The organism is Streptomyces sp. NPDC041796, from assembly GCF_055590785.1.
The window spans coordinates 349,778-434,400 of record NZ_JBVJAH010000004.1; the positions used below are offsets into that span (position 1 = coordinate 349,778).

At 72.0% G+C, this 84,623-nt stretch carries 64 protein-coding genes and 1 riboswitch; of the genes, 20 read left to right on the top strand and 44 right to left on the bottom strand.

Going from position 1 to position 84,623, the window contains the following annotated elements; all coding sequences use genetic code 11:
• Window positions 1-371: 371 nt before the first annotated feature.
• Together ACZ6C1_RS10130 and ACZ6C1_RS10135 are read right to left on the bottom strand one after the other, a co-directional pair.
• Window positions 372-1,181, bottom strand: coding sequence for an inositol monophosphatase family protein (locus ACZ6C1_RS10130; RefSeq protein ID WP_469239639.1), 810 nt, complete (start codon window positions 1,179-1,181; stop codon window positions 372-374).
• 9 nt (window positions 1,182-1,190) lie between these two features.
• Window positions 1,191-2,342 carry a ferrochelatase gene (locus ACZ6C1_RS10135; RefSeq protein WP_469239871.1) on the bottom strand — a complete coding sequence of 384 codons (1,152 nt, stop codon included), beginning with the start codon at window positions 2,340-2,342 and terminating at the stop codon, window positions 1,191-1,193.
• 143 nt (window positions 2,343-2,485) lie between these two features.
• On the opposite strand from ACZ6C1_RS10135, the gene ACZ6C1_RS10140 reads away from it, so the two are divergent.
• Both ACZ6C1_RS10140 and ACZ6C1_RS10145 read left to right on the top strand, forming a co-directional pair.
• Window positions 2,486-3,745 carry an MFS transporter gene (locus ACZ6C1_RS10140; protein ID WP_469239642.1) on the top strand — a complete coding sequence of 420 codons (1,260 nt, stop codon included), beginning with the start codon at window positions 2,486-2,488 and terminating at the stop codon, window positions 3,743-3,745.
• A complete protein-coding gene (locus tag ACZ6C1_RS10145) occupies window positions 3,693-5,024 on the top strand; it encodes a D-arabinono-1,4-lactone oxidase (RefSeq protein WP_469239644.1) in 1,332 nt (443 codons plus the stop codon). The genes ACZ6C1_RS10140 and ACZ6C1_RS10145 overlap by 53 nt, the downstream gene beginning before the upstream one ends.
• A gap of 19 nt (window positions 5,025-5,043) precedes the next feature.
• Here the strand turns inward: ACZ6C1_RS10145 and ACZ6C1_RS10150 are convergent, their stop codons facing one another.
• Window positions 5,044-5,877: a hypothetical protein gene (locus tag ACZ6C1_RS10150; RefSeq protein WP_469239646.1), complete on the bottom strand. Its 834-nt coding sequence runs from the start codon at window positions 5,875-5,877 to the stop codon at window positions 5,044-5,046.
• A 466-nt stretch (window positions 5,878-6,343) separates the two neighbouring features.
• Here ACZ6C1_RS10150 and sepH point away from each other — a divergent pair, with 466 nt between their 5' ends.
• Window positions 6,344-7,387, top strand: coding sequence for a septation protein SepH (sepH, locus tag ACZ6C1_RS10155; protein WP_469239647.1), 1,044 nt, complete (start codon window positions 6,344-6,346; stop codon window positions 7,385-7,387).
• Window positions 7,388-7,576: 189 nt separating this feature from the next.
• Here the strand turns inward: sepH and ACZ6C1_RS10160 are convergent, their stop codons facing one another.
• Window positions 7,577-8,404, bottom strand: coding sequence for a sulfurtransferase (locus tag ACZ6C1_RS10160; RefSeq protein WP_469239649.1), 828 nt, complete (start codon window positions 8,402-8,404; stop codon window positions 7,577-7,579).
• Between the two features lie 290 nt (window positions 8,405-8,694).
• Between ACZ6C1_RS10160 and ACZ6C1_RS10165 the strand changes: the two genes are divergently transcribed.
• Window positions 8,695-9,468: a VOC family protein gene (locus ACZ6C1_RS10165; RefSeq protein WP_469239651.1), complete on the top strand. Its 774-nt coding sequence runs from the start codon at window positions 8,695-8,697 to the stop codon at window positions 9,466-9,468.
• Between the two features lies 1 nt (window position 9,469).
• Here the strand turns inward: ACZ6C1_RS10165 and ACZ6C1_RS10170 are convergent, their stop codons facing one another.
• From ACZ6C1_RS10170 to ACZ6C1_RS10185, 4 genes are all read right to left on the bottom strand, one after another.
• A complete protein-coding gene (locus ACZ6C1_RS10170; RefSeq protein ID WP_351811993.1) occupies window positions 9,470-10,117 on the bottom strand; it encodes a thymidine kinase in 648 nt (215 codons plus the stop codon).
• Between the two features lie 56 nt (window positions 10,118-10,173).
• Window positions 10,174-11,379: an alkaline phosphatase family protein gene (locus ACZ6C1_RS10175; RefSeq protein WP_469239654.1), complete on the bottom strand. Its 1,206-nt coding sequence runs from the start codon at window positions 11,377-11,379 to the stop codon at window positions 10,174-10,176.
• On the bottom strand, window positions 11,379-11,963 hold the full coding sequence (locus ACZ6C1_RS10180; protein WP_469239656.1) for a DUF5998 family protein: 585 nt from the start codon (window positions 11,961-11,963) through the stop codon (window positions 11,379-11,381). The genes ACZ6C1_RS10175 and ACZ6C1_RS10180 overlap by 1 nt, the downstream gene beginning before the upstream one ends.
• 97 nt (window positions 11,964-12,060) lie before the next feature.
• Complete coding sequence (locus ACZ6C1_RS10185; protein WP_469239658.1) at window positions 12,061-14,967, bottom strand: bifunctional acetate--CoA ligase family protein/GNAT family N-acetyltransferase; 2,907 nt, start codon at window positions 14,965-14,967, stop codon at window positions 12,061-12,063.
• Window positions 14,968-15,145: 178 nt separating this feature from the next.
• Here ACZ6C1_RS10185 and ACZ6C1_RS10190 point away from each other — a divergent pair, with 178 nt between their 5' ends.
• A complete protein-coding gene (locus ACZ6C1_RS10190; protein ID WP_030021209.1) occupies window positions 15,146-15,427 on the top strand; it encodes an HPr family phosphocarrier protein in 282 nt (93 codons plus the stop codon).
• Between the two features lie 234 nt (window positions 15,428-15,661).
• On the opposite strand, the gene ACZ6C1_RS10195 is transcribed toward ACZ6C1_RS10190, so the two are convergent.
• The 4 genes from ACZ6C1_RS10195 to ACZ6C1_RS10210 all read right to left on the bottom strand — a co-directional run bounded on the left by ACZ6C1_RS10195 (window position 15,662) and on the right by ACZ6C1_RS10210 (window position 20,514).
• Complete coding sequence (locus tag ACZ6C1_RS10195) at window positions 15,662-16,390, bottom strand: GntR family transcriptional regulator (protein ID WP_469239661.1); 729 nt, start codon at window positions 16,388-16,390, stop codon at window positions 15,662-15,664.
• A gap of 218 nt (window positions 16,391-16,608) precedes the next feature.
• Window positions 16,609-17,397 carry a M23 family metallopeptidase gene (locus ACZ6C1_RS10200; protein ID WP_469239663.1) on the bottom strand — a complete coding sequence of 263 codons (789 nt, stop codon included), beginning with the start codon at window positions 17,395-17,397 and terminating at the stop codon, window positions 16,609-16,611.
• A gap of 13 nt (window positions 17,398-17,410) precedes the next feature.
• A riboswitch (cyclic di-AMP (ydaO/yuaA leader) is annotated at window positions 17,411-17,574 on the bottom strand.
• Between the two features lie 205 nt (window positions 17,575-17,779).
• On the bottom strand, window positions 17,780-19,174 hold the full coding sequence (locus ACZ6C1_RS10205; protein WP_469239664.1) for a M16 family metallopeptidase: 1,395 nt from the start codon (window positions 19,172-19,174) through the stop codon (window positions 17,780-17,782).
• Entirely contained in the window at window positions 19,171-20,514 is a 1,344-nt protein-coding gene (locus ACZ6C1_RS10210) for a M16 family metallopeptidase (protein ID WP_469239666.1), read from the bottom strand. The genes ACZ6C1_RS10205 and ACZ6C1_RS10210 overlap by 4 nt, the downstream gene beginning before the upstream one ends.
• 255 nt (window positions 20,515-20,769) lie before the next feature.
• On the opposite strand from ACZ6C1_RS10210, the gene ACZ6C1_RS10215 reads away from it, so the two are divergent.
• Window positions 20,770-23,223 carry a DNA gyrase/topoisomerase IV subunit A gene (locus tag ACZ6C1_RS10215; protein WP_469239668.1) on the top strand — a complete coding sequence of 818 codons (2,454 nt, stop codon included), beginning with the start codon at window positions 20,770-20,772 and terminating at the stop codon, window positions 23,221-23,223.
• 281 nt (window positions 23,224-23,504) lie between these two features.
• Here the strand turns inward: ACZ6C1_RS10215 and ACZ6C1_RS10220 are convergent, their stop codons facing one another.
• Complete coding sequence (locus ACZ6C1_RS10220) at window positions 23,505-24,551, bottom strand: CobW family GTP-binding protein (RefSeq protein ID WP_469239872.1); 1,047 nt, start codon at window positions 24,549-24,551, stop codon at window positions 23,505-23,507.
• Window positions 24,552-24,682: 131 nt separating this feature from the next.
• On the opposite strand from ACZ6C1_RS10220, the gene ACZ6C1_RS10225 reads away from it, so the two are divergent.
• Together ACZ6C1_RS10225 and ACZ6C1_RS10230 are read left to right on the top strand one after the other, a co-directional pair.
• Complete coding sequence (locus ACZ6C1_RS10225; RefSeq protein ID WP_469239670.1) at window positions 24,683-26,524, top strand: sensor histidine kinase; 1,842 nt, start codon at window positions 24,683-24,685, stop codon at window positions 26,522-26,524.
• On the top strand, window positions 26,521-27,198 hold the full coding sequence (locus ACZ6C1_RS10230; protein ID WP_469239671.1) for a DUF7342 family protein: 678 nt from the start codon (window positions 26,521-26,523) through the stop codon (window positions 27,196-27,198). Before ACZ6C1_RS10225 ends, ACZ6C1_RS10230 begins: the two co-directional genes overlap by 4 nt.
• Before the next feature lie 56 nt (window positions 27,199-27,254).
• Here the strand turns inward: ACZ6C1_RS10230 and ACZ6C1_RS10235 are convergent, their stop codons facing one another.
• From ACZ6C1_RS10235 to ACZ6C1_RS10245, 3 genes are all read right to left on the bottom strand, one after another.
• Window positions 27,255-28,847 carry a solute symporter family protein gene (locus ACZ6C1_RS10235; RefSeq protein WP_469239672.1) on the bottom strand — a complete coding sequence of 531 codons (1,593 nt, stop codon included), beginning with the start codon at window positions 28,845-28,847 and terminating at the stop codon, window positions 27,255-27,257.
• A complete protein-coding gene (locus ACZ6C1_RS10240; RefSeq protein ID WP_469239673.1) occupies window positions 28,844-29,323 on the bottom strand; it encodes a DUF485 domain-containing protein in 480 nt (159 codons plus the stop codon). The genes ACZ6C1_RS10235 and ACZ6C1_RS10240 overlap by 4 nt, the downstream gene beginning before the upstream one ends.
• Window positions 29,324-29,489: 166 nt before the next feature.
• The gene (locus tag ACZ6C1_RS10245) at window positions 29,490-31,607 is read right to left on the bottom strand and encodes a DNA gyrase/topoisomerase IV subunit B (RefSeq protein WP_469239675.1); all 2,118 of its coding nucleotides are present in this window, start codon (window positions 31,605-31,607) and stop codon (window positions 29,490-29,492) included.
• Between the two features lie 441 nt (window positions 31,608-32,048).
• On the opposite strand from ACZ6C1_RS10245, the gene ACZ6C1_RS10250 reads away from it, so the two are divergent.
• Window positions 32,049-32,276, top strand: a complete 228-nt coding sequence (locus ACZ6C1_RS10250; protein ID WP_073755413.1) for a DUF7455 domain-containing protein — start codon at window positions 32,049-32,051, stop codon at window positions 32,274-32,276.
• Between the two features lie 271 nt (window positions 32,277-32,547).
• Here the strand turns inward: ACZ6C1_RS10250 and ACZ6C1_RS10255 are convergent, their stop codons facing one another.
• Together ACZ6C1_RS10255 and ACZ6C1_RS10260 are read right to left on the bottom strand one after the other, a co-directional pair.
• Complete coding sequence (locus tag ACZ6C1_RS10255) at window positions 32,548-33,369, bottom strand: serine protease (RefSeq protein WP_469239678.1); 822 nt, start codon at window positions 33,367-33,369, stop codon at window positions 32,548-32,550.
• Between the two features lie 155 nt (window positions 33,370-33,524).
• Window positions 33,525-35,072, bottom strand: coding sequence for an RNA polymerase sigma factor (locus ACZ6C1_RS10260; protein WP_469239680.1), 1,548 nt, complete (start codon window positions 35,070-35,072; stop codon window positions 33,525-33,527).
• Here ACZ6C1_RS10260 and ACZ6C1_RS10265 point away from each other — a divergent pair.
• Window positions 35,005-35,172, top strand: a complete 168-nt coding sequence (locus tag ACZ6C1_RS10265) for a hypothetical protein (RefSeq protein WP_179166852.1) — start codon at window positions 35,005-35,007, stop codon at window positions 35,170-35,172. The two genes, ACZ6C1_RS10260 and ACZ6C1_RS10265, sit on opposite strands and share 68 nt — an antisense overlap.
• A gap of 355 nt (window positions 35,173-35,527) precedes the next feature.
• On the opposite strand, the gene ACZ6C1_RS10270 is transcribed toward ACZ6C1_RS10265, so the two are convergent.
• The 5 genes from ACZ6C1_RS10270 to ACZ6C1_RS10290 form a co-directional block, all read right to left on the bottom strand.
• Window positions 35,528-36,415: a FadR/GntR family transcriptional regulator gene (locus tag ACZ6C1_RS10270; RefSeq protein WP_469239681.1), complete on the bottom strand. Its 888-nt coding sequence runs from the start codon at window positions 36,413-36,415 to the stop codon at window positions 35,528-35,530.
• 192 nt (window positions 36,416-36,607) lie between these two features.
• Entirely contained in the window at window positions 36,608-38,404 is a 1,797-nt protein-coding gene (locus tag ACZ6C1_RS10275) for an ABC transporter ATP-binding protein (RefSeq protein WP_469239683.1), read from the bottom strand.
• A 109-nt stretch (window positions 38,405-38,513) separates the two neighbouring features.
• Window positions 38,514-39,284, bottom strand: a complete 771-nt coding sequence (locus ACZ6C1_RS10280) for an NUDIX hydrolase (protein ID WP_469239685.1) — start codon at window positions 39,282-39,284, stop codon at window positions 38,514-38,516.
• A 117-nt stretch (window positions 39,285-39,401) separates the two neighbouring features.
• Window positions 39,402-41,339, bottom strand: a complete 1,938-nt coding sequence (locus ACZ6C1_RS10285; RefSeq protein WP_469239687.1) for a glycogen debranching N-terminal domain-containing protein — start codon at window positions 41,337-41,339, stop codon at window positions 39,402-39,404.
• 220 nt (window positions 41,340-41,559) lie between these two features.
• Window positions 41,560-42,930 carry a DUF4192 domain-containing protein gene (locus ACZ6C1_RS10290; protein ID WP_469239689.1) on the bottom strand — a complete coding sequence of 457 codons (1,371 nt, stop codon included), beginning with the start codon at window positions 42,928-42,930 and terminating at the stop codon, window positions 41,560-41,562.
• A 449-nt stretch (window positions 42,931-43,379) separates the two neighbouring features.
• Here ACZ6C1_RS10290 and ACZ6C1_RS10295 point away from each other — a divergent pair, with 449 nt between their 5' ends.
• Entirely contained in the window at window positions 43,380-45,560 is a 2,181-nt protein-coding gene (locus ACZ6C1_RS10295; RefSeq protein ID WP_469239691.1) for a RecQ family ATP-dependent DNA helicase, read from the top strand.
• Window positions 45,561-45,777: 217 nt separating this feature from the next.
• Window positions 45,778-46,407, top strand: a complete 630-nt coding sequence (locus ACZ6C1_RS10300; protein ID WP_469239693.1) for a hypothetical protein — start codon at window positions 45,778-45,780, stop codon at window positions 46,405-46,407.
• 486 nt (window positions 46,408-46,893) lie between these two features.
• Here ACZ6C1_RS10300 and ACZ6C1_RS10305 read toward each other — a convergent pair whose 3' ends face one another.
• From ACZ6C1_RS10305 to ACZ6C1_RS10315, 3 genes are all read right to left on the bottom strand, one after another.
• The gene (locus ACZ6C1_RS10305) at window positions 46,894-47,532 is read right to left on the bottom strand and encodes a hypothetical protein (protein WP_469239695.1); all 639 of its coding nucleotides are present in this window, start codon (window positions 47,530-47,532) and stop codon (window positions 46,894-46,896) included.
• A 128-nt stretch (window positions 47,533-47,660) separates the two neighbouring features.
• On the bottom strand, window positions 47,661-48,371 hold the full coding sequence (locus ACZ6C1_RS10310; protein WP_469239697.1) for a ribonuclease HII: 711 nt from the start codon (window positions 48,369-48,371) through the stop codon (window positions 47,661-47,663).
• Window positions 48,372-48,491: 120 nt separating this feature from the next.
• Entirely contained in the window at window positions 48,492-49,070 is a 579-nt protein-coding gene (locus ACZ6C1_RS10315; protein ID WP_469239874.1) for a TetR/AcrR family transcriptional regulator, read from the bottom strand.
• Between the two features lie 371 nt (window positions 49,071-49,441).
• Between ACZ6C1_RS10315 and ACZ6C1_RS10320 the strand changes: the two genes are divergently transcribed.
• Window positions 49,442-51,004 carry an MFS transporter gene (locus ACZ6C1_RS10320; RefSeq protein ID WP_469239699.1) on the top strand — a complete coding sequence of 521 codons (1,563 nt, stop codon included), beginning with the start codon at window positions 49,442-49,444 and terminating at the stop codon, window positions 51,002-51,004.
• Between the two features lie 78 nt (window positions 51,005-51,082).
• On the opposite strand, the gene ACZ6C1_RS10325 is transcribed toward ACZ6C1_RS10320, so the two are convergent.
• The 4 genes from ACZ6C1_RS10325 to ACZ6C1_RS10340 all read right to left on the bottom strand — a co-directional run bounded on the left by ACZ6C1_RS10325 (window position 51,083) and on the right by ACZ6C1_RS10340 (window position 55,844).
• On the bottom strand, window positions 51,083-52,642 hold the full coding sequence (locus tag ACZ6C1_RS10325; protein WP_469239701.1) for a DUF4153 domain-containing protein: 1,560 nt from the start codon (window positions 52,640-52,642) through the stop codon (window positions 51,083-51,085).
• A gap of 847 nt (window positions 52,643-53,489) precedes the next feature.
• The gene (locus ACZ6C1_RS10330; RefSeq protein ID WP_469239703.1) at window positions 53,490-54,404 is read right to left on the bottom strand and encodes an ADP-ribosylglycohydrolase family protein; all 915 of its coding nucleotides are present in this window, start codon (window positions 54,402-54,404) and stop codon (window positions 53,490-53,492) included.
• A gap of 12 nt (window positions 54,405-54,416) precedes the next feature.
• Window positions 54,417-55,076 (bottom strand): histidine phosphatase family protein, encoded by a 660-nt coding sequence (locus ACZ6C1_RS10335; RefSeq protein WP_469239705.1) that lies wholly within the window; start codon window positions 55,074-55,076, stop codon window positions 54,417-54,419.
• Window positions 55,077-55,238: 162 nt separating this feature from the next.
• A complete protein-coding gene (locus tag ACZ6C1_RS10340; RefSeq protein ID WP_469239707.1) occupies window positions 55,239-55,844 on the bottom strand; it encodes a YdbC family protein in 606 nt (201 codons plus the stop codon).
• Between the two features lie 121 nt (window positions 55,845-55,965).
• Between ACZ6C1_RS10340 and ACZ6C1_RS10345 the strand changes: the two genes are divergently transcribed.
• Together ACZ6C1_RS10345 and ACZ6C1_RS10350 are read left to right on the top strand one after the other, a co-directional pair.
• On the top strand, window positions 55,966-56,925 hold the full coding sequence (locus ACZ6C1_RS10345; protein WP_469239709.1) for a DUF1152 domain-containing protein: 960 nt from the start codon (window positions 55,966-55,968) through the stop codon (window positions 56,923-56,925).
• A 72-nt stretch (window positions 56,926-56,997) separates the two neighbouring features.
• Window positions 56,998-57,528 carry a TerD family protein gene (locus ACZ6C1_RS10350; protein ID WP_469239711.1) on the top strand — a complete coding sequence of 177 codons (531 nt, stop codon included), beginning with the start codon at window positions 56,998-57,000 and terminating at the stop codon, window positions 57,526-57,528.
• 114 nt (window positions 57,529-57,642) lie between these two features.
• On the opposite strand, the gene ACZ6C1_RS10355 is transcribed toward ACZ6C1_RS10350, so the two are convergent.
• The 3 genes from ACZ6C1_RS10355 to nrdR all read right to left on the bottom strand — a co-directional run bounded on the left by ACZ6C1_RS10355 (window position 57,643) and on the right by nrdR (window position 62,582).
• The gene (locus ACZ6C1_RS10355) at window positions 57,643-58,761 is read right to left on the bottom strand and encodes a hypothetical protein (protein WP_469239713.1); all 1,119 of its coding nucleotides are present in this window, start codon (window positions 58,759-58,761) and stop codon (window positions 57,643-57,645) included.
• A 267-nt stretch (window positions 58,762-59,028) separates the two neighbouring features.
• Window positions 59,029-61,917, bottom strand: coding sequence for a vitamin B12-dependent ribonucleotide reductase (locus tag ACZ6C1_RS10360; protein ID WP_469239715.1), 2,889 nt, complete (start codon window positions 61,915-61,917; stop codon window positions 59,029-59,031).
• Between the two features lie 152 nt (window positions 61,918-62,069).
• Window positions 62,070-62,582: a transcriptional regulator NrdR gene (nrdR, locus tag ACZ6C1_RS10365; protein WP_351812078.1), complete on the bottom strand. Its 513-nt coding sequence runs from the start codon at window positions 62,580-62,582 to the stop codon at window positions 62,070-62,072.
• 541 nt (window positions 62,583-63,123) lie between these two features.
• On the opposite strand from nrdR, the gene lexA reads away from it, so the two are divergent.
• Window positions 63,124-63,909: a transcriptional repressor LexA gene (gene lexA, locus ACZ6C1_RS10370; protein WP_469239717.1), complete on the top strand. Its 786-nt coding sequence runs from the start codon at window positions 63,124-63,126 to the stop codon at window positions 63,907-63,909.
• Window positions 63,910-64,452: 543 nt separating this feature from the next.
• Here the strand turns inward: lexA and ACZ6C1_RS10375 are convergent.
• Genes ACZ6C1_RS10375 through ACZ6C1_RS10395 form a run of 5 tightly spaced genes read right to left on the bottom strand, consistent with a single transcriptional unit; the run spans window position 64,453 to window position 72,590 of the window.
• The gene (locus tag ACZ6C1_RS10375) at window positions 64,453-66,432 is read right to left on the bottom strand and encodes an ATP-dependent DNA helicase (RefSeq protein WP_469239719.1); all 1,980 of its coding nucleotides are present in this window, start codon (window positions 66,430-66,432) and stop codon (window positions 64,453-64,455) included.
• A 37-nt stretch (window positions 66,433-66,469) separates the two neighbouring features.
• Window positions 66,470-68,458 carry an IucA/IucC family protein gene (locus ACZ6C1_RS10380; protein WP_469239721.1) on the bottom strand — a complete coding sequence of 663 codons (1,989 nt, stop codon included), beginning with the start codon at window positions 68,456-68,458 and terminating at the stop codon, window positions 66,470-66,472.
• 60 nt (window positions 68,459-68,518) lie between these two features.
• Window positions 68,519-69,256, bottom strand: a complete 738-nt coding sequence (locus ACZ6C1_RS10385; RefSeq protein ID WP_469239723.1) for a GNAT family N-acetyltransferase — start codon at window positions 69,254-69,256, stop codon at window positions 68,519-68,521.
• Window positions 69,257-69,295: 39 nt separating this feature from the next.
• Window positions 69,296-71,191 (bottom strand): IucA/IucC family protein, encoded by a 1,896-nt coding sequence (locus ACZ6C1_RS10390; protein ID WP_469239725.1) that lies wholly within the window; start codon window positions 71,189-71,191, stop codon window positions 69,296-69,298.
• A 31-nt stretch (window positions 71,192-71,222) separates the two neighbouring features.
• Complete coding sequence (locus ACZ6C1_RS10395) at window positions 71,223-72,590, bottom strand: diaminobutyrate--2-oxoglutarate transaminase family protein (RefSeq protein ID WP_469239727.1); 1,368 nt, start codon at window positions 72,588-72,590, stop codon at window positions 71,223-71,225.
• A gap of 285 nt (window positions 72,591-72,875) precedes the next feature.
• Here ACZ6C1_RS10395 and ACZ6C1_RS10400 point away from each other — a divergent pair, with 285 nt between their 5' ends.
• Together ACZ6C1_RS10400 and ACZ6C1_RS10405 are read left to right on the top strand one after the other, a co-directional pair.
• Window positions 72,876-74,054: a trypsin-like serine peptidase gene (locus tag ACZ6C1_RS10400; protein WP_469239729.1), complete on the top strand. Its 1,179-nt coding sequence runs from the start codon at window positions 72,876-72,878 to the stop codon at window positions 74,052-74,054.
• Between the two features lie 323 nt (window positions 74,055-74,377).
• Window positions 74,378-75,562 carry a trypsin-like serine peptidase gene (locus tag ACZ6C1_RS10405; RefSeq protein WP_469239731.1) on the top strand — a complete coding sequence of 395 codons (1,185 nt, stop codon included), beginning with the start codon at window positions 74,378-74,380 and terminating at the stop codon, window positions 75,560-75,562.
• A gap of 78 nt (window positions 75,563-75,640) precedes the next feature.
• Here the strand turns inward: ACZ6C1_RS10405 and hflX are convergent, their stop codons facing one another.
• The 6 genes from hflX to miaA form a co-directional block, all read right to left on the bottom strand.
• On the bottom strand, window positions 75,641-77,134 hold the full coding sequence (hflX, locus tag ACZ6C1_RS10410; RefSeq protein WP_469239733.1) for a GTPase HflX: 1,494 nt from the start codon (window positions 77,132-77,134) through the stop codon (window positions 75,641-75,643).
• Between the two features lie 200 nt (window positions 77,135-77,334).
• Window positions 77,335-78,846: a M1 family metallopeptidase gene (locus tag ACZ6C1_RS10415; RefSeq protein WP_469239735.1), complete on the bottom strand. Its 1,512-nt coding sequence runs from the start codon at window positions 78,844-78,846 to the stop codon at window positions 77,335-77,337.
• Between the two features lie 91 nt (window positions 78,847-78,937).
• Window positions 78,938-81,115: a RelA/SpoT family protein gene (locus tag ACZ6C1_RS10420; RefSeq protein WP_469239876.1), complete on the bottom strand. Its 2,178-nt coding sequence runs from the start codon at window positions 81,113-81,115 to the stop codon at window positions 78,938-78,940.
• A 195-nt stretch (window positions 81,116-81,310) separates the two neighbouring features.
• Entirely contained in the window at window positions 81,311-82,198 is an 888-nt protein-coding gene (gene dapF / locus ACZ6C1_RS10425) for a diaminopimelate epimerase (RefSeq protein ID WP_469239736.1), read from the bottom strand.
• 61 nt (window positions 82,199-82,259) lie between these two features.
• The gene (locus ACZ6C1_RS10430; RefSeq protein WP_469239878.1) at window positions 82,260-82,727 is read right to left on the bottom strand and encodes a hypothetical protein; all 468 of its coding nucleotides are present in this window, start codon (window positions 82,725-82,727) and stop codon (window positions 82,260-82,262) included.
• A 107-nt stretch (window positions 82,728-82,834) separates the two neighbouring features.
• Window positions 82,835-83,773, bottom strand: coding sequence for a tRNA (adenosine(37)-N6)-dimethylallyltransferase MiaA (gene miaA / locus ACZ6C1_RS10435; protein WP_469239738.1), 939 nt, complete (start codon window positions 83,771-83,773; stop codon window positions 82,835-82,837).
• A 182-nt stretch (window positions 83,774-83,955) separates the two neighbouring features.
• Between miaA and ACZ6C1_RS10440 the strand changes: the two genes are divergently transcribed.
• Entirely contained in the window at window positions 83,956-84,189 is a 234-nt protein-coding gene (locus ACZ6C1_RS10440) for a gliding motility protein (RefSeq protein ID WP_469239740.1), read from the top strand.
• A 36-nt stretch (window positions 84,190-84,225) separates the two neighbouring features.
• Complete coding sequence (locus ACZ6C1_RS10445; protein ID WP_469239742.1) at window positions 84,226-84,480, top strand: antitoxin; 255 nt, start codon at window positions 84,226-84,228, stop codon at window positions 84,478-84,480.
• The last annotated feature ends 143 nt before the right edge of the window (window positions 84,481-84,623 follow it).

Consider the following 84,623-nt stretch of genomic DNA (forward strand, 5'->3'; position numbering starts at 1 on the left):
GACCCCCTTCGAGGCGAAAAAGGGCGGGGAGAGCACCCCCACAAACTCTTGACCAGGGGGGCAGGTGGGCCCCGTCTCCCCACAAACCCCCGGGGGGAACCCGGGGCTCTTCGTGTCCCCCCGGGACTGGCCCCGCCGGGCCCCGGCTCGTCCGGGGGCCGGGCCCCGGACGAGCGGCAGGTCCGGCCCCTACCGGCGCGCCGCCGTGCCGGACGGGGCCGGCGGGGGGCTGGACTGGTCGGGGGACGGCCGCCGCGCGCGGGGCCCGACGAGCGGGGCCCGGGCGAGTGGGCCCTGGTCCGTCTCCACGGCGCCGGGCGGCGGACGGGCGCCGCGCGTCGACCCGCCGGACCGGCGCACCGTGGGGGCGGTCAGTCGTGCCAGGCGCCGAAGTCCCACAGGAGGGCCTGGAGCGGTTCGAAGACGCCCGGGGGCGCCGCCACCGTCAGGTCGCCCGACGGGGGCGTGCCGGGGCGGCCGCCGGTCAGGGCGCCGGCTTCGCGGGCGATCAGCGCCCCGGCCGCCAGGTCCCAGGGGCTGAGCCCGCGCTCGTAGTACCCGTCCAGCCGGCCCGCGGCCACGTCGCACAGGTCGATCGCCGCGGAGCCGCTGCGTCGGATGTCCCGAAGCCGCGGGATCAGGCGCTGCGCCACGTCGGCCTGGTGGGCGCGGACCTCGGCCACGTAGTTGAAGCCCGTCGAGACCAGGGCCTGGTCCAGCGGCGGGGCGGGCCGGCAGCGGACGGGCCGGTCGTTCAGGAACGCGCCTCCGCCGAGGACCGCGCGGAACGTCTCCCCGCGCATCGGAGCCACGACGACCCCGACGACGGTCTCCCCCGCCCGCTCGGCGGCGATGGACACCGCCCAGGTCGGCAGGCCGTAGAGGTAGTTGACCGTGCCGTCCAGCGGGTCGACGACCCAGCGGACCCCACTGGTGCCCTCCGAGTCGGCGCCCTCCTCACCGAGGAGGCCGTCGTCGGGGCGGTGCTCGGCGAGGACGGCGGTGATCAGCTTCTCGGCGGCGATGTCCATCTCGGTGACGACGTCGATGGGGCTCGACTTGGTCGCCGCGACGCCGAGGTCGGCCGGGCGGCCGTCGCGCAGCAGCGCACCGGCCTGACGCCCGGCCTCCAGGGCCAGTTCCAGCAGCTCGGTCAGGAGCGGGTCACGCGAGTCGGTCACAGCGTCTCCTCAGGCGTACGGGCTGTCGGCGCCGGCCGCCGCGGGCCGCTCGCCGCGGGCGGGGCAGCAGCCGATGGGGCACACGTCGTGCGACGCGCCGAGGGCGCCCAGCGCGCACCGCTCCACCACTGTCCCCCGTTCGGCGGCGGCGCGCTCGAGGACCAGGTCGCGGACGGCGGCCGCGAAGCGCGGGTCGTCGCCCACGGTCGCCGACCTCCGCACCGGCAGGCCGAGCTCGGCGGCCTTGGCGGTCGCCTCGGTGTCCAGGTCGTAGAGGACCTCCATGTGGTCCGAGACGAACCCGATCGGGACCATGACGACCGCCGGCGCGCCGGCGTCGTGCAGGGCCTCCAGGTGGTCGCAGATGTCGGGCTCCAGCCACGGGATGTGCGGGGCGCCGCTGCGGGACTGGTAGACGAGCTCCCAGGGGTGCTCCACGCCCGTCTCGTCCCGTACGGCGTCGACGATGAGCCGGGCGACGTCCAGGTGCTCCCGGACGTACGCCCCGCCGTCCCCGTGCTCCTCGACCGGGCCGGAGGTGTCGGCGGCGGAGGCCGGGATGGAGTGCGTGGTGAAGGCCAGGTGGGCGCCCGCGCGGACGGAGTCGTCGAACTCGGCCAGCGACTTCAGGACGCCGTCCACCATGGGCCGGACGAACCCGGGGTGGTTGAAGTAGTGCCGCAGCTTGTCGACCCGGGGCAGGGGCAGCCCTTCCGCTTCCAGCGTGGCGAGGGCGTCCGCGAGGTTCTCCCGGTACTGGCGGCAGCCGGAGTACGAGGCGTAGGCGCTGGTGGCGAGGACCGCGACGTGCCGGCGGCCGTCGGTGACCATCTCGCGCAGCGTGTCGGTGAGGTACGGCGCCCAGTTCCGGTTTCCCCAGTACACGGGCAGGTCGAGGCCCGCGTCCGCGAAGTCCTTGCGCAGTGCGGCGAGCAGTGCGCGGTTCTGGTCGTTGATCGGGCTGACGCCGCCGAAGAGGAAGTAGTGCTGCCCCACTTCCTTGAGGCGCTCCTTGGGGATGCCCCGCCCCCGTGTGACGTTCTCCAGGAACGGGACCACGTCGTCGGGACCCTCCGGCCCGCCGAAGGACAGCAGCAGCAGGGCGTCGTACGGGGCTGGATCGCGCTGATGGGACGCGGGGTCGGACACGGGATCGGCCATGGCATCGGACATGGGATCGATCCTGCCACCAGGGTCTGACAGCCGGAAAACCGCCGTGCACTGTCACCCATTCGGACGTAACCTGTGAAGGCTGCCCATACGCCTTACGCCAGGCGCCCATGCTCACCGGCCGGAGTACCCCCTTGCCCAGTCCCTATCGCGCGATCTTCTCCGCCCCCGGCACCGTGGGTTTCTCCGCCGCAGGCTTCATCGGCCGGATGCCGCTGGCCATGATGGGGATCGGCATCGTCACGATGATCTCCCAGCTCACCGGCCGCTACGGACTGGCCGGCGCGCTCTCCGCGACGCTCGCCGTCTCCGCCGCCGTGCTCGGCCCGCAGGTCTCCCGCCTGGTCGACCGGTACGGCCAGCGGCGGGTGCTGCGCCCGGCCACGCTGATCACGGTCGCGGCCGTGGCGGGGCTGCTGATCTGCGCGCAGCAAGGGCTGCCGGAGTGGACGCTGTTCGTCTTCTCGGCGGCCGCCGGCTGTGTGCCGAGCATCGGGGCGATGACCCGCGCCCGCTGGGCGACGATCTACCAGGGTTCGGCGCGCGAGCTGCACACCGCGTACTCCTTCGAGTCGATCATCGACGAGGTGTGCTTCATCTTCGGTCCGATCGTCTCCATCGGGCTGTCGACCATCTGGTTCCCCGAGGCGGGCCCGCTGCTGGCCGCGCTCTTCCTGCTGGCCGGTGTGTGGTGGCTGACCGCGCAGCGCGGCACCGAACCGGTGCCGCACCCGATCGAGCAGCACACCGGTGGCTCGGCGCTGCGGTCCCCCGGCCTCCAGGTGCTGGTGGCCGCGTTCGTCGCCACGGGCACGATCTTCGGCGCCGTCGACGTGGTGACGGTGGCGTTCGCCGAGGAGGAGGGCCACAAGGCGGCGGCCAGCCTGGTGCTCGCCGTGTACGCGCTGGGATCGTGCGTGGCCGGTGCCGTGTTCGGCCTCCTCCACCTCAAGGGCGAGCCGTCCCGCAGGTGGGTTCTGGGTGTCTGCGCGATGGCCGTGAGTATGATCCCCCTCCAACTGGCCGGGAATCTGCCGTTCCTTGCCGTGGCGCTCTTTGTCGCGGGCCTTGCCATCGCGCCGACGATGGTGACGACCATGGCCCTCGTCGAGGCCCATGTACCGCGCACCAAACTGACCGAGGGCATGTCCTGGACGGGTACCGGGCTCGCGGTCGGCGTGGCGCTCGGCTCCTCGGCCGCCGGCTGGGTGGTCGACGCCCACGGGGCGGCCGCGGGGTACTCGGTGCCCGGCATCGCGGGAGTGCTCGCGGCCGTGGTGGCGTTCCTGGGGTACCGCCGGCTGCGCAGGCCGGTGCCGACGCGGGAGGGGCAGGGGCAGCGTGAGCAGCGCGAGCAGGACCCGGAACAGCCGGAGCAGCACCACGTGGCGTAACTGGGCGGGGAACGTGGCCGCCAGGCCCGTACGGGAGGCCCGTCCCGCTTCGGTCCAGGAGCTGGCGGACGCGGTCCGGACCGCCACCGAGGAGGGCCTGAGGGTCAAGACGGTCGGTACGGGTCACTCGTTCACGTCGATCGCCGCCACCGACGGCGTGCTGATCCGCCCGGATCTGCTGACCGGCATCCGTCGGATCGACCGGCGCGAGCTGACCGTGACCGTGGAGTCCGGCACCCCCTTGAAGCGGTTGAACGCGGCTCTCGCGCGCGAGGGGCTGTCGCTCACGAACATGGGCGACATCATGGAGCAGACGGTGGCGGGCGCCACCAGCACCGGCACGCACGGCACGGGCCGTGACTCGGCGTCGCTCGCCGCGCAGATCCGGGAGCTGGAGCTGGTCACGGCGGACGGCCGGGTGCTGACCTGCTCCGAGAAGGAGAACCCGGAGGTCTTCGCGGCCGCCCGGATCGGGCTGGGCGCCCTCGGGGTCATCTCGGCGATCACCTTCGCCGTGGAGCCGATCTTCCTGCTCAACGCGCGCGAGGAGCCGATGACCTTCGACCGGGTCACCTCGGAATTCGACGCGCTCCACGCGGAGAACGAGCACTTCGAGTTCTACTGGTTCCCGCACACCGGCAACTGCAACACCAAGCGCAACAACCGCAGCACGGGCCCGGCGGCGCCGCCCGGGCGGGTCAGCGGCTGGATCGAGGACGAGTTCCTCTCCAACGGGCTCTTCCAGGTGGTGAACTCGATCGGCCGGGCGGTGCCCGCGGCCGTCCCGGCGATCGCGAAGGTCTCCAGCCGCGCGCTGTCGGCGCGTACGTACACGGACATTCCCTACAAGGTCTTCACAAGTCCGCGCCGGGTGCGGTTCCTGGAGATGGAGTACGCGCTGCCGAGGGAGGCGGCGGTCACCGCGCTGCGGGAGCTGAAGGCGATGGTCGACCGGTCGCCGCTGCGCGTCAGCTTCCCGGTGGAGGTGCGGACGGCCCCCGCGGACGACATCACCCTCTCGACGGCCACGGGCCGGGACAGCGCGTACATCGCGGTGCACATGTACAGGGGTACGCCGTACCGGTCGTACTTCACGGCGGCGGAGCGGATCATGACGGCGCACGGGGGCCGGCCGCACTGGGGCAAGCTGCACACGCGGGACGCCGCGTACTTCGCCGAGGTCTACCCGCGGTTCGCCGAGTTCACCGCGTTGCGTGACCGCCTGGACCCGGAGCGCGCGTTCGGCAACGACTACCTGCGGCGGGTGCTGGGCGAGTGACCGTGCGCCCGGTGCCCGCTCACTCGGCCGAGCCGTCCCGGGAGGGCATCGGGATGGGGGTGGGCGCCGGGCCGGGCGGCGTGGGTGTGGGCGCCGTGGGACCGCTGGGGTCGGGCGTCGGGGCGATGGGACTGTCGGGTTCCGGCGTGGGAGCCGGTGCCCTCGCGGTGCCGTCCCGGCCGGTGCCCGGCGCGACCGGTGCCGACGGCCGGTCCGTCCGGTCGCGTCCGCCCTCGTTCCGATCCGGCCGGGTGGGTGACGGGGTGGTGGGCGGCCGGTGTCCGGAGTCGCCGCCGCGTACGACACCGCTGATGGTGATCCCTCTGCCGCCGCTGAAGTCATGACCGGCCATCAGCTCGCAGGCGGTGATGACCGCCATGGTCACTGCGAAGACCAGTGCCGCCGCGATCGCCGAACGTTTCCAGCCACGGACGCGGGTGCCGTACGTGGTGGATTCGCCGAACTCCCCGCCGGCACCCGGCGGTCGTCGGCCGACGGGGCCGGTCCGGTGGGCCCGGTGGGCCTGGTGAGTCCGGTCAGTCCGAGTGGACTGACGGGCCTTCGGGCGGACCGCCTGCACCGTGGCCTCGCGTACCCGCTCCCCCGTGGTCTTGAACACGTGTTGGAAGACCGATCCGCCGCAGGTGGCGATGACACTGATGACTCCCGCGCCCAGGACGGTCCCGTACACGCCCATCTTGGAGGCCAGTTTGGCGGCCACGACCGCCGCGACGGCGCCGCCCGCGACCTGGGCGGTGTTCAGGTCGAATCGCTTCCTCTTGTCTCGTACCCCTTTTGTCCCGCTATCCCGCGTGTACACCTTCTCGTCCGTCTCCGATATCGATTCACCCATCTGTCCCAGCATGCACAGAGAAGAGACCTTTGAGCGAAGCGAATAGTTCCATTTCTGCGGATTCTGTGAAGGAACGCGGGTGTGACGCATAGTCGGGGGACCCAACTGCCGTACGCGAGGAGAACTTCGGCGGCGCGCCGGTCCACCCTGGTGGCCCGAATGGAGTACTGTGGCGAGCCCTGGGCCCCGATCCCTTTCGGGTGTCCGGGACCAACGGGAGGGGGCCGAAAACGGCACTCGTTCCGGCGGCGCCGCAGCACCGCACGGCCGCCTGCTGCACAGAGTGACCAGATCGGTCACCCTGCGTTGCAAATAGGTAACCGTGCCATAACGGCGTTCCAGGGCCCATGCCCGACACGCCGGGCAACTCGGCAAGGTTGTGGCAGGCTGCACCCGGGCAGGCCACACTCGACTAGCGGAAGCGGCGACGCAGGTGACGTCGGCAGGCACCACCCGGGAGGTCCCCATGCCCGAACTGCGTGTCGTGGCCGTCTCCAACGACGGCACACGACTGGTGCTGAAGGCTGCTGACAACACGGAGTACACGCTTCCGATCGACGAGCGTTTGCGTGCCGCCGTACGCAACGACCGTGCCCGCCTCGGCCAGATCGAGATCGAGGTGGAGAGCCACCTCCGCCCCCGCGACATCCAGGCGCGTATACGCGCTGGTGCCTCGGCCGAAGAGGTCGCCCAGCTCGCCGGCATCCCCGTGGAGCGCGTACGCCGTTTCGAGGGCCCCGTCCTCGCGGAGCGCGCCTTCATGGCCGAGCGGGCCCGGAAGACACCCGTGCGCCGGCCCGGCGAGAACACCGGTCCGCAGCTCGGCGAGGCGGTGCAGGAGCGGCTGCTGCTGCGCGGCGCCGACAAGGACTCGGTGGTGTGGGACTCCTGGCGCCGCGACGACGGCACCTGGGAAGTGCTGCTGGTCTACCGCGTCGCGGGCGAGGTGCACTCGGCGAGCTGGACATACGACCCGCCCCGCAGGCTGGTCCAGGCCGTGGACGACGAAGCGCGCGCGCTGATCGGCGAGACCGACGACTCGGTCGCCGTCCAGGAGCCGAGCTTCCCGTTCGTCCCGCGCATCGCGCGCCTCCCGCGCGACCGGCCGCTGGACCGCGCCCTGGACCGCCAGATCGAGCGCCCGGCTCCCGTCCCGGCACCCGAGCCGGAGGAGGAGCCCGAGCGCGACTCCCTGACCAGCCTGTTGGAGGCCGTGCCGAGCTTCCGGGGCGACATGGTCGTCCCCGAGCGCCCGGCCGCCGAACCCTCGGCGACCGAGCCGGTCCAGGAACCGGACACGGAGGAGCCCCCGGCCCCCGCCGCCTCGGCGGGCGCGGGTTCGGCGTACGCGGACGTCCTCATGCCCCGCGCGGTGAGCGGTCACCGCGACCGCCTGACGGGCACCACCGACCGCCAGGCCGAAGCGGACGGCGTCCGCCCCGGCCGCCGGGCGGCGGTGCCGAGCTGGGACGAGATCGTCTTCGGTACGCGCCGCAAGAAGCAGGAATAGGAACAAGAGCAGGAGAAGCGGCGGACCAACCACCGCGGCGGGCCGGGCGGTTCGGCCGGGTGGTGTTCCGTCCGCTCGTGCCGGGTCCGGTCGCGCCTGGTCACGGACGGGTGTCGCCCGCCCCGGCGGGGCGGGCGCGACCGGAGGCACGTGACCCGACTCCCGTGGCTGTGCCCCGCCCAGGGACCGTCAGCCGCGGGCGGGGCCCGTGGCGACCGGGCGGGTGGGGTCGGACGACCACTCCGACCAGGAGCCCGCGTACAGCGCAGCCCGGATGCCCGCGATCTCCAGGGCCAGGACCTCGTGCGCACCCGAGACGCCCGAGCCGCAGTACACGCCGACCTCCGGGGCGTCGCCCGCGCCCAAGCCCTTGAAGCGGGCCGCCAGGACCTCGGCCGGCAGGAACCGGCCGGTCTCGTCGACGTTCTCCGTCGTGGGGGCCGAGGCCGCGCCGGGGATGTGCCCGCCCACGGGGTCGATCGGCTCCACCTCGCCCCGGTACCGCTCGCCCGCCCGCGCGTCCAGCAGCAGACCCGTCCGGGCCAGCGCCGCCGCCCCGTCCGCGTCCAGCAGCGGCAGGGCACCCGGCCGGGGCGTGAAGTCCCCCGCCACGGGCGTGGGCGTCTCGGTCGACAGCTCGCCCCGCCAGGCGGCGAGGCCACCGTCCAGGACCCGTACGTCGGTGTGCCCTGCCCAGCGCAGCAGCCACCACGCGCGGGCAGCCGCCCACCCCTGGCCGCCGTCGTACGTGACCACCCGCGAGGAGGCGGAGACGCCCGCGCGGCGCATCACCGCGCCGAACTCCGCCAGGTCGGGCAGCGGGTGCCGGCCACCGGCACCGGGCCGGCCCGCCAGCTCGGTGTCGAGGTCGACGTACACGGCGCCCGGGATGTGCCCCGCCTCGTAGGCCGGCCGGCCGGGCGGGCCGCCGAGCTGCCAACGGACGTCGAGGAGGACCGGAGGCCGCGCGCCGGTCAGCTCGTCGACGAGTTCAGGTGCCGAGATGATGGGGTTCATGCCGCCATCCTCGCGCAGACGCGGGCGTCCCGGGCCTGCAGGTGTGCCCTGACCGCAACCCGCGGGGATGGGAAACGATTTTTCGGGCATCCTCCTTCCGGATCGCGCCAATTCACGGCGCGGCCGGGACGCACCGCGCGGCCGATGGTGCGAGCATCTGACGAGGCGTACTGCCGGGCCTGCAGCCGGTGGTCGACACCGCACCGGCGCCCCGCGTCGGCGATCCGCACCGGCACGGCACACGCCGGGTCCCCGCACGGCCACGACGATGGTCCGAGGAGAGAGTGACGATGACCGAGGCGACTCGGCGCAAACCCGGTACACCCTGCTGGGTGAGCTTGATGGTGCATCGCCTTGACGCGACGCAGGATTTCTACGGGGAGCTGTTCGGCTGGCGGTTCGAGCCGGGCCCGCAACAGCTCGGCCCGTACGTGCGGGGACTGCTCGACGACGAGGAGGTGGCGGGGATCGGCCAGCTCCCGGCCGACCGGGACCTGCCGATCGCCTGGACGACGTACCTGGCGACCGACGACGCCGACGAGACCGCCGAGGCGATCCGGTGCAGCGGCGGCACGGTCGCCGTCGGTCCGCTCGCCGCCGCGGACGCGGGGCGGCTGGCGATCTGTTCCGACCCCACGGGGGCCGTCTTCGGGATCTGGCAGGCGGCCGCTCACCTCGGTACGGGTGTCGTGGGCGCGCCCGGCACCCCGGCCTGGAACGAGCTGCTGACCCAGGAGACGGAGTCGGTCAGCAAGTTCTACAAGACGGTTTTCGGGTACGAGCTCGATCCGGCCCCGTCGCCCGACCTGGACCTGGTGAGACTGAAGGTCGACGACCGGCCGGTCGCCTCCCTGCACGGCGTGGGCGCCTCCCTGCCGCGCGACCGTGGCGCCCACTGGATGACCTGGTTCGAGGTCGCGGACACCGATGCCGCGGCGCAGCGGGTCGTCGACCTGGGCGGGCGGGTGCTGGACTCGCCGCACGACGACCCGGCGGGGCGGCTGGCGACCGTCGCCGACCCCGAGGGCGCGGTGTTCACGATCGTACGGTCGCCCGGGCGCTGAGCTACTCGGCCGGGACCGGGAGTACGTCCGGCGAGAGGGCGGCGGCGCGGGCGGTGGCGGCCGTCATACGCCGCCGGTGGTGACGGCGGCAGAGCACCTCGTACCCCACCTCGTCACCCGCGTTGACGTCGCCCACCACGACCTGGGCGCCTTCGACGACCATCTCGCCGCCGACGGTGCGCGCGTTGTGAGTGGCGCGCGCGCCGCACCAGCACAGGGCCTCGACCTGCAGCACCTCGACACGGTCGGCGAGTTCGACGAGGCGCTGGGAGCCGGGGAAGAGCTTGGAGCGGAAGTCGGTGGTGATGCCGAAGGCGAAGACGTCCAGTTCGAGGTCGTCGACGACGCGGGCGAGCTGGTCGATCTGTTCGGGCGCGAGGAACTGGGCCTCGTCCGCGATCACGTAGTCGCAGCGGCCGCCCTTGGAGAGGTGGGCGACGAGGTAGGCGTAGAAGTCGAAGCCCTCAGCCGCCTCGACGGCGTCGGTGACCAGGCCGAGCCGTGAGGACAGCTTGCCCTCCCCCGCCCGGTCGTCACGCGTGAAGATCATGCCCTGGAGGCCGCGCGCGGAGCGGTTGTGTTCGATCTGCAGAGCGAGTGTGCTCTTTCCACAGTCCATGGTTCCGGAGAAGAACACCAACTCGGGCATGGGGAAGTGACGACCTTTCGGATCAGGGTCGGTGTGCCGGGGGGCGGGACGGGGTGTCAGGAGCGGACTTCGAGGAGCGGGACGAGCTGCTCCACGGGCGTCATCGAGCCGTGCATGCCGACCATCGCGGATTCGTTCGGCTCGTTGACGGACGCCGTGATGACGACGTCGTCGTGGGCGGCGGCGACGACGTCGCCGATCCTGCCGTGGACACGCTCGTCGATCGTCGGGCCGAACCATCCGGCTGCGATCGCCTCGTCGCGGCTCGCCACCCAGAACTGCTCGCCGAGCACCTCGCGCCAGCACGCCAGTACATCGGCCTCGGCGCCCGGCACCGCGTAGACGTGGCGTGCCCTGCCCTCGCCGCCGAGCAGGGAAACCCCGGCGCGCAGCTCCCAGTCCTCGTCGAAGTCGATACGGGACTGCTCGTCGAACGGGATGTCGATCATGCCGTGGTCGGCGGTGACGTACAGCGCGGTGCGGGGCGGGAGCTGCTCGGCGAGGCGCTGGACGAGTCGGTCGACGCACATCAGCTGGCCGCGCCAGGCGTCGGAGTCGACGCCGAAGCGGTGACCGCTGCCGTCGACCTCGCTGTAGTACGTGTAGACGAGCGAACGGTCCCCGGCCGCCAGTTGCTCGGCGGCCAGGTCCATCCGCTCCTCGCCGGTGAGCCGCCCGTGAAACGTTCCGCCGCTGAGCGCGACCTTGGTCAGGGGCGTGTCCCGGAAGGTCGGGGAGGAGACCTGCGCGGTGTGGACGCCGGCGGCGTCGGCGAGCTGGAAGACGGTCGGGTACGGCTGCCAGGCGTGCGGCGGTGTCCAGGGCCTCCAGCGCAACTGGTTCATCAGCTCACCGATGCCGGGGTCGCGCACCGTGTAACCGGGCAGGCCGTGCTCGCCGGGCGGCCGTCCCGTACCGACCGAGGCGAGCGAGGTCGCGGTGGTGGCGGGGAACCCGGCGGTGATCGGCCGTCCCGTGCCGCCCCGGGAGCTGCCCAGCAGCGACGTCAGGTAAGGGGCCTCGTCGGGGTGGGCCTTGATCTGCTCCCAGCCGAGGCCGTCGATCAGGAACACGCAGTTCCGGTCGGCGGGGGTGAGCTCCGCGATGCGGTGCTCGAACCCGGGTACGCCGGTGCCGGCGGCGAGTGTCGGCAGCAGATCGGCCAGGGAACCGGAGCCGTACTCGGGGGCCGGCGCGGTGTCGAGGGCGAGCGGCACCGGTTCGTCGGGCCAGGCGGACGTCATGGGTGCGGGCTGGACCATCAGCGGGTGGCCGCGGTGGCTTCGGACAGCGCCTGCGCGAAGGCGAGAGCCTGGCGGACCGTCTCGGGGCCGTCGCCGGCCTCGCTGACGCGGAGGCTCAGGTCGTCTGCCGTGGAGTTGCCGGTGTAGCCGTGGTCGGCCTCGCAGTTCGGGTCGCCGCAGGCGGCGGGCTCCAGGTCGATCCTGGAGACGGCACCCCAGCCGATGGTGAGGACGACCTCACGCGGCAGGGTGCCGGGGGTGTACGACTCGGGGTTGGCGACGACACGGCTGAGGACGACGGACGAGATCCGGCCTAGCTTGACGGACTCGGTGGAGGTGGTGGCGTAGGGCGTCGGGGAGCTGGTGTCCGCGTTCTGCTCGTCGGTGTGGCTGACGATGAAACGAGTGCTCGTCAGGACGAGGACCGTGACGTGCCGGCGCACCTCGTTGGCGTCGAAGGTGGTCTCCTGATGGACCAGGTACGACGCGATCGGCTCCCCGCCGACGGCGGCCTCGACCGCCTCGGCCACAAGGGCCGGGTAGTAGCCGCTGCGCTCGATCGCCGCGCGCAGCCCCTGGGTGGTCGTACCGGTCTTCGCCATGGACTCCATCCTACGGTGGCGCGGTGACTGCGCGGGACGCTCGGGAGCCGGGTCGGTGGTGGAGGTCGGTGGCTCGGCGGCCGGTGGGTGGGGGGTGTCAGTAGCTGGGGAGCCGGCGGGGGCCGATGTCCGTGCGGGCGGGGGGCGGGGCGAGCCGGACGGTCGCGCCGAGGACGGAGAGGCCGCGGGGGGCGACGACCACCGGTTCCAGCCCGACGGCGACGATCTCCGGGTGGTCGTCGACCAGCCGTGACACCCGGAGCAGCAGCTCTTCCAGGGCGGGGGTGTCGACGGGTGCGGAGCCGCGCCAGCCGAACAGCAGCGGGGCGGTGCGGATGGAGCGGATCTGCTCGGCGACGTCCCGGCCGGTGGCGGGGACCAGGCGGTGCGCCGTGTCGCCGAGCAGCTCGGAGGGGGCGCCCGCGAGCCCGAAGGACAGCACGGCGCCGACGGCCGGGTCGATGGCCGCGCGTACGACCGTGTCGACACCGCGCGGGACCATGGCCTGGACGACCGGCTGCAGTTCACCGGGCGTGCCGAGGGTCTCGGTCAGCTCGGCGTAGGCGGTGCGCAGCTGCTCCTCGGTGGCCAGGTCGAGGCGTACGCCGCCGAGGTCGGGGCGGTGGCGGAGGTGCGGGGCGGTGGTCTTGAGCGCGACGGGGTAGCCGAGGCCGGCGGCGGCCTGGACGGCCTCGTCGGGGGTGGGGGCGGGCAGCGTGGGGAGTACGGCGATCCCGTAGCGCCCGAGCAGCTCGCGGGCCGCGTCGGGGGGGAGGGTGACGCCCCGCTCGTCCACGTCCCCGGCCAGCGCCCTCTCGATCTGCGCGGCGGCTCCGGCCTCGTCGATGCCCTCGTACTCGGGGACGCGTCCGGGGTCGGCGGCCTGGCGCCGCCACTGCCCGTACCTCACGGCCTCGGCCAACGCCCGCACGGCCCGCTCGGCGGCGGGGTACGCGGGGATGCGGTAGCTCCGGTCGCCGGAGGTGCGGGGCGCGGGGCCCGGGGGTGGGGTCGCTGGGGCGGCGGGGGCGGGCGGGCTCGCCGGTGTGGCCGGGGCGGGCGGGGCTTGCGGGGCCGGCGGGGCCGGCGGGAGGGGGGTGGGGGTCGGCGTCGGGCCGGGCCGGGCCGTGGGCGCCGTGCTGGTGGCGGCCGCCAGGGCGTCGGCGAGGGCGCCCATTTCCACGTGGACCACCAGGACCGGCTTCGCCGGTGCTTCCGCCGAGGCGGCCCGTAGCGCCTCGGCCAGGACCTCGCCGTCACCGGACTCGGTGACCCCGTTCTCGCCGACCCAGGGGATCGCGGTGACCACGACCGCGTCGCACATGTCGTCCCGGAGGGCCTCGGTGAGGGCCGTACGGAAGTCCTGCGGCGTGGCCGCCGTCGTCAGGTCGCGGGGCCGCCGGGGCCGCAGCCCCTCCGTCAGGCAGGCGTCGTACGTCAGCAGCCCGAGCGACTCCGAATTGCCGAGGATGGTCACGCGCGGGCCCGCCGGGAGCGGCTGCCCGGCGAGCAGCAGACCGGCGTCGACCAGTTCGGTGACCGTGTCGACGCGGATCACGCCCGCCTGCCGCAGCAGGGCCGAGACGGTGGTGTGGGGGATGCGCGTGACAGGTACGGCGTGGCCGGGGGGCGCACTGCCGCTGTGCCGGCCGCCCTTGACGACGACGACCGGTTTCACCGCCGCCGTGCGCCGGGCGAGGCGCGTGAACTTGCGGGGGTTGCCGATCGATTCGAGGTAGAGGAGGACGACGTCGGTGTCGGGGTCGTCGTACCAGTGCTGGAGGATGTCGTTGCCCGACACGTCCGCGCGGTTCCCCGCCGAGATGAAGGACGACAGGCCGGCCCCGCGCCGGTGCAGCCCGGACAGCAGGGCGATACCGATGGCGCCGGACTGGGTGAACAGCCCGATCCGCCCCCGCGCGGGCGGGTGCGGTGCGAGCGAGGCGTTGAGCCGCACGTCGGACGCGGTGTTGATGATGCCGAACGCGTTGGGGCCGATGATGCGCATGCCGTACGACCGTGCCTGGCGCACCAGTTCACGCTGGCGCGCCCTGCCCTCGGCGCCCTGCTCGGCGTAACCGGCGGTCAGGACGACCAGTCCCTGGACGCCGTGTTCACCGCAGTCGGCGACGGCCTCGGGGACCCGCTCGGCCGGTACGGCGACGACGGCGAGGTCGACGGGCTCCCCGATGTCGGCGACGGAGCGGAAGGCGGGCACACCGTCCAGCGTGGTCGTCGTCTCGGGCAGGGCCCGGTTCACGGCGTACGTGCGGCCCGTGTACCCGGCGTCCAGCAGGTTGCGCAGAACCGTGCGGCCCACTCCGCCGGGGGCGCGGCCGGCCCCGATGACGGCGACGGAGCCGGGGGCGAGGAGCCGCTGCACGGACCGGGCCTCGGCGCGCTGTTCGCGGGCGCGCTGCACGGCGAGCGACCGGTCGGTGGGCTCCAGGTCGAGGTGGAGACGTACGGCGCCGTCCTCGAAGCTGCGCTTCTGGGTGTACCCGGCGTCCGTGAAGACCTTGATCATCTTGTTGTTGGCGGGCAGGACCTCGGCCGCGAACCGCCGGATGCCCCGCTCGCGGGCGACCGCCGCGATGTGTTCGAGCAGCGCGGACGCGACGCCCCGCCCCTGGTGGGCGTCCTGGACGAGGAAGGCGACCTCGGCCTCGTCGGCCGGGGCGCTCGCGGGCAGACCCTGTTCATTGATCCGGTCGTAGCGGACGGTGGCGATGAACTCGCCGCCGACGGTGGCCGCCAGACCCACCCGGTCCACGTAGTCGTGGTGGGTGAAGCGGTGCACGTCCTTGGCGGAGAGCCGGGGGTAGGGTGCGAAGAACCGGTAGTACTTCGACTCGTCCGAGACCTGCTCGTAGAAGCTGACCAGGCGCTCGGCGTCATCCGTGGTGATCGGCCTGATCCGTGCGGTGCCGCCGTCCCGCAGCACCACGTCGGCCTCCCAGTGGTCGGGGTACACGTGTTCCGGCTGATCCGACGGGGTCCGCATGGGCCCCAGGGTACGGTGCGGGCGCCCGGCCGCGGAGGTGCCTGTGGACAACGCGGGGCGAGTGGGCCGGGCCGGCCCGCGGCGGCCCCGCGAGGGCCGGATCGAGCACCCTGTGGAACATGAGAGACTGGATTGGACCACTGGTCTAGACAACCGCCGAGACTCGAAGGGCAACACCATGGCTGAGCGCCGCGTCAACGTCGGCTGGGCCGAGGGCCTGCACGCCCGCCCCGCCTCCATCTTCGTCCGTGCCGCCACGGCCGCCGGCGTCCCCGTGACGATCGCCAAGGCCGATGGCAACCCGGTCAACGCCGCGTCGATGCTCGCGGTGCTGGGCCTCGGCGCGCAGGGCGGCGAGGAGATCGTGCTCGCTTCGGACGCGGAGGGCGCGGACGCCGCCCTGGACCGTCTGGCGAAGCTGGTCGCCGAGGGTCTCGAGGAGCTCCCCGAGACGGTCTGACCTGCCGGTCACCCCACGCGACACCAGGCGGAGCCGTATTCCCGGAATCGGGTGGTACGGCTCCGTTCTGTTTGCCGCGCTTCGCCCCTCCCCCGGGTGCCGACCGCCGGGCCCGTGCGGCCGGCGCGGAAATTCACCGGGCCGACCACCCCTGGGAAAAAGGCGGCGCACCCCCTTTTCAGGCAGGGGTGAATAGGGGCAAGAATTTCCCCCTCTTTGTATACGGTACCGCTGTTAATTGCGGGCGCTCGCGGTGTTTACGCGATGTTGCGAAGTCCTCACCACACGTCCGCCCGAACGCTCCGACCGCCGCGATCCCTCCGGGCGTTCCGCCCGCTCGGCGCGGCGCAGCCGGTGCGCGGGCAGGGTGCGCTCGACGTGGAGGGCGGTGAGCGCGCGGGCGCGTTCGGCGTCGCCGCGGGCCACGGCGTCCACGATCACCCCGTACTCGGCCCACACCTCCGTCGGCCGGGCGGGCTGGTCGACGGCGTACATCCAGGCGATCTTGTGCCGTAGCTGGGTGAGCAGCGCGGTCAGCGCCGCGCTGCCGGCCGCCTGGGCGAGCGTCTCGTGGAACCAGCCGCCCAGCGAGCGGAGGTCGTCCCCCTGGCCGCGACGGGCCCGCTCCTGGCCCAGCCGGACCAGGCCGCGCAGCACCTTCAGATGTGCCTCGGTGCGGCGCTGGGCGGCGCGCGCGGCACCCAGCGGCTCCAGCAGCGTACGCATCTCCAGCAGGTCGGCCGCTTCCTGCTCGGTGGGCTCGGCGACGCACGCGCCGACGTGGCGGCGAGTGGTGACGAAGCCCTCGGACTCGAGGGTGCGCAGTGCCTCACGGACCGGAACGCGCGAGACGCCGTAGCGGCGGGCCAGGTGCTCCTCGGTGAGCCGGCTGCCGCGCTCGAACACGCCGGTGACGATGTCGTCGCGGATCGCCGTGCATACCGAGTGCGCTGGAATGCGCATACCAGAACCCCCACTTAATCCGCGCGAAACTCAGCCGATCGACGCCTGTTGAGTGACTCTATTGCAGCGGGACGGAATTTCCGATAGCCACCCGTAATCCATGGAGTTCTTTTTGGCCAGGAAGTCCGTGCCGGGAAGGCGCCGCCCGAGGACACGGCAAGGCGAAGGCCCCGGTTCGCATCCCGAACCGGGGCCTTCGCCGAACAGACGGAAGGCGGTCAGACGTTGACGCCGTGCGAGCGGAGGTACGCGACGGGGTCGATGTCCGAGCCGTAGTCGGCGCCCGTACGAGCCTCGAAGTGGAGGTGCGGGCCGGACGAGTTGCCGGTCGAGCCCGAGAGACCTATCTGCTGCCCCGGCATCACGGTCTGGCCGACCGAGACGTTGATCGACGACAGGTGGCCGTACTGGGTGTACGTGCCGTCGTTCATCCGGATCACGATGTTGTTGCCGTACGCGCCGCCCCAGCCGGCTTCGACGACGGTGCCCGCGCCCACGGAGACCACGCTGGAGCCCGAGGCGGCGTGGAAGTCGATGCCGGTGTGGCTGCCGGACGACCACATGGCACCACCGGTCTGGTAGCCGGTGCTGACGTACGTGCCCGCGACCGGCAGCTGGAAGGCGTTCAGCCGCTTGCGCTCGGCCTCGCGGTCGGCGCGCTCCTTGGCCTCACGGGCCGCCTTCACCCGGGCTTCGGCCTTGAGCTTGGCCTCCGCCTCGGCCTTCGCCTGGGCGGCCGCCTTGGCCGCGGCCTCCTGGGCCTCCAGCTCCTGGGCCTCGGCCTGGGCGTCGACCTGCTCCGCGAGGGTGTCGGTGATGACCGCCTGGTTGAGGCCGGTGTCCTCGAACGAACCGGGCGCGGCGTCCGGGGCGGCGGCCAGCGCCGGGGAAGCGAGGGTTCCGATGACGCCGGTGGTGGCGAGGGCCGCGACTCCGGCGACGTGTGCGCTCTTACGGCTCAGGCGGCTCGGGGCACGGTGCTTCCCGGTGGCACGGGTGAACGCCATGAAGTGGCTGGTCCTTTCCTTCCTTCTCGCCTACCGGGTTAGCTGACGGGTTCGGAGCAGGAAGGTCTCCTACGGGCCCCTCCGCACGGGTGCGAAGGCGTCCGATTCACCCCAGGGACTTCATGGGTCCCCGGCTCCCCAGGCTCGCGCCTGATGGGGACTCGGCGATCGCTGCCCGGTGCCGCGGGTGCGGCGGGTACCGGTCGGACAGCGCATCAGACGCTAAGCGGCCGATCTTTCAATCACCAAACAGACACGGTTTTTTGTAGCGCACGCCACAGGGCAGACACCGAACCTCCGCAACAAATCGGACATATGACTGGGCCCCCGGCATCGGGTGATACCGGGGGTCCGGGGACCGTCGTGGAGGGTCCGGTGTCAATCAGCCGGTGACAACGGTCACTTCACCGATTCCGAGCGCCTCGACGGGCTCCTTGATCTGAGCCGCGTCGCCGACGAGGACCGTGACGAGACGGTCCACCGGGAAGGCGCTGACGACCGCCGCGGTGGCCTCCACGGTGCCGGTCTCCGCGAGACGGGCGTAGAGCTGGGCCTGGAAGTCGTCGGGCAGGTGCTGCTCGACCTGGTCGGCAAGAGTGCCCGCGACGGAGGCGGCCGTCTCGTACTTGAGCGGGGCCACACCCACCAGGTTCTGCACGGCCGTCTCGCGCTCGGCGTCGGTCAGGCCCGCGGCGGCGAGGGTGTTCAGCACCTTCCACAGGTCGTCGAGCGCCGGGCCGGTGTTCGGCGTGTCGACCGAGCCGCTGATGGCGAGCATGGCGGCGCCGCCCTGGGGGCCGGAACGCAGGACCTGGCCGAAGGCCCGTACGCCGTAGGTGTAGCCCTTCTCCTCGCGCAGGACCTTGTCCAGGCGGGAGGTGAGCGTGCCGCCCAGGCAGTAGGTGCCGAGCACCTGGGCCGGCCAGACCCGGTCGTGCCGGTCGGGGCCGATCCGGCCGATGAGTAGCTGGGTCTGCACGGCGCCGGGGCGGTCGACGATGACGACACGGCCCGTGTCGTCCGCCGTCACGGGCGGCACCGGGCGGGGCTCGGCCATGTCGCCGGTCCAGGCGCCGAGGGTGTCGGAGAGCACCGCGTCGAGGTCGACGCCGGTGAGGTCGCCGACGACGACCGCGGTGGCGGTGGCGGGGCGGACGTGGGCCTCGTAGAAGGCGCGTACGGCCGCCGCGTCGATCCGGGCGACGGTCTCCTCGGAGCCCTGCCGGGGCCGCGACATACGGGAGGTGGCCGGGAACAGCTCCTTGGAGAGCTGCATGGCGGCGCGGCGGGCGGGGTTGGCGATCTCGTGCGGGATCTCGTCGAGCCGGTTGCGGACGAGACGCTCGATCTCGCTGTCGGCGAAGGCGGGCGCCCTCAGCGCTTCGGCGACCAGTCCGAGGGCCTTGCCGAGCCGGGAGACGGGGACCTCGAGGGAGACGCGTACGCCGGGGTGGTCGGCGTGCGCGTCGAGGGTGGCGCCGCAGCGCTCCAGCTCGGCGGCGAACTCCTCGGCCGAGTGCTTGTCGGTGCCCTCGGACAGGGCTCGCGCCATGATCGTGGCGACGCCGTCGAGGCCCTCGGGCTCGGCCTCCAGCGGGGCGACGAGGAAGATCTCGACGGCCACGACCTGCTGGCCGGGGCGGTGGCAGCGCAGGACGGTCAGGCCGTTGTCGAGCGTGCCGCGGTCGGGGGCCGGGAAGGCCCACGGCTTGGCGGTGCCGGGCCGGGGCTGCGGGTGGAACTCCATGGACGTCAGGGACACAGCGGCGTCGCTCACTGGTCGGCCCCCTCTTCTGCCTGGTCGCTGTGGTCGGTGCTGATGGGTTCGTAGACCAGCACCGCCCGGTTGTCGGGGCGGAGGCGGGCCTTGGCGACCGCCTGCACCTCCTCGGCGGTGACGTCCAGGACGCGCTGGACGGCGGTCAGGGCGAGCTGCGGGTCGCCGAACAGGACGGCGAACCGGCACAGTTCGTCGGCGCGGCCCGCGACCGTGCCGAGCCGGTCGAGCCACTCGCGCTCCAGCTGGGCCTGGGCGCGCTCCATCTCCTCGGGCGTGGGGCCCTCGGCGGCGAACCGGGCCAGCTCGTCGTCGACCGCGGCCTCGATGTCGGGCACCTCGACGCCCCCGGACGTCTTGACGTCCAGCCAGCCGAGTGAGGGCGCCCCGGCCAGACGCAGCAGGCCGAAGCCGGCCGCCACGGCCGTACGGTCGCGGCGGACCAGGCGGTTGTGCAGCCTCGACGACTCGCCGCCGCCGAGGACGGTGAGGGCGATGTCGGCGGCGTCGCACTCGCGGGTGCCGTCGTGCGGGAGCCGGTAGGCGGCCATCAGGGCGCGCGCCGGGACCTCCTCCTCGAGGACCTCGCGCAGCTGCTCGCCGATGATCTCGGGGAGCGTCCCGTCCTTGGGCGCCTGCTTGCCGTCGTGGGCCGGGATGGAGCCGAAGTACTTCTCGATCCACGCCAGGGTCTGCTCGGGGTCGATGTCGCCGACGACCGACAGCACCGCGTTGTTCGGCGCGTAGTACGTACGGAAGAAGTTCCGCGCGTCCTCGAGGGTGGCGGCGTCCAGGTCGGCCATGGAGCCGATCGGCGTGTGGTGGTAGGGGTGGCCCTCCGGGTAGGCGAGGGCGGTCAGCTTCTCGAAGGCCGTGCCATAGGGAACGTTGTCGTACCGCTGGCGGCGCTCGTTCTTGACGACGTCCCGCTGGTTCTCCATCGACTCGTCGTCGAGCGCGGCGAGCAGGGAGCCCATCCGGTCGGCTTCCAGCCACAGCGCCAGCTCCAGCTGGTGGGTGGGCATGGTCTCGAAGTAATTGGTGCGCTCGAAGCTCGTCGTGCCGTTCAGGGAACCGCCGGCGCCCTGCACCAGCTCGAAGTGGCCATTGCCCTGGACCTGCTTCGAGCCCTGGAACATCAGGTGCTCGAAGAGGTGGGCGAGGCCGGTGCGGCCCTTGACCTCGTGGCGCGAGCCGACGTCGTACCAGAGGCAGACCGCGGCGACCGGGGTCAGGTGGTCCTCGGAGAGCACCACGCGCAGGCCGTTGGCCAGCCGGTGCTCGGTCGCTGTCAGGCCGCCGGAGCCGGCCTGGGCTGTGGCCGTGTGACCCATGGGCATGTACGTCCCTTCGATCGCTATGTGGAAAAGTCCAGCTGCGGGCCGCTGCGGAAGTCCTGCCACTGTATGCGGCTGCTGCGACCTGCCGCGGACCGCTGTGGAAGTCCTGCCACTGTATGCAAGCGGACTGACACCTGGCGAAGTTCCCGGATCCCCGATCCGTCCCTCTTCCGGGTCGCGGTCGGCGTTGTCAGTGGGACGGTCCACAATGGTCGGCGTCAGATCAACCTTGTTGGTGAAGGAGCCGCAGCCGCGATGGCCCGCCGCAGCACGAAGACCACGCAGCCAGACGACTTCGAGGAGAAGATCCTCGACATCGACGTCGTCGACGAAATGCAGGGCTCCTTCCTCGAGTACGCGTACTCGGTGATCTACTCCCGGGCCCTGCCGGACGCCCGCGACGGCATGAAGCCGGTGCACCGCCGCATCGTGTACCAGATGAACGAGATGGGGCTTCGGCCCGAGCGCGGCTTCGTGAAGTGTGCCCGGGTCGTCGGCGAGGTGATGGGCAAGCTCCACCCGCACGGTGACGCGTCGATCTACGACGCCCTGGTGCGCATGGCGCAGCCGTTCTCGATGCGGCTGCCTCTGGTGGACGGCCACGGGAACTTCGGCTCCCTCGGCAACGACGACCCGCCGGCCGCCATGCGGTACACCGAGTGCCGGATGGCCGACGCGACGTCCCTGATGACGGAGTCGATCGACGAGGACACCGTCGACTTCAACCCGAACTACGACGGGCAGGAGCGCGAGCCGGTGGCGCTGCCCGCCGCCTTCCCGAACCTGCTGGTCAACGGCGCGTCCGGGATCGCGGTCGGTATGGCCACCAACATGCCCCCGCACAATCTGGGCGAGGTCATCGCCGCCGCCCGCCACCTGATCAGGCACCCGGGCGCCGACCTGGAGACCCTGATGCGGTACGTGCCGGGTCCGGACCTGCCGACGGGCGGCCGGATCGTGGGCCTGACCGGCATCAAGGACGCGTACGAGACCGGCCGCGGCTCCTTCAAGATCCGCGCGACGGTGACCGTGGAGAACGTGACGGCGCGCCGCAAGGGCCTGGTCGTCACGGAACTCCCCTTCGCGGTCGGCCCGGAGAAGGTGATCGCCAAGATCAAGGACCTGGTCGCGGCCAAGAAGCTCCAGGGCATCGCGGACGTCAAGGACCTGACCGATCGCGAGCACGGCCTGCGGCTGGTCATCGAGGTCAAGAACGGCTTCATCCCCGAGGCCGTGCTGGAGCAGCTCTACAAGCTGACGCCGATGGAGGAGTCCTTCGGCATCAACAACGTGGCGCTGGTCGACGGGCAGCCGCTGACGCTGGGCCTGAAGGAGCTGCTGGAGGTCTACCTGGACCACCGCTTCGAGGTGGTCCGGCGCCGCAGCGAGTTCCGGCGCACCAAGAAGCGGGACCGGCTGCACCTGGTCGAGGGCCTGCTCGTGGCGCTGCTCGACATCGACGAGGTCATCCGGGTCATCCGCTCGAGCGACAACTCGGCGCAGGCCAAGGAGCGGCTGATCGAGCGCTTCTCGCTGAGCGAGATCCAGACGCAGTACATCCTGGACACGCCGCTGCGCCGGCTCACCAAGTTCGACCGGATCGAGCTGGAGGGCGAGCGGGACCGGCTGAACAGCGAGATCGAGGAGCTGACCCGGATCCTGGAGTCGGACGCCGAGCTGCGCAAGCTGGTCTCCTCGGAACTGGCGGCGGTCGCCAAGAAGTTCGGGACGGAGCGGCGCACCGTGCTGCTGGAGTCGGCGGGCGCGCCGGTCGCGGCGGCATCGCTGGAGGTCGCGGACGACCCGTGCCGGGTGCTGCTGTCGTCGACGGGTCTGCTGGCCCGTACGGCGAGCGGTGAGCCGTTGCCGGACAGTGGTGGCAGGCGCACCAAGCACGACGTGATCGTCTCGGCGGTGCCGGCGACGCAGCGCGGCGAGGTCGGCGTGGTGACGTCCACCGGTCGGCTGCTGCGGCTGTCGGTGATCGACCTTCCGCAGCTGCCGGACACGGTGTCCGCGCCGAACCTGTCGGGCGGGGCGCAGGTGTCGGAGTTCCTGACGCTGGAGAAGGACGAGGAGGTCATGTGCCTGACCACCCTCGACGAGTCCTCGCCGGGTCTGGCGATCGGCACGCTCCAGGGCGTGGTCAAGCGGGTGGTGCCGGACTATCCGGCGAACAAGGACGAGTTGGAGGTCATCGGCCTCAAGGAGGGTGACCGGATCGTCGGCGCGGCCGAGCTGCGCACGGGTGAGGAGGACCTGGTCTTCATCACCTCCGACGCCCAGCTGCTCCGGTTCCCGGCCTCGGCGGTGCGGCCGCAGGGCCGTCCGGCGGGCGGTATGGCCGGTATCAAGCTGTCGGCGGGTGCCCAGGTGATCTCGTTCACCGCGGTCGACCCGGCCGGGGACGCCGTGGTGTTCACGGCCGCCGGTTCGTCCGGCGCGCTGGACCCGACGGCGGCCACGTCGGTGAAACTGACGCCGTTCGACCAGTACCCGCGCAAGGGCCGTGCGACGGGCGGTGTGCGCTGTCAGCGGTTCCTGAAGGGCGAGGACGTGCTGGTCCTGGCCTGGGCGGGCGCGGCCCCGGCCCGCGCGGCGCAGAAGAACGGCACTCCGGTGGAGCTCCCGGAGATCGACCCGCGCCGCGACGGCTCGGGCACGCCGCTCGCGAAGCAGGTGGAGGTGCTGGCCGGACCGGCGTCCTGACGGGGCGCTGTGCGAGGCGCGCCCGCCGGGGGGTGGGCGCGCCACGGGACGGCGGGGCCGGGGAGTGAGCGCGCCGGTGACCGTCAGCGCCGGGAAGTCAGGCGCGGGGTGACCGTCAGCGCCGGGGGATGTTCCGCCAGGGGCTGCCCGCGTCGTACAGCTGCCGCTCGACGTGCGTGGGCGGGACCCGGCTCATACCCACGGCACGCTCCGGTCCCGGCTCGCGCCGTTCTCGGGCGGCGGTGTCCCGTGCGTCGCCCCCCCTTGTCACGGGAACGATCTCATGAATCGTCTTCGCCGGCTGTTTCCACGGGCTCCGGCACGTAGCGCAGCACGCCCCACATGCTGTGTTCATCAGGGGCGTCCCGCGGGCCGGTGACCCGGCAGGCGTCCAGGGCCTTGTGCAGGGCGTCGCCGTTGGTGCCGGAGCCGATGAGGACGAGCTGCGTGAGGTGCTGCTCGCCGTGCGGCCACGGCTCGGGGTAGAAGCGGAGGAAGCGGCCGACGGCGTGCAGGGTGTAGCGGTTGGCGGGGTCGAGGGCGCCGAAGTCGACGAAGCCCTTGATGCGGTAGAGGCCGTCGGGGCGGGAGTCGAGGAAGTCGAGCAGTCGGCGGGGGTGCATCGGCTCGTCGGCGGTGAAGGAGACGGTGTCGTACGCCGCGTGCGGGTGGGCGTGGTGCTCGTCCTCGCGCAGGTCGTCGAAGGAGAGCTGCCCTTCCATCTCGTCGTCCCGGCGCGTGGCACGGTCGAAGAGGAGCTCGGGGTCGACCCGGCCGTACGCGGCGTCGACGACGGCGGCGCGCTCGGCGAGGCCCGCGACGGCCGTGTGGACGCGGCGCAGCTCGTCGTGGCCGACCCGGTCGGACTTGTTGACGACGACCAGGTCGGCGATGGCCAGGTGCCGGTCGGTCTCGGGGTGCCGTTCACGGGTGGCGTCGAACTCGGCGGCGTCGACGACCTCGATGAGCCCGCCGTACACGACGCGCTCGTTGTCGCTGGCGAGGATCATCCGCACCAGCTCCTGCGGCTCGGCGAGACCGCTCGCCTCGACGACGATGACGTCGAGACGGGAGGAGGGGCGGGTGAGGGTCTCCAGGTAGGTGTCGAGTTCACTCGCGTCGACGGCACAGCACAGGCAGCCGTTGCCGAGGGAGACGGTCGAGCCGACTTGTCCGGCGACGGTCATGGCGTCGATCTCGATGGAGCCGAAGTCGTTGACCATGACGCCGATGCGGGTGCCTCTGGCGCTGCGCAGCAGATGGTTGAGGAGGGTCGTCTTGCCCGACCCGAGGAAGCCCGCGAGGACGACGACGGGGATCTGCTGCACGCTGCTCAAGGGGCACCCTTCTCGGTCGGCTCCGCGTCCTGCGGCTTGCGGCCCCCAGGATAGGCGCGGGCTCCTGGCGGCAGTGACGTCGGACATTTCATAAAGGTCCTCGGCCCTCTACCGTTCCTGGCATGAGCCCCGCACCGACGTCCGCCCCCTCGTCCGCCGCGCGCGCCCCCGCGCGCCGCCGGCGGTTCGGCTGGCCGCAGCGGGTGTTCTCGCAGGTCCTGCTGATGCAGCTGGCCATCGTCGCGGGCGTGACCGTACTGGCCACCGGTCTGTTCCTGGCACCGCTGAGCGCCCAGCTCGACGACCAGGCGATGCGGCGTGCCCTGGCGATCGCGGAGACGACCGCGTCGAGCGAGGTCGCCGAGGAGCTGGCGAGTACGCCGCCGAACGCCGGCGGGCCGGTGCAGGCGGAGGCCGAGCGGATCCGGAAGGCCACCGGCGCCGAGTACGTGGTGATCATGGACCGGCGTGGTGTGCGGTGGTCGCACACCGACCCCGCCCAGATCGGCAAGGTCGTCTCCACGGACCCGAGCGAGGCCCTCGCCGGCAAGGACGTGATGGAGATCGACAGCGGTACGCTCGGGCGCTCCGCGCGCGGGAAGGTTCCGCTGCGGGACGCGGCGGGCGAGATCGTCGGGGCGGTGTCGGTCGGCATCGAGTACGACAGCGTCCGCGCACGGCTGCTGGCGGCGATCCCGGGTCTGCTGGCGTACGCGGGCGGGGCGCTGGCCGTCGGGGCACTGGCGGCGTACCTGATCTCCCGGCGTCTTCAGCGTCAGACCCATGACCTGGCCTTCTCGGACATCTCGGCGCTGCTCGCCGAGCGCGAGGCGATGCTGCACGGCATCCGCGAGGGGGTCGTGGCGCTGGACGGGGCGGGGCGGATCCGGCTGGTGAACGACGAGGCGCAGCGGCTGCTCGGTGTGGGGCCCGAGGCCACGGGCCGGTCGCTGGAGGAGGCGCTCGGCGGCGGCCGCACGACCGATGTGCTGGCGGGCCGGGTCACCGGCGAGGACCTGGTGACCGTGCGCGGGCACCGGGTGCTGATCGCCAACCGGATGCCGACGGACGACGGTGGCGCCGTCGCCACGCTGCGCGACCGGACGGAGCTGGAGCGGCTGGGGCGTGAGCTGGACTCCACGCGGGGTCTCATCGACGCCCTGCGCGCCCAGGATCATGAGCACGCCAACCGAATGCATACGCTGCTGGGGCTGCTGGAGCTGGAGATGCACGAGGAGGCGGTGGAGTTCGTCACCGAGGTGGTGGGCGTGCACCGGGCGACGGCCGAACAGGTCACCGAGAAGGTGCACGACCCGCTGCTCGCCGCGCTGCTGGTGGGCAAGGCCACGGTGGCCGCGGAACGTGGGGTCTCGCTGCGCCTGGCTCCCGGCACCCTGCTCCCCGACCGGCTGGTCGAGCCGCGGGAGCTGGTGACGGTCGTCGGCAACCTCGTGGACAACGCCGTCGACGCCGCGGCCGGATCCGCGGAACCGCTCGTCGAGGTGGAGCTGCGCGAGGAGGGTCGTACGGCGGTTCTGCGGGTCACCGACAGCGGTCCGGGCGTACCGCCCGAGCGGCGGGAGCTGGTCTTCATGGAGGGCTGGTCCACCAAGGACCTCCCCCCGCACGGGGGGCGTCGCGGACTCGGCCTGGCCATGGTGCGCCGGCTGGCCGAGCGGCAGGGCGGCAGCGCCCACGTGGCGGAGGCACCCGGCGGCGGGGCGGAGTTCACCGTCGTCCTGCCGGAGGCCCTGACCGAACCTGGGCCGACCGCCGCCTCCACCCCCGCCCCCGCTTCCCACGAGAAAGGCGCGGTGGAGACGGGTTCGGTGGAGACGGGTTCGGTGGACCCGGCTCCCGGGGGGACGGATCCCCTGGGGACGGCTCCCGTGGGCAGGATCCCGGCAGGGCGCCGGCCACCGGTGGTCGAGCCGTCAAAGGCACCTCCCGGGAGCTCTCGATGATCGGCGTGCTGGTGGTGGACGACGACACCCGGGTCGCGGAGATCAACGCCGCGTACGTGGCCAAAGTGCCGGGCTTCGAGGTCGTCGCGCTGGCCCATACGGCGGCGGAGGCGCTCGACCGGATCGAGGAGTTGCCGGTCGACCTGATCCTGCTCGACCACTACCTGCCGGACGAGAACGGCCTCGCGGTCGTACGGGAACTGCGCCGGCGCGGGCACCAGACCGACGTGATCATGGTGACCGCGGCCCGCGATGTGGCCACCGTCCAGGCGGCCCAGCGGCACGGGGCGCTCCAGTACCTGGTGAAGCCGTTCAACTTCGCGGGCCTGCGCCCCAAGCTGGAGGCGTACGCGGCGCTGCGGCGCACCCTCGACGTGGGTGGCGAGGCCGAGCAGGCGGAGGTGGACCGGATCTTCGGCGCCCTGTCGGTGAGCTCGGGAGCGCCCGACCTGCCCAAGGGCCACTCCCCCACCACGGCCGAGCTCGTACGCCAGGTGCTGCTGGCCGCGGACGGCCCGCTCTCCGCGCAGGAGATCGCGGAACGGGCGGGGGTGAGCCGGCAGACCGCCCAGAGGTATCTGAAACTGCTGGAGCGGGCGGGCCGGGTGCGCCTGACGTTGAGGTACGGCGAGACCGGCCGCCCGGAGCACCGCTACGCGTGGGCACCCTCCTAGGGCCTGTCGTGGTCCGACGGCCGGCCCCGCCGCCCCGCTTGCCCCGCCTGCCCCGCCTAGACCGCACCCGCGCCCGTCAGCGCCCGTACCTCCGTCTCCGCGTGCCGTGCCGCGTCCGGTGCCTCCGGCGACGTGACCGTCCCCAGCCAGCCGGCGAGGAAACCCAGCGGGATGGAGACCAGGCCGGGGTTCTGGAGCGGGAAGAGCTGGAAGTCCAGGCCGGGGAACAGCGCCTCGGGGCTGCCCGACACGACGGGTGAGAGCACCACCAGCAGCACCGACGGGACGAGCCCTCCGTACACCGACCAGACCGCCCCGCGCGTGGTGAACTTCCGCCAGAACAGGGTGAACAGCAGCACCGGCAGGTTCGCGGAGGCGGCGACCGCGAAGGCGAGCCCGACCAGGAAGGCCACGTTCAGGTCCCGGGCCAGCAGCCCGAGGCCGATCGCCACCGCGCCGACACCGACGGCCGCGACGCGCGCCACCGCCAGCTCGCCGTACCGCTTCGTCCCCGGCCGCTTCAGAGAGGCGTACAGGTCGTGGGCGACGGACACCGACGAGGCAAGTGTGATGCCCGCGACGACGGCGAGGATCGTCGCGAAGGCCACGGCGGCGACCACGGCGAACAGCACCGCTCCCCCGGTCGAGCCGGCACCTCCGCCCAGGTCCAGGGCGAGGAGCGGCACGGCGGTGTTGCCCGCGGCGTTCGACGCGCGGACCTCCGCCGTGCCGACGATCGCGGCGGCGCCGAAGCCCAGGACGATCGTCATCAGGTAGAAGCTGCCGATGAGGCCGATGGCCCAGACGACCGAGCGGCGGGCGGCACGCGCGGTCGGCACGGTGTAGAAGCGGGACAGGATGTGCGGCAGCCCGGCGGTCCCGAGGACGAGCGCCAGACCGAGGCTGATGAAGTCCAGGCGCGCGGTCCAGTCCCCGCCGTACTTGAGTCCGGGTGAGAGGAAGTCCCGCCCGTGACCGCTGCGTTCGGCCGCGGAGGTGAGCAGGTGGTTGATGTCGCCGTGGAAACGCACCAGGACCAGCACGGTGAGCGCGATCGCGCCCGCCATCAGCAGTACGGCCTTGACGATCTGGATCCAGGTGGTGGCCCGCATCCCTCCCAACGACACATAGATCACCATCAGCGCACCCACGCCGATCACGGTCCACGAGCGTGCGGCTCCGCTCGTACCGCCCAGCAGCAGCGCGACCAGGCTGCCCGCGCCCACCATCTGCGCCACCAGGTAGAGAACGGACACGGTGACCGCGGAAGTTCCCGACGCGATCCTCACCGGCCGCTCCCGCATCCGCGCGGCGATCACGTCGGCGAGCGTGAACCGGCCGCAATTGCGTACGAGTTCGGCCACCAGGAACAGCACCACCAGCCAGGCCACCAGGAACCCGACCGAGTAGAGCATCCCGTCGTAGCCGAAGAGCGCGATCAGGCCGGAGATGCCCAGGAAGGACGCGGCCGACATGTAGTCGCCGGCGATCGCGAAGCCGTTCTCCATGGGCGAGAACAGCCGCCCCCCGGCGCAGAACTCCTCCACCGATCCACGACGGTGACGGCCCACCCACGTCGTGATCGCCAGGGTGCCCGCGATGAACGCGCTGAACAGCAGCAGCGCGAGGACCTGGTGGTCTCCGGTCAACGCTCGACCACCCCTCGTGTCAGCTCCTGCGTCTCCCACCGCAGATCGAGCGCGGCACGGTCGCGGTACAGCCGGGCATGGCGTACGTACGCCCAGGTGAGCCCGAAGGTGGTGAGGAACTGCCCAATGCCCGCGATCATCGCCACGTTGACCGCCCCGGCCACTGGGCGGGCCATCAGCCCGGGCGCCGTGGTCGCCGCCACGACATAGGCCAGGTACCAGGCGAGAAAGGCCAGGACGGCCGGCCCGACGAAGCGCCGGTAACGGCCGCGCACCTCCTGGAAGGCGGCGCTGCGCTGCACCTCCAGGTAGATGTCGGCCGCACTGCGCTGCACCGGTGCGGGCCGGGCGGGGCCGGGCACCACGGCTGTCGCCGCGCCCGTACCGTCCACCTCGCCCCAGCCGGAGGCCAGCGCGTCGTACCACGGGTCATCGATCCGCACCGTGGCGGGATCGGGTCCTTCCCTGTTCTCCACCGGTCAACTCTCCTTGTCGGCGAACCGTTTCGGCCGCGTTCACAAGGATGGGCAGACCGGGAACATCCCGGACTCTTCTCTCCCGCTCTTCACCCCATCAGGTGACGTTATGCCCGGAAGTCCCGGCTCCGCCCGCCTTGGGGAGCCGGGACATCGGGGTGGTGGATCAGGCGTCGATGCGGGAGCGGTCCAGGGTCGCCGCGGAGCTGGTGATGAACTCCTTGCGCGGCGCCACGTCATTGCCCATCAGCAGGTCGAAGACCTGCTCCGCGGACTCCAGGTCACCGATGTTGATCCGGCGCAGGGTGCGGTGCCTCGGGTCCATCGTGGTCTCCGCGAGCTGGTCGGCGTCCATCTCGCCGAGGCCCTTGTAACGCTGGATGGAGTCCTTGTAGCGGACGCCCTTGCGCTGGAACTCCAGCAGCGTCTGCCGCAGCTCGTTGTCCGAGTACGTGTACACGTACTTGTCCTGGCCCTTCTTGGGCTGGATGAGCTCGATGCGGTGCAGCGGCGGTACGGCGGCGAAGACGCGGCCCGCCTCGACCATCGGCCGCATGTAGCGCTGGAAGAGCGTCAGCAGCAGGCAGCGGATGTGCGCGCCGTCGACGTCGGCGTCGACGAGCAGGACGATCTTGCCGTACCGGGCGGCGTCGATGTCGAAGGTCCGGCCGGATCCCGCTCCTATGACCTGGATGATCGCACCGCACTCGGCGTTCTTGAGCATGTCCGAGACGGACGACTTCTGGACGTTGAGGATCTTTCCGCGGATCGGCAGCAACGCCTGGAACTCGCTGTTCCGGGCGAGCTTGGCCGTGCCGAGCGCGGAGTCGCCCTCGACGATGAACAGCTCGCTGCGCTCCACGTCGTCGCTGCGGCAGTCGGCCAGCTTGGCGGGCAGGGAGGAGGTCTCGAGGGCGGTCTTGCGACGCTGCGCCTCCTTGTGCTGACGCGCCGCGATCCGCGTGCGAGCGGCGGCCACGGCCTTTTCCAGCACCGCGCGGGCCTGGGCCTTGGCATCGCGCTTGGTGGAGGTCAGGAAGGCCTTGAGCTCCTTGGCGACCACATTGGCGACGATGCGGTTCGCCGCCGACGTACCGAGGACCTCCTTGGTCTGGCCCTCGAACTGCGGCTCGGCGAGCCGCACGGTCACCACGGCGGTGAGGCCCTCCAGGGCGTCGTCCTTGACGATGTCGTCCTCGGCGACGCGCAGCAGCTTGGTGGCGCGCAGCACCTCGTTCATGGTCTTGGTGACCGCGCGCTCGAAGCCGGTGACATGGGTGCCGCCCTTGGGGGTGGCGATGATGTTCACGAACGACTTGATCGCGGAGTCGTACCCGGTGCCCCAGCGCAGCGCGACGTCGACGCCGAGCTCACGGGTGACCTCGGTGGGCGTCATGTGCCCGCGCTCGTCGAGGACGGGCACGGTCTCCTTGAAGGTGCCCTGGCCGGTGAGCCGCAGTACGTCGCAGACGGCCTTGTCCTGCGCCAGGTACTCGCAGAACTCGCTGATGCCCCCGTCGAAACGGAACGTCTCCTCGCTCTTGCCCTCGCCCTCGAGGTCGCGCTCGTCCCGTACGACGATGGTGAGGCCGGGCACCAGGAAGGCGGTCTGGCGGGCGCGCTGGTGCAGGTTCTCGAGGGAGAGCTTGGCGTCCTTGAGGAAGATCTGGCGGTCCGCCCAGTACCGGACACGGGTGCCGGTGCGGGTCTTCGGCACGCGCTTGGTCTTCCGCAGCCCGTTGCCGGGGTCGAACGGGGCGTCCGGACCCGACTCGGTGAAGATGCCCGGGACGCCTCGGCGGAAGCTGATCGCGTGCGTGGAGCTGCTGCGGTCGACCTCGACGTCGAGCCGGGCCGAGAGCGCGTTCACCACCGAGGCGCCCACGCCGTGCAGACCGCCGGACGCGGCGTACGAGCCGCCGCCGAACTTGCCGCCGGCGTGCAGCTTGGTCATGACGACCTCGACGCCCGAGAGACCGGTCTTGGGCTCGACGTCGACGGGGATACCGCGGCCGTTGTCCCGGACCTCCACCGAGCCGTCCTCGTGGAGGATGACCTCGATGTGGTCGCAGTACCCTCCGAGGGCCTCGTCGACGGAGTTGTCGATGATCTCCCAGAGGCAGTGCATCAGGCCCCGGCTGTCGGTGGACCCGATATACATACCGGGCCGCTTTCGAACCGCCTCGAGCCCCTCAAGGACGAGCAGGTGCCGCGCGGTGTAGTTGGAACCGTCACGGTCTGCGGTCAGCAGCGCACTGGACGGCACGGACGTATCGGCGGTCACGCGGTTCGCTCCTCGCTGAATTTGGAAAGTGGCCTGTGGGGGTAGGGCCCGGCTTCTGTCACCGGGTCAGAGGGTACAGAGGCCTGGTAGAGCCGTTGTCACGCAACCCACGTGAAAACTCATGCTAGTCCAGAGTCGCAAGGGTGTTCGATCCCTCGATGGAGTGACGTGGACATCACGTTCCCTTCCAGGCATGAACCATTTAGGCTCCGGGCACGTCCTCATGAACAACCGGCAGCCAGCCGGGAGGGCTGAACGAGACTGAACGAGACAAGCAACGCGAAACCCGTAGAGCACAGCAATACGGCTCATTCGCCGCCAACCGGCAGCAGACAGCCTCCTTGGAAAAACTTTCAGGGAAAAGCCACGAGCGGGAACGTTTTCGGCCTGGTTGGATGTTGACCCTGGTACGACAGCTCGTCGAGCTAGAGAAGAGGCGACGTGACTACTGTTCTGACCCCCGCGAGCCCGCTGACGGCCGCCGACCGCTGCGACCGCTGTGGCGCCCAGGCATATCTGCGCGTCGTGCTGACCAGCGGTGGTGAACTGCTCTTCTGTGCCCACCACGGGCGCAAGTTCGAGCCGGAACTCAAGAAGATCGCCGCGGAAATACAGGATGAGACGGACCGGCTCACCACCGTGCCGAACGCAGTCGAAGAGGACCGCTGACACTCGCATCCACGACGAGCCAGGGGCCGGTCCCGGACCGGCCGATGGGCGACCGCCCCCCGCCAGAGGGACGGTCGCCCGTTCTCATTGCGTCACGGAATGGCTTCATGCCGTAGCCGCGATCCGCTCCCGCCCGCTCCCCCGCCGCACTGCGTACGGTGAGGGGCAGTTACGCCTCGCAGAGCCGCGGAGACGGAGGCCGCCGTCCGCGGACTCGGCCCACAGGGTCGGGGTGTATGGGAGGGGCGTAGCGGGCGGGCCCACAGGGCCCTCAGAGCGCCGGCAGTACCGCTGAGACGCGCGTATAGACCCCCGGGCTGCCCGGTTCACCACAGCCGCTCCCCCACGACACCAGACCGATGAGGCGCCCACGCGCCACCAGCGGTCCTCCGCTGTCCCCCTGGCACGCGTCCCGGCCGCCTTCGGGGTGGCCCGCGCACAGCATCGTGGCGGGCAGGTACCCCCCACCGCCCGCCTCCGCCGGGTACGCCCGTGCGCACACCTCGTCCGGCAGCACCCGCACGCTCGCGGAGCGCAGCGTGTAGGCGTACGAGCCGCCGCCCGTCGTGTCGCCCCAGCCGTACACGGCGGCGCTCGTACCCGGCCGGTAGGCCGGATCGCCGCGCCGGGCCGCCTTGATGACGTACGTGCGCGGCAGCGCGCTCGCCAGCGTGAGCACGGCCAGGTCGCCGGACTGCGTATCGGCGTCGTACGCGGGGCTGATCCACGCCCCGGTCACCGGAATCTCCCGCCCTCCGGCCTCCCGCAGCTCCGTGCGGCCCGCGATGACCTTGAGGTCGCTCAGTTCATGCGCGTCCGTGCCGAGCACCGTGGGTCCCAGGCAGTGGGCGGCGGTCACCACTTTGGTGGGCGCGACGACCACACCGCCGCAGAACTGACCCGCGCGCGTACCCCCGAACCGGTCACGGCTGGAGAGGGCCACGGCCCAGGGACTGTCGGAGGCACTCACCGGCTGTCCTCCGACGACGACGCTGTCGGCGAGGGCGGGCGCGGGCGTACTGAGCGGCAGGACGGCCGAGGCCACGATGGCGGCCACGGCCGCGGTCCGCTTCCGGCTGATGGGACGACGCATACGGTCTCCTGACTCTCCGGTGAACCACCTTCACCCAGAGTCGACCAGCGCGCCGCGGCCCGCACCCTCGCGGCGTGGACTCGCCGGACATGCCGGAGGGCCCGGTTCCCCTCTCGGGGACGGCCGGGCCCTCCGCCTCGTGCAACCGCCTGACCTCAGTCGAGGTAGTCGCGCAGCACCTGGGAGCGCGACGGGTGGCGCAGCTTGGACATGGTCTTGGACTCGATCTGACGGATCCGCTCACGGGTCACGCCGTAGACCTTGCCGATCTCGTCCAGCGTCTTCGGCTGGCCGTCGGTCAGACCGAAACGCATGGAGACCACGCCGGCCTCACGCTCGGAGAGCGTGTCGAGCACCGAGTGGAGCTGCTCCTGCAGGAGCGTGAAGCTGACCGCGTCGGCCGGGACGACGGCCTCGGAGTCCTCGATCAGGTCACCGAACTCGCTGTCGCCGTCCTCGCCCAACGGGGTGTGCAGCGAGATGGGCTCGCGGCCGTACTTCTGGACCTCGATGACCTTCTCCGGGGTCATGTCGAGCTCCTTGGCCAGCTCCTCCGGGGTGGGCTCGCGGCCCAGGTCCTGGAGCATCTGGCGCTGGACGCGCGCGAGCTTGTTGATGACCTCGACCATGTGCACCGGGATACGGATGGTGCGGGCCTGGTCGGCCATGGCGCGGGTGATCGCCTGACGGATCCACCAGGTGGCGTACGTGGAGAACTTGTAGCCCTTGGTGTAGTCGAACTTCTCGACCGCGCGGATCAGACCGAGGTTGCCCTCCTGGATCAGGTCCAGGAAGAGCATGCCGCGGCCGGTGTAGCGCTTGGCGAGGGAGACCACGAGGCGGAGGTTGGCCTCCAGCAGGTGGTTCTTGGCGCGGCGGCCGTCCTCGGCGATGATCTCCAGCTCGCGCTTGAGCTTCGGGGCCAGCTTGTCGGAGTTCGCCAGCTTGTCCTCGGCGAACAGACCGGCCTCGATGCGCTTGGCGAGCTCGACCTCCTGCTCGGCGTTGAGGAGCGGGACCTTACCGATCTGCTTGAGGTAGTCCTTGACCGGGTCGGCTGTGGCACCGGCGACGGCGACCTGCTGCGCGGGCGCGTCGTCCTCGTCCTCGTCGGAGAGCACGAAGCCCTTGTTCTCGCCCTCGGCCTCCTCGTCCTCACCCTTGCCGGGCGCGACGTCCTCGAGCAGCTCCTCGCCCTCGACGACCTCGTCGGCGTCCTTCTTTGCCGTGGTCTTCTTGGCGGTGGTCTTCTTGGCGGCGGTCTTCTTCACCGCCGTCTTCTTGGCGGCGGTCTTCTTGGCTGCCGCCTTCTTGGCAGGGGTACCGGCCTCGTCGGCCGGCGCGTCCGCGCTCTGGGCCGCCGGAGCCGCGGCGGCCGCGACGGACTTCGTCACGGTCGTCTTGGCGGTGACGGTCTTGGTGGCGGTGCGCTTTGCCGGGCTCTTCGCTGCGACGCTCTTGCGGGTGCGCTTCGGCGACTCCGCTGCACTGACCATCAGCGTCACACCCTCTTCCTCGAGGATCTGATTGAGGCTGCGCAGAACATTCTTCCACTGGGTTGGCGGAATCTGGTCAGCCTCGAAGGCCCGACGCACGTCATCGCCGGCGATCTGCCCATCAGCCTTTCCCCGCTCGATGAGCGCCATCACAGACTCGGACTCGGCGATCTCCGGCGGGAGCGTACGGGATGTGCTGGCCGACACGAACAACCTCTCGGAACGATGGAAACGGCTTCCGGCCCCGCCCATGATCGGGCCGGAGCCGACGACCGTCGGCTGGGGATGTGCCGACGACGCGGGCTGAACCTCGGAGGTGCACAGCGCCATGAACGGCGGCTGTATTCCCTCCTCGGCTGTCACCTCTTAGGTCATCGCAGGGCTTCGAGGAGCGTTACGCCCAATCCGCGTGGCCCGAGTCACACCCCGTATGCATCCAAATACCCCCAGACCGGGAGGTCATCCCCTATAGCGCCGCCCAATCCCTTGTTCCTTACGGGTACGGCACGGTGTTTCCCGGGTACGCCGTCGGCCGCCGCTGCGACTTTGTGGCCGTTGCGGCCGCGCGGGCCGTGCCGGCCTTGCGGGCGCGCCGGGCCCCCAGGGCGGTCCTGGGGCCCGGCGACACACGCCGCGTACGCGAGGATGAACGCGCTGTGGGGTCAGTGCTCGCGCGGAGCGGGGACGACCCGCTCGACCTCGGGGTGCACCGTCAGCAGTTGGCGCATGGCGGCCTCGGCGGCCGGCCCGTCGCCGGTGGCGAGTGCGTCGACGATGCGCGCGTGGTGGGCGAGGCAGGGCTCGCTGGGGCGGTCACAGCTGATCGCCGGGGAGCCGGAGACCTGGAGGGCCGCGGAGACGATGCCGGAGAGGTGCTCGAGCATCCGGTTGCCCGCGAGCTGGATCAGCAGGCTGTGGAACTCGGCGTCGGCGCGGGAGAAGGTGATCACGTCACCCTGGGCGAAGGCGTGGCCCATGATCTCGACCATGTCGCCGAGACGCTGCTGAACGTCCTCGCGGCCGTGGCCGGCGGCGAGGCGCGCCGCCAGCGGCTCGATCGTCCAGCGCAGCTCGCCGAGCTCCCGGCGCTGGTCCTCGCGCTGGGGGCCGAAGGCGCGCCACTCGATGATGTCCGGATCGAGCAGGTTCCAGTCACTGACCGGGCGGACGCGGGTGCCGACGTTCGGACGGGCGCTGACGAGACCCTTGGCCTCGAGGACGCGGAGCGACTCACGCACGACGGTGCGGGAGACCTCGAAGCGCTGACCGATCTCCTCGGGTACGAGCGGCCGGTCGGCGCCCAGGTCGCCGGAGACGATCATCTGGCCGAGCTGCTGGACGAGTTGGCCGTGCAGTCCTCGGCCGCGACTGCCGGTCGTCCGCCGGCCCACCCGGCCCAGCTCCGTGTCGGCGCCTTCCCAGGCGGGGTGCGCGACGCGGTCGGCGACGGGGCCCTCCGTGTAGGGGTAGCGGTCCAGTCCGCCCGGGGCCGTGAGGCCGGTCTCCACGGGGCGGGCGGCGGTCATCATGGTGTGCGCAAGGGTACTCACGCATCCTTTGTCGGCGCGGTCTTCACGACCCTTGAGGTCTTTGGTGAAAAGCACACGAAAGGGTGATCGGCGCTCGCGCTTCAATTGACGCCTTATCGGAAGGAACCGGGCAATTTCCAAGGGAGTTGTGACCGTTTGGAGCGCCTTGGTCATCGCTCGGTCACCAACGGGCCCCCAACGGACCGCCGACGGCTACCAACGGGCTCTTCGGCGCAGTCCGGTGAACAGATAAGCGCACGTGAGCACCGTCACCGACAACACCAGTGCCGTGCCGACCGGTTGAGCGATCACCCGCACCGCCGCCAGGATCCAGCGGTCGGCCTCGTACGGCCATTCCGTCCAGGCCAGTTCGCGCAGCCGGGACGGAAGTCCGGAGATCGAACGCACAGACGGGCCGACGAGCGCCTTCTGTACGAGCGGGGCGATCACGACCGGCACGGCGAGCACGGCGGCGACCCCCGCGGCGGTCGCCCGGAAGACCCCGGCCGCCAGGAGCCCGGCCCAGGCACATCCGACGGACAGGCCGGCCCAACCGACGCAGAGCGCCGCCCAGTTTCCGGGTACGGGGATCGCGTCGCCGCCGTAGAGGAGGCGGAGCGCCCCGAGGTCGACGGCCGCGACGAGGAGGGCGAGCAGCACGGCGGTGACGGCGGTGACGGCCAGCTTGGCGAGGAGCAGCCCGAGGCGGCGTGGGACGGTGCCACGGCCGGCGGACAGGACGGGGTGGCGGTACTCGTCACCGAACGACAGCGCGCCCAGCAGACCGGCGCCCAGGGCCGCGGGCGGCAGCGGGAGGAAACCGGGCCAGGATGCCAGGACCGCGGGCAGGGGGATGCCGCCCGTGCGGGCCAGGAAGGCGGCGAGGACGGCGGAGGTGACGAGGACGGAGGCGACGGTCACGTGGGTGATGGGTACGCCCAGCAAGCGGCACAGCTCGTACCGGAGGGGTCGGAGGGGGCTGCGTACGGGCTTGCGTGTGAGCGGGGGCGCCGGCGGGCGAAGGGATTCGGCGCCGGGGCGGGGCGCCGGATCGGGCGCGGGGCCGGACCCGGTCACCTCGTCCGGCGTCATGGCGGGGTCTCGGGTGGGCGTTGGGGCGGGGGTGGCCTGGGGGGTGCCGGTGTCGCCGACCTCGTCGGCGAGTTGATGCAGGAGGACGCCGTGCCGGAAGGCGGTCTCACCGATCTCGGCGCAGTCGCTGCCGTACACGCAGAGCCGGGTGCCTTCCTCGGCGACCACCTCGACGGAGCGCTGTGCGGCGCGCGCCTCCCGGTTGACGACGGCGGCGAGCCGGGCGGCGTGGGGCGTACGGACGGCGACGCGGGGTCGCAGCCGGGTGCGGGCGAAGGTGGCGGCGTCCTGGTCGGCGACGAGCCTCCCTTCGTCGATGGTGACGACGTGGTCCGCCGTGCGGGCCGCTTCCTTGGGGTCGTCGGTGGTGTAGAGCACGGTGCCGCCGTGGGAGGCGTGGGCGCGCAGCAGGCCGAACAGCCAGCTGTTCTCACGGGGGGACAGTCCGGCGGCCGGCGCGTCGAGCAGGAGGGTGTGCGGGTCGCCCAACAGGGCGGCGGCGAGCCCGAGTCGGCGTTCCATGCCGAGGGAGAGGGTGCCGAGCCGCTGGTGGCGCAGGCCCGCGAGGCCGACGATGTCGAGCATGTCGTCGGCCCGGGAGGCCGGTACGCCGGCGGCCGCGCAGAGCATGCGCAACTGGCCGCGGCAGGTGCGCGCGGGGTGGCCGGGGACGTCGCCGAGGAGCACACCGACCTCGCGGGCGGGGTGGGCGATGCGGTGGAGGGGGCGGCCGCGGAAGTACGTGACCCCGCGGCCGGGTTCGAGTTCGAGCATCATGCGCAGCGCGGTGGTCTTGCCCGAGCCGGGGGCGCCGAGCAGTGCGGTGACACTGCCGGGTCGTGCCTCGAAGGTCAGATCGTCCACGGCGGGCGGACGGTCTCGGCGGGGGGTGCTGGTCAGTCCGATTGCCTGGAGCATCGCTTCTCCCGCGGTAGAGGAAACCGCTCGGCGGCAGGGCGGGTACCGCAGCAAGATAACGCTATATTTCGGACTTTTGGTGCAGGGTTGAGCGGTACCGCCCGGGGTGTCAGACCTCGGGGCGCAGCATCGGCGGGTTGAGCAGCGTCGCGCCTCCGGCTCGGAAGAGCTGGGCGGGCCTGCCTCCCTGACGCGTCGTGGTCCCGCCGGAGGGGACCAGGAAGCCCGGCGTGCCCGTCACCTTGCGGTGGAAGTTGCGGGGATCGAGCGCGACACCCCACACCGCCTCGTAGACCCGGCGCAGCTCGCCGACCGTGAACTCGGGCGGGCAGAAGGCCGTGGCCAGCGACGAGTACTCGATCTTGGAACGGGCGCGCTCCACTCCGTCGGCCAGGATCCGCGCGTGGTCGAAGGCGAGGGGCGCGGGCGGCTCGCCCTCACGGCCGAAGCCGTCCTCCTGGTTCAGCAGCTCGTCGACGGGTGCCCAGCGGGCGCTGTTGGCGTCGCCGCCCGCGCGCGGCGCGGGAAGGTCGGGCGCGAGCACCAGGTGGGCGACGCTGACGACCCGCATACGGGGGTCCCGCTTGGGGTCTCCGTAGGTGGCGAGCTGTTCGAGGTGGGCGCCATTGCCGGCTTCGGGCAGCGGGGTGCCCGGGTCGTGGGCGCACAGCCCGGTCTCCTCGACCAACTCGCGCGCCGCGGCCGCGCCGAGGTCCTCGTCGGGCCGTACGAACCCGCCCGGCAGTGCCCAGCGCCCCTGGAACGGCGGTTCTCCACGGCGTACGACCAGTGCGCACAAGGCGTGGCGGCGAACCGTGAGCACCACCAGGTCGACGGTCACGGCGAAGGGCGGAAAGGCCGACGGGTCGTAGGGCGACATGCGCCGATCATAGTCGTCTTCCTGACGATAAACACCTCCCCCAGCTTCCCCGGCCGCCACTTCTTCCTCTCCTGTGACAGGCCGGGTCCGCCCTCCGCGCGCACGGCGCGCACCTGGTCACACACCCAGCTGAAGCCCGGGGGCGGCCTCCTCCACCATGCCCAGCCCCAGCCTGCTGACCCGTACGGCGAAGGGTTCACCGGCGACGCACAGCCCGGACAGGCGGATCGCCCCCAGCGGGGCACCGCGCATCGGCTGGAGGGCCACCGTGCGCGCCGGTACGTCGGGGCGGATTCCGGCCAGGGCGGTGAGCAGGTGGACACCGGCAGCCGAGGCCACCGCCGCGGGGCGGCACGCGGCGGGATGCGGGACGGGCGCAGCCCCCGTCGCGCGCTGGTCGCCCGCGAACATCTCGGGCAGCCGGTACGCGAACGCCTCGGCCACGTCGAGCAGGCCGCGCAGCAGGGAGGTCGCCTCCCTCTCGTACCCCGCGGCGGCCAGGCCCGCGACGGCGACGGCCGTCTCATGGACCCGGACCGCCCCCGAGCGGTGGCCGAAGGGGTTGTGAGCGGGCTCCTTGGCCCCGAGGCTGCGCAGACCCCAGCCGGTGTCCATGGCGGGGCTGCCGAGCAGCCGGGCCAGCTGCTCGGTCTGCACCTTGTCGAGCAGCCCGTCGGCGAACCGACCGCAGCCGAGGAGGCCGGTGTCGAGAAGGTGTGCCGCGCCGCCTCCCAGATACGGCAGCGGGCGGCCCGCGGGCGTACGGGCGGCGGCGGGGCGGCCGCCGGTCGGGTCGTCGAGCCAGAACTCGTCCTGGAAGCGGTGTCGCAGGACATGAGCCCAGTCACGCCAGTCGTCGGCCCCGGGCCGGCCGCACGCCTCCAGGAGGTCGGCGCCGAGAAGGGCGGCCCGGTGCGCATGGGCCTGGGTTTCGGCGCGGTGGAGTCCGGCAGGGCCGGGCTCGCGCAGCAGGCCGCTCTCGTCGGCGGTGGCTCGCAACCAGTGGAGGCACCGCTCGGCGGCCGGGAGCAGCTCCGCGAGGTCCTGCTCGGGCAGGCCCCAGCGGTGGGCCTCCGCCAGCACGGCGGGGAAGGCGAGAGTCGCCTCGGTGCCCGTGCAGCTGGGCGGCAGGTGGGGTCCGGTGTCGCGCAGCGGTCCGGGGATGTGTCCCGCACCCGGGCCGGGGCCGGAGAGCTGGGTGCGGGCGAGGGTTCGCAGCGTGGTGACGGCGAGCCGGGTGCCGAGCGGGAGGGCCATGCGGGCGGCCCACAGCGCCTCCGCGGGGGCCGGGCCGCAGCGCCACGGCACACCGGCAGCGGGATGGAGGTCGGCCGGGTGCGCCGGATCGCGCACCAGGAGCGCCCGTAGATCTCCGAGGCCCACCCGGAGGAGCCTCTCCACGCGGGGATCGTCTCCCTCGGCGTGGGCATCGGCGAGGGGGCTGCGGCCGCCCGTCCGCCCCACGGGCCGCGTTGTGCCCGGAGGGGCAGCCCGTACCTCGAGGACGATGGTGCGGGCGGCGCCGGGACGGAGCTCCAGCTCCCATCGCAGCAGCCCGGCGGAGGCCAGGGTGTCCTTGGGCGGCGGGTCGGCGGTGACTGTCGCACGGCCGCCATCGGGCGCCGACCAGCGCAGGCCCGAGTCGTGGACCGCCGCGCGCAGCTCGGCGGTCGGCCGGCCGGACGCGACGGCACCCAGGTCCGCCAGGTCAGTGCCCATGGCGATCTCGACGGGCAGCCGGAGGGTCCGGCCCACCGAACTGCGGAAGGTGATCCGCTCGGTGCCGTCCGCGCATCTGACCCGCTCCACTCCGACGCCCGGATCGGGGCCGGGGTCGGCGGAGGTGCGCACCACCGCGACGAACCGGGCCCGGTCGGCGGACAGGAGCCGGCCCTGCACCGTGACCGGTTCCCGGTCCGCCACGCGCAGGTGGCAGCGGGAAAGGACGCGGCGACCCGAGTGGTAGACACCTTCGAGGCCGTGGCCGGTGAGCTGTCCGTGCGACGGGGAGACGGCGAAGGAGGGCAGCGCCACGCAGATGATCGCATCGTGCACGGGCGGCAGTTCCCCTGGACGCACCGGTCCGGGGGGCGCCGGACCGGCGGCCGAGGGACGGCGGAACGGGGGGACGGGGGATCGGGACGGGACGGTGAGGTCCATGGGTGGTGTGCTGAGCCTTCTGTGCGCTCCGGACAGCCGCTGGTGGTACGACGGCACGGGTCGGACGACTCCGCCACACAGGGGAACGGCGCCACCCGGGTCCTGGTCACGCCCCTCATCGCCCGCTCCTGCCTCCGCGCCCTCCGCCACGACGGGCCGCGCGGCTCCGGGAACGCGCCCCGCCCCCGTCCGGCCCGGCCGCACCGGGAAGCGGGGTCGAGACGCTCCTCCCGGCGGGGATCCGTGCCGACCGGCGCCTCGCGCGGCGGCGCACCGTCGGCATGCCCGCCCCCGCCCGCGCGCCCGGCCGTGTCCGCGCACCGGACGCGGCCCGGGTCTCGGCGGCGGTCCGCGCGTCGCGCTCCTCACGGAGGCACCGGCGCAGCGACTCGGGGTCGAGGCCCTCGTTACAGGCCTGGTGCAGGAGCCTGGCGAACACGTACTCCGGGTCGGCGTCCAGGGCGAGGCCGAGCGCCACGCGGGCGGCGGGTTCGTCACCGGTCGACCAGGCGACCCAGCCGGCGAGCGTCAGCGGTGCGGCCGAATGCTCGACGTAGGCCCCCACGCAACGGCGGGCAAGTGCACGCCAGAGCCGCAGAGCCGGTGCCGCTTCCGCCCCCTCCATCCACTCCGCCGCCCGGTCCCGGGTCTCCCGGTCCTGAAGCCCCAGGATGACGGCGGCCGCCTCGTCGTGCCGGATCAGTGCGTCGTCCTGGGCATCGGCCGCCGTCGGGTCCGTGATCCGTGGGCCGTCCGCGAGGCGCTTCATGAGCTCCTCCGCCAGGTGGATCGTCTCCGTGCGCACCGTGGCGCGGCCTTCCCCGTCAAGGATCCTGGGCACCAGGGCCGCCCCGGTGGAGTCGAGTGCCCGCAACTGGTCGCCCGACCGAGCCGCCTCGTACGGCCACGGCCGCAGGCGTCCCTCCATCTCACGCAGTGAGCCGCGCACCTGGATGCCGGCGTACGCGGCGGCGGCCGCCATCACCGACGTACCCGGCAGGGCCAGGGGATTCCCCTCGGGCGGGCAGCAGCGGGTGTCGGGGCAGCAGTAGGACCAGAAGCGGCCGTCGGAGATGCAGAGCGCTTCGTACACCGGCACGTCGAGGGTGCCGCAGGCGGTGCGCAGCCGCTGGGCGAGCGGACGCAGACGCTCCATGACACGGCGGCCGGTCTCCCCGTCGGCCGGGTCCTGGCAGAGGAAGACGACGATGCCGTCGGGTCGCGAACCGCGCCGCTCACATCCCTCGACGAGGCACTCGGCGAGCTGCTCGGCCACGGGCGGCCACTCTCGCGGGGAGCGCGGGATGCCGAGCCTGAGCCGGCCGCCGAAGCGGCCCCGGTCGCCGTGGAGAGCGACCATCACGATCGAGTCGGTCGGGTGATAACCCATCATGTACGGCAGTGCGTCGGCTAGTTCGGCCGGGCCACGCAGGGTGATCTGCTGCTGGTCGTCGGCGGGTCCGGTGGTCTCGTGGTGCTTGTTCATGGCCACGACGGTCCCGCGAACGACGCCGGCCGTCGACCCCTGTGGACAACCGCGGGACGGCGTGGAACGTCGCTGTCCACAGGCGCGGCGGCTCGCTCGCGCACGGACTGCCCGACTGGTATACGCGCCGCGCGCCGCGCGACACGTCGTATCGCACTCGGCCGCCGGTCGGCCGGATCGCCGCTCGGCCGGATCGCCGGATCGCCGGTCGGCCGGTTCGGCTCGCCGGATCGCCTGTCGGCCGGGTTTCTCATTCGCCGGTTCGCCGGTTCGCATCGCCGGTGCGCCGGTACGCCGGTTCATTTCACCGGTACGCCGGTCCGCTGGTTCGCTGGTTCGCCTGTGCACCGGATCGCCGGTCCGTTTCACCGGTGCGCCGGTCCGCTGATTCGCTTGTGCGCCGGTTCGCCGGTTCGCCGGTTGTCAGACCCGTGCTGTTGCATGGGGGCATGGAGCACACGAGCAACGCAGGATCCAGCACCCTTCGCGCAGCCGCGGATGCCGTGCTCGCCCGCCTCGTCGGGGACGACAGCGGCACCGCCCGGCTGCGGGAGGATCAGTGGCGCGCGATCGAGGCGCTGGTCGCCGAGAAGCGGCGGGCGCTCGTCGTGCAGCGCACCGGCTGGGGCAAGTCGGCCGTGTACTTCGTCGCGACCTCGCTGCTGCGCGAGCGGGGCAGCGGCCCGACCGTGATCGTCTCACCCCTGCTCGCGCTCATGCGCAACCAGGTGGAGGCGGCGGCGCGGGCCGGCATCCGCGCCCGGACGATCAACTCCTCCAACACCGAGGAGTGGGAGACGGTCCAGCAGGAAGTGGCCGAGGGCGCGGTCGATGTGCTGCTCGTCAGCCCCGAGCGGCTCAACAACCCGGACTTCCGCGATCAGGTGCTGCCCCGGCTCGCCGCCGCGACCGGCCTGCTGGTGGTGGACGAGGCGCACTGCATCTCCGACTGGGGCCACGACTTCCGGCCCGACTACCGGCGGCTGCGCACCATGCTGGCCGAGCTGCCGCCCGGCGTTCCGGTCCTCGCCACCACCGCCACGGCCAACGCGCGGGTGACGGCGGACGTCGCCGAGCAGCTGGGCACCGGAGCGGGCACGGACGCGCTCGTCCTGCGCGGCCCGCTGGACCGGGAGAGCCTGAGCCTGGGGGTGCTCCGGCTGCCGGACGCGGCCCACCGCCTGGCCTGGCTGGCCGACCACCTCGGCGAGTTGCCCGGCTCGGGGATCATCTACACGCTCACGGTCGCTGCCGCCGAGGAGGTGACCGCCTACCTGCGTCAGTGCGGCCACACCGTGGCCTCGTACACCGGCCGCACGGAGAATGCGGACCGCCAGCAGGCCGAGGAGGACCTGCTGGCCAACCGGGTCAAGGCGCTGGTGGCCACCTCGGCGCTCGGTATGGGCTTCGACAAGCCGGACCTCGGCTTCGTCGTGCACCTGGGCTCGCCCTCCTCCCCCATCGCCTACTACCAGCAGGTGGGCCGGGCGGGCCGTGGCGTGGAGCACGCGGAAGTGCTACTGCTGCCCGGCAAGGAGGACGAGGCGATCTGGCAGTACTTCGCCTCGGTCGCCTTCCCGCCCGAGGAGCAGGTGCGCCGCACCCTCGACGTGCTGGCGCACGCCGGCCGGCCGCTGTCCCTGCCCGCCCTGGAGCCGCTGGTGGAGCTGCGCCGCACCCGCCTGGAGACGATGCTCAAGGTCCTCGACGTGGACGGCGCGGTGCGCCGGGTGAAGGGTGGCTGGACCTCCACGGAGCAGCCCTGGTCCTACGACTCCGAGCGGTACGCGTGGGTGGCGCGGCAGCGAGAGGCGGAGCAGCAGGCGATGCGTGACTACGCGTCGGCGAACGGGTGCCGGATGGAGTTCCTGCGCCGGCAGCTGGACGACGAGGAGGCCGCTCCGTGCGGTCGCTGCGACAACTGCGCCGGGCCCCGATTCGACGCCAAGGTGTCGGGGGCGGCGCTGGACGCCGCGCGTGGAGAGCTGGGTCGGCCCGGGGTGGAGGTCGAGCCGCGCAAGATGTGGCCGACCGGGCTGCCCGCGGCCGGGGTCGACCTCAAGGGCCGTATCCCCGCCGGTGAACAGTCCTTCCCGGGACGGGCGCTGGGACGGCTCTCCGACATCGGATGGGGCAACCGACTGCGTCCGATGCTGGCGCCGGGGGCGGCTGACGGCCCGGTACCGGACGATGTGGTGGACGCGGTGGTGCGGGTGCTCGCCGACTGGGCCAAGGCGCCGGGCGGTTGGGCGTCCGGGGCGCCGGACGCACCACCGCGACCGGTGGGCGTGGTCACGGTCGCCTCGCTCAGCAGGCCGCAGCTCGTGGGCTCACTGGGCCGACGGATCGCCGAGGTGGGCAGGATGCCGCTGCTCGGCTCCGTCGAGTACGCCCCGGAGGCGTCGGACACCCGGATCTCACGGACCAACAGCGCGCAGCGGGTGCTGGGTCTGCACCGGGCGCTGACCGTGCCGCCCGCGCTGGCCGGGGAGTTGGCGTCGGCCGGGGGGCCGGTGCTGCTGGTCGACGACCTCTCTGACAGTGGCTGGACGCTCGCCGTGGCGGCGCGGCTGCTGCGCCGGGCCGGCGCGGGGGGAGTGTTTCCGCTGGTCCTCGCCGTTCAAGGGTGACGGGACGCGTCATCCCCGAGACGATGGGGAAGGATATGAGTGCCATACCATCCCATTCCCGGCAGCAGCCCCAATTGCTCGTTGCCGCTTGCCCGTTCCGCCAGCAAGAATTGGAATCCGCTCCCCGCACGGTCTGTTCGCGGTCCAGAAGGGCTGTGCCGGTGCGTCCCTCACTCGACCCTGCCCGCTCTGTGGGCGCGTATGCGAAGGGAGGACCGTGACCTTCGGATTCGCTCCGTCCGCAGCCACCTCGATCAGCACGCCCGCCGACCCCGCCAGCCGCCTCGCCCGGATGCTCGAACCCGCCGAGTGGGCGGCGGCCGGGATTCCGCTGCTGCGCAATCCGCGCGAGGTCGTCAGCGGCCTGCACGCCCGCCACCGCCCGACGCCCGCGACCGCCGTCGTCGCCGTCCTCGACCATGAGGAGCGGTTGACCGCCAGTGCCTCGTTCGCGCGCCGCGCCTCGCCCGCGGACGGCTGGGAGTTCCGCAACTCCCTGCTCGCGCACCTCCGCAGGGTCATCCCGCACGATCTGCGGCGCCGTACCCCGGTACGGACCGCCGTCCTGCTCTACTGCCGTGACGGCGACGAGCGGTGGACGGAGGAGGACGGGGCGTGGATGTGGGGGCTGCGGGACGCCTGCACGCTGCACGGGCTGCGGTGCGGCGCGTACATCACCCTGACCCGTGGCGGCTGGCAGGTACTGGGCGAGGGCCGGGGTGGCCGACGCCCGCACTCGGCCTCGCCGGCCGGTGATCTGGCGGACGCCTCGGCCGACGAGATACTCCCGGCTCCGCGCACCGCGAGCGGCGCCGCGGAGCCCTTGCGCCGCACGGCGGCCCGCTGAGGCGCCGGGAGCACCGGGACACCCTGAACCACCCGCACGGCAAACGGTCACCGCACACAGTCACCACGAGGGTTCACCGCCGGCCGGTCACCGGGGCCGGAACCGCGACCGTCACCGGAACCGGAACCGCGACCGGTCACCGCGACCGGTCACCGCGACCGGTCACCGCGGCCGACGACCTCGGCCGCCCGCACGCGTGACCACTGCAGGCGTGTCGGCCACCCGGTACGGCCTCCCCGTCGCGCGACAGGCCACCGCCGTGAAGCGCCACAGCGCACAGCGCCGCCACAGGCGGCTCCGGCAGCCGGACGGGAGGGAAAACGGGAGCGGGAACGGCGTACCGTCCCGCCTGCTCCGGCTCCGTCCGTCGACACCTCCCGGTGGCACACCCCCGGCGGCACCGGCAGCCGGCCCCTGACACCGGCGCCCCGGACGGGACGCAGTGCCAGGTGCGGGCCCCTGGAACGCCGTGTACGCGCGTACGGCTCAGACGCCGGCGCCGAGCACCGCGTTGATCCGCTGCGGGTCGCCGCAGACGATCAGCAGCGCGGTCGCCCTGGCCATCGCCGCCGGCAGGGCGCGGGCAGCCGCGTCGTCGCCGCCGCCGTTGACCGCCACGACCACCACTGGCCGGGCCGAGGCGCGCTCCACGGCAGCCGCGTCCGCGAAGAACACGTCGTCGCGGGCGTCGTGCTGGGCCCAGTAGGACGCGTCGCCGAAGGACAGCTCGTGGGTGGCCCACGGGTGCGGGTCGCCGGTGGTCAGGACCAGGATGTCGCCCGGCGACCGACCGGTTTCGAGCAGCAGGTCGACCGCCTCTTCGGCGGCGTCGAGCGCGCCGCCCGTGGGAGCGGGGATCAGCTGGATCTGCGGTTGGGTCGCGGACGGGGGCCGTGGCGCGGAACGATTCTCCGGCCGGGACACCGGGGGATGCGCCGCACCGGTGTGCTGACGCGGCGATGCCGGAGGCGTGGGCCGGGCCGGGCCGGGGCCGGGACGCGGCGAGGCCGCGGAACGCGGACCGGGTACGGGTCGGGGGGTCGGCGCGGGGCGGCCGGCGGCCGGAGTTGCGCGGGGACCCTGGGCACTCTCGTGAATCTGAGGCTCCTCGGGGATGAGAGGCATAACTGGATGTCTATCAAACGCCGGTGCGAGTGACACCGGCGGGTGGCGCATACACGCGACGCGTACGGATGACGAATGCGCGCGTCGCTCATATGCGGCCTGCTGTTCGGCGGGACGCTGCCGGGCGTTCAGAAGTCGAAGCCGAGTTGGCCCCCGCTTTCCAGCTCGGCCGCCTCCGCCGAGATGCGGATCTTCTTGAGGTGCCGCCACTGGGGCAGCGCGTCGAGATACGACCAGCTCAGCCTGTGGTACGGCGTGGGGCCCCATTCCCGGAGCGCCGCTTTGTGCACCGGCGACGGGTATCCGGCGTTGTCCCCGAATCCGAAGACGGCGCACTGGGCGGACTCCGCCTCCAGCTCGGCCATCATCGCGTCCCGCCGCACCTTGGCGATCACCGAGGCGGCGGCGACCGCGACACAGGACTGGTCGCCCTTGATCACCGTACGGACCTGCCAGGGTCGCCCGAGGTAGTCGTGCTTGCCGTCCAGGATCACCGCGTCCGGTCGCACCGGAAGGGCGTCCAGGGCGCGGATGGCGGCCAGTCGGAGCGCCGCTGTCATCCCGAGCTCGTCGATCTCCTCCGGAGAGGCGTGCCCGAGGGCGTGGGAGGTGACCCACTTCTCCAGCTCCTCGGCCAGTTCGGCACGGCGCTTGGGGCTGATGAGTTTGGAATCGGTCAGTCCGGCGGGTGGCCGGCGGAGTCCGGTGACAGCGGCACAGACCGTGACGGGACCGGCCCACGCCCCGCGTCCGACTTCGTCGACTCCGGCGATGATCTTGGCGCCGGTGGTCGCTCTGATCGAGCGCTCGACGGTGTGAGTGGGTGGTTCGTACGGCATGGCGCCAGACAGGTTACGCCGCCCGGCCCCGCCCGCGATACCCGGATTGCGATCCGGCCTCGGAGGCCGAGGCCCTGCCGCCTCCCTGCCACCTCGCCGCGGTCTCCTCTGCCGTCTCCCTCACTCGGACACCGGCCGCAGGAGCGGAATCATGACCCGGTCGATCATCTCCGCGACATCGGCGTCGGTCCATTCGCTGCCGCACATCTTGGACCGGTACATCATCATGGCCGGCACCACATCGACGACCAGGTTGTCGCTCGCATCGGCCCGAACGTCACCCCGCTCGATTCCCCGGCGTACGACCTCGTGAATGAGGCGAGTGGAGGGCCCGATCACTCCGTTACGGATCAATCCCTGGAACCGCTCGGCCGTCACACTGTCGCATTCGTGAATCACCGAGCGGATCGCGAAACCCGGCTTGGAGTAGAGGACGTCGCGCATCCGGAGGCAGAGCCGGTAGAGGTCCTCGCGGATGCAGCCGTGGTCGGCCGCCTCGTCCAGCACCGGAAGCCCGGCCTGCAGCGCGTCCGCCACGAGGTCCTCCTTCGAGGGCCAGCGCCGGTAGACGGCGGCCTTGCCGGTCTGGGCGCCGGCCGCGACCCCTTCCATGGTCAACCCGTTCCAGCCGACCGTGCCGAGCTGCTCCAGAGCCGCGTCGAGGATCGCCCGCTCCAACACGGCCCCGCGACGCCGCAAGGACACCGATCGCGCCCGAGCGCCGACCGACGAGCGCTGAGCGGCCGTTGCGGCCGCAGCAGGCGCGGCGGGGGCGGGGGGCGCGGCACCCGTGGGGGATGCAGCGGGCGCGGATGCCGCAGTAGGCGCGGGAGGCACGGCGCGCGCAGGGGAAGTGGCATCCGCGGAAGCCACCGGGGGCGCGGCAGGCGCAGCCGCGGGGGGCGCAGAGGGCGTGGAGCGGGTACTCACCATCAACAACTCTCCATTGGGGAAGCGGGATTGGGGGACGACAGCGATCAGTGAACGGTTGCGTTCTCTGATGGGGACTCACTACCGTTGACGAGACAGTGAACGGATCCGTTCACTAACTCGCTCATGGGGGATCCATAGTGACGACCTCTCCTTCGGAAACACAGAACAAGCCGGGCGCCGCCCGCCGGGAGGGGCGTCCGGGAATCGCCCTCACCGTCATCGCCGCCTGTCAGTTGATGGTCGTGCTGGACGCGACGATCGTGAACATCGCTCTTCCCCACATCCAGGACGCGCTGTCGTTCTCGACCACCGGCCTGTCCTGGGTGCTCAGCGCGTACACCCTCACCTTCGGCGGATTGCTGCTGCTCGGCGGCAGGGCGGGCGACATCCTGGGACGCCGTCGGGTCTTCATGACCGGAATCCTCGTCTTCACCTTCGCCTCCCTGCTGGGCGGATTCGCGCAGGAGCCGTGGCAATTGCTCGCCGCACGCGCGCTTCAGGGTGTGGGCGGGGCGATAGCCTCGCCCACCTCGCTCGCCCTCATCACCACGACTTTCCCCGAAGGGCCGGAGCGGAACCGGGCGTTCGGGGTCTTCGCGGCCGTCTCGGCGGGGGGTGGCGCGATCGGGCTGCTGGCCGGAGGGATGCTCACCGAGTGGCTCGACTGGCGCTGGGTGCTCTTCGTCAACGTACCGATCGGTGTGCTGATCGCCGTACTCACGCCGCTGTACATCAACGAGTCGGTACGCCACCCCGGCCGCTTCGACGTCGCGGGCGCGCTGACGTCGACGATGGGTATGGCCTCCCTCGTGTACGGGTTCATCCGCGCGTCCGAGGAGGGCTGGCGCGACGCGCTCACCATCGGGTCGTTCCTCGCAGCCCTCGTACTGCTCGCCGCCTTCGCGGCCGTCGAGGCGCGGGCGCGGGAACCCATCACGCCGCTCAGGATGTTCGCCGACCGGAATCGATCGGGTACGTACGTCATCATGCTGAGCTTGGCCGCCGCCATGTTCGGAATGTTCTTCTTCATCGTGCTGTTCGTACAGAACGTGCTCGCCTACAGCCCGATCCAGTCCGGGCTCGCTTTCCTGCCCGTGACCGTGGCCATCGTCACGGGAGCCGGGCTCTCCCAGCGGCTCCTTCCGGTGCTGGGGCCGAAACCGTTCATGGTGACGGGCTCGGCCATCACGGGCGTGGGGCTGTTCTGGCTGACACTCATCTCACCGGAGAGTTCGTACACGGGCGGGGTCCTCGGTCCGATGCTGCTGTTCGGCTTCGGCATGGGCCTGAACTTCGTGACCCTGACGCTGACGGCCGTCTCGGGGGTCGCGCAGCACGAGGCAGGGGCGGCCTCCGGTCTGCTCAACGCGACACAGCAGGTGGGTGGTTCCCTGGGCCTGTCCATCCTGGTGACGGTTTTCGGTACGGCGAGCCGGGAAGAGGCCGAGAATCAGGTCCCGGCGTTCCTGGCGGAGGCCACCCCTCAGCAGCAGGAACAGTTCGCCGCGACCCGCGAACTCCCCGCGCCGTGGTCCCACGACGTACTGACGGCCGGAATCTCGACGGCGTTCATGGCCGCCGTGGGCATGGTCGCCGTGGCGCTGCTCACCGCGCTGGTCGTGGTCCGGGTCCGCAAGAGCGACCTGGAGGCGCTCAACGGCACATCGGAGGCGGCCGGTCCGGCCGGGCCGGGGGTGTAGTCCCCGGCCCGGGGCGACGTGGGCCGGCAGCCGGTCCGCCGGACCGCCGGTCCGCCGATCTGCCGGCCGCCGGTCCGCCTAGTAGTCGTACTCGTCGAATTCGTCGACGTAGTCGTTGCGCCGGGGATTGCAGGTGTAGCCCGTGACCGAGACACCGCGCTCGTCGAGGATGTCCCGGGCGCGGGTCTCGCCCCGGCTCACCGCGTACCAGGGGATCTCGTCGCCCTCCAGACTCCGCGCGATCTTCAGGAGGGCGCAGGAACGCAGAGGCTCGGGCAGCCGGTCAAGGGCCGGCACGGCGTCCGCCGACAGACCGTCCAGATAACCGACGTCGATCTTGCCGGTCCGCTCGTAGCGCTGTACGTTCCGCTCCGCGACGAGCCCGTCCGGCGACATCAGCCCGAAGGCGAGGACGCCGGCCGCCGCGCTCACCGCGACGGCGCGCGGCAGGTGAAGCCGGCGCGCGCCGAGCACACCGGCCGCCATGATCAGGACGAGGACGAGGCCGAGCCACAGTTCCATGGCGGCCACCGAGACCCTCAGCCGGGTCAGCCCGTACGCGTCGACGTACAGGTCCATCCTTCGCAGCGCGGACGCCACCACCACCAGGGTGAGCAGGCAGAGGGTGCCCAGCACGGACCGGACCAGGGTGCGGTCCCGGGCGCCGTCACGAGGTGCCCAGCGGAGGGCCAGGGCAATGACGCCGAGCGTGAGCAGGGTGGCCCAGAGGAGCTGCCAGAAGCCCTGGCGCGCGTACTCGGCGTAGGTGAGGCCGGTCTGGCTGAGCACCTTCTCGTAGCCGCCGAAGAGCACGGTGAGCTGGACGGTGTTGAAGACGGCGAAGAGCAGGTTGAGCACGATGAGCGGGAGCGCCCACTCCATACGGGCCCGCGGGCGGCCGGGGCGGGCCTTCAGGCGGTCCCACCGCAGCGGCGCGGCGGCCGTACGGGCGGCGGCCAGCGCCCCGACCAGGCCGAGGGCGAACAGCAGGAACCGCCAGGGCCCGTCGGTGACCGTCACGTCCGGCGCGAGCGAGCCGAGCAGGTCGGCGAAGGCGGCGTCGGCGCCCGCGAACAGCGCGCCGAACACGATCAGCAGGCCCAGGGCCACACCGGTCGTACGCAGCACCGGGCCCGTCCGGCCCTGGGCTCCGCCGGCCCGCTCGCGCAGTCCACGCCAGGCCCAGACGAGGCCGGGGCCGATCGAATCGAAGAGGCCGAAGGGGCTGAAGAGAATGCCGCGCCAGTTGCGGCTGCCGTGCAGGGCGAGCGACGCGAGACCCACGGCGGAGACGATGGCGAGGAAGGTGGGCCAGCCCGCGTCCCGCAGGGCGGGTACCACCAGCAGGGCGAGGCCGCCCACGCCCCAGACCGCGGTCCATGGGCGGATGCGGCGGCCCGCCGCCACGGCGGCGAAGTAGGCGGTGAGGGTGGCCGGTACGGCGACGATCAGCAGGTTCAAGCCCAGCCCGTCGCCCAGGAGCAACGCGCTGAGGAGGGCGGTGGCCAGCGCCGACCAGAGGGCGGCCGCCGGTATCGGAGCGGGTGGGCGCGGGCGTATCCGCGTCAGCCACGTCTCGCCCGGCGGGGGCGGGACCGGCCGGTATCGCGGCTGCCCCGGCTGCCCCGGCTGTCCCATGCCCGGCGCCCCAGGCCCTGCCTCCGCCCGGGCACGTGCCATGGCAGGAGCGGCGCCCTGTGTGCCGCCGGGACGAGGGCCGGGGGTGCCGCCTGACGGTGGCGGGGTACCGCATGAGGGAGGGCTGGGGGTGCCGCCGGGAGCCGTGCCGACGGCGGCCCCACCCGGCACGGGGCCCGGCCGGTCGCCGTCGGCGCCGTCACCTCGCACGGTGCCGGAACCGTCATCGGCGGGGCGAGGTTCGTCGCGGTCGGTGGGACGAGGCTCGTCGGCCGGCGCCGTGCGAGGAACCGAACCGCGATCGTCCTGCACCCCATCACCGTCAAGGGTCGAACCGGCCCCACCCCGCGCCGCACCACCGGGGCCCGAACCAGCCTCACCCGGCGCCCCACCACCCTCAGCAGCATCACCCGGCGCCCCACCACTCTCAGCAGCATCACCCGGCACCGCGCCGGGGGCCCTGTCGGAGGGTGCACTGCCGGAAGAGGCCCTGTCGGAAGGGGCCCTGTCGGAAGGGGCCCTGTCGGAAGGGGCCCTGTCGGAAGGGGCCCTGTCGGCGGAGGCCCCTGCGGACGGGGCCCCCGGCGATGGGGACGCCGAGGCGGCCTGGGTGCCCTCGTCCCCCGGGGGCTGCTGCGGTGGTGTTGGCGATGCGGACGGCGTGTCTGGCACGGGACCCCCTCCCGACCGGGGCCCGCGTGGTTCACCACGGCAGTGTCGTACGGTCCCGGCGTCTGGTCAGCGCGCGCTTGTCATGATCAAGGCGGCGGCGTGGCCGAAAGGGTAGCCGGGGAAAGGGCCGGATCCCGTTCGGCCTCCACGCTGTGGCAGGACCGTGACACTTGCGTCAGCTGCCGGCCGGTCCCCCGGGCAGCCAGTCGGGCAGTGCCTCCGTGCGGTCCAGCCACTCGGCCGGTGGCGCCCCGGCGGCCGTGGCGGCCACCACTCCCCCGGCGATGGCGCACGTCGTGTCGACGTCACCGCCCACCTGGGCGGTGGTCCAGAACGCCCGCTCGTAGTCGCCCAGCGAGCGGGCGGCCGACCAGAGCGCGAACGGCACGGTGTCGTGCGCGCTCGTACGCCGACCGCTGCCGAGCACCGCCGCGACGGTCGCCGCGTCGCCGTAGTCGAGCATGTCCCGGGCCCTGCGCAGGCCCGCGCCCACAGCGCTGCGCGGCACGAGCGCGACGACACCGTCGAGCAGTTCCTCCGGCTTCGGCGGCCCTGCCGGATCGGCCGCCAGGGCGGCGGCGGCCGCGACGGCCATGCATCCCACCACGGCTTCCCGGTGCTGGTGGGTGGTGTACGAGGAGATCTCGGCCTGGTGCGTCGCCTGCTCGGGATCGTCCGCGTACCAGGCGCCCAGCGGGGCGATGCGCATGGCGGCGCCATTGCCCCAGGAGCCCTGCCCCTTGAACAGGCCGGCGGCCAGTTCCCGCCAGTCGCCGCCCTCGCGGATCAGCCGGAGCATCCGGTTGACGGCGGGCCCGTAACCCCGGTCGAAGTCGTGGTGCTCGGCGAAGGAGCGGGCGAGCACGTCCTGGTCGATACGCCCGTGCTCGGCGAGGACGGCCAGCACGGAGCAGGCCATCTCGGTGTCGTCGGTCCACTGCCAGGATCCGGGCGGCAGCTCGCGCCGCTTCAGCAGGGGATAGTTGTCGGGGACGAAGAACTGGGAGCCCAGGGCGTCTCCCACGGACAGCCCGCGCAGGCTGGCCAGGGCGCGTTCGAAGCGCCGGGCGGAAGAGGAGTCAGCGGTCATCGCACTGCCACTCTATCCGGTGGTGCCGTACGGCTCGGGGGGCCGCCAGCGCTCGAACGGCCGGTCAAGGGCGTACCGGCCGTCCTCCCCGAGCACCAGCATCCGGGTCTCACCGTTGCGGGGGTTGGTCAGCGACTCGAATTCGGCGACCGTCCAGTGGAACCAGCGCATGCAGAACAGCCGCATGGTCAGGCCGTGCGTCACCAGCAGGACGTTCGGCGGGTGATCGGGCGCCTCGAAGCTGCGGTGCAGGCTCTCCAGGAACGCTCCGACCCGGTCGTACACGTCCGCCCCGGACTCACCCTGCGCGAACCGGTAGAAGAAGTGCCCGTACGCGTCCCGGTACGCCTTCTGGAGCCGGACGTCGTTCCTGTCCTGCCAGTTTCCCCAGTCCTGCTCGCGCAGCCGCGGCTCCTCCCTGACCCGTACCCGTGCCGGATCCAGGCGGAAGAGCTGGTAGGTCTCGTGCGTGCGACGGTACGGCGAGATGTAGACGCTGACCCGCTCGTCCCCGAACAGCGCCCGCAGCCGTTCGCCCGTCTCCTCGGCCTGCCGCCGCCCCCGCTCGGTGAGTCTCAGCGCGTGATCGGGCTCGCGCTCGTACACGGTGTCGTCGGAGTTGCCCTCCGATTCGCCGTGCCGTACGAGAACGATGCGCCGCGGTCGCCCCATGTCACGACCCTAGATCGTCCCTTCCGGCCGGGCCCGGCCGGCCCCATGGCCGGACGCCATCCGGCGTACCGACCGGCCGGTGCCCCCTGCCCCGCCCCGGTCCCTGCCCCGCCCCGGTCCCGGCTCCCTCCCGGTCCCGGCCCCCGGCCCCGGGCGCGGTCCTCACACCGTCCACGCCGCCTCCAGGTCGACGACGTCGCCCGTCAGCGCGGCCACGTCCGCCTCGATCTGGGCCCGCAGGGCCAGTCGCTCCACGCGCTCCGTGCGGTACTTGCCGTGCTCGGCCGCCGACCGCCACATCGACAGGACGAGGAACTCGTTCCCCGGCGCTTCCCCGAAGAGCCCGCGCAGCATCCCCGGCGACCCTGCCATGGCCGGATTCCACACCTTCTCCTGCATCAGGGCGTAGTGCTCGACCCGCTCCTCGTGGATCCTGCTGTGCGCGACGCGGACGACGTCGGCGTCGGTGAAGCGGGGCTCGAAGCCCGTCTTCACATCGAAGCGGTGGTCGAACAGCTTGACCTGCATGTCCTTGTACGTGCCCGACTGCGCGGCGGCCAGCCGGTCGTGCGAGCGCGCCATGAACGAGTCGTAGAAGGGCCGGCTCTCCCAGAAGGCGAAGACATGGGCGACACCGGGCCGGCTCCTGCTCCAACCGCCCCCCTGCCCACGGAATCCCGGCTCACCCAGCAGCCCCGCCCACTTCCGCTGCCCCCGCTCGAACCCACGACGGTCCACCACGGTGCAGCGAATCCACTTGACCAGCACCGCGCCATCGTACGGCGCCGGGCCTCCCGCCGGTCCAGGTCTCGCGCACCGCACTCCCATCGACTACCGGCCGTGGCACAAACATCCGGCTCCGGTTCGAACGCCCCGGCACAATGACCGGATGACCGCGCTGCACACCAACCCGCTCTTCGCACGCCTCGAATCCGCCGAACGGGTCCTCGTCGCGGGCGCGGGCGGCGGCTTCGACATATACGCGGGGCTCCCGCTGGCGCTGTCGCTGCGCCACCAGGGCAAGGAGGTCCACCTCGCCAACCTGGCCTTCAGCGCCGTGGAGGGCCTCCCCCTCGACGCCTGGCTCGCCCCCGACGTCGCCGTCGTCACCCCCGAATCGGCACCGCACCAGACGTACTTCCCCGAACGCACCCTCGCCCAATGGCTCGCGCTGCACGGCTACCCCGGCACCGTCCACGCCTTCGCCCGCGTCGGGGTCCAGCCGCTGCGGGCCGCGTACAAGGCGCTGATCGAGCACTACGACATCGACGCGGTCGTCCTGGTCGACGGCGGGACCGACATCCTGATGCGCGGCGACGAGTCCGGGCTCGGCACCCCGGAGGAGGACCTGACCAGCGTGGCGGCCCTCGCCGGGCTGGAGGTGCCCGAGCGCCTGATCGCGTCGATCGGTTTCGGAGTGGACGCGTACCACGGAGTCAGCCATGGCCTGGTCCTGGAGAACATCGCCGCCCTGGAGAAGGACGGCGCCTATCTGGGGGCCTTCTCCGTCCCGCGTACGACACGTGAGGGTGCTCTCTTCGTGGACGCGGTCGCCCACGCGCAGAGCTGTACGCCCGACTTCCCCAGCATCGTCAACGGTTCCATCGCGGCCGCTGTCCAGGGTTCTTTCGGGGACGTCCGGTTCACGTCCCGTACGCGAGGCAGCGAACTGTTCATCAACCCGCTCATGGCGATCTACTTCGCCTTCGAGCTGGAGGGCGTGGCCCGCCGGTGCCTTTACCTGGACCGGATCGAGGACACGCATCTCATCCGTCAGGTCGGCAGTCGCATCGAGGCGTTCCGGGACGAGCTCCCCCGGCAGCGTCCGCCACGCCGGATCCCCCACTGAGTGCGTGACACCATGGGCAAGGAGCTGTGGGCCACGGGCAGTTGGCTTGTCCGTACGAGAGAGGGGAATCCCGTGAGCAGTGCCAACAAGGGGGTCGGCAAGGTCGAGGTGACACTCAAGTGGGATCCGAGCCCCGCCGGAGTCCCGGACCATGATCTCGACATCATCGCCGCCGTTTACCGGGCGGACGATCCCCATGGTGCGCCCGTGTACCTGGTGCACTTCGGCAGCCGGTCGCCGGACGGGACCATCACCCTTCAGAGGGAGAGCAGGACCGGGCAGGGTTTCGGCTTCGACGAGGCCATGACGCTGGAACTGAACCGCCTGGCGCCGGAGTACGCGCGCGTGGTCGTGGGCGTGGCCATACAGCAGGGCGGCGGCCGTACGACCTTCTCCGACATCACCAGTGCCCTGGTCCTGGTGAAGGAGGGCTACCGGGAGCTGGACCGGTACGACTTCACCGGCCTCGGGAACGCCACCGCCGTGACCGTCGTGGAGTTCCTCCGCGACGGTACGGGGGGATGGGGCTGGCGCCGTGCCGTCCGGGGCTTCGACGCCGATCCGCAGTCCTTCACCACGCTGATGGGTGCCGAGCAGTCCTGAAGCTCTCGCACGCACGCGGAACGGGAGAGCCGGTGTCTCCGGCTCTCCCGTTCCGATCAGTCAGTCGGTCAGCGCCCGTGGATACGGGCGGAGACCACTTGTTCCCGGCGTGCGCTACTCCTCGGCGTCCGGCTCTCGATCGGGAAACGCACGCAGCCTCAACTGTGGCGCCCTGTAGTCGGCAAGCCACTTCATCCGGTTGTCATCCGCCGCGAACCCGTCGCGTGCGGTCCGGGTCCACTCGTCTCGGTCGAGGATGGCAAGGTACGTCTCCCGGAGCGCTTTTTGCTGCGCCGCAGTACACCCCGCAGCATCGGGAGGCTCCGTAGTCAGGTGCTGAGTGAGCACCGCGATCGTGAAGTAGCGCTCGATGGTCGGGCGGAGCGAACCCACGTGGCGAGCGTGAGCTTCCAGGACCATTCCCGAGTGAGGGTAGTGGGCGAGGGTGAGTCCCATCCCTCCGCAGTCGCTCATCAGATGAAGTAGCCGACCCGTGTGGTCGACCATCTCGCTGTCCGTGCTGAGGTCCGAAAGCGCCTCATGGAGTCCGGCAACCGTGGCGACCTTGCCGGCGAAGTATCCGTTGAGGAAGTCGCCGTCGCAGGCCCTGCGAAGCAGCCATCGTCGGGCAGCTGGGTCGTCGAGTCTGCAGAGAGCCTCAATGACGTAGACGCGTCCCCAGCCGGTGACTCGCTCGGCGAGCCAGAGCAGTGCTTCGGCTCCTCCGGGCTGACTCTCGAGAGCGTACGCCGCCAGTGGTCCGAAGCGGTTGGACAGCAGCCCGATCGTTTGGATCAACGGGATGTCGTCAGCCCTTCCCACAGCAGCGACCAGGGCCAGCCCCACGGTGACCGAGCATCGGTCGGTGCCGTACCGGACCAGCCAGCGGCCCGTCCGGCGAACGCGTTCTCTGTCCGCCCGCTCGGCCGCGGCGGCGATGTGTTCGTTGGGGTGAATCGGGACGTGGACGTCGTGGAAAGCGTTGGCCAATTCGCTGGGACGGGCGGAGGCCCTCGCGAAGTGAGCGTCCAGGATGAGCGCCGCGTCCTTGCCGACCGAGTGCCGGTCCTCGGGTGTGCGCGGGCCTTTCCGATGACGGTGCAAGCCGTCGTCGGGGTAGGGCTCCCCGTCGCGATGAAGCGGCTCTCCGGGAGCCAGCCGATGCAGCCGGAGGGCATGGTCGAACAATGTGGTCGGTGATCCGGGCAGTCCTGTCCCGGTCGTCTCGCTCATCGGCGGACGGAGGACTCGATTCTCTTGATCATGACGCGGAGCATGTCATGCCAGGGCCACTGCCACAAGCCGCTGTCACCCGCCACGGTGGCGGCTGTCCCGGGAATCATGGCCACCTGCGCCCACGCACCGGGTCCAGTCCTTCTCGTGGTGCACCGACCGCAGAAGGGAGGGACGTCGGCCCAGGGCCGACGTCCCTCCCTCACAGAGAACACGCTCGGGTGTCAGCTACGTCGAATGTTGCATCCGACGCGATTCCACCTGGTTTCAGCTGCAGCCGCTGGTCGAGCCGCAGCCCTCGCAGATGTAGCAGGAACCGGCCCGCTGCATCTTCGTACCGCAGGAGAAGCACAGCGGCGCGTCCGCGCTGATGCCCAGCTGCATCTCGACGAGCTCCGCCGACGTGTGCGCCTGCTTGGGGGCCGGGACCTCGGCCTTGGGCGCGGCGGCGACGGCCTTCGGGGCCTCCTGCTGGCGCGGGGCGGACTGGGCCAGGCCCTCGACGTCCATCTCGTCCTCGGCCGGTTCGTAGGAACCGGTCTCCAGGTGACGCTGGCGCTCCTCGGCGGAGTGGATGCCGAGCGCCGAGCGGGTCTCGAAGGGCAGGAAGTCCAGCGCCAGGCGGCGGAAGATGTAGTCGACGATCGACTGCGCCATCCGCACGTCCGGGTCGTCCGTCATACCGGCCGGCTCGAAGCGCATGTTGGTGAACTTCGAGACGTACGTCTCCAGCGGCACGCCGTACTGGAGGCCGACCGAGACGGCGATGGAGAAGGCGTCCATCATGCCCGCGAGCGTGGAGCCCTGCTTCGACATCTTCAGGAAGACCTCACCGAGACCGTCGTCCGGGTAGGAGTTGGCGGTCATGTAGCCCTCGGCGCCGCCCACCGTGAAGGAGGTGGTGATGCCGGGACGGCCCTTGGGGAGGCGCTTGCGGACCGGGCGGTACTCGACGACCTTCTCGACCGCCGCGCGGATGGTCTCCTCGGCCTTCTCGGTGACCTCGGCCTTCTCCTGCTCCTTCTTCTTGGCGGAGAGGGGCTGGCCGACCTTGCAGTTGTCGCGGTAGATGGCGAGAGCCTTGACGCCCATCTTCCACGCCTCGAAGTAGACCTCCTCGACGTCCTCGACGGTGGCCGTCTCGGGGAGGTTGACCGTCTTGGAGAGCGCGCCGGAGATCCAGGGCTGGATGGCGGCCATCATGCGGACGTGGCCCATCGCGGAGATGGAACGCTCGCCCATGGCGCAGTCGAAGACCTCGTAGTGCTCCTGCTTGAGGCCGGGCGCGTCGATCACATTGCCGTGCTCGGCGATGTGGGCGACGATCGCCTCGATCTGCTCCTCCTGGTAACCGAGGCGGCGCAGCGCCTGCGGCACGGTGCCGTTGACGATCTGCATCGAGCCGCCGCCGACCAGCTTCTTGAACTTGACCAGCGCGAGGTCGGGCTCCAGGCCGGTGGTGTCGCAGGACATCGCCAGACCGATGGTGCCGGTCGGGGCGATGACGGACGCCTGGGCGTTGCGGAAGCCGTTCTTCTCGCCGAGGCGGATCACGTCCTGCCAGGCCTCCGTGGCGGCGGCCCAGATCGGGGTGTCCAGGTCGTCCATGCGGACGGCCTTGGCGTTGGCGTCGGCGTGCTGCCTCATGACGCGCTTGTGCGGCTCGGCGTTGAGGGCGTAGCCGTCGTACGGGCCGACGACCGCGGCCAGCTCGGCGGAGCGCTTGTAGGAGGTGCCGGTCATCAGCGAGGTGATGGCGCCGGCGAGGGCGCGGCCGCCGTCGGAGTCGTACGCGTGGCCCGTCGCCATGAGGAGGGCGCCGAGGTTGGCGTAGCCGATGCCCAGCTGACGGAAGGCGCGGGTGTTCTCGCCGATCTTCTGCGTCGGGAAGTCCGCGAAGCAGATGGAGATGTCCATCGCGGTGATGACCAGCTCGACGACCTTGGCGAAGCGGACGGAGTCGAACGACTGGTTGCCCTTGCCGTCGTCCTTGAGGAACTTCATCAGGTTCAGCGAGGCCAGGTTGCACGAGGTGTTGTCCAGGTGCATGTACTCGCTGCACGGGTTCGAGCCGTTGATGCGGCCGGACTCCGGGCACGTGTGCCAGTGGTTGATGGTGTCGTCGTACTGGATGCCGGGGTCGGCGCAGGCCCAGGCGGCCTCGGCCATCTTGCGGAAGAGCGCCTTGGCCTCGACCTCCTCGATGACCTCACCGGTCATACGGGCGCGCAGGCCGAACTTGCCGCCGGACTCCACGGCCTTCATGAACTCGTCGTTCACGCGGACGGAGTTGTTGGCGTTCTGGTACTGGACGGAGGTGATGTCGTCGCCGCCCAGGTCCATGTCGAAGCCCGCGTCGCGCAGGGCGCGGATCTTCTCCTCCTCCTTGACCTTGGTCTCGATGAAGTCCTCGATGTCGGGGTGGTCGACGTCGAGGATGACCATCTTGGCCGCACGGCGGGTGGCGCCACCGGACTTGATCGTTCCGGCGGAGGCGTCGGCGCCACGCATGAAGGAGACGGGACCGGAGGCGTTGCCGCCGGAGGAGAGGAGCTCCTTGGAGGAGCGGATGCGGGAGAGGTTCAGGCCGGCGCCGGAGCCGCCCTTGAAGATCATGCCCTCTTCCTTGTACCAGTCGAGGATCGACTCCATGGAGTCGTCGACGGACAGGATGAAGCAGGCCGACACCTGCTGGGGCTGCGGCGTGCCGACGTTGAACCACACCGGCGAGTTGAAGCTGAAGATCTGGTGCAGGAGGGCGTACGCCAGTTCGTGCTCGAAGATCTCGGCGTCGGCGGGCGAGGCGAAGTAGTTGTAGTCCTCACCGGCCTTGCGGTAGGTCTTCACGATCCGGTCGATCAGCTGCTTCAGACCGGTCTCGCGCTGCGGGGTGCCGACGGCCCCGCGGAAGTACTTGCTGGTGACGATGTTGACCGCGTTCACCGACCAGAAGTCGGGGAACTCGACGCCACGCTGCTCGAAATTGACCGAGCCGTCGCGCCAGTTGGTCATGACGACGTCACGACGCTCCCACACGACCTCGTCGTACGGATGCACGCCGGGGGTGGTGTGGATGCGCTCGATACGCAGACCCTTGCTCACCTTGGCTCCCTTGGTACGGGACCCTCGTGCCGGGCCGCTCGCCGTCTCTGTCATGCCGCCTCCCATATACGGGCAAAAACACCCTCAAGTGCCCAAATCTTCCCAAGGCACGTGTCTGTCTGTTGTCCCGGGCACCACGCACAGCACCCGTGACACGTCATGTGCCGCTCAGCGGCCGATCGCCGGTCCCTCGCCGGACCCGACGATCAGTCGGCGGCGCCCGCGGGAACCGGGACCTCGGGGGTCGCACCGGTCCCGCTCTCCTCCGCGGGGGGCCGCCGCTCGCGGAGCTCCGCGATGGCGGCCTCGAAATCTTCGAGTGAGTCGAACGCCCGGTACACGGACGCGAAGCGCAGATACGCGACGAGGTCGAGTTCCCGCAACGGGCCGAGTATGGCGAGTCCGACGTCGTGAGTGGTCAGTTCCGCGCTGCCGGTGGCCCGCACCGCCTCCTCGACCCGCTGGCCGAGCTGGGCCAGGGCGTCCTCGGTGACCGGCCGGCCCTGGCACGCCTTGCGCACCCCGGAGATGACCTTGGTGCGACTGAAGGGCTCGGTGACCCCGCTCCGCTTGATCACCATGAGCGACGCGGTCTCCACCGTGGTGAAACGGCGGGAGCAGTCGGGGCACTGGCGGCGGCGGCGGATGGCCGTCCCGTCGTCGGTGGTGCGACTGTCGACGACACGGCTGTCGGGGTGCCTGCAGAAGGGGCAGTGCATCTCCCAACCCTCCTTCACAGCACGACTGAATAGCCTCGTCAAGGCCCGTCAGAGCCCTTCGAAGCAGCCACAAGCATAGGCGATGACCACGCCCCCGATGGACGGGGGACCACAACTTGTGGGTGGCCGGGGCAATACAACCACTAGATCTGGGGTCCAGCCGTCTATTCGGCGCACAGCGCGTGTCGCGCGCCGCGGGGTCCGGGGCCGCCCCAGAGCCTACGGGAGGCGCCCTGCGCCACGGATTCCGGGGGCGGGGATGCCAGACTGGACACGCCGGCAACGGCCCCGAAGGAAGAGCGCCGGACGGGGCACCCGGGGACGCCCACAGGGAGCGCGTTACGGTGAGGGGGCGCACCCCGGAGAGCGGGGAACCGCACCCCGGAGAGCCGGACAATCCGGCGAGCGATCGCACATACACCTAGTCACACGCACATGTAAGCCAATCTCCGATTTTTCACTCGAACGTGTGTTTGGCGCAACCTTTCGAAAGCAACTACCGTTGTCCAGCTAGGGAGACCATTCGAGAGGGGCCGCCGACGTGACCACCACCGCAGACAGTGCCGCCATCACTGCCCAGGACCGTTCCCAGAGCCGACTCGAGCCGGTGCATGCCATGAATGAAGTGACCACGAACGCGGAGGGGCCCAAGCCCACGCGCTCGCTGCCTGGGCGACCTCCAGGCATCCGGGCGGACAGCTCCGGGCTCACGGACCGGCAGCGGCGGGTCATCGAGGTCATCCGGGACTCGGTGCAGCGGCGCGGCTACCCGCCGTCGATGCGGGAGATCGGCCAGGCGGTGGGGCTGTCCAGCACTTCGTCGGTCGCCCACCAGCTCATGGCCCTGGAGCGCAAGGGCTTCCTGCGTCGGGACCCGCACCGGCCGAGGGCCTATGAGGTCCGCGGGTCCGACCAGCCGAGCACCCAGCCGACCGACACCACGGGCAAGCCCGCCGCGTCGTACGTTCCGCTCGTCGGCCGTATCGCGGCCGGTGGGCCGATCCTCGCCGAGGAGTCGGTGGAGGACGTGTTCCCCCTCCCCCGCCAGCTGGTCGGTGACGGTGAGCTGTTCGTCCTGAAGGTCGTCGGCGATTCCATGATCGAGGCCGCCATCTGCGACGGCGACTGGGTGACCGTGCGTCGCCAGCCGGTCGCGGAGAACGGCGACATCGTGGCGGCGATGCTGGACGGCGAGGCCACGGTCAAGCGCTTCAAGCGCGAAGACGGCCATGTCTGGCTCCTCCCCCACAATGCGGCGTACCAGCCGATCCCCGGCGACGAGGCGACGATCCTCGGCAAGGTGGTGGCGGTACTTCGGCGCGTCTGACACACCGCGCCGGCTCCGACCGGGCCCCGGGACCCACTGCGCCGGTCCCGGGGCCCTACATATGCCTCGGCACGTTCCCGACACCGGCCCGGGGCGGGGCGCGGTGGCACGCCCAGCACTCCGGCACGGGGCCTGCGCCCCCTGCACCGGCCCGGCCCGGGTCCCCCGGTGGCACGCCAAGCACTCCTGCCGGGGCCTGCGCGGGGCCAGGTGGCCCGCCCGTCACCCCGGCACTGATGCCCGCCGCCCGCGGGCCGGTCCCGTGCCGCGTGGCCCAGGCGTCGTGCCGCTCGGCCCGGGGCCGCGGGCCAGACCCGCAGCAGCGGTCTGCCGCCCGCCGGGGCCTTCAAGGGCGGGCGAACCGGGCGGGCGTACCGCAGTCCGCGGTGCCAGGGCCCGGCGGCACGCCCGGGCACTCCTTGTCCGGCGCATGCCCGACGCTCCGGCCCGGGCCCGGTGGCACGCCCGTCCCCCCCGGCCCTGATACCCGCTAGGACCTCCGCGGGCGGGCGAACCGGCCGGGCGCATCGGGTGGGCGAACCGCTAGTCCGCGGGGGCCTTCGCGGCAGCGTCGATCGCGGCGAGTGAGCGGCGCACCTGGTTGCGGTCCGTGGTGTACCAGAAGTCGGGCAGCGAGGCACGCAGATAGCTGCCGTACCGGGCATTGGCCAGGCGGGGGTCCAGGACCGCGACCACTCCACGGTCACCCGTCGCGCGGACCAGCCGTCCCGCGCCCTGGGCCATCAGCAGCGCCGCGTGCGTCGCCGCGACGGCCATGAAGCCATTCCCGCCCGCTTCTTCCACCGCCTTCTGCCGGGCGCTCATCAACGGGTCGTCGGGCCGGGGGAACGGGATGCGGTCCATCACCACGAGCTGGCAGTTCGGCCCGGGAACGTCGACGCCCTGCCACAGCGAGAGCGTGCCGAAGAGGCAGGTCTCCGCGTCGTTCGCGAAGTTCTTGATCAGTTCGCCCAGGGTGTCCTCGCCCTGGAGCAGGATCGGCTTGTCGAGTCGGCCCCGGAGCTCCTCGGCCGCGGCCTGGGCAGCCCGCATGGACGAGAAGAGGCCGAGCGTACGGCCGCCGGCCGCTTCGACCAGCTCGGCCAGCTCGTCCATCATGTCGCCGCGGCTGCCCTCCCTGCCGGGGGTGGCCAGGTGCCTGGCGACGTACAGGATTCCCTGCTTGGGGTAGTCGAAGGGCGAGCCGACGTCGATGCCCTTCCAGACGGGAACGTCCTCGTCCTCGGTGCCGACGGTGCCCTCCGGGGGGAGGCCCAGGGAGGCTCCCACGCCGTTGAAGTCGCCGCCGAGCTTCAGCGTCGCGGAGGTCAGCACGACCGACCGCTCCGCGAAGAGCTTCTCGCGCAGCAGTCCGGAGACGGACAGCGGCGCCACCCGCAGGGACGCCCCGAAACGGTCATGGCGCTCGTACCACACGACGTCGTACTCGGAGCCCTGTGTGATGCGCTCGGCGACGTCGTGCACGGTCTCCACGGAGGCCCTGGCCTGCTTGCGGACCGCGTCCTCGTCCTGGACCGACTTGTCACGCGTCGAGCCGAGGGACGAGATGACGGCACGCGCCGCGTCCCGCAGCGCCATCAACGCGTATCCCAGGTCCTCCGGGATCTCCTCCAGGCGACCGGGCAGGGCCAGCTCCATGAGCCGCTCGAAGCCCTCGGCGGCCGTCTGGAGCTGATCGGCGACCTTCTCGTCCACCAGCTTGGCCGCCCGGCGCACCGCACGGTTGACCTGCCCGGGCGTGAGCTCGCCGGTGGCGACGCCGGTCACGCGGGAGACCAGCTCATGGGCCTCGTCGACGATCAGCACCTCGTGCTGCGGGAGCACCGGGGCGCCCTCGATCGCGTCGATGGCCAGCAGTGCGTGATTGGTGACGACCACGTCGGCGAGCTTGGCGCGCTCCCGCGCGGCCTCGGCGAAGCACTCCGCCCCGTACGCGCACTTGGACGCGCCCAGGCATTCGCGGGACGAGACGGAGACCTGGCCCCACGCCCGGTCGGAGACGCCGGGTGTCAGGTCGTCCCGGTCCCCGGTCTCGGTGTCGTCGGACCAGTCGCGCAGGCGCAGCAGGTCCTGGCCGAGTTTGCTGGTCGGTGCGGCCGCCTCGAAGGGGTCGAAGAGCCCCTCCTCCTCGTCCTGCGGGACGCCTTCGTGGAGGCGGTGCAGGCACAGGTAGTTCGACCGGCCCTTGAGCATGGCGAACTCGGGGCGGCGCCGCAGCTGCGGGTGGAGGGCGTCCACCGTGCGCGGCAGGTCGCGCTCGACCAGCTGCCGCTGGAGGGCCAGCGTCGCGGTGGCGACCACCACGCGGTCCCCGTGCGCCAGCGCGGGCACCAGGTAGCCCAGCGACTTTCCGGTGCCGGTGCCGGCCTGGACCAGGAGGTGGGAGCCGTCGTCGATGGCCTGCGCGACGGCCTCGGCCATGGTGACCTGGCCTGGCCGTTCCACGCCGCCGACGGCGGTGACGGCGGCGTGGAGGAGCTCGGGGAGGGATGGCTTCGTCATAGCCCGTCCACCCTACGGCGCACCACTGACAATCGGATCACGCGAGGGGATTGGGGACGGTGCCGTGCACGGCGGCGTGCGGCCGCTCGGCCCGGTCGCGGTAACCGTCCAGGTGCAGCCGGTTGCGGTTGAGGCACAGCCTCTCGATACGCGGTGTGAGCAGGTCGAACAGCTCGTACCGGTCCTTGAGGTCCGGGAAGCGGGCCTGGTGCCGGAGGATTTCAGCCCGTACGAGTGACCAGAAGTCCCGCGCCGGTACTCCCAGTTGCTCTTCGCAGAGCGGCGCCAGATAGCGGAAGACGCCCACGAAGAGCCCGGAGTGGATGAACTGGGTCAGGAAGCCGGGCTCCTCGGTGAGGAGCACGGCGCGTACGTCGTCCGGCATGGTGTCGTGCTCGGGCACCTGGTGGGCGCTGACGTTGATGTCGTCGACGAAGTCCTTGATCGCCAGGCGTACGGGGACGTCCTGGTCGTTGAAGACGACGATGGCGTTCTCGCCGTGCGGGGAGAAGACGGTGCCGTACCGGTAGAGGAAGTGCAGCAAGGGGGGCAGCAGGGCGGCGAAGAGGTGCCGGAGCCAGACGGTGGGGTCGAGACCCGACCGGGCCACCAGCTCGGCGGTGAAGGAACGGCCCGCGGGGTCGGTGTGGAGGAGGGACGCGAGGGTGCGGGCGCGTTCGCCGGGCGGCAGGCGCAGCGGTTCGCGCCAGATCGCGCCGAGCAGTTCCTTGTACTGGTACGGGGCCTCGGGGAGGTGGTCGTACAAGGGGTGCTCGACCGTGACGGAGGCGACCTCGCCGAGGAGGATCACCCCGCATTCGTCGTGCAGGAACGGATCTGCGTCGCGCAGTGCGTGGACCCAGGAGGTGACGGCGGGGGCGGCCAGGGTGCGTTCGGTGGGCAGCCCGCGCCAGACCAGGGTGTTGAGGACGGACAGCGGCAGCTTCACGCTGAGCCGGTCGGGTCTGGTGACATTGAGGAACGTACGGATCGACTGCTGCGGCATCCGCAGGTCGCCGTCCGAGGGGAGGGGCACGATCGCGCCCTCGGCGATGGCGGGCGCGTACAGCGGCAGCAGCACCTCGTCCCACTGCCAGGGGTGTACGGGGAGGTAGAGGTACGCCGCGGGGTCGAGGCCGCGTGCGCGGAGCTCGGCGGCGAAGGCGTCCCGCACGTCCGGCGCCAGTTCCCGGTCGTAGAGGTGCGCCGGGCTGTCGAGGGAGGGGACGCCGCGGTAGGCGGCGAGCGTGGTGCTGACCGCGATCCAGGGCAGCGGTGCGGCTCGGCGGGCTTCGGGCGCCCACCGTTCCGCGTCGGCCGCGGAGAAACCGATGCGGCCCTTGTTGAACACGATCCAGGGGTGGCCGGTCTGGTGGCCCTCGAGCTCCGCGTAGCCGAGGTCGGCGAGCCGGTCGACCGGAAGCGCCGTGTGCTCCAGCCGGGTGTCGGCGGCGAGCGTGATCGTCAGCTCGCGGAGCAGGTGGCCGAGCGTGGCTCCGTCCAGGTGGAGAGTGCGGCGGGCCCGGACGAGGAAGTCCAGCGGGTCGGTGAAGGGGCGCCCGTCACGGGTGATCGAGTCGGGGTCCACCCGCCAGCTCCCGTAGGCGGTCCTGCGCGCAGCGAAGGCGAGCACCGAACCGTCGTCGAGTCGCAGCGCGTACGGGTCGGTCGGCGGGCACCCGGCGGCGTGACCCTCCGGCGTGCGCCGGGGCCCGTCGTCCGGCGTGGGCGCCGGGAGGGACTCGTCGTCGTGCGTACGCCGGGAGCCGTCGTGCCGCGAGTGCCGGGGCTGGTCGTCCGGCGTGTGCGCGGAGCCGTCGTGCTCGGTGGGGCGGGAGTCGTCGTCCGGCACGGTGGGCAGTCCGGCCGGCTCGATGATCTCTTCGTAGGCGAATTCGCCGAGCATCTTCGCGAGGAGATGGCGGGAGGCCCGCGCCCAGTCCTGTGGGTTCAGCTCGGGCGGGGCGGAGGCTGTCGGCGGGGCGGGCGGCTCTGCGGAGTCGAAGGTGGCAGGGGGTTTCGGCACGGGGACTCCTCCGGGTGGAACCGATGCGGGTCGAGCGGTGCGTGTGGAGCAGCGGTCTGTTCACAGCAGGTGTCGCAGAGTGCGGTCGCGGATCATCAGAGCGGCTCTCTTGTCGGGGAGGTCGAGCTCGGCGGAGAACCGGAAACCGGCGCTCAAGAAGGCCGAGACGGACGGGGTGTTGCGGATGTCCGGTTCCGCGACGACACGTGCGCAGCGCGGCCGGTTGGCCAGGACCAGGTCCGAGACCGCCCTGAGCAGGGTGGTGCCGACGCCCCGGCCCCGGTGGGCGATGCCTCCGATGAGGAGGTGGACCCCGGTGTCGTGGGGGCGGGCCGGGTAGTGGCGGGCCAGTGGGTCGAGGTCGGCTCGGTAGATCTCGAAGTACCCCATGGGCGTGCCGCCGAGTACGCCCAGGCACGGGACGCTGCGCCCGTCGCCGTCGAGTTGGGCGCGCAGGTGGGCGTCCGTGACCGATGCGGGCCCGGCGAGCTCCCAGAACGCGGCGACCGCGGGGTCGTTCATCCACCGGCTGATCAGGCTGAGGTCGCGCTCGATGCGTACGGGGACGAGCTGGAAGGGCCCGAGGGGGGTGGTGGCGGGGCCCCAGTCGGCGACGGTGTCGAGCAGGTCGTCGACGCCTCCGGCGGACCGGGGCTGATGCCGGGGGGCCGGTTCGTCCGGGCGGAACAGCATGAGCAGTTCGTCGGGCAGCCGGAGATCCAGGGTGTCCTCCGTGCCCACATCGGCCGGCGCGTGGCGGCTGGGTCCGGTGTCGGAGCTCGCATCGGTGGGGGGCACGGGGCGCTGTCCTCTCGGCGGTTCTGGTGGCGGATCGTGTCAGCGGCGGAGGGGGTTGGCGACGGTGACGTACACGGACTGGGTGTCGACGGGGCCGACGAGCTCGTCGAGGCCGTGCAGCCGGGTGAGGAGGTTGGCCTTGCAGCGCAGGGTCGGGCTGTCCAGGAGGCGGGCCGGCAGGGGGGAGCCGAGTCCGGTCGCCGTGGTGAGGAACTGGCGGAAGGCCGCGAGGAGGAGCTGTTCGTCGGCGAGGCGCTGCGCGCCGAACGCGCCGATGAGCCCGAGGACGTTGTTGATGCCGAGGTAGTAGGCGAACCGTTCGTCGGTGACGTCGTCGGGGACGAAGGTGTCGCTGCGGGTGCCGATGCCGGGGAGCCGGTGCTCCAGGGCGGCGCGGTGGGACTCGCGGAAGTAGTAGCCCTGGTTGTCGCGGTAGCGGCCGCCCCGGGGCCAGCCGTCGGGGTCGAGGATGACCAGGGTGTTCTGCTGGTGGGCCTCCAGGGCGACACCGGCGGTGCCGTCGAGCCAGAGGACGGGGCGGACGACCTGGTCGAGGTAGCGCAGGAACCACTCGGCGGCGACCGCTCCGGTGGGACGGCCGGTGCGGGCGGCGAGCCGGGACACGGTGACGGCGAGGCGTGACCGCATCCGCGTGCTGCCGGGCCAGGGGCGGGGGGTGGTGAGGCCGGCGATGCAGACGGCGTCGTCGCCGAGGCCGAAGGGGTTGTGGCGGATCATCACGTCGAGCCCGGCGACGGGCTCGCCGGACGGGGTGTCGACGGCGAGCCACGCGGGGTCGCGCACGATGTCGAAGCCCGGGTGGGCGGCCTGCCACTCCTCGGCGAGTCCGGTGCGCAGCAGCCGGTGGACCTCGACGCCCCGGTGGAGTTCCTTGCGGAGGTTCTCACGACGGGAGTTGGTGATGCGTACGCCGAGGGACAGCTTGAGCATGGCCGGGGCGCCGGGCCGGTGGACGGTCCGGACGGAGGAGGTGGGGTGCCAGGGGTCCCCGTGGGTTCCCAGGTCGTGGAGCAGTCCGGCGGAGAGGAGGTCGGCGACGGCGGGGCGGTGGAGCAGCTCGCGGGCCTGCCAGGGGTGGAGGGGCAGGGCGGCGGTGTCACCGGGGAGGGCCAGGTCGCCGGCGAGGCGGGCGGTGAGGTGGTCGGCGGTCCGGGGGCGGCCCTGTTCGGTCCACGCCGAGTCGGTGGCGAGTACGGAACGGTCGACGGCCATCCAGTGCAGGGGGAAGGAGCCGGACAACTCGGGTGAGTAGAGCCGGGCTTCGGAGTCGGAGAGGCCTTCGCGGCTCTTGGGGGTGGGGTGGAGGGGGTGGCCGAGCAGCAGGGACTGTTCGGCGGTGAGGAAGAGGTCGGCGTCGGGGGCGGGGCCGGGGTGCTCGCGCCGGTGGGTGATGAAGCCGGCGGTGCGGCGGGCGGAGTCGGCGACGCGGCCGACCAGGTCGGCGCTCTCCCGGTGGTCGGCGCCGGTGCCGGATTCACGGCCGATGAGGGCGGCGACGGTCGCCGCGTCGGCGGGCGGGGCGGTGTGCGGGGCGCCTTCGAGGGTGGGCGGGCCGAAGCGGTGCCAGCCGGTGGGTGACCAGTAGTGGACGGGGACGAGGAGGGCGGTCCCGCTGGCGTCGAGGGGGATGCGCAGGGTCTTTCCCGCCGGTTGGGCGAGGTTCTTCTCGCGTACCCAGCAGCGCAGGAGGTTCTCGACGGTCGCCGCGTCGGCGGCGCGGTGCGCGTCGGGGTCGTCGAGGGGGTCGGCCTGGCCGAGGTGTTCCCGGGTGCCGGAAGGTGTGGGGCCGGGCAGGTCTTCGTACCCTCCCGAATGCTGGCGCGGCACTGTCGTCGACTCGCCCGGACGAGGACCTCCGGGGGCGGTGGGAGGGCCGTCGGCGCCGGGTGCTTCGGGTACGGGAGTGGGGTTCACGGAGGGGTCTTTCTGGTGAGGAGGTTCGGGTTCAGCGGGACGGACCCGGGTCGCTCGGGCAGGGAGGGGTGCGCTCGGCGGCGGCCAGGGCGTCGGCGAAGCGGTCGAGGACGGCCACCGCCTGTTCGTCGGAGAGCGTCAGGGGAGGGAGGAGGCGTACGACGGCGTTGTGGCGGCCGCCGAGTTCGACGATGAGGCCGCGCCGGAGGCATTCGCGCTGGACGGCCGCGGCGAGGGCGGGGGCGGGCGGCGGGACGTCGGCGGCGGTGTCGGGGGTGACGAGCTCGATGCCGATCATGAGTCCCCGGCCCCGCACGTCCCCGATGCAGGGGTGGGCGGCGGCCAGGCCCTGGAGCTGCCCGAGCATGCGGGCGCCGAGAGTCGCCGCGCGCTCGGCGAGGCGGTTCTCCCGGACGAAGGCGAGGGTGGCCGCGCCGGCCGCCATGGCGAGCTGGTTGCCCCGGAAGGTGCCGGCGTGGGCGCCGGGCTGCCAGACGTCCAGCCCCGACCGGTAGACGATGACGGCGAGCGGGAGGGAACCGCCGATGGCCTTGGACATGACCATCACGTCGGGGACGACCCCGCTGTGCTCGACGGCCCAGAAGGCGCCGGTACGGCCGACGCCGGTCTGGACCTCGTCGGCGATGAGCGGGATGGAGCGGTCGGCGGTGATCCTGCGCATCCGGCGCAGCCAGGTGTCGGGCGCGGGGATCACGCCGCCCTCGCCCTGGACGGGTTCGAGGATCATCCCGGCGGGGTCGGGGACGCCGGACTTGGGGTCGTCGAGGAGGCTCTCGGTCCAGCGGGCGGCGATCTCGGCGCCCCGTTCGCCGCCGACGCCGAACGGGCAGCGGTAGTCGTGCGGGTAGGGAAGGCGCGTGACGCTTACGTCGGTGGCGCCGCCCGAGGCGGCCAGGGCGCCGGCCGTCATGCCGTGGTAGGCGCCGGTGAAGGCGAGCAGTCCGCGGCGGCCGGTCGCGTTGCCCACCAGTTTGAGCGCCGCCTCGACCGCGTCCGTGCCGGCCGGTCCGCAGAACTGGATCCGGGCGTCGTCCGCGAGCCGGCGGGGCAGCGTGGCGAACAGCTCGGTGGTGAAGGCGTCCTTGACGGGGGTGGCCAGGTCGAGGACGTGCAGGGGGGCGCCCGAGTCGAGGACCTTCTTGATGGCCTCCAGGACCACGGGGTGGTTGTGTCCGAGGGCCAGTGTCCCGGCGCCGGAGAGGCAGTCGAGGTAGCGGCGCCCGTCGGCTCCTTCGATGGTCAGGCCACGTGCGCGCACCGGGACGATGGGCAGGGCGCGCGCATAGGTGCGGGCGGCCGATTCGCGCAGCGACTGGCGGCGCAGGATGCCTTCCTGCGCGGACGTCGGTGCCACCGGGGCTGATTCGGTCACGGCCACGGCTTCGGGTCCTCCCGGTTGCGGTTGCGTCGCTCGTCCGTCACGGCTCGTCCGCCGTACGGCGGTTGGTGGGCACGACTTTGTGTCCCCCGTACGTACCAACGACGCCACGCCTTTCCGATCACGGGCACGGCGAAGATCCTTTCGGCCGGGGAACCGCCGCCCTGCCGTACGCCGTCCCCATCGGCACCGGCATAGTGGGGGCCGCACTCCGGTGCCGAAGTCCAGCCGAGTCCAGACGTGCTCAGAAGTGCTCTGTCACGAAGTCCCAGGGGGAATTACGACATGCGACCCATTCGTCCGCTGCTCGCCGCAGCCTCCGTCGCCGCGGCGCTGGCGCTGACGGCCACTGCCTGTGGCCCGAGCGAGGACAACGCGGGCGGTGAGCCGACCGCTTCCGCCACGGGCCAGGCGTCCGACGGCAAGATCACGATCCCGGACGATCTCAAGGACCGGCTCAAGGAGCACGGGATCGACCTGGACAAGTGGAGGAACGGCGAGTGGAAGAACTGGGACAAGGACAAGTGGCTGCGTGAGGCCAAGGACTACGTCAACCCGATCATCGAGGACCTGTGGGACCCGGACCGGATGCGGGACGCGGAGCAGCCCGAACGGCCGGTCGAGGACGGGGACGTCGACGGCGACGAGGGCGTGACGGACCCGACCCCCGAGCCGGTCGAGGCCCAGGCCGTGAAGGCGCCGTTCCACGACAACGCCCCCGAGGCCGGCAAGGTCCTCTTCGACGGGCCCCAGGGCTCGATGGTCTGTTCCGCGACCGTGGTGAAGGACCCCGCGAACCCGGGCAAGTCCAACCTCGTGTGGACCGCGGGGCACTGCGTGCACGCCGGCAAGGAGGGCGGCTGGTACCGGAACATCGCGTTCGTCCCCTCGTACAACGACAGCGGCAAGACCGGCGCGGCGCTGGAGAAGGCGACCCGCGAGGACATGGCGCCGTACGGCGTGTGGTGGGGCGACTGGGCGCAGACCTCCGAGCAGTGGATCTCCCAGGGTGCCGCGACCGGCGGTCAGGGTGCTCCGTACGACTACGCGGTCATCCACGTGACCCCGGAGAAGGGCGGCAACGGTAAGTCGCTGGAGGAGACGGTCGGTTCGGCGCTTCCGGTCGAGTTCGACGCCCCGGCCGCGCCGGCGATCGCGAAGATGGAGGCGACCGGTTACCCGGCGGCGCCGCCGTTCGACGGCCAGCAGATGTTCCAGTGCGCGGACAAGCCGGGCCGGTTCTCCCTCGACGCCGCCCAGCCGACGATGTACCGCATCGGCTGCACCATGACGGGCGGTTCCTCCGGCGGCGGCTGGGTGGCGCAGGGCAAGGACGGCAAGCCCGCGCTGGTGTCCAACACCTCCATCGGCCCGGTGACGGCGGGGTGGCTGGCCGGTCCGCGTCTGGGCGACGGGGCCAAGGGCATCTACGAGGCGGTCAGCAAGAAGTTCGCGGGCCGGTAGGCCGGTTGGCACGGGGCGGGCCGGTCGCGGGGCCTTCGGTGGTGTACCGGAAGCCCCGCCCTTCCGGGCTCGAACTTCCGGACGGGTCGCGCCTCCCGGTCCGGCCTCGCGGTTCGGGCCTCCGGGTCGCGCCTCCCGGTTCAGGCCGGCTCACCGGCCGGTGGAGACTCCGTGCAGGTCAGCGTGGGTGGCGCCGGTCCCTGGCCGAACCGGCTTAGAGTAGGGGCGCATTCTCACGCGGGCGGTCCCGGAAGACCGCCCCTTCGCGTGACAGGTTCATGGCATTTCGTAATGCGCATGCGTTATCAGGGGGAATCGTTCTCATGCGATCCATACGTCCGCTCCTGGCCGTCACCGGCCTGGCCGCGGCTCTCACGCTGACGGCCACCGCCTGTGGCCCCACCGAGGACAAGGCCGCCGACGCGCCGGCCACGGCGAGCCCCACCGACGGACAGGGCAGCGGGTCGGGCGGCGGCGCCGAACTCCCCGCGGACCTCGCCGACAAGCTCAAGGAGCACGGCGTCGACCCGGAGAAGTGGAAGAACGGCGAGTGGAAGAACTGGGACAAGGACACCTGGCTGCGTGAGGCCAAGGACTTCGTCAACCCGGTGATCGAAGGGCTGTGGAAGCCCGATCGGATGCAGTCCGCCAAGTCCCCGCAGAAGACGATGGCCGCCGGCGCCGCCACGGGCGACCAGGGCGCCACCGACCCCGAGCCGCGGCCGGTGGAGGCCGTGGCGGAGGAGAAGCCCTACCACCGGAACGCCGCGCCGGTCGGCAAGGTCTTCTTCGACGCCCCCGAGGGCTCGATGGTCTGCTCGGCGACCGTCATCAAGGACCCCGAGAACCCGGGGAAGTCCAACCTCGTCTGGACCGCGGGCCACTGTGTGCACGCCGGCAAGGAGGGCGGCTGGTTCCGCAACATCGCCTTCGTCCCCGCGTACAACGACCTGGGCAAGTCCCCGGCCGCGTTGGAGAAGGCCCCGGCGCAGGAGGTCGCCCCCTACGGCGTCTACTGGGCGGACTGGGTCTCGACCTCCGGCGAGTGGATCTCGCAGGGCGGCCCGACCGGCGGCGAGGGTGCCCCGTACGACTACGCCGTGATGCACGTGAAGCCGGAGAACGGCACCAAGTCCCTCGAGGAGACGGTCGGCGTCGCGCTGGACGTCGACTTCAACGCCCCCGAGGCGGCGAGCATCCCCGCGATGGGCGCCTGGGGCTACCCGGCGGCCCCGCCGTTCGACGGCGCGCTGATGCACAAGTGCGTCGACCGCCCCGGCCGCCTCACGCTGACGCCCGGTACGCCGACGATGTGGCGGATCGGCTGCACCATGACCGGCGGTTCCTCCGGCGGCGGCTGGTTCATCGAGAAGCCGGGCGGGAAGCTGGCGCTGGTGTCCAACACCTCCATCGGCCCGGTCACCGCGGGCTGGCTGGCCGGCCCGCGCCTCGACCGGGGCGCCGAGCAGATCTACTCGATGATGAGCGAGAAGTTCGCCGGCCGGTAGGCGGCCCGCGTACCCGGAGAGACCGGAGGCCCGCCCCCTCGCGCGAGGGGGCGGGCCTCCGGTCGTCTCACACGGCCCTCAGTGGGCCGCGGGGATGTACGGCGCCAGGAACGCGGCCAGTTCTTCGTGCACCCGCGCCTTGAGCAGCGTGCCCTCCGGGGTGTGCTCCTCGGAGAGGACCTCGCCCTCGGCGTGCGCACGCGAGACCAGCGCGCCCTGCGTGTACGGCAGGAGCGCCTCGATCTCGACCTGTGGCCGCGGCAGCTCGGCGTCGATCAGCGCGAGCAGCTCGTCGATGCCCTCGCCGGTCCGTGCCGACACCGCGATCGAGTGCCGCTCGATGCGCAGCAGCCGCTGCAGTACGAGCGGGTCGGCGGCGTCCGCCTTGTTGATCACCACGATCTCGGGCACGTCCAGCGCGCCCACGTCGCGGATCACCTCGCGCACGGCGGCCAGCTGCTCCTCCGGCGCGGGGTGCGAGCCGTCCACCACGTGCAGGATCAGGTCGGAGTCACCGACCTCCTCCATGGTGGAGCGGAACGCCTCGACCAGGTGGTGCGGCAGGTGCCGGACGAACCCGACGGTGTCGGCGAGCGTGTAGAGGCGGCCGCTCGGCGTCTCGGCCCGGCGCACGGTCGGGTCGAGGGTCGCGAACAGCGCGTTCTCCACGAGGACGCCCGCGCCCGTCAGGCGGTTCAGCAGGGACGACTTACCGGCGTTGGTGTACCCGGCGATCGCGACCGACGGCACCTTGTTGCGCCGCCGCTCCTGCCGCTTGATGTCACGGCCCGTCTTCATCTCCGCGATCTCACGGCGCATCTTCGCCATCTTCTCGCGGATCCGTCGCCGGTCCGTCTCGATCTTGGTCTCACCGGGACCACGGGTGGCCATGCCGCCACCGCCGCCGCCACCCATCTGCCGGGACAGCGACTGACCCCAGCCTCGCAGCCGCGGCAGCATGTACTGCATCTGCGCGAGCGCGACCTGCGCCTTGCCCTCACGGGACTTGGCGTGCTGAGCGAAGATGTCGAGGATCAGGGCGGTCCGGTCGACCACCTTGACCTTGACGACGTCCTCGAGGTGGATCAGCTGACCCGGGCTGAGCTCACCGTCGCAGACGACGGTGTCGGCCCCGGTCTCGAGCACGATGTCACGCAGCTCGTTCGCCTTGCCCGAGCCGATGTACGTGGCCGGGTCCGGCTTGTCGCGGCGCTGGATCACTCCGTCGAGCACCAGCGCTCCCGCCGTCTCGGCGAGCGCCGCCAGCTCCGCGAGGGAGTTCTCCGCGTCCTGCACGGTCCCCGAGGTCCAGACGCCGACCAGCACGACGCGCTCCAGGCGCAGCTGCCGGTACTCGACCTCGGTGACGTCCTCGAGCTCGGTGGAGAGGCCGGCCACACGGCGCAGCGCCGCACGCTCGGAGCGGTCGAACTGGTCGCCGTCCCGGTCTCCGTCGATCTCGAGGCTCCAGGCGACGTCCTCTTCCATCAGGGCATCGGCCCGAAGGCTCTCTGTGCGGGTCTTGTCCGCGAAGCTCTGCGCGTCCTGGGAAGGGGATGAAGAGGAGGTCATTGGATCCTTACGTCGTGGGATGACTCGGACGGCTCGCCGCCGGTCCGAGCGGCTCGTCAGTCACAACGCGTGACTCCCCCGATTGATTCCCGGGGCGGGCCCTCGGCATTCCAGGGGCCCGGCAGCGCCGCCGACCCGTTGATGGTCGCACGGCGCGGCCGGGCCCGTCACCCCGGTTTTTCGGGGCGTGGAAGCCCTGGTCAGCGCTTGGCGGCGGGGGCCGGGGCCTTCGTGGCGCCCTTGGCCGGCGCCTTGCTGCGCCAGTCGGGGTGGCCCGGCATCTTCGGGGTGCGCTCGCCGTACAGCCAGCCCTCCAGGAACGCGGTCAGGTCCCGCCCCGCCTCCTCGGAGGCGAGCCGAACGAAGTCGGCGGTGCTCGCCGTGCCGTGCGCGAACCGCGTCACCCAGCGCCGCTCCAGCCGTTCGAAGGCGGCCTTGCCGATCTCCTGCCGCAGCGCGTACAGGACCAGGGCGCTGCCGTCGTAGACGACCGGGCGGAACAGGCTGATCTTCTGGCCCGCGGAGGGCGACCTGGGCGCGGCCGGCGGGCCGCCCGCGGCGCGCCACCGGTCGGAGTCGATGTACGCCTGGCGCATGCGGCGCTCCAGGGGCTGCTTCGCCGTTTCCTCCGCGTACAGCGCCTCGTACCAGGTGGCGTGTCCTTCGTTGAGCCAGAGGTCGGCCCACCGGCGCGGCGAGACGCTGTTGCCGAACCAGTGGTGGGCCAGTTCGTGCACCATGATCGACTCGACGAACCACTCGGGGAGGGTGTTCCGGGTGAACAGGGAGCGCTCGAAGAGGGAGAGCGTCTGGGTCTCCAGCTCGAAGCCGGTGTCGGCGTCGGCGACGAGCACGCCGTACGTCTCGAAGGGGTAGGTGCCGACCTTGCGCTCCATCCACTCCAGGTGGGCGGGGGTCCGCTTCAGCCAGGGCTCCATCCGGTCCACGTCGGCGGACGGCACGACGTCACGCAGGGGCAGGCCGTGCGGGCCGGTGCGGCGGACGACGGTGGAGCGGCCGATGGACACCTGGGCGAGCTCGGTGGCCATGGGGCGGGTGCCGCGGTAGGTCCAGGTACGGATGTCTCCGCTGAGCGACCGGGCCACGTTCTGCCCGTTGGCGACCACGGTGAGGTCCTTGGGCGCGGTGACGTGGAAGGTGAAGTACGCCTTGTCGGCGGGGTGGTCGTTGCCGGGGAAGACGCGGTGGGCGGCGTCGGCCTGGTTGGCCATCGCCAGGCCGTCGGCGGTACGGACCCAGCCGCCCGTGTTCCTGGGGCCGGCCGGGTCGCTGGTGTGGGTGACGGCGATGTGGAAGCGCTCGCCGGGCCCGACCGCCCGGGACGGCTCGATGACCAGGTCCTCGCCGCTGGACGCGAACTCGGCGGGCCGGCCGTCGACCTCGACCGAGCGGACCGTGCCGTGGGTGAAGTCCAGGTTGACGCGGCCGAGCCGGTCGGTGGCCCGTGCGTCGATCTTGGTGACGGCGTCCAGGGGTTTGCTGTTGTCGCCCCGGTAGGTGAAGGCGATGTCGTACGCGAGAACGTCGTACCCGGGGTTGCCGAGCTGCGGGAAGAGCGGGTCGCCGATGCCGAGCGGCTCGGGCGAGGGCAGCGCCGCGCCGATGAGGCCGGCCGAGGCCGCCGCCACCAGGGCCACCCGGAGGCGCCGCGAGGTGCGGGCTGTGCGAGGTGCACGCGATGTGAGGGACATGGAGCAACCGCTACCAGCGCTCCGCTCCCCGGCCGCGACGGCGCGCGCCCGGCGCACCCGAACGTACTCGGACGGGCGGCCGTGCCGGGGCTCAGCCCGTGGTGGCCGCCGGTTGCTGGGCGCGGCTGACGTCGTAGACGCCGGGCACGTCGCGCATGGCGCGCATCAGGGCGGGCAGCTCGGCGGCGTCGGCGAGCTGGAGCGTGTAGGTGTGCCGGACACGCTGCTCGCTGGGCGGTTCGACGGTGGCCGAGATGATCGCGGCGCCCGCCGTGGCGATGGCTTCCGTGAGGTCGGCGAGCAGCCTGGGCCGCCCGAACGATTCGGCGACCAGGGTGACCCGGCACCCGGCCGCCTCCCCCCACCGCACGTCGACCGGCACCCGTCCGGCCGCCTCCATGCTCCGCACGGCGGGGCAGCCGACGCGGTGGACGGTGACGTTTCCGCCGCGTACCGGGAAGCCGGTGACCGCGTCGGGGGGCACGGGGGTGCAGCAGCGGGCCAGCCGCACGGAGGCGTCCGGCAGGTCGGCCACGACGGCGTTCGCGGCGGCGTCCCGGGCTGCCGGGGGGTCGGCGCTCGCGGCGGCGGCCGGCTGGCGGGGAGTGGCCGCGGGGACCTTGACGCCCTCGGGATGGGCGGCGAGCCAGCCGGTGATGGCGATCCGGGCGGCCGGGGTGCGGGCGTGCCTCAGCCAGTCGGGCGAGGGCCCGGAGGCGGGGTCGGGCGGGGCGACGTCGCCGGCCGGGGTCTCCGTCCCGGCTGCCGTGCGGTGCCCTCCGGCGTTAGCGTCGCCCCGGGCGAGCAGGAGTTGCACGGTGTCGCCGTCGTTCAGGACCGTGCCGAGCGCCGCCAGGCGGCCGTTGACACGGGCCCCGACGCAGGTGTGGGCCGCCTCGCCGTACTGGGCGTACGCGGCGTCCACGCACGTCGCGCCGGCCGGCAGCGCGAGCGTGCCGCCGTCGGGGCGGAAGACGGTGATCTCTCCGTCCTGGGCCAGGTCGGCGCGGAGGGAGGTCCAGAAGGTGTCGGGGTCGGGGGTGGACTGCTGCCAGGCGAGCAGCCGGGAGAGCCAGCCGGGCCGGGTGGGGTCGGCGCGCTCGCCGTCCTCCGCCGCCGGGTCGGCGCCTTCGCCGGGCGCCGCGTAGGGGTTGCCGAGGGCGACGACTCCGGCTTCGGCGACCTTGTGCATCTGGTGCGTACGGATGAGGACTTCGGCGACGGCGCCGTCGGGCGCGGCGACGGCGGTGTGGAGCGACTGGTAGAGGTTGAACTTGGGCGCGGCGATGAAGTCCTTGAACTCGGAGATGACCGGGGTGAAGCAGGTGTGCAGCTCGCCGAGCACCCCGTAGCAGTCGGCGTCGTCCCCGACCAGGACGAGCAGCCGCCCGAAGTCGGTGCCGCGCAGTTCGCCGCGCTTGAGCCGGACGCGGTGCACGGAGACGAAGTGGCGTGGCCGCACCAGCACTTCGGCCGGGATGCGGGCCTCCCTCAGCACGGTCCTGACGTCGTCGGCGATGGCGGCCAGCGCGTCCCCGGCGGTGGCGTTGTCGGCGATGAGGGCGCGGGTGTTCTCGTACTCGGCGGGGTGGAGGATGGCGAAGACCAGGTCCTCCAGTTCGGTCTTCAGGGCCTGAACGCCGAGCCGTTCGGCGAGCGGGATGAGGACGTCGCGCGTCACCTTGGCGATGCGGACCTGTTTCTCGGGGCGCATCACGCCGAGGGTGCGCATGTTGTGCAGCCGGTCGGCGAGCTTGATCGACATCACGCGTACGTCGTTGCCGGTGGCGACGAGCATCTTGCGGAAGGTCTCCGGCTCGGCCGCGGCCCCGTAGTCGACCTTCTCCAGTTTGGTGACGCCGTCGACGAGGTAGCAGACCTCCTCGCCGAATTCCTCCCGCACCTGATCGAGGGTCACGTCCGTGTCCTCGACGGTGTCGTGGAGGAGGGAGGCGGTCAAGGTGGTGGTCTCCGCGCCCAGTTCGGCGAGGATCAGGGTGACGGCGAGGGGGTGGGTGATGTACGGCTCGCCGCTCTTGCGGAACTGGCCCCGGTGGGAGGACTCGGCGAGTACGTACGCCCGGTGCAGGACGGCCAGGTCGGCGTCCGGGTGGTGGGCGCGGTGGGCCTCGGCGACGTGGCTGATGGCGTCGGGCAGCCGGTCCCGGGCGCCGGGACCGAGCAGTGCGGCGCGGCCGAGCCTCCGGAGGTCGATCCTCGGGCGGCCGCGCCGACGGCTGGGCGCGGGGTTCGTGGCCTCTGCACTCAGGTTGGTGGCCTCTGCGCTCATGGGCACCTCCGACGGCGTCGACCGGCGGTGGGGCGGGCAAGGCGTGCCCGCCGGGCCGGTGCTTGATGCTACCGAGCCCACCACGTAGCGCTGACCCGCTCTCGCTCAGCGTGAAGCGGATCACCCATTCGAGCGACGACCGGGGGAAGGTTGCGCAGAGGTTCGGGCGGGTTCTCAAACGAGCGCGGAGGCGAACCACTCCGGGTCGATGTGGCCCTCGGCGACGATGACCGCGGGGCCGGTCATCTCGATCCCGCCGTCGGGGTGCTCGGTGATCACGAGGGTGCCGCCGAGGACGTCCACGGTGTACGTGACCGGGGCTCCCGTCCCGGCCGGGTCGGCGCCGTCCCGCCGGGCGGCGGCGACGGCGACCGCGCACGCGCCGGTGCCGCACGAGCGGGTCTCGGCGGCGCCGCGCTCGTGGACGCGCATGGCCACGTGGCGGGGGCCCCGGTCGACGACGAACTCGATGTTGACGCCGTCCGGGTAGACCGCGGCCGGCGTGTACGGCGGCTCGGTGAACAGGTCACCGGCGTGGTCGAGGTCCTCGACGAAGGCGACCGCGTGGGGGTTGCCCATGTTCACGTTCCGCGCGGGCCAGCTGCGGCCGCCGACGGTGACGGTGACTCCTTCCTCGGGGAGCCGGGCGCGGCCCATGGAGACGGTGACGTCTCCGTTCTTGGCGAGGTGGACGCGCTTGACGCCGCCGCGGGTGGCGACCGCGAGGTCACCGGCGGTGACGTGTCCGGCGTGCTGGAGGTAGCGGGCGAAGACCCGGACGCCGTTGCCGCACATCTCGGCGACCGAGCCGTCGGCGTTGCGGTAGTCCATGAACCATTCGGCCTCGTCGGCCATGTCGCGCGCCTCGGGGTGCGCGGCGGACCGGACGACGTGCAGGATCCCGTCGCCACCGATCCCGGCGCGGCGGTCGCAGACCCGGGCCACGACGGAGGCGGGCAGGTCGATGGCGTTGTCCGGGTCGGGCACGATCACGAAGTCGTTCTCGGTGCCGTGCCCCTTGAGGAAGGCGATGGGCGCGCTGGCCACGGGATCGTTGGTCACGGGATCAATCGTACGGGTGGGCTCGGACAACCGGCCGGTCGGCCCGTCGGCCGCCGCGCCGTCAGCGCAGGCGGGCCACGCGCCAGACGGCCAGCACGACCGGGACCGCGACGCCCACGGCGTACAGGGCGATCACGCGCCAGTCGGGGCGCTCGCCGGAGCCCCGGGCGGGGAGGCCGGGCCAGGTGTAGCCGACGCGGCGGGCTGCCATCATGCCCCAGCCGGCGGCGCAGCCGCACAGCAGCAGGCCCAGCATGGCGAGGACCGCGCCACCGTCGCCGGAGCCGAAGGCGAGGGGGAAGCCGAACATCAGCGAGCCGATCACGGCGAGGCCGACGATGGGGGCGAGCTGCCAGATGCGCAGCTTGCGCTGCGGGCGCAGTTCGACCTCGACCTCGTCCGGGACGATCTCGGGGGTCCCGTCCTCGTTGAGGTCGGGACCGTCCGGGCTCAGGCCCGGTGCGTCACTGGCCACCTGGGGTTCGCCCGGTGCTTCCTGGTGTTCTCTGTCGCGAGGGCCGGCCTCCATCGCCACGCGCCCTCCCCACTCGGATTCCACTGGTCGATCGATGCTCGATGATGGCACGCCCCCGACCGCCGGAATGACGGGCAGGGCGTCCCGATGCCATCACGTGATCAGGCTGTAACCGCTCGTTCGACCAACGCCATGGCCTTATGCGGAAGTTCCGCGCGGTCGGCGGCGGCGCCGCTCAGCCAGTGGACGCGCGGGTCGCGCCGGAACCAGGAGTCCTGACGGCGCGCGAAGCGCTTGGTGGCGCGGACGGTCTCGGCGCGCGCCTCCTCCTCGGTGCACTCGCCCGCCAGCGCGGTAAGGACCTGCTGGTAGCCCAGTGCGCGCGAGGCGGTGCGGCCCTCGCGCAGCCCGCGCGCCTCCAGGGCGCGGACCTCGTCGACGAGCCCCGCTTCCCACATCCGGTCCACGCGCGTGGTGATGCGCTCGTCGAGTTCGGGGCGTTCGACGTCGACGCCGATCTGGACGGTGTCGTACACCGAGTCGTGACCGGGGAGGTTCGCGGTGAAGGGCTTGCCGGTGATCTCGATCACCTCCAGCGCCCGTACGATCCGGCGGCCGTTGCCGGGCAGGATGGCGCGCGCGGCCTCGGGGTCGGCGGCGGCGAGCCGGGCGTGCAGGACGCCGGGGCCGCGCTCTTCGAGTTCGGCTTCGAGGCGGGCGCGGACGGCGGGGTCGGTGCCGGGGAACTCCAGGGCGTCGATGGCGCCGCGTACGTACAGCCCGGAGCCGCCGACGAGGACGGGGGTGCGGCCGGCGGCGAGCAGCCGGTCGATCTCCGCGCGGGCCAGCCTCTGGTACTCGGCCACGCTGGCCGCCTCGGTGACGTCCCAGATGTCGAGGAGGTGGTGGGTGATGCCTCCGCGCTCCTCGGGCGTCAGCTTGGCGGTGCCGATGTCCATCCCACGGTAGAGCTGCATGGAGTCGGCGTTGACGACTTCGCCGCCCAACTGCTGGGCGAGGTGGACGCCCAGATCGGACTTTCCGGCCGCCGTGGGGCCGACGACGGCGATGACCCGCGGGGCGGGAGCTGTACTTCTCACTGCCCCAGTCTCGCAAACCTCCAGGCCGGTCCCCGAACGAGTTACGTGACGGCACGACATCGGGGTCGTTGCCTGTTGCGAGGTTCCGATCGCCGGTTTACGGACCGGCTCCCCCGGGCGACGCAAAGGGACGCTCCGGACGGCGAGGAATTTCGCCCACACGAGTACGCTATGGAGTAGATATGGGCGTTTTTGCACGGTTTCGTCGGCGTAAGGAGACCGCCGAGGCGCCGCCCCACGAGGAGGCGGCGCTGACGTCGGCCGACGAGTCGGCGGAGGGCGACGAGAAGGCCGCCGAGGCGTCGGACACCGCGGACACCGAGCCGGAGGCCGCCGCCGAGGGTGTGGAGATTCCCAAGCAGCAGTCGGCCGAGGAGGCGGCGGACAACGAGGCCGGTGAGAGCGCCCGCAAGTAGGATCCTTACGACGGTTCTTCCGAGGGAAGGTGCCCCATGGGGTTCATGCAGTCGTTGAAAGCCAAGCTCGGTCCCGCCAAGGAGAAGGTTTCCGGCCTCGCGCAGCAGCACGAGGACAAGATCGACCGGGGGCTGGACAAGGCCGCCCGGATGGTCGACCAGAAGACCAAGGGCAAGTACAGCGACAAGATCCACTCAGGTACGGGCAAGGCCAAGAACGCCGTGGGGCGGGTCGCCCACAAGGACGAAGGCGGCACGTCGCCGACGCCGCCGGCCCCACCGGCCTCCTGACCTCGTTCAACCGGCCACGGCACGGCGGACGGCCGCGGAGCGCACCCTCGTGCCTCTTAGTGGGTTTCCCCCCGTTTTTGTTGTCGGGTGGGAAAAGCGCAGCAACAGCCCCCCTGCTATACAAAACTGAGCGACACCAACCC

Bases quoted from the DNA above. Each gene is read 5' to 3' on its own strand.
- ACZ6C1_RS10255 (WP_469239678.1), bottom strand. From the start codon at position 33,369: ATGCGTCGTCCCATCAGCCGGAAGCGGACCGCGGCCGTGGCCGCCATC.
- ACZ6C1_RS10225 (WP_469239670.1), top strand. From the start codon at position 24,683: ATGAGCCCCGCACCGACGTCCGCCCCCTCGTCCGCCGCGCGCGCCCCC.
- ACZ6C1_RS10185 (WP_469239658.1), bottom strand. From the start codon at position 14,967: ATGCGGACCCCGTCGGATCAGCCGGAACACGTGTACCCCGACCACTGG.
- ACZ6C1_RS10355 (WP_469239713.1), bottom strand. From the start codon at position 58,761: ATGAGCGAGACGACCGGGACAGGACTGCCCGGATCACCGACCACATTG.
- ACZ6C1_RS10135 (WP_469239871.1), bottom strand. From the start codon at position 2,342: ATGGCCGATCCCGTGTCCGACCCCGCGTCCCATCAGCGCGATCCAGCC.
- ACZ6C1_RS10170 (WP_351811993.1), bottom strand. From the start codon at position 10,117: ATGCCCGAGTTGGTGTTCTTCTCCGGAACCATGGACTGTGGAAAGAGC.
- ACZ6C1_RS10280 (WP_469239685.1), bottom strand. From the start codon at position 39,284: ATGTCGCCCTACGACCCGTCGGCCTTTCCGCCCTTCGCCGTGACCGTC.
- ACZ6C1_RS10215 (WP_469239668.1), top strand. From the start codon at position 20,770: ATGGCCCGCCGCAGCACGAAGACCACGCAGCCAGACGACTTCGAGGAG.
- ACZ6C1_RS10325 (WP_469239701.1), bottom strand. From the start codon at position 52,642: ATGGGACAGCCGGGGCAGCCGGGGCAGCCGCGATACCGGCCGGTCCCG.
- ACZ6C1_RS10175 (WP_469239654.1), bottom strand. From the start codon at position 11,379: ATGGTCCAGCCCGCACCCATGACGTCCGCCTGGCCCGACGAACCGGTG.
- ACZ6C1_RS10445 (WP_469239742.1), top strand. From the start codon at position 84,226: ATGGGGTTCATGCAGTCGTTGAAAGCCAAGCTCGGTCCCGCCAAGGAG.
- ACZ6C1_RS10305 (WP_469239695.1), bottom strand. From the start codon at position 47,532: ATGCCTCTCATCCCCGAGGAGCCTCAGATTCACGAGAGTGCCCAGGGT.
- nrdR (WP_351812078.1), bottom strand. From the start codon at position 62,582: ATGCACTGCCCCTTCTGCAGGCACCCCGACAGCCGTGTCGTCGACAGT.
- ACZ6C1_RS10310 (WP_469239697.1), bottom strand. From the start codon at position 48,371: ATGCCGTACGAACCACCCACTCACACCGTCGAGCGCTCGATCAGAGCG.
- ACZ6C1_RS10150 (WP_469239646.1), bottom strand. From the start codon at position 5,877: ATGGGTGAATCGATATCGGAGACGGACGAGAAGGTGTACACGCGGGAT.
- ACZ6C1_RS10375 (WP_469239719.1), bottom strand. From the start codon at position 66,432: ATGACGAAGCCATCCCTCCCCGAGCTCCTCCACGCCGCCGTCACCGCC.
- ACZ6C1_RS10165 (WP_469239651.1), top strand. From the start codon at position 8,695: ATGACCGAGGCGACTCGGCGCAAACCCGGTACACCCTGCTGGGTGAGC.
- ACZ6C1_RS10400 (WP_469239729.1), top strand. From the start codon at position 72,876: ATGCGACCCATTCGTCCGCTGCTCGCCGCAGCCTCCGTCGCCGCGGCG.
- hflX (WP_469239733.1), bottom strand. From the start codon at position 77,134: ATGACCTCCTCTTCATCCCCTTCCCAGGACGCGCAGAGCTTCGCGGAC.
- ACZ6C1_RS10230 (WP_469239671.1), top strand. From the start codon at position 26,521: ATGATCGGCGTGCTGGTGGTGGACGACGACACCCGGGTCGCGGAGATC.
- ACZ6C1_RS10190 (WP_030021209.1), top strand. From the start codon at position 15,146: ATGGCTGAGCGCCGCGTCAACGTCGGCTGGGCCGAGGGCCTGCACGCC.
- ACZ6C1_RS10405 (WP_469239731.1), top strand. From the start codon at position 74,378: ATGCGATCCATACGTCCGCTCCTGGCCGTCACCGGCCTGGCCGCGGCT.
- ACZ6C1_RS10335 (WP_469239705.1), bottom strand. From the start codon at position 55,076: ATGGGGCGACCGCGGCGCATCGTTCTCGTACGGCACGGCGAATCGGAG.
- ACZ6C1_RS10195 (WP_469239661.1), bottom strand. From the start codon at position 16,390: ATGCGCATTCCAGCGCACTCGGTATGCACGGCGATCCGCGACGACATC.
- ACZ6C1_RS10295 (WP_469239691.1), top strand. From the start codon at position 43,380: ATGGAGCACACGAGCAACGCAGGATCCAGCACCCTTCGCGCAGCCGCG.
- ACZ6C1_RS10360 (WP_469239715.1), bottom strand. From the start codon at position 61,917: ATGACAGAGACGGCGAGCGGCCCGGCACGAGGGTCCCGTACCAAGGGA.
- ACZ6C1_RS10275 (WP_469239683.1), bottom strand. From the start codon at position 38,404: ATGCTCCAGGCAATCGGACTGACCAGCACCCCCCGCCGAGACCGTCCG.
- ACZ6C1_RS10330 (WP_469239703.1), bottom strand. From the start codon at position 54,404: ATGACCGCTGACTCCTCTTCCGCCCGGCGCTTCGAACGCGCCCTGGCC.
- ACZ6C1_RS10265 (WP_179166852.1), top strand. From the start codon at position 35,005: ATGAGCGCCATCACAGACTCGGACTCGGCGATCTCCGGCGGGAGCGTA.
- ACZ6C1_RS10345 (WP_469239709.1), top strand. From the start codon at position 55,966: ATGACCGCGCTGCACACCAACCCGCTCTTCGCACGCCTCGAATCCGCC.
- ACZ6C1_RS10415 (WP_469239735.1), bottom strand. From the start codon at position 78,846: ATGTCCCTCACATCGCGTGCACCTCGCACAGCCCGCACCTCGCGGCGC.
- ACZ6C1_RS10160 (WP_469239649.1), bottom strand. From the start codon at position 8,404: ATGAACCCCATCATCTCGGCACCTGAACTCGTCGACGAGCTGACCGGC.
- ACZ6C1_RS10290 (WP_469239689.1), bottom strand. From the start codon at position 42,930: ATGAACAAGCACCACGAGACCACCGGACCCGCCGACGACCAGCAGCAG.
- ACZ6C1_RS10200 (WP_469239663.1), bottom strand. From the start codon at position 17,397: ATGGCGTTCACCCGTGCCACCGGGAAGCACCGTGCCCCGAGCCGCCTG.
- sepH (WP_469239647.1), top strand. From the start codon at position 6,344: ATGCCCGAACTGCGTGTCGTGGCCGTCTCCAACGACGGCACACGACTG.
- ACZ6C1_RS10440 (WP_469239740.1), top strand. From the start codon at position 83,956: ATGGGCGTTTTTGCACGGTTTCGTCGGCGTAAGGAGACCGCCGAGGCG.
- ACZ6C1_RS10430 (WP_469239878.1), bottom strand. From the start codon at position 82,727: ATGGAGGCCGGCCCTCGCGACAGAGAACACCAGGAAGCACCGGGCGAA.
- ACZ6C1_RS10210 (WP_469239666.1), bottom strand. From the start codon at position 20,514: ATGCCCATGGGTCACACGGCCACAGCCCAGGCCGGCTCCGGCGGCCTG.
- ACZ6C1_RS10180 (WP_469239656.1), bottom strand. From the start codon at position 11,963: ATGGCGAAGACCGGTACGACCACCCAGGGGCTGCGCGCGGCGATCGAG.